Raw genomic sequence first — 113385 nt, 5'->3', positions numbered from 1 at the left:
GAAGAGCCAGGTCACCTGGTGCGTCGACTCGGGCGACAGGCCCCAGAAGTCCCAGACGTTGTCCGCCTCCTGCGAGCCGGTGTACGGGTCGCGCTTCTGGGTGTGGATGAAGTCGGGGAACTTGATGGCGTCCTTGATGAAGAACACCGGGGTGTTGTTGCCGACGAGGTCGTAGTTGCCGTCTTCGGTGTAGAACTTCAGCGCGAAGCCCCGGGGGTCGCGCACCGCGTCGGCGGAGCCGAGGCTGCCCGCCACGGTCGAGAAGCGCAGGAAGGTCTCGGTCTGCTTGCCGACCTCGGACAGGAACGTCGCGTGGGTGTACTTGGTGACGTCCGCGGTCACGGTGAAGGTGCCGTAGGCGCCGGCGCCGCGCGCGTGGACGATCCGCTCCGGTATGCGCTCGCGGTTGAAGTGGGCCAGCTTCTCCAGCAGGTGCTGGTCCTGGACCAGGACCGGCCCGCCGACGCCCGCGGTCTCGCTGTTCTGGTTGTCCCCGACCGGTGCGCCCGCTTCCGTCGTCAGCGGTCCGGTGTTCTCCGATGCGGTCACGTGCGCCTCCTGCGTCTGGTCCTGTCCCGTGGCCTACAGCCGAGCTCGATCCTACATTGGACAACGTCTAAGTCAAGATGACTTTGAAAGTCGTACGTGATCCGGCCATGGACAGGTCGCTGGTACGCTGGCCTTATCTGACTGATAGGTGAATGGCATGAGTGACCTGCTGGAACGGCTCCGTGGACGTGGCTGGCGGCTGACCGCCCAACGGCGTGTCGTCGCCGAGGTCCTCGACGGGGACCACGTGCACTACACCGCCGACGAGGTTCACGCGCGGGCGGTCGACCGCCTGCCGGAGATCTCCCGCGCGACCGTGTACAACACGCTCGGCGAGCTGGTCTCGCTGGGGGAAGTGATCGAGGTCAGCACGGACGGGCGCGCCAAGCGGTACGACCCGAACGCGCACCACGCCCACCAGCACCTGGTGTGCTCCCGGTGCGGCACGATCCGCGATGTGCACCCGTCCGGCGATCCGCTCGCCGACCTGCCCACCGAGGAGCGGTTCGGCTTCACGGTCTCGGCCGTCGAGGTCACCTACCGCGGCGTGTGCCCGAACTGCGCGGGCTGATCACCGGGGGCCCGGTCGGGCCCCCGGTGGCGCTCATGACCGCTCATGACGAAGGGCCCGGATCCTGAGGATCCGGGCCCTTCGTTCTCGTAGCGGGGACAGGATTTGAACCTGCGACCTCTGGGTTATGAGCCCAGCGAGCTACCGAGCTGCTCCACCCCGCGTCGGTGTGCCCTAACTTTAACCCTGAGCCGACGACCAGCGCAAATCGTGTCCGGAGCCACCCTCCGGAGCGGGCCGGGGCCCGGCCGCGTCCTGGGCTCGGCCGTCAGGCCGTGAGTTCCTGCTGGAGGGCGTCCCGCAGCCGCGCCGCCCGCTCCGCGACTTCCGCCGGGCCCAGCTCGACCGCGCGGCCGCACCACTGCTGCGCCTCCGCCAGGTGTCCCCGGCGGGCCGCGAGCAGCGCGAGCCGCAGCGCCGCACGGCCGTGTCCGGCCTCCGCCGCGCGGGCCCACCACAGGGAGGCCTCCGGCTCGCTGCCCTCGCGGGCGAGCAGCAGGCCGAGGTTGAACGCGCCGTTGCTGCTGCCCGCCTCGGCGGCCATGCGGTACCAGCGCGCGGCCTCGACGACGTCGCCCCTGGCGGACGCGAGCATGCCGACGCGCACCTGGGCCCGCCGGTGGCCCCTGCGGGCGGCGAGCTCGTACCACTCCTCGTACTCGGGGCGGGTCGCGCAGGCGGCGTCCCGGCCCTTGGCCGTGTCCTTGGCCGTGCCCTTGGCGCCGCCCCTGCCGCCGTCCCTGGCCCGGCCCTTGCCGCCGTCCTCGGTCCCGTCCTCGACCGCGCCCGTGGACGCACCCTTGGCCGCGTCCTTGGCGACGGGCGGCGCGCTGGAGCGTCGCGCCGACGGGCCCGCGGACCGGCCGGGGGCCGCCCCGGACTGCGGCCGGTCGAGCAGGGCGCCCAACCGGAACGCCGCCTCCGCGCTGCCGCCCCCGCGGCGCAGCGCAGGTGGCGCTCGGCGCCCCGGTCGTCCCCGTCCCGCAGCAGGACGATGGCGACCTGGAGCGCGGCCTCGGTGTGCCCGGCGGCCGCCGCGCGCTCGTACCACTGGTGCGCGAGCGCGTCCTCACCGCGTCCGGCGTGCAGGATGCCGAGGTTGAAGGCGGCGTCCACGCTGCCCGCCTCGGCGGCCTTGGAGAACCACGGCTCGGCGCCGGCGGCGTCGCCGCGCTGGAGCAGCAGCACCGCGAGCGCGTTGGCCGCCTCTCGGTGCCCGGAGTAGGCGGCGCGGCGGTACCACTGCTCGGCCTGTGCCTCGCGCCCCTGCTCGGCGCAGAGCAGCCCGAGGTTGTACGCGCCGTTGTGGTCACCGGCGTCCAGGGCGGCCCGGTACCAGCGCTCGGCGGTCTGCGTCTCGCCCCGGTCGGCGTGCAGCGCGCCCAGCGCGTTGGCGGCGTTGCCGTCGCCGTCCTGGGCGGCGCGATGCCACCACACGGCGGCGCTCTCGGCGTCGCCCGCGTCCCGCAGCAGGAAGCCCAGCGCGCAGGCGGCGCGGGTCTCGCCGTCCTTGGCGGACATCAGGTACCAGCGGCCGGCCTCCTGGGTCTCGCCGCGCTCCTCAAGGAGCGTGCCGAGGTGCAGGGCGGCGCGCCGGTGGCCGCGCGCGGCGGCCTGGCGGTACCACTGCTCGGCCTCGGACCGCCTCCCGCGGCCACCGGTACCGGTGCCGGTACCGACCGAACCGGTGCCGGTCCTGTCGCCCTCGGTCCTCCCCGCGCCCGTTCCGCCGCCGCCCGTCCTCCCACCGCCCGTTCCGCCCGGGCCGGTGCTGCCCGGCGCGCTCGCGCCGGTGCCGGTCCTGCCGCGCTCCGGGTCGCCCTCCCGCTGGTCGAGGATCCGGGCCAGGCGGTACGCGGCCTCGCGGTGACCGCGCTCGGCGGCCGCCCGGAACCAGCGTTCGGCACCGATGTCGCTGCGGTGCTCCAGAAGATCCGCGAGGGCGTACGCGCCGAGCGCGTGCCCGGACTCGGCGGACTGGCGCAGCCAGTACTCGGCGGCGGGCTCGTCGCCCCGCTCGCGGTGGTACCGGCCGAGCGCGTGCGCGGCGGCCGCCGAACCGGCGACCGCGGCGGTCCGCCACCAGTCCGCTGCCTCGTCGGAGTAACCGCGCTGGTGCAGCAGGACTCCGAGGTTGTTGGCGGCGGCACGGTCACCGGACGCGGTGGCGGCCCTCAAGTACGGCTCGGCGCCGTCGAGGTCGCCGCGGCGCAGCAGCAGGGAGCCGAGAGCACTCATGGAAGCGGGGTCGCCAGCCTCGGCGGCGCGGCGGTGCCGCGTCTCCTCTTCGGCGTCGTCGTGCGTCTGCACAAGCTGCCCTGTCTCCAACAGACTTGCCCTGTCCCCCATGTTTTCCATCGTCGCACCACCCGCAACCCGCGTACATCTGGTATATCGCAGCCAGTGAGGTCACTTCAGCGTTTTGTCGACATGCCCACAGAGAGATAAGTCAAACGCGAAAACCCCGCAGACTGGTGGAGGACACACGACTAAGGCCCGGATCCTTGAGGATCCGGGCCTCGTCGTTCAGTAGCGGGGACAGGATTTGAACCTGCGACCTCTGGGTTATGAGCCCAGCGAGCTACCGAGCTGCTCCACCCCGCGCCGTTGTGTTTTTACCGTATCACGGCGCGGGACGGGCCCGATCGGCTCTCCGCTCAGGTGTTCTCTCTCCTGGCCTTGTCGTCCGGCTTCTGGTCCTGCTGGTCCTGCTTCCCTTCGGATGCCTTCTGCTCCGCGTCGGCAGCGCGCTGCAGCGCCTTCTTGAGGTCGTCCTGGGCCTTGTCGTACGCGCCCCAGTCCGGACCGTCCTCGCCCTGCAGCGCCTTCTGGCCCGCGTCGAACGCCTCCTGGGCGTCCTTCAACGCCTCTTGGACCGTCGGGTCCTTGCTCGTCGGCGGCTCGGGCTTCTCGCCCGGTGGCTCCTCCTTGGGCGGCAGGGTGGCGCCGTCCTCACTGAAGACGGCGGCGAGCGCTTTGTCCAGGCTGGCCTCGAAGACCGTCTTGCCGTTGTAGGACGCGGCCACCCGTTTCATCAGCGGATACTGCCCGTTACGGCCCTGGGCGTACACCGGCTCGATGTACAGCAGCCCGCCTTCGAGGGGCACCGTCAGCAGGTTGCCGTACTGGATGTCCGAGTCGGCGCCCTTCAGGTCCCGGACGAAGGTGGCCACGTCGTTCGAGCTGTTGAGCTTGTTCTGCACCTGCTGCGGGCCGTCGACCTCGGAGGTGACTCTCAACAGCCTTATCGTGCCGTAGTCCTTGCTGTTCGCGTCGGCATCGACCGCCATGAACGCGCCGAGGTTCGGGCGCCCGTTGGGAGTGAAGGTGGTGGTCAGCGAGAAGCGCTGGCCCTCCGCTCCCGGCATCTTCATGTTCAGGTAGTACGGCGGGACCGCGATGCCGTTCTTGGTCGTCGGGTCGTCCGGCACCTGCCAGGCGTCACTACCGCTGTAGAACTGCTTGGCGTCGGTGACGTGGTAGCGGGTGAGCAGTTCGCGCTGCACCTTGAACAGGTCCTGCGGGTAGCGGAAGTGCTCCATCAGCTCGTCGGGGATCTCGTCCTTGGACTTCACAGTCCCCGGGAACGCCTTCTTCCAGGTCTTCAGGACCGGGTCCTTGGTGTCCCACTCGTAGAGCTTGACGGTGCCGTCGTAGGCGTCGACGGTCGCCTTGACCGAGTTGCGGATGTAGTTGACCTTGTTCTCCTGCGCGACGACCTCGCGCTGCCCGTCGGTCAGCGAGTCCTCGGTGGTGTCGCCCAGGGCCGTCCGCGACGCGTACGGATAGCCGTTGCTGGTGGTGTAGGCGTCGACGATCCACTGGATCCGGCCGTTGACCACCGACGGATAGGCGTCGCCGTCGATGGTCAGCCACGGGGCGACCGCTTCGACGCGCTCCTTGGGCGTGCGGTTGTAAAGGATCTTCGATCCCTTGCCGATGGCTCCCGAGTACAGGAACTGCGGCTCGCTGAAGGCCACCGCGTACGCGGCGCGGTTGATCGGGTTGTCGAGCGAGACCCCGCCCTTGCCCTTGAAACTGGTGGTCTTCTCGCCCGTCGCCTCGTAGTCGAGTTCCTTCTGCGGACCGCCGACGATCGAGTACTGGTCGGTCTTCTCGCCGTAGTAGATCCGCTGCTGGTGGTCGCCGAGGACGTCGCCCCTGGCCGGCAGGCCCCGTGAGGTGAACTTCGGCGCCCCGTTGTCCGTCGTGGAGGTGCCCTCCGCGGAGATCGCGCCGTAGCCGTGGGTGTACGTGAAGTGGTCGTTGATCCAGTTCCGCTTCGGGATGCCCTCGATGTTGAGCTCACGCAGACCCACCACGGTGTCCCGGCCGTTGTAGCGGTCCACGTCCAGGGTGGCGGGGAACTGGTAGTACTTCTTCTTCTGCTCGACCTGCTGGAAGGTCGGCGAGACGATGTTCGGGTCGAGCAGCCGGTAGTTGGCCGCCGAGGTCGCGGCGTCGCGCAGCTTGGCGGGGTCCTTGGTGGTCCCCCGGCCCTTGTAGTCGGTGATCTCCGCGGCATCGATGCCGTACGCCTTGCGTGTGGCCTCGATGTTCTTCTTGATGTACGGCGCTTCCTTGGCCTGCTCGTTGGGCTGGACCTGGAACTTCTGGACGATGGCCGGGTAGAGGCCGCCGATGAGGACCGCCGAGAGCACCATCAGGCCGAAGCCGATGACGGGCAGCTGCCAGGTGCGGCGCCACAGCGTGGCGAAGAACAGCAGCGCGCAGATGACCGCGATGCAGAACAGGATCGTCTTCGCCGGCAGGTAGGCGTTGGCGTCGACGTTGCGCAGACCGACCCAGTTGTCGGTCGCCTTGAAGTCGCTGGACTTCACCGCCAGGCCGTACCGGTCGAGCCAGTACGCGACCGCCTTGAGAGCGACGAAGACGCCCATCAGCACCGAGAGGTGGCTGGTGGCCGCCCCGGTCGCCCGGGCCCCGGGGCTGGTGATGCGCAGGCCCCCGTACAGGTAGTGCACGAGCACCGCGGCGATCAGGGACAGCACCGTGGCCGCGAAGCCGAAGCTCAGCAGGAAGCGGTACCAGGGGAGGTCGAACGCGAAGAAGGACACGTCCTTGTGGAACTGCGGGTCCTTCTCGCCGAACTTCACGCCGTTGACGTACAGCAGCCAGGTGCGCCACTGGCTGGAGGCGGAGGCGCCCGCGATCAGCCCGACGAGCGCGGTCACCGCGACCAGCAGCCAGACCTTGTACGGGGCGATGGCCATCCGGTAGCGGTCCAGGCTCTGCTGCTCCAGCGACATCGCGCTGAGCGGCGGCCGCAGCCGGTGCGCCAGCCAGATGTTGAAGCCGACGGCAGCGGCCATCAGCAGGCCGAAGACGGCGAACAGCCCGATCTTGGTGGTCAGGGTCTTGGTGAAGACCGAGGAGTAACCGACCGAGCGGTACCACAGCCAGTCGGTCCAGAACCCCGCGAACATGACGAAGAGCATGGCCAGCGCCGCCAGCACGCCCAGGGTCATCAGCAGGGTCCGGACCCGCCGCGAAGGTCGGCCGACTCTGATCCGTGGCCCTGTCGGGCCTCCGCCGCGGTCCGGCATCTGGAAAGCCAAGGTGCGCACCTCGAAGTTCGCTGTCGTTATTGCGGGCCCCGCGATCGTAGGGCCCACTGATGCAACTTACTCAGGCTTTACTCAGTTCCCGCTTTGGGGTCCGATCAGGGCACGATATTGAGCATGTCCAACCTTCCCCACCCCCAAGAGCCCGTCGACCCCTCCGCGGCGGCGACCCCGATGGCCGCGAACCCGCTGACCCGAGCCGTACTGGAGATCGACGAGTACGCCTCCGGTCTGGGCTGGGACCAGCCGGCCCGGCTCTTCGCCCTCGTCGACACCGCCCGGCTGCGGGCCCAGGAGCCCGCTCTGGCCGCCCAGCTCGGGCTCGACGCCGGCGGCACCGACTCCCCCGGCCCTTCCCTGACCCCCATCGAGCAGGACGAGCTGCCCGCGGGCACGCCGCTGGACGAGTTCCTCGGCACCATCGCCTGGCCGGACGCGGTCGTCGGCTGCGCCCTGACCGTGGAGCGGCTGATGCTGCCGCCGTCCGCCGAGGCGTCCGTCCCGAAGGGCATGAACGAGCGGCGGCTCGCCCGCTGGATCGCCGAGCACCCGGAGCGCCAGGAGGTGCGGATGACCGTCGCGGTGCTCCGGGACGGGGCGCGCGAGTCCGCGGTGCGGCTGAGGGAGAAGGACTCCCCCACCGAGGTGCTGACCGGCCCCGACCTGGTGCCGGGGCTGGCCGAGGCGCTCTCCTCGACGTTCGCCGACTGACCGCGGCCTGAGGGGACCAGTGGCCAGGCCCTGCGGGGACTGGCCGGTCCCCGCGGGCGCGGACCGCGGTCGGGCTCAGCCCTTGGTGCAGCGGGGCAGCTCGGAGGTCTTGCCCGCGCGGATGGCGTCGAGGGCCTTCACCGCGTCGTCGAGGGTGTGGACCTTGACGAGGGTGAGACCGCCGGGCACGTCCTTGGCGGCGGTCGCGCAGTTCTCCTTCGGGGTGAGGAAGTACTCGGCGCCCTTCTTGCGCGCGCCGATGGTCTTCATCTGGATGCCGCCGATGGGGCCGACCAGGCCCTCGTTGTTGATGGTGCCGGTGCCCGCGACGAACTTCCCGCCGGTCAGAGGGCCCGGAGTCAGCTTGTCGATCAGGCCGAGCGTGAACATCAGGCCCGCGCTCGGCCCGCCGACATCCGCCAGCCTGATGTTCATCCGGAACGGGAAGAGGTAGTCGGTCGCCGCCTCGATGCCCACGATGGCGCGGTTCTCGCGGGGACCCGCCTTCGCGGTGGTGATGGTCACCGGCACGGTGTACTGGGGTTCCTTGCCGCTCTTCTCCGCCAGCGCGGCCTCCTTGGCCGGGACGACCGAGAAGACGACCTTCTCGCCGGGCTTGTGCCGGGTGACCAGCTTGCCCACCTCGTCGGGCGAGCGCACCGGCGAGCCGTCGACCTTCTTGATCACATCGCCCGCGTGCAGCTTGCCCTCGGCGGGGGCGCCCTTGCGGACGGTCCCGACCACGGTGAAGGAGCGGACCGGGATCTTCAGGTGCCTCAGCGCGGCGACCTTGGCGCTCTCCTGGGACTGGCTGAACTCCTCGGCGTTCTCCTGGGTGACCTCTTCCGCGGTCTTGTCGTCCGGGTAGAGGGTGTCGTGCGGGACGACGATCTCGTCGTCCGCCAGCCAGCCGTGCATCGCCTCGAAGAGGTTCATCCGGTACTCGGACCCCGTGACGCGGACGGTGGTCATGTTCAGGTGCCCGCTGGCCTTGTAAGTGTCGTGCCCGCTGACCTGCAGCACCTGCTCGCCGTTGTGCTCGCCCAGCGTGTTGTACGTGGGCCCGGGTGACATCTCGGCGTACGGCACGGGGATGAGCAACCCCGCGCAGAGCAGCGCGATCAGCGTCATGAGTGAGGCGAGCATCGTCGCGGTGCGGCGTGGCATGGAACGACAGTACGGGACGGGTCCACCTGTCCACCGCCGGGGCCATCCGGACCAGCGCTCCGCCCGGCGCCCGCGTTGGCGGGTGCGCATGGGTACGCCGTCCGATGGACCCGGCCGGGGCGGATCAGGCGGCGTCGGAACCGGAATGAGTCCGCTCCATCGCCTCACGGAACCGGGCGTACCCGGCCAGCTCGGCGACATCCCCGCTCTTACGGTTACGCGTGGCCCAGCCCGCGTACAGCACGGCCATCACCGCGGCGACAACCGGAATGAGCAACCAGAGAAGCGCACCCACAGCGGCCTCCCGACCCCTTGTGCAACCGCAACTGACAGATGAGCAGATTAACCGTCCGCCTGATCAACGCTCACCGCAGGGTGGGGGTTACGCAACCGATGCACGGCCATCGGGGGAGCCGCCCGGCCAGGGCGGTGGTCAGCAGGCGCCGACCCAGTCCTCGGTGCCGTCCGCGAACTTCTGGTGCTTCCAGATCGGCACCTCGCGCTTGAGGTCGTCGATCAGGCGGCGGCAGGCCTCGAAGGCCTCGGCACGGTGCGGGCAGGAGACGGCGACGACGACGGCCAGGTCCCCGATCGCCAGGTCCCCGACGCGGTGGACGGCGGCCATCGCGCGCACCGGGAAGTCGGCCGCGACCTTCTCCGCGACGCGGCGCAGCTCGGCCTCGGCGGTGGGGTGGGCGGAGTAGCCGAGCGCGGCGACGTCGGCACCGCCGTCGTGGTCGCGTACGGTCCCGACGAAGAGCGCCGTCCCGCCCGCCGAGTCGTCACCGACGGCCCCGAACACCTCGTCCACCGACAGGGCGGTGTCGCGGATCGCGAGGAGACGGATCGGGTCGGCCACCGCCTGCTCACCCGGGTGCTCGTACGTGCGTGCCATGGGGTCCATCGTGCCGCACCCACCTCGGATACGGAATACCGTATTGCGGAAATCGACTTCCGAATACCTCCGGCGGCCGGTCGTGCGGATCCGGCCGCCGGTGCGCGGTCAGATGCGGCGGCGCGCCTTGCGGGCGCGGCGGACCAGGGCGGCGGTGCCCAGCAGGGCGACGGTCGCACCCGCGGCGCCCGCGGCCGTGGCGTCCTTGCGGCCGAGCCGGCGGCCCGCGACGGTGTGCCGACCGGCGACCTCCTCCAGCAGCTCGGCCAGCACCTCCTCGTTCGTCCACGCGGGACGCCAGCCCGCGGCGTGCAGTCCGCTGCCGCTGACCGCCCACGGGTGCATCGTGTAGGCCAGGTCGCCGGCCGGCGACGGGGTCAGGCCGAGCCGGTGCAGCCGGGAGGCGGCTCCGAGGGCGACGGCCGACGGCAGCTCCATGCGCCGGATGCCGGACAGCTCCTCGACCTCCTCCTGCTCGAGCCAGCCGTCGCAGCCGACCGCCAGCTCCCCCTCGACCTTCTCCAGCGCCGCGTACTCCAGCGCGCTGACCAGGTCCTCCACGTGGCAGAACTGCCAGGTGGGGCGGGATCCGGCGACCACGAGCAGCCGGGGGGACTCAAAGTAGCGGGTGAGCGCGGTGTCGGTGCCGCCGACCAGCACGGCGGGGCGCAGCACGGTGATGTTCAGCCCGGGGTGGGCACGGGGCGCCCGCCGCCCCAGGTGCTCGATCTCCAGCAGGTCGCCGACTCCGGTGGCCTCGGCGGTGGCGCGCAGCTCCGCGTCCTCGGCCAGCGGAACATCGTTGTCCGGCAGCGCGCCGTAGACCATCGCGGAGGTGCACAGCACGACCCGGTGCACCCCGGCCGCCGCGGCGGCGGTCAGCACGGTCTGGGTGCCGCGCACGTTGTACGCGGTGCGTGCGGCCGGGTCCGTACCCAGATCGAGGTCGATCGCGAGGTGCACCACCACGTCCGCGCCGCGCAGCTTGTCGGCGATGGCCGGGTCGCGGACGTCCAGCACGTGCCAATGCGCCTCGGCGACCTCACCGCGCCGCTCGTCGAGCGCCACGACCTGCTTGATCTCGTCGGATTCGACGAGTCTCCGCGTCAGCAGCGCACCGACACCGGACGCGGCGCCGGTGACCGCCACGACAGGGCGTCTGGCGGTACGGGCCGTCTCGTTTCGCGCTGCGCGAACTTCTGACTCTGGGGAACTCACCGGGCGTCTCCAGCGGTTGTCATCAGTACGTACGCGTACGACGTGTACGTACGAGGTGACGTCCATCCTGCCGCAGCCCACGGACCGGCGGAGCACCGAGCCCGGAAACGGCCGAGGTGTCTACGCTGGGTGGTGATGTCGGGCATTCGCCGCCGGTGCAGACGCCGGCGGCCCTACGAGCCGAGGAAACCCGTGAGTGACACCCCATTCGGATTCGGCCTTCCGCCGGAGGAGCCGGAGGACGGCGACAACGGCAAGAAGAAGGGCGGCCAGGGCGGCAATGAGGGCCCCGCGAATCCGTTCGGGTTCGGCGGCGGCATGGGAGGCGCGGACAACCCCTTCGCCGCGATGTTCGGCTCGCTGAACCCGAGCGATCTCGGCGCCGCCTTCCAGCAGCTGGGCCAGATGCTGTCCTACGAGGGCGGCCCGGTGAACTGGGACATGGCCAAGGACATCGCCCGGAAGACCGTCGCCGGGGGAACCGCCGACGGTGGCAAGGACGCGAGCGTCGGTCCGGCCGAGCGCGCCGCGGTCGAGGAGGCCGTGCGCCTGGCCGACCTGTGGCTGGACGGCGTGACCTCCCTGCCGTCCGGCTCGGGCGCGGCGGTGGCGTGGAGCCGTGCCGAGTGGGTCGAGGCCACCCTGCCGGTGTGGAAGGACCTGGTGGACCCGGTCGCGGAGCGGGTGGGGACGGCCATGGGCGACGTCCTGCCCGAGGAGATGCAGGCCATGGCGGGCCCGCTGCTGGGCATGATGCGCTCCATGGGCGGCGCGATGTTCGGCTCCCAGATCGGGCAGGCGCTGGGTGTCCTGGCCGGGGAGGTCGTCGGCTCCACGGACATCGGGCTGCCGCTCGGCCCGGCCGGCAAGGCCGCGCTGCTGCCGGTCAACATCGCCGCCTTCGGCTCCGGGCTCGGCGTGCCCGAGAGCGAGGTCCGGCTGTACCTGGCGCTGCGGGAGGCCGCCCACCAGCGACTGTTCGCCCACGTCCCGTGGCTGCGCTCGCATCTGTTCGGCGCCGTCGAGGGGTACGCCCGCGGCATCAAGGTCGACACCGCCAAGCTGGAGGACGCGGTCGGCCACCTGGACCCGACCCACCCCGAGCAGCTCCAGGAAGCGCTCCAGCAGGGCATGTTCCAGCCGGAGGACACACCCGAGCAGAAGGCGGCGCTGGCCCGGCTGGAGACCGCTCTGGCCCTGGTGGAGGGCTGGGTGGACGCCGTCGTGCACGCGGCCGCCGCCCCGCACCTGCCGTCGGCGGACGCGCTGCGCGAGGCGCTGCGGCGGCGCCGGGCCACCGGCGGGCCCGCGGAGCAGACCTTCGCCACCCTCATCGGTCTGGAGCTGCGGCCGCGGCGGCTGCGGGACGCCTCCAGGCTGTGGGCCTCGCTGACCGACGCACGCGGTCTGGAGGGCCGCGACGGGCTCTGGGAGCACCCGGACATGCTGCCCACGGCCGCTGACCTCGACGACCCGGACGGGTTCGTCCACCGCGAGCAGCTCGACTTCTCCGAGCTGGACAAGATGCTCGGCGAGGCGGCGGGCGGCGCCGCCACGGACAAGCCCGACCTCACCAAGCGGGACGACGAGGGCGACGGCGACCGGTGAGCCTGCACGACGACGCGGCGCGGGTGCTGGATCAGTGGCCCGCGCCGACGCCTGAACAGGAAGAGCTGCGCACCGCGTATCTGCGGCATCTGGCGGCGTACCCGGACGGCATGTGGCGGTCCAGCCGCGACGGCCACCTCACCGCCAGTGCGCTGGTGGTCGACCCGACACACGGCCGGGTGCTGCTCACGCTGCACGGGAAGCTGCGGATGTGGCTCCAGATGGGCGGCCACTGCGAGCCGGGAGACGCCCGCATCGCGGACGCCGCGCTGCGTGAGGCCACCGAGGAGTCCGGGATCGCGGGCCTGACGCTGCTGCCCGGCGGCCCGGTGCGCCTCGACCGGCACCACACGCCCTGCGCCTGGCACCTGGACGTGCAGTACGCGGCCGTGGCACCCGAGGACGCCGTCGCGGCGATCAGCGACGAGTCCTTGGACCTGCGCTGGTTCGGTTACGACGAGGTGGCGGAGGTGGCGGACGAGTCGGTCCGCCGTCTGGTGGACCGTACCCGCGCGCTGCTGTGAGACGGGCGCGGGCATCCCCGCGCCCGCCCGCACGGCGTCAGTTGTTCCAGATGTTGCCCTGGTTCTGGCCCCGGGCCCCCTGCTGGCCCATGCCGAACTGGGCGGCCATGCCCTGGCCGACGACCGCGTTCTGCGGCGGCAGCTGCTCGCTGGGCTGGACGAGGGCGTAGCCCTGGCCGAGGAAGCTCAGCTCCCAGCCCTCGCCGGTGTTGCCGCGCCGCCGCCACACGCCGGAGGAGTGCGTCTGCGCCTGCATCTGGACGCGCAGCGAGGACGACCAGGCGACGATCGCGTCGGCGTCGGCGTTGACGTACTTGTCCGGGGTGACCTGGAGCATCAGGGGCTGCCCCGAGGTCATCAGCGCGACCTTGCCCTGCCCGGAGATGTTGAGGTTGTACTTGCCGGAGCCGGAGATGCCGTACTGGCTGTCGACCGCGATCACCTCCCAGTGCAGGGTGGAGTCGAGCGCGAGGACGTAGGAGGCGTCGACGGTGAGGCCGTCGTGGTCCACGTCCACCACATGGACGTACTGCGCCAGATTGGCGAAGTAGATGCTGCCCTGGCCCGAGCAGCGCATCAGGTCCAGGCCCTCGCCGGTGTTGGCGCGGGCGCGCCGCTGCCCCTGGGTCTGGTACTCGCCGTCGAACTCGATCAGCCCCTGGTAGGCGACCATCGTGCCCTTACGGGCGAGGACGTCGTCGTGGCCGGTGAGGGCGACCCTGAGCAGCTGGGGGTTCTGCAGCGTGTAGCGGTCCTGGCTCTGGTTCTCGGTGTGGCCGAAAAGCGGGCTCTGCATGGTGTGTTCGCTCCCCCTCAGCCCCGGGCCCGGAGCCGGTCGGTACTGTCCTCGCTGGGCTGTACGACGACGAAGCCCTGCCCGGAGAAGCCCAGCTGGTACGCCTCGCCGCTGCCCCGGCCGATCATCGATGAGGCCTTGAAGCTGCGCTTGCCCTTCATCTTGAGGTTGGTGGACCACGCGACGAGCGCGTCCGGGTCCACGTACGTCTCGTCCTCACCGCGGCCGCAGTCGACGACGATCGGGGCGCCCCGGGAGGTCAGCGCGACCCAGCCGGTGCCGGAGACGCCCACGTTGAACAGGCCCTGCCCGGCGAACTTGGCCATGCCCTTGACGCGCTGCACGCCCCACTGGAGGTGCGCGTCGAAGGCGAGGAGGTTGGTCCCGTTGACCGACAGGGAGTCGCCGTTGAGGTTGACGCAGACGACGTCCGCACCGTAGTCGGCGAGGTAGAGCACCCCGTCGCCGCTGCACTTCATCAGCGGTGCGCCCTCCCCGGTCAGCCACTGGGAGGCCATCTGGCGGACGGCGGGCGGGTTCGGCTCGTACTGGACGAAGCCCTCGTACGCGACCATCGAACCGGTGCGCGCGAAGAGGTCCTGGCCGCTTTGCATGGCGACCTTGAGCATGCTGCTGCCGTGGTTCTCCATACGGGCGGAGACCGGGGTCGCGGCGTGGCCCGCGATCAGTTGCTGGTCCATGACGGTCCCCTCACACCTCGTAGGGCTGGACGACGATGAAGTTGCCGGGCGCGCCGCGGAACTGGAGGTTCACGGTCTCCCCGCTGTGGCCGGGGTAGGCGGCGCGGCGCAGCCGCACCTGGCTGGAGATGATCACCTGGGATCCGGCGGACCAGGCGACGATGGCGTTGCTGTCGGCGAACGTGGTCGGGGTGACCGGCAGCACGACCGGCGTGCCCTGGGTCTTGACCACGACGGTGCCGGTGCCCTGGAACTGCATGGTGAACAGCGCGCCCCCGGGGATGCCGTGCCCTTCGATACGGCGCACCTCGTGCTGCAGCGACTCGTCGAAGGCCAGGACGTTCTCCGCGGAGACGCAGACCGCGTCACCCTGGAGTTCGATCGGGTGGACCTCGGCAGCGTTCTCGGCGAGGAACACCTGGCCCTGGCCGGAGCAGCGCATGAGCTGCATCTCCTGGCCGGTGGCGTTGCCGACGATCCGGCCGCGGAAGCCCGCGCCCTTGTAACCGAAGTCGACCTTGCCCTGGTAGAGCACCATGGTGCCCTGGCGGGCGAGCACGGGCTGGCCGCCGATGCCGAGGTCGACGCGGATCAGCTTGGGGTTCTGCGGCGTCCAGCGCTGGCCGGTGGGCGCCTCGCGGTACTTGGCGAGAGCTGCCTGGACGCCGGGGGCCACGCCGCCCTGGGGCGGTGCTCCCTGCGGCTGGCCGGGCTGTCCGTACGGACCGGGCTGCCCGGGGAACTGCCCCGGCTGGGGCGGGAACTGCCCGGGCGCGCCGGGGAACTGGCCCGGCTGGCCGGCCTGGCCGGGGTACGGTGCAGGCTGGCCGGGCGGCGGCTGCTGGCCCGGGTACTGCCCGGGCTGGGCGTACGGAGCCGCCTGCTGCGATCCCGCGCCGAAGGGAGGCTGCGGCTGCTGACCGGGGTACTGGCCGGGCGCTCCGGCGGGTCCGGGCGGCGGGACCGCACCGCCGGGCGGGGTGATCGGCGCGGCGATCGTCGGCGCGGCGTGCATCTGCGGCGCGACGGGGGCGGCCGGCGGCGGGGTGCTGCCGGGCGGGGGCGCGAAGCCCTGCGCGGCGGACGGCTGCGGGGCGGGGGCCGGAGGCGGTGTCGCGCCCTGCGGCGGACCGAAGTCGGGGGCGGGCGGCGCGGCGGCCGGGGCGGCGAAGCCGGGCGCGGGTGCGGGCTGGCCGGGGGGCGCGAATCCCGGTGCGGCGTTCTGGGCCGGGGCGGGCGCGGGCTCGTCCTCGGCGACCTCGCCGCCGAAGTTCCGCAGCAGCGCGTCGAGGCCGCCGTCGAAGCCCTGCCCGATGGCGGCGAACCGCCATACGTCCTTGAGGTAGAAGTCGCCGAGCATCACGGCCCGCTCGGTGCTGAACTCCGCACCGGTGAAGGCGTAGCGCACGACCTCCTCGCCGCCCGCCACGACCCGGATGTAGCCGGGGCCTATCTGCGACATCTGGCCGGCGCCGTCGAGAGTCGCGGTGAAGGACAGCCGGTGGATGTGCTGCGGGATGGTGTCGAGCATCACGCGGAAGGACTCGGTGTCCCCCGCCTGCGGACCAAGCTGCTGGATCGCTTCCTCGGGCGATTTGGGCTGGTTGTAGAAGACGAAGTAGCGGTCGTCCGACAGCCGCTCGCTCGCGTCGAGCCCGAAGCAGCTGATGTCGAAGGACAGGCCGGGCCCAGCGATCTGCACACCGACGTACAGGTCCCTCCCGGCTGTCAGGTCACTGATCTTGGCCTTGTGGCCGCGCTGGAATTCCCTGGCCATACGTAACGACCGTCCCCCATCCCGGAACCGGAGAGTGCATTGCGCGCCAGGCTAACCGCTGGCGCCGACTTTGAGCGACGCCGGGGCGGTGCCGCCCGGTTCCCGGGTCCGGAGCGGGCCGGTCATTCCCGCCGGGCGGTGGGCAGGTGCGGCAGCCGGTCGGCCGCCACCACGCCCTCCAGGTAGCCGCGTGCGCGCTCGGTGCGCGGATAGGCGTCCAGCAGCCGCCAGAAGCGCGGGCCGTGGCCGGGGACCAGCAGGTGGGCGAGTTCATGGAGGAGTACGTAGTCGACGACGTACTCGGGCATGCCCTGGAGCCGGTGGGAGAGCCGGATGCTGCCCTCGGCGGGGGTGCACGAGCCCCAGCGGGTGTTCTGGTTGGTCACCCAGCGCACGGTGGAGGGCCGGGCCCGTCCCTCCAGGTACTGATCGGACAGCGAGGCGGCCCGGGCGGCCAGCTCCGTGTCGCCGAGCATCCGTTTGCTCTCCTGCGCCGCGAGCTTGTCGAGCATCACGGTCACCCAGCGGCGCTCCTCGGCCTCGGACATCCGGGCCGGGATGAGGACGATGGTGCGGTCGCCCTCGCGATAGGCGGAGACGGTTCTGCGTCGGCGGCTGCTCCTGCGGACCTCGACCGCGCGGGGCCCGGAGCCTTGCGGCTGCGTACTCGGGGCGTTGCGCTGGGGCTTCGCGGCACTGTGCAGGGGGTCGGCGGACACGCCTCGACGTTACCGGCTGGGGGCGGGCGAAGTCCCGCCCCGCACGCCGGTGGCAGGCGAACCGCTGCACGGCGTTCCTGACTTGTACGACTATTCCCCATGCCTGTGGACAACTTTCCGCGGCGGTTCCGGATCCGGCGCAAGCTGAAGCCGGATCGCACCGCGCCGGCGGTGTGACCGCGGAACAGGGGGCGGCATGCATCCGATGCTCAAGCCCGCGCTGCGGCGCGGCTGGCGGAACAGGGACACCGTGCAGTTCGGGGTCACCGCGGCACACGCGGTGGTCATGGGCCCGATGGACACCGCCACCGGCACCTTTCTGGAGCTGCTCGACGGGACGCGCGACCTGCCGCTGCTCCGGCGGGAGGCGCAGGCGCTGGGGCTGCCGGAGAGCCGGGCCGACGCACTGGTGGACCGGCTGGGCGCGGCCGGGCTGCTGGACGATCCGACCGGGGGCGGCGAGCCGGGCACCGCGCTGCGGACGGCGCGCGGCGCGTTGGACCGGCTCCGGCCGGACCTGGCGGCCGCGTCGGTGCTGCATCCCGTGCCGGGGGCCGCGATGCGGGTGCTGGGCGCACGGCGGTCGATGCGCGTGCACGTCCGGGGCGCGGGCAGGGTCGGGGCGGCGGTCGCCGCGCTGCTGTCGGCGGCGGGGGTCGGCCGGGTCGAGGTGCTGGACGGCGGCTGTGTCGAGCCGTGGGACGTCACGCCCGCCGGGCTGGCGGCGGACCAGGTCGGCGAGCGCCGGGACGTGGCGGCGCGGCGTCTGGTGCGGCGGGCGGCACCCGCGGCGCAGGCCCGTCGGCGATCGGGTGGGACTCCGGCGGCGGCCGAACCGGGCCTGGCGCTGACGGTGATCGCGCCGCGCGACGGTCTGGCGGCCTACGCTCCCGAGCCGGCGGAAGTAGAGCAGTTGCTCGGCTCCGGGGCTCCTCATCTGTACGCGGGAGTGATCGAGGCCACCGGGGTCGTGGGGCCGCTCGTGGTGCCGGGCGTCACTCCCTGCGCGGGATGCGTCGCGGCCGACCGCGCCGAGCGGGAGCCGTACTGGGGGCGGCTGCTCGCGCAGTGGCGCTCCGGACGCCGTCCGGCGGTGCCCGCCTGCGACACGGCGCTGGCCACCGTGGTCGCAGGCGTCACCGCGGCCCATGCGCTCAGCTTCCTCGACGGGCAGCTGCCGCCCACCGCGGGGTCGCGCCTGGAGCTGGTGCTGCCCGCTCTGACCTGGCACGCGCGATCCATCCGGCCGCACCGGAACTGCGGCTGCGGGGCCGGGGGTAGTGCGGATGAGGGATATGCCTCAGCAGCGCAGACGTCGCACGCAACAATGGCCGGGTGACCGGCGTCCGCTGAGTGGGCGACGGGGGTCCGGGGGGCACCTCCCGGGGACGGCTCAGCTGTAGGAAGTTGGAGGGGCGCATGTCTGATCTTCCGCGCAAGGCGATCACACGTACCGCCAAGTTGGCCGCGCTGCCGTTGGGGTTCGCCGGACGTGCGACGTGGGGACTCGGCAAGCGGATCGGGGGGCGTCCGGCCGAGATCGTCGCCCGCGAGCTGCAACAGCGCACGGCGGAGCAGCTGTTCAAGGTGCTCGGGGAGTTGAAAGGCGGTGCGATGAAGCTCGGGCAGGCGATGTCCGTCTTCGAGTCCGCGCTGCCGGAGGAGATCGCCAAGCCGTATCGCGCGGCCCTGACCAAACTGCAGGAAGCGGCGCCGCCGATGCCCGCCCACACCGTCCGGTCGGCGCTGGCGGAGCGGCTGGGCCCGGACTGGCGCGAGCTGTTCCAGGAGTTCGACGAGAAGCCGGCGGCCGCGGCCTCGATCGGCCAGGTGCACCGCGCGGTATGGCACGACGGCCGTGAGGTCGCGGTGAAGGTGCAGTACCCGGGGGCGGGCGAGGCCCTGCTGTCGGACCTGAACCAACTGAGCCGCTTCGCCAAGGTGCTGGCGCCGCTGGTGCCGGGGCTGGACGTCAAACCGCTGATCGCGGAGCTGCGCGATCGGGTCGCGGAGGAGCTGGACTACGAACTGGAGGCGCGCTCCCAGCAGGCGCACGCGGAGGAGTTCGCCGACGACCCCGATGTGGTGGTGCCCGCTGTGGTGCACCAGGCCGAGAAGGTGCTGGTCACCGAATGGCTGGAGGGCATTCCGCTGTCCGAGGTGATAGCCGGGGGCACCCCCGAGGAGCGGGACCGGGCCGGTCAGTTGCTGACCCGCTTCCTCTTCTCCGGCGCCTCCCGTACGGGACTGCTGCACGCCGACCCGCACCCGGGAAACTTCCGGCTGGTCACCTCGGAGGCCCCGGAGGGGCCGGCGGAGAAGTGGAAGCTCGGGGTGCTGGACTTCGGGACGGTGGACCGGCTGCCGGACGGGCTGCCCGCGGAGATCGGGATCGCCCTGCGGATGACTCTGGAAGGCGACGCCGAGGGCGTGTACGCCTTGATGCGTGAGGAGGGATTCGTCAAGCCGTCGATCGAGCTGGACCCGGAGGCCCTGCTCACCTATCTGCAGCCGATGATCGAGCCGGCGCAGGTGGAGGAGTTCGAGTTCACCCGCACGTGGCTGCGCGGGCAGGCGGCTCGGGTCGCGGACCGCAAGTCGCCGCTGTACGAACTGGGCAACCAGATCAATCTGCCGCCGTCCTACCTGCTCATCCACCGGGTGTGCCTGAGCACGATCGGCGTGTTGGCTCAACTGGGTGCGACGGTGGCGCTGCGTGCCGAACTGGAGGACTGGGTGCCGGGGTTCCTGCCCGCGGAGGACGCGGAAGTGGAGGCAGAGGCGGAGACGGAGACGGAGGAGACTCCGGTCTGAGGGGCGGCGGCCGGGCCCCGCAGCGGGCCGCGACGATGCGGGGCCCGGCCGCCCGCCCGCGTGTGCGGGCCGGGCCTGCCACCTGCCGCGAGGGGGACGCTCCCTACCACCAGGAGGAGTCGAGACGGCTCTCGATGGCCCGGATGTTGTCGCGCGCGCAATCGACGCAGAAGTAGCAGCGCCGGCGGTTCTCGACGGAGCAGGTCCAGTTCAGCGGCATACCCTCGGCGACCGCGCCGCAGCGGGCGCAGGTGACGGTCTCGGACTCCAACTGCACGGCGTCATGCGTGTTCTGGTCCACCTGGAGACGATATCTCCGACGGTCACGCACGGATGGCTAACGCGCCCTCGTCACCCCCTTCGGGGGAGGGTGGTACGCCCGAGGGCCGGTCGTGTGAACCGGCCCTCGGGGTGTGGGTGGGTGTGTGCGGGGCGGCCAGGGTCAGTGCATGACCGCCATGGCCAGCGCTCGGCGGGCGCGGAGCGAGGCGCGCTCGGCCCGGCGCTGCATCCGGCGGGCGGCGGCGAGCCGGACGGCTGCGCGTTGAGACTCCGCCTCGTGCAGTCGTTCACGCATATGGGCACGGGCCAGGGCTTCTGGGATGAGTTGCATTTCTCGGGTCCTGTTCTGGCGCGACTCGGTCGCACCGGCGTTACGGGCGGTGGTGAAGGGGGCCGGCTCGTTGGCGGACGGCGTCATGGTCGGGTCCTGCTTCTTGGGGTCGTGCGTCGAGGGTCGGTCGATCGTTCCGGCGGTGATCATGCGGCGACCGGGTTCTTGCGCGGGCGGCCACGCGGCCGCTTGCGGGCGACGACGACCCCCTGGACGAACAGCTCGCCGCCCCAGACGCCCCAGGGCTCACGACGGTCCTTGGCTCCGGCCAGGCATGCCTCGCGCAGCGGACAGGTCTGGCACAGGGACTTGGCGTACTCGACGTCGGCCGGCGACTCGGCGAAGAAGACCTCCGGGTCGTAGGAGCGGCACGGTACGGCTACGCCGAGGTTCTCGATGGCGTCGTCGAGCTCGGTCAGCGTGGTCGCGGGCGGGGTCAAGGAGTCCTCCGAGAGGTCGGGCGGGGGGATCAGGTCGGTCGATACGGACGGGGTGTGCGCCTTGAGTTGCACGGTGTGTGTTCCTCGTCTCTTCGTTCCGGCTGGTAGGCGGGGGTCGGGGTCTCCTGGCCCCGCCGGGGCAAATCAAAAGGGCCGCGGATCCCGGTGTGGGTTCCGCGGCCCTGGAAGGTGCCGACCTGATCGTGGATCAGGCTGGATGACTCCAGGGTTCGAGCCCGCGGAAGGCCCACATGGGGTGGTGGTGCTGCTGCGTCGTCTGGAAACCGGCACCATTGGCCGCCGTCGCAAAGGCATAGGCATTCGCCTGCGCCACTGCCGCTACCTCAGGTGCCTTGGTCGGTCGCTCGCTGATGCGCGCTTCCAGGGATCCGGACAGACCGGTGCCCTGAAGAAGCAGGGAAGAGCCGAGCGGGCAGGCGAAGACGACCGAGCGATCGGTCATTTTGGTGGTCTTGATGAAGCTGATCACTGTCCTCGCCTCCTCTCGGCGTCTCAGGGACTGGTCGGAACCAGTCCGCGCGTGGCTGTACGACACGGATCCAGCAGACTTTGGAAGGCCCGTTGTCTCCGTGCTCGGAAGGCTATGACTATGCCCTCCGCGGGCGCAAACTATTTTTCCAACGACTTTCCGGGGGTGTCGCGACCGCCCTCGGAAAGATCGCCCAGCGGGTCCCGTACGGGGTCCGCCCCGGCGCACAGTGCCAGAACCTCGGCACCGAACGCGTCGAGCTTGCGCCTTCCTACTCCAGAGATGCCGGAAAGCTCCGGTGCGGTTCCCGGAACGGCCTCGGCAATCGCGAGCAGCGTCTTGTCGGTGAAGACGCAGTAGGTGGGCTGGCCCAGTTCCCTGGCGCGCTCCGCCCGCCAGTCGCGCAGTCGCTCGTACAGCCCCTCGTCCAGTTCGGACGGGCAGTCCTCGCAGCGCATGAGCTTGATCTCACCCGCGTCGGTCAGCGTCCGGCCGCACACCCGGCAGTGCGCCGGGGTCCGCCGCCTGCGCACCCGGCCGGCACCCCGCTCGACACCGCCGGCGCTCTCCCCGGCGAGGGCGGGCCGATAGGCCGAGCCGGTGGCGGCGGACCCCGGCCGCAGTCCCTTGAGGAAGCGGCTGGGCTTGCGTCCCGCACGGCCGCCGGGGGCCCGGCTGAGCGACCAGGAGAGCGTGAGGTGGACGCGTGCCCGGGTCACGCCGACGTAGAGCAGCCGCCGCTCCTCCTCGATCTGCCGGTCCGTCCTGGCGTAGGTGATCGGCATCATGCCCTCGGTCAGGCCGACCAGGAAGACGGCGTCCCACTCCAGGCCCTTGGCGGCGTGCAGTGAGGCGAGCGTCACACCCTCCAGGGTCGGGGCGTGCTGGGCGCTCGCGCGCTCGTCCAGCTCCGCGACGAGGTCGCCGAGCGTGGCGTCCGGCCTGGCCCGCACGAAGTCCTCAGCGAGCCGCACAAGGGCCGCCAGGGACTCCCAGCGGTCCCGCACCGCCCCCGATCCGGCCGGGGGCTCCGGCGTCCAGCCGCGCGTGCCGAGCACGGCACGGACCTGGGAGGGGATATCCGCGTCCAGCAGCGCCGGGTCGCTGCCCCCGGCGCGGGCCGCGCCGCGCAGCAGCAGCCCCGCCTCACGCACCTCGGGCCGCTCGAAGAACCGCTCGGCGCCGCGCAGCTGGTAGGGCACCCCGGCGTCGGCGAGCGCCTGCTCGTACAGCTCGGACTGGGCGTTGACCCGGTAGAGCACCGCGATCTCGCTCGGCCGCACCCCGGAGTCGATCAGTCGGCGGATCCGGCGTGCGGTGCCCTCGGCCTCGGCGGGCTCGTCCCCGTACTCGGTGTAGACCGGGTCGGGGCCCGCGGGCCGCTGGGACACCAGCTCCAGCCGGTGGTCGGCGGCGCGGCCGCTGGCCTGGGCGAGCAGGCCGTTGGCCAGGTGCACGACCTGGGGGGTGGACCGGTAGTCGCGGACCAGCTTGACCACGGTCGCCCCGGGGTGGCGGGTGCGGAAGTCCAGCAGATGGTCGGGGGTGGCGCCGGTGAACGAGTAGATGGTCTGGCTGGCGTCACCGACCACGCACAGGCTGTCCCGGTCGCCGAGCCACAGCTCCAGCAGCCGCTGCTGGAGCGGGCTGACGTCCTGGTACTCGTCGACCACGAAGTGCTGGTACTGGCGGCGCACCTGGTCGGCGATGTCCGGCCGCTCCTGGAGCACGCCGACGGTGAGCAGCAGCACATCCTCGAAGTCGATCACGCCCCGGTCGCGCTTGAGCTGTTCGTACCCCGCGTAGACGCGGGCGATCTCGGCGGCGTCGCGCGGGGCCTCCCGGCCCGCCTTCGCGGCGGCCGCCGGGTAGTCCTCGGGCACGGTCTGGGTGACCTTGGCCCATTCGATCTCGCCGGTGACATCCCGCAGCTCGTTGCGGTCCAGGCGGATGCGGGCACGCGCGGCGGCCTCCGAGACGACCTGGACCTTGCGCTCGACCAGCCGCGGCAGGTCGCCGCCGACCGCCTTCGGCCAGAAGTACTGGAGCTGGCGCAGCGCGGCGGAGTGGAAGGTGCGCGCCTGGACCCCGCCCGCGCCCAGCTGCCGCAGCCGGCCGCGCATCTCGCCCGCGGCGCGGTTGGTGAAGGTGACGGCGAGCACGCTCGCGGGCTGGAGGATGCCCGCGCGCACCCCGTAGGCGATCCGGTGGGTGATCGCGCGGGTCTTGCCCGTGCCCGCTCCGGCCAGCACACACACCGGCCCGTGCAGGGCCAGGGCCACCTCGCGCTGCTCGGGGTCCAGCCCGTCGAGCACCGCGTCGGCATCCCCCGGCGGAGCCGCGTACTCGCTCGGTGCGGCCCCTGGGAAGAGGGTGGAAGGCGTTGCTGCTGTCACCCCGCCATGCTGCCAGGTCCCCGGCGGCGGCCGGTCCCGCTCATCCACAGGCAGGCACCGCCGGTCATACTTATCCGCCTGCCGATGCGCTCCGCCCGCTGCCGGGAATGGCCAGGGGCCAGTGCGCGTTGGACCACTGAAACCATGGCAAGCCCCCCGCCTGACCCAAGGAGCCAAAACCGATGCAGGGCACTGTGACGATGTACAGCACCACCTGGTGCGGCTACTGCCGCCGCCTGAAGAGCCAGATGGACCGCGAGGGGATCGCGTACACGGAGATCAACATCGAGCAGGACCCGGAGTCGGCGGCGTTCGTGGAGAAGGCGAACGGCGGCAACCAGACGGTGCCGACGGTGCTCTTCGCCGACGGTTCCACGCTGACCAACCCCTCTCTGGCGCAGGTCAAGGCCAAGATCGGCTGATCAGCCCTGCGGCAGTGGCTCGCCGTACCACATCTCCACCAGGCGGGCCGCGATGGAGATCCCGGACGGAGGCAGCACCTCTCCGGACTCGAACGCGGCCCGCAGCTCGTCCCGGGAGAACCAGCGCGCCTCGTGGATCTCCTCGCCGTCCACCTGGATCCGCGAGGAGGTGGCACGGGCCATGAAGCCCAGCATCAGGCTGGACGGGAAGGGCCACGGCTGGCTCGCCACGTACTCCACCGACCCGACCGTCACGCCCGCCTCCTCCGCGACCTCGCGGACCACGGCCTGCTCGATCGACTCCCCCGGCTCCACGAAGCCCGCCAGGGTGGAGAAGCGCCCCTCCGGCCAGTGCACCTGCCGCCCGAGCAGCGCCCGGTCCCGGTCGTCGGTCACCAGCATGATCACGGCCGGGTCGGTGCGCGGGTAGTGCTCGGCGCCGCACGCCGGGCAGCGCCTGATGTGCCCGGCCGCCGCGATGACCGTGCGCTCGCCGCAGCGCGAGCAGAAGCGGTGCATGCGCTGCCAGTTCTCCAGCGCCACAGCGTGCGCCAGCAGCCCGGCGTCCCGCTCCGACAGCAGCGCGCCCGCCTCCCGCAGCCCGGCCGGGCGCGCCGACTGGTCCATCCGGCCCGGCAGCGCGTCCTTCTGGAGCGCGAAGTAGCGCACGCCGCCCTCGTCCGTGCCGAGGAAGTAGCGGTGGGTCTCGGTGGGCGGGGCCTCGAACGCCGGGGTCATCACCAGCTCGGTGCGGCCGTCCGGGGCGTCGTCGATCAGGGCCTGCCCGCCGGAGACCACGAACACCCGCGTCGTGGGGTGGCTCCACGCCGCGGCGAGCCACGCCTCGTCCAGTCGGTGGTGCGCGGCGCGGTCGATGCCGCTCTCGGCGGTGAGCGCGATCGGCCGGGCGGCGCGTTGATCGGTCCAGGTGGTCACGGCTGCTTCCAACTCCCCCTACGACGGCGACTTCGGCTGTTGCGTAACGACACGGGTTCGGGTTCTGCGTAACGGCACGGGCTCGGGCTCCGCGTGACGGCTCGGGCGGCTGGGCGCGCGGCGGCGCCGGCTAGTCCGCCGGTGCGGGGCGCCAGCTCTCCGCGAGGTCGCCCCACAGATAGGCGGTCGTCTCGACGCCCTTCATCAGCAGGTCCAGCTCGACCTTCTCGTTGGGCGCGTGCCAGCCGTCGGACGGCACGGAGATCCCCAGGAACAGCACCGGCACCCCGAGCACGTCCCGCAGGTCGGCGGCCGGTCCCGAACCCCCCTCGCGCGTGAAGCGGATCTTCTGCCCGAAGGCGCGTCCCATGGCCCGTACGACGGACTGGAGCGCCGGGTGGTCCAGCGGCGTGAGGCAGGGGCGGGTCGCGCCCCAGAAGGTGATCTCGTGGCGGATGCCGGCCGGGAGGCGCTCGGCCACCCAGGCCCGCACCGACTTCTGGACGGCGTCCGCGTCCTGGCCCGCGACCAGCCGGAACGACAGCTTCAGCTGCGCGGCGGACGGGACGATCGTCTTGCCGCCGGGGCCCTGGTAGCCGCCGCCGATGCCGTTGACCTCGGCGGTCGGCCGGGCCCAGACGCGCTCCAGCGTGGTGTGCCCGGCCTCGCCCAGCGTGGCGTGCGAGTGGGCCGTACGCAGCCAGGCCGACTCGTCGAAGGGCAGCTCGGCGAAGAGCTCGCGCTCGGCCTCGGTGAGCTCTTCCACGCCGTCGTAGAAGCCGGGGATCGCCACCCGGCGGTCGGCGTCGTGCAGCGCGGCGGCCAGCCGGGCGGCCTCCATGGCCGGGTTGGGGACCGCGCCGCCGAAGGAGCCGGAGTGGATGTCCTGGTCCGGGCCGTACAGGTCGATCTGGCAGTCGGTGAGACCGCGCATTCCTGTGCAGACCGTCGGGGTGTCCGCCGACCACATGCCGGTGTCGGAGACGATCACCGCGTCGCACGCGAGGCGGTCGGCGCGGGCGCTCACCAGCGCGGGGAAGTTCGGCGAGCCGGACTCCTCCTCGCCCTCGACGAGCAGCTTGACGTTGACGGCGGGGGCGGTGCGGCCGGTGGCGGCCAGGTGCGCCCGGATGCCGAGGGTGTGGAAGAACACCTGGCCCTTGTCGTCGGCGGCGCCGCGCGCGTACAGCCTGCCGTCGGAGACGACGGGTTCGAAGGGGTCGGTGTGCCAGCCGTCCTCGCGGGCGGCGGGCTGCACGTCGTGGTGTCCGTAGACCAGCACGGTCGGCGCGCCGGGGTCACCGGACGGCCACTCGGCGAAGACGGCCGGTGCGCCGGGGGTGTCCCACACTTCCACGATGGGGAAACCGGTCTCCGCCAGTTTGTCCGCGAGCCACTGGGCACTGCGCCGGACGTCCTCGGCGCGGCCGGGGTCGGCCGACACGGAAGGGATGCGCAGCCACTCGGCGAGGTCGTCGAGGAAGGCGGCGCGGTGGCCGTCGACGAAGGCGCGGACCACGGTGTCCGGGGTGTTGCTCATGGGGACGAGCCTATCGGCCCGGCGGCGCGAGACGCTCCGAGGTCCCCGGTGACCCGGTCCCGGGAGGGGGGTCCTCGCCGGTGAGGATGCGCTCGAGGGCCGGCCGGTCCGGGAGGTCGGTGGGGCGGACGACCTCGCCGTCGCGGACGTACAGGAACGCGGCCGTCACCGCGGAGAGCGGCAGCCCGTGCCGCTCGGCCCAGGCGAGGCGGTAGACCGCGAGCTGGAGCGGGTCGGCGTCGTGCGACCGGCCGGTCTTCCAGTCGACGATCTCGTACGTGTCCCCGTCGGTGCCCCGCTCCCGGTAGACCGCGTCGATCCGGCCGCGGATCGTGCGGCCCGCCAGGACGAGCTGGAACGGCGCCTCGACGCGGTACGGCGTGCGCTTGGCGTACGGGGTGCGGGCGAACGCCTCCTTCAGCTCCGCCAGGTCCCGCTCGTCCGCGATCTCCGGTTCGTCGTCCGCGCCGCCCGGCAGCTCGTCGGGCCCGAGCAGGGGCAGCGGCAGTTCCTCGAAACGCGACTCCACCCACGCGTGGAAGCGCGTGCCACGGCGCGCGGCGGGCTGCGGCGGCCGGGGCATGGGGCGGGCCAGCTCCTCCGCGAAGCCGTCCGGGTCGGCGGCGAGCCGCAGCAGCTGTGTGGCGCTCAGCACGGGCGGTATGGGGACCTCGCGTACGGTCGCGCGGGCGCGCCGCAGCTCACCGGCCAGGGCGTCGAGGTCCCGGTCCCAGGAGGCCGCCAGCCTGGCCTCCTCGGGCACCAGGGGCTCGTCGTCTTCCGGCCGCCGGGCCTCGTGCTGCGGCCGCCTGGGCGCGGGCACGGAGGGGCCGCCGCCGGGGCGCGGGGGCCGGGGCTCCGCCCCAGACTCCGGAGGAACACCGTCATACAGATCGTCGTCCGGCGGCGGGGGCCAGTCCGGGTCCTCGGGTGGCTCGGGCCACGCGTCCTCCTGCCGCTGGGGAGCCCGCACCGCACGGTCAAGGCGGTCCAGGTGGCTCAGAACCGCATCCGCCGCGCGGCGGCGCCTGGCCAGCGCGTCCGGGTCCAGGGGCAGCGGCCACACCCGGTCGGTGGCCACGGCGGCGCGCAGGGCCGGGTTCTCCTCGTCCTCGCCCGGCGGCTCCGCCCACGCCTCGACCTCGCCGTGGTCCGCGCCCGCCTCGCAGTGCGCGCGCAGCGCCTCGAGGAACGCCGACGGTCCGCGCGGCTTCTTCTGGGTAGGTCCCCACCAGTGGCCGGAGCCGAGCAGCAGGGAGCGGGGGCGGGTGAAGGTGACGTACCCCAGACGCAGTTCCTCGGTGCGCTGGTGCTCCTTCATGGCGTCCTTGAAGGCCGCCATGCCCTTGCTGTGCCAGGCGTCGACGTCCGGGAGGGTCGCGGCGTCACCGCGCAGGGCGTGCGGCAGCACCTTCGCGTGTCCCGTCCAGGACTCCCGTGCCTGCTCGCTGGGGAACTGCCTGGCGACCAGGCCGGGGACCGCCACCACGTCCCACTCCAGGCCCTTGGACTTGTGGGCGGTGAGCACCTTGACGGTGTTCTCGCCCCCGGGGAGGGCGTTGTCCAGGCCCTTCTCGTACTGAGCGGCGGTGCGCAGGAAGCCGAGGAAGGCCAGCAGCGTGGACTCGCCGTCCAGGGCGGCGAAGTCGGCGGCGACGTCCAGGAAGTTGTGCAGCGTCTCGCGGCGGCGGGCGGCCAGCGCGTGCGGCGAGGCCGACAGCTCGACCTCGAGACCGGTGACCGCGAGCACCCGGTGGAGCACGTCCATGAGCGGATCGGCGAGGCAGCGGCGCAGGTCGCGGAGCTCGGCGGCGAGCCGGGCGAAGCGCACCCGCGCCTCGGTCGAGAAGGGCAGCCCGTCGTCGCCCGCTCCCCCGCCCTCGCCTACCGGTCCTCCAGGGCTGAGGAACGTGTCGAGGGCGTCCGCGAGAGAGACGACCTCGGCCGGGTCCACGCCCTCGACCGCCTCGGCGAGCCGCCGGTCGGGGTCCGCCCCGGCGTCGTCGCCGTGTCCGGTCCGTACGAGCAGGCGGGCGCGGCGGCCGAGCAGGGCCAGGTCGCGGGGGCCGATGCGCCAGCGCGGGCCGGTCAGCAGCCGTACGAGCGCGGCGTTGGCGGACGGGTCCTGGAGCACCTCGCACACGGCGACGAGATCGGCGACCTCCGGCAGGTGCAGCAGCCCGGACAGGCCGACCACCTCCACCGGGACGTCCCGCGCCACCAGGGCGCCCTGGATCTCGGCGAAGTCCGTGGCGGTGCGGCACAGGACCGCGATCTCGCCCGGCGGAGTGCCGGTGCGCACCAGATGGGCGAGGGAGTCGGCGAGCCAGGCGAGCTCCTCCGCGTGGGTGGGCAGCAGGGCGCAGCGCACCAGCCCCTGCTGCTCTGCGCCGGGGGCGGGGCGCAGCGCCTCGACGCCCTCGTGGAGGGCGCGCAGCGGCGCGGCCAGGGTGTTGGCGAGGGCGAGGAGACGACCGCCGCTGCGCCGGTTCTCACTGAGGGCGAAGCGCCGCGCGGGGCGGCCGTCGGAGTGCCGGAAGTGCTCGGGGAAGTCGTCCAGGTTCGCCACGGAGGCGCCGCGCCAGCCGTAGATGGCCTGGCAGGGGTCGCCGACCGCGGTGACGGCATGCCCGGTGCCGTCGCCGAAGAGGCCGGACAGCAGCAGCCGCTGGGCGACGGAGGTGTCCTGGTACTCGTCCAGCAGCACGACCGTGAACTCCTCGCGCAGCATCCGGCCGACCTCCGGCCGGGTGCGGGCGAGGGTGGCGGACAGCGCGATCTGGTCGCCGAAGTCCAGCAAGTCCCGGCGGCGCTTCTCGGCGCGGTAGGACTCGACGAGGGAGAGCAGCTCCAGGCGGGCGCGGGCGGCCTCGGGCGCCTTGCGCAGCGCCTCGTTGGTGAGCTTGACGCCGTCGAGCGCGGCCAGCAGCTCGGTGTCGTACTCCCGCAGCCGCTCGGCGGGCACCAGGTGCTCGGCGAGCTCCCCGTCCAGGGCGAGCAGGTCGGTGACGAGGTCGGCGAAGGGCCGGGTGAGCGCCGGATACGGGCCGGGGGCGGTGCGCAGCACCTGGGCGGCGAGCTGGAAGCGGGTGGCGTCGGCGAGCAGCCGGGCGGTCGGTTCGAGACCGACGCGCAGTCCGTGGTCCTTCAGCAGCTGTCCGGCGAAGGCGTGGTAGGTGGAGATCCGGGGTTCGCCCGGGGCCTGCTCGGGGTCGGCGAGGGCCTGGCCGGAGTCGGCACGAGCCTGGCCGGAGTCGGCACGAGCCTGGCCGGAGTCGGCGGGGACCCGGCCGGAGTCGGGAGCCCGGCCGGAGTCGGCGGGGGACGGATCGGGATCGGTGACACCGGCCTTGACCAGGGCCTTTCGCACCCGTTCCGCCAGCTCTCCGGCGGCCTTGTTGGTGAAGGTCAGGCCCAGCACCCGCGCGGGCTCGACCTGGCCGGTGCCCACCAGCCACACGACCCGCGCGGCCATCACCGTCGTCTTGCCGGAGCCGGCTCCGGCCACGATCACCTGCGGGGCGGGCGGCGCGGTGATGCAGGCCGTCTGCTCCGGGGTGAACGGGATGCCGAGGAGCTCCTTGAGCTGCTCGGGGTCCGTGAGGCGTGGTGACACCCGAAAGAGGCTAGCCGCAGCCGCCGACAGCGAGGGGCGCCTGTGGATAAGGGGGCGTCTGTGGATAAGTGGGGGCCGGGGGCTACTCCACGACGTGGCGGCCCTCGGGCCGCGCGCTGCACGCGTGCCGGAACGCGCAGCGACCGCAGTGGTCGCCCGTGGTCGGGGTGAAACGCTCGTCCAGGACGCGGCCCGCCGCGTCGGCGAGCAACTCGCCGACCCACTCCCCGCTCAGCGGCTCCTGGGCCTGCACCTTGGGCACGGCCTCGCCGCCGTCCTTCTTGGCGGCGGCCTGCCGGAGCTGGACGAGTTCGGCGCCGCCCGGCTGGGGGCGGGCGCCGTCGAAGAGGTCGTCCACCGCGCCCTCGCGGACGGCGAGCTGGTAGACCGCGAGCTGCGGATGCCGGGCCACGGCATCCCGGGCGACGGGCTGCCTGCCAGTCTTGAAGTCGACGACGTACGCGTGTCCGGCGTCGTCCCGCTCGACCCGGTCCATGCTGCCGCGGATCCGCACCTGGTGGGCGCCGGCCTCCAACGTGACGTCGAAGTCGTGCTCCGTGGCGACGGGGGTGCGGCCGCCGCGCTCCATGACGTGCCAGCGCAGGAACCGCTCCAGCGCCGCCCGCGCGTTCTCCTTCTCCTGCCGTGACTTCCACGGCGCGTCGAAGGCGAGGGCCTCCCATACGGAGTCCAGTCGCTCCATGAGGACGGCCAGATCGGCCGGGGTGCGCCCGGAGGCCACCTCGTCGGCCAGTACGTGCACGACGTTGCCGAACCCCTGGGCGGCGGTCGCGGGCTCGTCGGCCTTGACCTCCCGGCCCAGGAACCACTGGAGGGAGCAGGTGTTCACCAGCTGGTCCAGTGCGCTGCCGGACAGCGCGACGGGCCGGTCGCGGTCGCGCAGCGGGGCCGCGCCGTGCGTCGGCTCGTCCAGGCCCCACCAGCGGGAGGGGTGGGCCGCCGGGACGAGCGGCTGGCCGTCGTCGCGCAGCGCCGCGAGCCGGGCCAGCCGCCGGGCGGCGGCGTCCCGCAGCGCGTCCGAGGCGTCCGGGTCGACGGTGGTGGCGCGCAGCTCGGCGACGAGCGCGGCGACGGACAGCGGGCGGCGCGGGCGGTGGGTGACGTCGACGGGCTCGACGCCCAGTTCGGCGAGGAAACGGGAGGGCTGGTCGCCGTCCTCGGCGGCGGCCTTGACGGCGGTGGCGACCAGGCGTTCGCGGGCCCGGGTGGCCGCGACGTAGAACAGCCGCCGCTCCTCGGCGAGCAGCGCGCCCTGGGACAGCGGCTCGGCCAGCCCGTCCCGGCCGATGCGGTCGGCTTCGAGCAGCGAACCGCGCCGCCGCAGGTCGGGCCAGAGCCCTTCCTGCACGCCCGCGACCACCACCAACCGCCACTGGAGGCCCTTGGCACGGTGCGCGGTCATCAGGCGTACGGCGTCGGGGCGGACGGCGCGGCCGGAGAGGGTGTCGGCGGCGATGTCCTGGGCGTCGAGCTCCTCCAGGAAGTTGAGCGCGCCGCGGCCGCCGGTCCGCTCCTCGGCGCGGGCGGCGGTCTCGAAGAGCGCGCATACGGCGTCCAGGTCGCGGTCGGCGTTGCGGCCGGCGGCGCCGCCGCGGTGCGCGGCCTGCCGCAGACGCTGCGGCCAGCGGGTGCCGTCCCACAGCTCCCACAGCGCCTGCTCGGCGGTGCCGCCGTCGGCGAGCAGCGTGCGCGCGCGGCGCAGCAGCAGGCCGAGTTGCCGCGCCGCGCGCGCGTAGGAGGCGTCGTGGGCGACCAGCCGCTCGGGTTCGGCGAGCGCTTCGGCGAGCAGGACGTCGGACGGGCGCGGCACGGCGGCCCCGGCGGCGCGCTCCTCTTCGCGCAGGGCACGGCCGAGGCGGCGCAGGTCGGCGGCGTCCATGCCGCCGAGCGGGGAGGTGAGCAGGGCGAGCGCGGTCTCGGCGTCCATGCCGGACGCGCCGCCTGCCGACGCGGATCCCTCGGTTCCGGTGCCGTGGCCGCCTTCTGGGACGCCCGCGCCATCGGCGCCTTCGTGATCGTCTTCCACCGACGCAGGCCCCGGCGCCCCGACGCCATGCCCGCCCTCCTGATCGCCCTCCGCCGACGCGGGCCCCGGCTCATCGGCGCCGTCCTCGGGAAACGCGCCGACCGGTCCGGTCCCCGCCGTGTCCCGCAGGGCCGCCGTCGCCGCCACGCGCAGGGCCGTGAGCAGCGGGGCCACCGCCGGTTCGTTCCGGAGGGGGATGTCGTCGCCGTCCACGTCCACCGGTACGCCCGCGGCCGTCAGCGCGCGGCGCACGCCCGGCAGCGAGCGGCCTCCGGCGCGTACCAGGACGGCCATGTCGCGCCATGGCACCCCGTCCTCCAGGTGGGCGCGGCGCAGGACGTCGGCGATGTTGTCCAGCTCCGCCCCGGCCGTCGGGTACGTGTACGCCTCGACCCGGCCGCCGGGCCGCGCGGCAGCCAGGTCGCGGTGCGCGCGGACCGCGTCCGCCGGAAGCCTGGTCAGCGGCATCCGCTGGGCGATCAGCCGGGTGGCGGCCAGCAGGGCGGCGCCCGAGCGCCGGGACGTGCCGAGGACGGCCACGGGCGCCGGTGTGCCGTCGGTGCGCGGGAAGGCGTGCGGGAAGTCGAGGATGCCGCCCACGTCGGCGCCGCGGAAGGCGTAGATCGACTGGTCGGGGTCGCCGAAGACGACGAGCGTGCGGCCCGTCCGCCGTCCGGCATCGCCTCCGGCCGAAGGCCCGCCGCGTCCGGGCTCCCGGGTGCCCGACAGCGCGTGCAGCAGCCGCACCTGTGCCACGTCCGTGTCCTGGTACTCGTCGACGAAGACCGCGTCGTAGGCCCCGGCCAGCTCCGCCGCGACGTGCGGGCGCTCGGCGAGCAGCACCGCCCGGTGCACCAGTTCGGCGTAGTCGAGGACGCCCTGGGCGTCGAGGACGTCGAGGTACTCGGCGAGGAAGGCCGCGGCGGCGCCCCAGTCGGGCCGCCCGGTCCTGGCGGCGAAGGCGCCGAGGGCGTCGGGGCCCAGGCCCAGTTCGCGGCTGCGCGCGAGGACCGCGCGCACCTCGTCGGCGAAGCCCCGCGTGGTCAGGCAGGCACGCAGTTCGTCCGGCCAGTGGGCGGTGGCCCGGCCCTCGCGGGCGAGCTCGGTCTGGCCCGCGAGGAGTTCCCTGACGACGACGTCCTGCTCCGGACCGGACAGCAGCCGCAGCGGATCGGCGAAGAGGTCGGCGTCCTGGTGGGCGCGGACCAGGGCGTAGGAGTAGGAGTGGAAGGTAGTGGCCTGGGGGGCGCGTGCGCCCCCAGACGCGCCGCCATCCGATCGCGCAGGTCGACCGCCGCCTTGCGGCTGAACGTCAGCACCAGCAGTCGATCGGGGTCGGCGCCCCGCCGTACGCGCTCGGCGACCGCCTCCACCAGCGTGGTGGTCTTGCCGGTGCCCGGTCCGGCGAGCACCAGGAGCGGCCCGTCCGCATGGTCGACCACGGCACGTTGCCGGGCGTCCAGGACAGGAGGGGTGACCGGCCCCGGGCGGGTACGTACCAGACGGTACGTACCCGTGGACGGCTGCCGCGCCTGCCGCTGCCGCGCAAGGGACGAGGAGGAGGAGCTCACGTGGATCGCCGGTCCTGGTGGGTGTGCTGGGTTTCGAACGGCCGCATGCGGCACAGCCGTGTCCGGTACGACCGGATCCGCCGGGTGGTGGCCGGGCGGTGAGGCCGGTCGGCGTGCCGCGGGCGGCACAGGGCTCCCCCGACGCTACGCCAGTGCGGGCGGGGGCCGGTCGGCCGCGCCCTCCTGTGCGGCGGCGGTCCGCCGCGCGGACGGCCCGCGGGGCCGGAGGCGGACGCGAAGCCGTCCGGTCACGGAAGCTGTCAGGTGTGAGGGATGTCTCCGTCGACGCCGCCGTCCCAGCGGGCCGCGGCCAGATCGAGGCGCGGTATGTGGCCGTGGGCGCCGCGCGCCGCCGCCCGCAGCGGCGTGCCCTCCTCCTGGTAGTGCCCCAGGGCGCGGACTTCGTGGCCGGGCAGCAGGCGGCCGTCCGCGCGGACCACGCGCCACCAGGGCACGGCCCCTCCGTAGAGCGCCATGACGCGCCCGACCTGTCGGGGGCCGCCCTCGCCCAGCCATTCGGCGACGTCCCCGTACGTCATCACCCGGCCGGGCGGAATCAGTTCGGCGACCTCCAGGACCCGCTCCGCGTACTCGGGCAGGGGCGATCCCCCGGCGTCGTCGGGTGCCCCGGCACCGCCGACCGGGGGAGCGTCCGCGGCCCCCGCTTCCTCGCTCTCCGGACTCATCCGGCCCATCTTGCCGTACGCCACCGACAACGCCCGGGGAAACGGCGTCAGCGGTCGGCCCCGAATTCGGTCACCCTCTGTACGACGACCGGCTACAGTCCGTACGATCCGAATTTCACGGCCCCGAGACACCCCCTGATGCCCTCCTCCTCAGCCCGGTCATGCCACCATCTTCCGGGCGGTGACTGGTGATACGAGATCAAGAAGAAACAGACGTGCAGCAAGGTGCGCAGCCTCCGGACGAGGCCCGCGCCCCTGACGTGCTGCCGCGCGCCCCACGGACCCCGCTGACCAAGTCCGCCCCCGAATCCCAGGACCCGCCCGCGCCCCAGGACCCGCCTCCGGCCGAGGCCGACGACGACGACGGTGGCGAGCCCGCCGGCGAGCACGGCGACACGCACGACGACACACACCCCGACCACCGCCCGCACGGCAGCCACGCCATCTCCGGCGAGGGCCCCGACCCGCGGATCGGCCGGGTCTCCGGCGACGAGCCGCTGCTCCCCGCCCGCGTCCACCGCCCCTCCGACCTGCTGCGGCTGCTGCTCGGCATCCTCGGCATCGGCATCGTCCTGGCCATCTCCGCCTTCGCGCACGGCACCACCAGCGGCCTGGAGAAGGACATCGGCGAGGGCACCGAGCAGGCGCCCGCGCTGCTGATCGACCTGACGGGTCTCGGCGCCAGCGTCGCGGTGCTCATCCTGCCGGTGGCCTTCGCCGTCGAACGGCTGGTCAAACGCGACGGGCTGCGGATCGCGGACGGCGTACTCGCCGCCGTACTCGCCCACGGCGTCTCCCTTGCCACCGACCTGTGGGTCGCCGAGGGCGCTCCCGACTCGATCCGCGAGGCGCTCACCCAGGAGTCGCCGGGCGGCACGTTCAGCGATCCCGTGCACGGCTATCTGGCCCCGGTCATCGCCTATATGACCGCCGTCGGCATGGCCCGCAGGCCGCGCTGGCGGGTGGCCATGTGGTGCGTGCTGCTGCTGGACGCCTTCGCGGTGCTCATCGGCGGCTACACGACGCCGTTCGCCATCGTCATCACCGTGCTGATCGGCTGGACGGTGGCCTACGGCACGCTGTACGCGGTCGGCTCCCCGAATGTGCGGCCCACTGGGCAGCACCTCCTCGCCGGGCTGCGCCGCGTCGGCTTCAAGCCCGTCAGCGCGATGCGCTCCGAGGACGCCGAGCCGTACGACACCGACGGCGCCGCCGCAGCGCAGAGTGACCGCGGCCGCCGGTATCTGGTCACGCTGGAGGACGGCCCGCCGCTGGACGTGACGGTCGTGGACCGCGAGCAGCAGGCCCGCGGCTTCTTCTACCGCCTGTGGCAGCGGCTCGCGCTGCGCAGCATCACCCAGCCCCGCAGCCTCCAGTCGCTGCGCCAGGCGCTGGAGCAGGAGGCGCTGCTGGCGTACGCGGCGATCGCCGCCGGCGCCGCGGCGCCCAAACTGATCGCCACCTCCGAGCTGGGCCCGGACGCCGTGATGCTGGTCTACGAGCACATCGGCGGCCGCTCGCTGAACTCCCTGCCGGACGAGGAGGTCACCGACGAGCTGCTGGCGAGCGCCTGGCACCAGGTCAAGGCGCTCCAGTCGCGTCGGATCGCCCATCGCAGGCTGGACGGCGACGCGCTCCTGGTGGATCGTTCCGGCAGGGTGATCCTCACCGACCTGCGCGGCGGCGAGATCGCGGCGGGCGACCTGGTCCTGCGGATGGACATCGCGCAGCTGCTCACCACGCTCGCGCTGCGGGTCGGCCCGGAGCGTTCGGTGGCCGCCGCCGTGGACGTCCTCGGCCCGGACACGGTCGCCGACGCGCTTCCGCTGCTGCAGCCACTCGCCCTCAACCGCGGCACCCGTGCGACGCTGCGCCAGCTGGCGCGGGAGCGCGCGCAGCGCCAGCGCGAGGCGGTCCTGGAGGCGTCCCGCGCCAGGAAGGCCGCCAAGGAGGCCCGCGAGGCGGTGGACGCCGAGGCGGCGCGGGAGCCGGAGACCGGGACCGGCCGGCCCGGCCAGGTCAGCGACCGCAAGGCGGCCAAGGCCGAGAAGCAGGCGGTGAAGGCGCAGAAGGAGGCCGAGAAGCGCGCGATCGACGAGGCGCTGGAGGAGGCCCGCGAGGAGGACCTGCTCTCCCGGATCCGGCAGCAGGTGCTGCTCAAGCGGCCGCAGGCGCCCATAGAGCCGGTGCGCCTGGAGCGCATCAAGCCGCGCACGCTGGTGACCTTCTGTGCCGGTGCCTTCGCCGCGTACTTCCTGCTGTCCCAGTTCACCCACATCCAGCTGAGCACGGTGATCAGCGGCGCGAACTACTTCTGGGTGGCGATCGCGCTCGTCTTCTCCGCGCTCACCTATGTGGCCGCGGCGATCAGCCTGCTGGGGTTCGTCCCGGAGAAAGTGCCGTTCGGGCGGACGGTGCTGGCGCAGGTCGCCGCCTCGTTCGCCAAGCTGGTGGCGCCCGCGGCGGTCGGCGGCGTGGCGCTCAACACCCGCTTCCTCCAACGCGCGGGGGTGCGGCCGGGTCTGGCGGTGGCGAGTGTGGGCGCCTCCCAGCTCTTCGGCCTGGCCAGCCACATCATCCTGCTGATGACCTTCGGCTACATCACCGGGACCGAGCGCACCCCGACGCTCTCGCCGTCCCGCACCGTGATCGCCGGGCTGCTGACGGCCGCCGTACTGGCGCTGGTGGTGACGGCGATCCCCGCAATGCGGAAGTTCGTTTCCACTCGCGTGCGTTCGCTGTTCGCCGGTGTCGTCCCGCGCATGCTGGACGTCCTCCAGCGGCCCCAGAAGCTGGTGGCGGGCATCGGCGGGATGCTGCTGCTCACGGCCGCCTTCGTGATGTGCCTGGACGCGTCGATCAGGGCGTTCGGCGGCGATCTGAGCTACGCGAGCATCGCCGTGGTGTTCCTCGCGGGCAACGCGCTGGGGTCGGCGGCGCCCACCCCGGGCGGTGTCGGCGCGGTCGAGGCGGCGCTGATCACCGGTCTGACCTTCGCGGGCCTGCCGTACGAGACCGCGACCCCGGCGGTGTTCCTCTTCCGGCTGATGACATTCTGGCTGCCGGTACTGCCGGGTTGGCTGTCCTTCACCCACCTCACACGCAAAGAGGCACTGTAAAAATGCCGAGTTCCATACGGACCACGCGATCCAGAGCCCTGGTCTCCGCAGCCCTCGTGCTCGCGCTCGCCGCCCTCACCGGCTGCGGCGGGGACGACGACAAGGACAGCGCGTCCGACCCCTCCTCCTCGGCCCCCGCGGGCGGCCTGCCCGCCGCCCTCACCCAGCAGAAGCTGGACTGGAAGGAGTGCGCGGCCCCGACCTCGGCGCAAGGCGGCGGCGAGGCGCCGGGCGGCGACTGGCAGTGCGCCACCCTCAAGGCCCCGCTGGACTACGCCAAGCCGGACGGGGACACCATCGACGTCGCCCTGACCCGCGCCCAGGCCAAGGACAAGGGCAAGCGGATCGGCTCCCTCGTCTTCAACTTCGGCGGTCCCGGCGGCTCCGGCATCACCGGGCTCCCCGGCTTCGCCGAGGAGTACGACACCCTGCGCTCGCGCTACGACCTGGTGAGCTTCGACCCGCGCGGCGTGGGCGAGAGCTCGGGCGTGCGCTGCCTGGGCGACAAGGAACTCGACACGTACTACACGACGGTCGACGGCTCACCGGACGACGACGCCGAGGTGACGGCGCTGACCGCCGCCACCAAGAAGTACGACGACGCCTGCCGGAAGAACTCCGGCAAGGTGCTGCCCTACGTCGACACGGTCAGCGCCGCCCGAGACATGGACCTGATGCGCCAGGTCCTCGGCGACAAGAAGCTGTACTACTTCGGCATCTCCTACGGCACGGAGCTGGGCGGCGTCTACGCCCACCTCTACCCGAAGAACGTGGGCCGCTCGGTGCTGGACGCGGTCGTCGACCCGACCGAGGACCCGGTCACGGGCTCCATCGCCCAGGCCAAGGGCTTCCAGCTGGCGCTCGAGAACTACATGAAGGACTGCGCCAAGCAGGGTCGGCTCTGCCCGACCGGCAAGGGGGGCGCCGCGGGCAGCCAGAAGATCGTCGCGCTGCTGAACAAGCTGGACAAGAAGCCGCTGGAGACCGAGGACGGGCGCAAGCTCACCCAGGAGCTGGCGCTCACCGGCATAGGGGCCGCGCTCTACGACAAGGAAGCCTGGCAGTACCTGACGATCGCGCTGAACGAGGCGATGCGGGCGGGCAAGGGCAACACGCTGCTCCTCCTGGCCGACTCCTACCTCAGCCGTGACGACCAGGGCCGGTACGCCAACATCCAGGCGGCCAACCGCGCCATCAACTGCGTCGACGACAAGCAGCGGTACACGGTCGAGGACGTGCGGGCGAAGCTGCCGGAGTTCCGCAAGGCGTCGCCGGTCTTCGGCGAGTCCATGGCCTGGGGCATGACCAGTTGCACCGGCTGGCCCGCCGCAGGCAAGACCGAGCACCCGGAGGTCAGCGCGAAGGGCTCGGCCCCGATCCTCGTCATCGGCAACACCGGCGACCCGGCGACCCCGTACGAGGGCGCGCGGAAGATGGCCAAGGAGCTGGGCGACGGCGTGGGCATCGAGGTCACTTTGAAGGGCGAGGGCCACGGCGGCTACAACAGCGGCAACAGCTGCCTGAAGCAGGCCGTCGACGCCTACCTGCTGGAGGGCAAGGTTCCCGCGAGCGGCACGACCTGCTCGTAAGGACCTGCGCGCGTAACGCGAAGGGGCAGGGCCGCTGCGACGCGGTCCTGCCCCTTCCGTCAGCTCTCGGTCAGTAGACCGGCTTCTCCGGCTCGATCTGGTTGACCCAGCCGATCACTCCGCCGCCCACGTGGACGGCGTCCGCGAAGCCCGCGGACTTCAGCACGGCCAGGACCTCCGCCGAGCGGACGCCCGTCTTGCAATGCAGGACGATCCTCTTGTCCTGTGGCAGGTCCTGAAGGGCGCCGCCCATCAGGAACTCGTTCTTCGGGATCAGCCGGGCGCCGGGGATCGAGACGATCTCGTACTCGTTCGGCTCGCGGACATCGATGATGTCGATGCTCTCGCCGCCGTCGATCCACTCCTTGAGCTGCTTGGGAGTGATCGTGGAGCCGAGGGCGGCCTCCTGGGCCTCCTCCGACACCACGCCGCAGAACGCCTCGTAGTCGATCAGCTCGGTGACGGTCGGGTTCGGGCCGCAGACCGCGCAGTTCGGGTCCTTGCGGACCTTGACCTGCCGGTAGGTCATCTCCAGGGCGTCGTAGATCATCAGGCGGCCGACCAGCGGCTCACCGGTGCCGGTCAGCACCTTGATGGCCTCGGTCACCTGGATCGACCCGATGGAGGCGCACAGCACGCCGAGCACGCCGCCCTCGGCGCAGGACGGCACCATGCCCGGCGGCGGGGGCTCCGGGTACAGGCAGCGGTAGCAGGGGCCGTGCTCGCTCCAGAAGACCGACGCCTGGCCGTCGAAGCGGTAGATCGAACCCCAGACGTACGGCTTGTTCAGCAGCACGCACGCGTCGTTGACCAGATAGCGGGTGGCGAAGTTGTCCGTGCCGTCCACGATCAGGTCGTACTGGGAGAAGATCTCCATCACGTTGTCCGCCTCGAGGCGGCCCTCGTGCAGCACGACGTTCACGTACGGGTTGATGCCGAGGACGGTGTCCTTGGCGGACTCCGCCTTGGACCGGCCGATGTCCGCCTGGCTGTGGATGATCTGGCGCTGCAGGTTCGACTCGTCGACCTCGTCGAACTCCACGATGCCCAGGGTGCCGACACCGGCCGCGGCGAGGTACATCAGGGCGGGCGAGCCGAGGCCGCCGGCGCCCACACAGAGCACCTTGGCGTTCTTCAGCCGCTTCTGTCCGTCCATCGCGACATCCGGGATGATCAGATGGCGCGAGTACCTGCGGACCTCGTCGACGGTGAGCTCGGCAGCCGGCTCGACCAGGGGTGGCAGCGACACGGGGACTCCGTAAGAGGTGGGAGCGTGGGTTGTTCCTTCCGTAACACTGCCACGGCCCTTCTCATTCCGAGACACCAGGTCCGATCCGCGAGACGATTTCGTCCCAGTAGCCGGGCAGCGCCTCCCAGGGGTCCGCGGCGCCGGCGTCCTGGCCGGGCGCGGCGGTGCGGTCGGTGAAGTAGATCGTGCCCGCGCCCTGCCAGCGGGCGATGCGCAGCGCCTCGTCCAGATGGGGGCGGGGCACGCCGTGCACCAGATGGCAGAAGCGCTCCGGCGGGTGGCCGGCGGTCCACTCCGCCGCCTGGGACCAGCGGTAGTCGGCCCAGGTGCCGCGGAAGGTCACCAGTTGGTCGGCCAGTTCCCCATAGCCCGGGTCCGGGTGCGTGCCGTGCCCGAACACCAGGTACGCGCCGCTCCGCAGCGCGCGCAGGGCGGTGGCCACCCGGCGGACCTCGGGAAGGTCGGGGCGGTACGTGGGGCAGTGGTCGAGGTAGAAGCCCTCGACTCCGTACCAGTCGAGATAGCGGTGGGCGTCGGCGAGGAGTTCGCCCAGGAGCCGGGTGCAGGCCCGGAGGTCCAGGTGGCCCAGGACGCGGCCGCCCGCCTCGCGCAGCCGTGCGGTGGCGGCGAGGCAGTACGGGTCGGGCCGGGCGCCGGGCCCGCGTGCGACGTTCAGCACGGCCCAGTGGAGGGGGAGGTCGGCGCGGGTCAGCTCGGCCCACTCGGTGGGGGCCACCAGGGGGTGGGCGTATCCGGGGACGCCGAAGCCCAGGCGGGCGGCGGTCGGCGCGGCGTCGGCGCGGGGCCCGGCGGAGATCAGATGCGACATGCCGCCTCCATCCAGATGTCGGCGAGCGATTCCTCCAGGGCGATCCGCGGCCGCCAGCCGAGCCGGTCGCGGGCGGTGCGGACGTCGGCCTGCTGCCAGGCGCCGCAGCCGTCGGGGTACGGGGACACGGCCGGGGCCGCGCCGCCGGACTGCTCGGCGTGCGCGGTGGCGGCGATGGCGGAGGTGGTGGCGGTGGCGGTGGTCCCCACGGCCTGCGCGAGGGGCTGCCGGGCGGCCGGGACGTCGACTTCATTAAGAGAGCCGCCGAACCCGGCGACCCGGGCGAGGACGGCGGCGGCGTCGCGCAGCCGCACGGCGCGTCCGCTGCCGATGTTGACCACGCCCTGCGCGGCGGAGAGCGAGGCGGCGTGCACCGCCCGCGCCACGTCCCGTACGTCCACGAAGTCGCGCTGGACGCCGAGCCCGCTGAGCTTGAGCTCGCCGTCGCCGGACTGCATGGCGCGGCGCATGGCGTCGGCGAGCCGGCCGAGCGGGGAGCCGGCCGGGGTGCCGGGCCCGACCGGCGAGAACACGCGCAGCACGATGGCGTCCAGGCCGGAGCCGAGGACCAGCTCGGTGGCGGCCAGCTTGCTCACCCCGTACGGGCCTCCGGGTCGCGGCACGGCGTCCTCCGCCGTGGAGGAGCCGGGCTGCGAGGGCCCGTACTCGGAGGCGCAGCCGATCTGCACCAGTCGGGCCGCGCAGCCGCTGCGGCGCATCGCCTCGCAGACCGTGGCGACGGCGACGGTGTTGTGCCGGGTCAGCTCGCGGGCGCCGCCGCGCGTCGCGCCGGCGCAGTTGATGACGACGCCGGGGTGGACGGCGTCCAGGAAGCGGGTGAGCGCGCCGGGGCTGCCGGTGGACAGGTCGAACCGGACGTCGGCGTCATCGCCCCGACCGAGGGCGGTGAGCTGGACCGACGGGTCGGCGAGCAGGTGTTCGGCGACGTAACGGCCGAGGTATCCGCCGGATCCGAGAAGCAGAACCCTCATCGGTCACGCTCCCACAGCTGGGCGGGCGCCGGCGGCGTTCCGGAAGGACGGCACGTTCCGGAAGGACGGCCGGAGGGGGCCGGAGGGATGGACGGTCATCTTCGTTGCTCCTCGTGAGTTCGCGGAGGGGTGGGTGGGTGTCGGCGGGGCGGGTGGTCGGCCGGGGCCTGGCGGGCGGATCGGTCAGTCGGTTCGGACGGTCGGAGGTACGGGGTCCGGGGGTGCGGGGGGCACCGGGGGGGGCGCCGGGGGCCCGCGTACGGCGCGTTACGACGGCGCCTCGGGGGCGGGGCGGATGGGCGGCGGCGCCGTCCAGAGCCGGCCGGGCCGGCCCGGAGCCCGGTGGCCGGGGGCGCGGGGCGCGGGGGCGGCGGAAGGCGCGGCGCCGTTGGGCGGGCCGCCGTACGAGGGGATGTCGTACGGCGCGGCGCCGGGGGCCAGGACGTGGTACGGCGCGGCACCGGGGGCGGGGTCGTCGTACGCTGCGGCATTGCGGGCGGGGACGTCATACGGCGCGGCATTGCGGGTGGAGACGCCGTACGCCGCGGCATCGGGCGCAGTGCCCCGGGGCGGAGCGCTGTAGGACGAGGCCCGGCCCAGGACGACGAGCGCGTGCCCCAGCAGGCCCAGGGCGGCGAGCGCGCAGGCGACCGCGGGGACGGCGGCCGGACCGTACGCGGTGACCGCGCACTCCACCGGGTCCCGGAGCGCCCCGCAACCGGGCAGTCGGGCGGCGAACACGGTGCACAGGGACGCCACCTCGACGGCACAGGCGGCGGCGGGGCCGATGACGGCGGCGGTGGCACGGCCGTGGGCCGCGAGCAACCGGGCCAGGAACAGCAGTCCGCTCAGGGCGACCGCGGCGGCCATCGGCGCGGCGCCGTAGGCCGGGCCGGGGAAGGCCAGCCGGGCGGCGGCGAACAGCGGTGGCAGCGCGCAGAGGAAGAGCCCGGCGGTCCCGGCGAGCAGCGGCCGCACGCGGCCCGCGAACTCCTCCAGAGTGTGGGCCGTGACGAGCCTGCGCCGTACGCGGACGGCGAACCAGCGCGCGCACCACAGGGCGGGAAGGACGGCCAGGGCCAGCCCGACGGCGGTCGGCGCGGCGTCGGAGGCGGGCGCGGGCACGGCGGGGGGCCACCGCGTGCCGGGCCCGCCGTGCAGCGCCTCCGCGAGGAGCGGTCCGCCGAAGAGGGCGTAGGCGACGAGCCAGGCGGTGCACAGCAGGCCGGTGACGCGGACAGGGCCATGGCCGCGCAGGGGGCCGCGTCGCAGGCAGAGCGCGAGGGCGACGGCCACCAGCGCGGCGCCGCCCCCGCCGATGCCCCATCGCGCGGCGTGCGCGGTCTGCGCGTCGGTGCTGTGGACGGCGGCGACCGTGGCCGCGCAGAGTGCGCCGGGCGTGAGACAGAGCGCGAGGGCTCCCGCCCGCGCCCCGATGCGCGCGGGCGCACGAGGGGCCGGGGGCGCCGGCTCGGGCGCGGGCGTGAGGCGCCCTCGGGCGGCGTACTCCTCGGCGCGCGGCACGCGGGCGTACAGCTCCTCGGCGAGGGAGAACACGTCCCGGTGCCGGAAACGGGCGGCGGTGCGGTCGGTCACGCCGTGCGCCTCCAGCCCGGCGGCGATCTCCAGCGGATCGACGGCCCGTGCGCACAGCTCCCCATGCCGCTGCATGAGCACGCGCACGGGGTCGGCGGCCTTGGTCCGCAGCGACCGCGCACGCCCCCCGTCAGGCCCTTCGCCGGGGCGTCCTTCGCGGTGGCCTCCTGCGCCGGGACGACCCCCGCCGTTGGCTCCCTGGCCGGTGCGACCTTCGCTGGGGCGTCCCCCACTGGAGCACCCATCGCCGTCGTGCCCCGCGCCGGGGCCTCCCATAGGTGCGGTGGCAGGGGCGGGGTCCCGGCCGTCGTTCTCCGCCGATGAGGAGGACAAGGCCGGACCCTGGCCGGCGGCGGCTAACGACGCGGAACCCGACACCGCAGTCGGGTCGCAGGCCCGGAAGTCGGACGCCGACGGGCCGTACAGGGCCCCTTCCCGTAATGAGGAGGCCCCCGCGTCGCCGCCCGCCTCGGCGCGCGCGTGCGCATGGCCCGGGCCGGCCAGCACGCGCTCCTCGTCGGCCGCAGCCCCCTGCCGGGTCCGGGCATGCGCCGTCCACTGCGTTCGGCCGTCGTCCGGCCGCCGAACGTGGCCGGACGACGGGGTCTCTGCGGGCGTGGCCGCGCCGTGCCGCGCAGACTCCGCACGGGCGGGCGCAGACGCCGAGTCGGCGGGTGCTGCCTCGTCGTGCGGCTGACGGGCCCACGCCGGTCTCCGAGCCTTGCGGGCGGCGCCCGCGCGGTCCCTGTGCGGCTGGTCCTCCGTCGGTCGGGCCGCCCGCTCCCGGTCCCGCTCGGGTCGTGCCGCCAGCGGTACGTCGGGCGTGCCCGCAAGCTCGCGTCCGACGGCCTTGAGCGTGTCCCACGTCTGCCTCCCCGGCCCGGTCCCGGCACCGCCCCCCGCGTCAGACGCGGGAGGAGCGGGGGGCGCAGAACGGTACGGCGGGTTCGACGGATTCGGGGGGCCGACGGATTCGGGGGGTTCGGCGGGCTCGCGGGGGGCGGGGGCCGGTGGGAGTACGGAGTCGTCATGTGCGCTCCTCAGGGCGCCCGGAGCCGAGCGCCGCGCGGGTGCGGGTGCGGGCCGGCGGCCGTGCCAGGCGGTCGGCGGCCGCGGCCCAGCTCGGGGTGTGGTGGTCCGTATGGGTCTGGTCGGCCGGGGTGCGCCCCGGGAGGCGCCGGCTCGGGGTGGCCGCCGTCCAGCGGCCGGGCACATGCGCCTCCGCCGGCCGGGCGAACGGCAGCGGCGCGCCGTCCGCGCCGACCTCCTCGCGCCGCACCGGGCAGTGCGACATCAGCTCCAGATAGATGTCACCGAAGGCGGCGATGTTCTGCTCGACGGTGAAGAGTTCGAGTGCGCGGGCGCGAGCGGCGGCGCCCAGGCGTGCGCGGCGCCCGGGGTCGCGCAACAGCGCGAGGCACGCGTCCGCGAGCGCCCGAGGATTGCGCGGGGGGACGACGAGCCCCGTACCGCCGATGACCTCGCACACCGCCCCGACGTCCGTCGACACCGTGGCCCGCCCGCAGAACATGGCCTCGACGAGCCCGACCGGGAATCCCTCGACCACGCTGGACGACAGCACCACACCGGCCGTCGCGTAGACCTCCGGCAGGTCCGGCGCCTCGGGCGCCCCGAGTTCCTCGAAGGACACCGGGTTCTCCCCCGGGGTGACGGCGTCCGCGGCCTCGTCGGGGAAGAGCTGGGCCGCCAGCGCGCGGCACTGGGCGGCGTAGTCGCGCGCCTCCCGGGCGGCCGCGGGGCCCGCGAACCCCGTCCGGGTGTGCACGATGCGCAGCCGGGCCGCCGGCTCGGTGCGCCGGACGTGCGCGAAGGCGTGGAGCAGTCCGATGAGGTCCTTGCCCGGCTCGATCCGGCCCGTCCACAGCAGCGTCCGCCCGCCGTCGGCCGCATCCGTCCCGCCCTCCGCGGCGGCGGCGCTCTCCCCGTCCTCCCCCACCTCGGTGAAGCGGCTCGCGTCCATGCCGGGGTAGACGGTGCGCAAGCGGTCGCGGTCGGCGCCGCAGCGCTCCTGCCAGCGTCGGGTGTGTGTGTTGCCGGGGGTGATGAGGGCGGCCTGGGCGTAGACCTCGGCGGCCAGTTGCCGGTGGAAGGAGGCCATGAGCGCGCGCACCGGCGTGGAAAGGGGCGCGGCGGCGTACGTGAGGTAGTGCTCCCGTAGCCGTGCGCCGTACTCGGTGACCAGCAGTGGGGTACCGAAGAAGCGTTTGGCCAGCAGGCCCGGCAGGGCGGCGGGGCCGCCCGAGGTCGCGTGGCACAGGTCGACGGCAGCCAGGCCGCCCCCGTACGCATCCCCGTACGCGCTGCCGTACGAGCCCCCGCACGCGCCGCGTTGCACACCCCCGCACGCCCCACCGCACGGGCCCCCGTACACGTGTCCGCAGCCGCCCGCATAGCCGTAGCCGCCCGCAGTGGCGCATCCGCCGCCGCCACCCTCGCCGCCGTGCCCCACTCCGTACCAGTCGAGCGAGAGCGGGCGCAGCAGGCGCTCCAGCCGTTCCGCGACGGCCAGCAGGTCGGCGACCCGCGCCTGGTACGCGCCGCGCAGTGCGCCGGGCGTGTGGCAGGCGCGCTCCAGGGCGCGCACGGCGTGTTCGGAGCGCAGGGCCGCGGGGAGTCCGCCGTGCTCGCGGGCGAGGGCGGCCAGTCCGTAGAGGCCGCTGGCGAAACGGTCCGCCTGATCCCCGCGGCCACCGGTTCCGGCAATTCCGGCGGGTCCGGCGGGTCCGGCCGGTGCGCTGATCCCCGACGCCAGGTCCCCGAAGTGCTCGGCGAACCGCGCCCGTTCACGGCGGCCGTACGTGGCGGAGGCGGCGGCCCGCGTGCGTCGGGTACGCCCGGCGCACCCAGCGCACCCGCTCGCCCGCGGTCTCGGCGGCTCCCCCCACAGCGCGGCCGTACGCACGCTCCGCACCTGCGGCGGCAGCCCGGCCCAGCCGCGGGCCTCTTCGGCGTGCTGGCGCGCGCTCCGGCTCAGGGCGTAGATCTCGAACTCGTGCTGGGCGAGCCCGTGGACGAGCCGGTCGCACCAGAGCCTGGCCTGACCGGACGCATACGGATACCCACCCTCGGTGAGCAGTCCCACGCGCACCTGTGCACCCCCGATCCTCCCTGTCGGCGGCCACCTCACGGCAGCAGCGGAAGCACGTTATGCGCGTACGACGGTGGCGCGACGGACGGTTGTCCGTCGCGCCACCAAAAGGGGTGAACACCCGTGACTTTCCCGGCGCATGGGCGTTAGTTTGGTCAGCCCGTGTGTCGTCAGTGCGTCGACGCCATCACGTCCTCCGCTACGGCCGCCGTCCGCCCAGCGCCGGGACGGCCGCCAGCAGCCCCTGCGTGTAGGGGTGTTGCGGGTCGTCGTAGACCTGGTCGGCGGGCCCCTCCTCGACGATCCTGCCCGCCTTCATGACGGCCACCCGGTCGCTGACCTGACGGACCACCGCGAGGTCGTGCGCGATGAACACCAGCGCCAGTCCGAGTTCGCGTTGCAACTCGCCGAGCAGCGCGACCACGTGCGCCTGGGTGGTGACGTCCAGTGCGGACACCGGTTCGTCGCAGACGATCAGCCGGGGCTCGGGCGCGAGCGCCCGCGCGATGCCGACGCGCTGCCTCTGCCCGCCGCTGAACTCGTGCGGATAGCGGTGGTACCAGTCGGGGTCGAGCCCGACCCGCTCCAGCAGTTCCCGTACGCGCGCGACGATCCGGGCGTCGTCCAGCCTCCCGGCGGCACGCAGCGGGTCGGCGATGGACTCGCCGATGCCGCGGCGCGGGTTGAGCGAGGAGACCGGGTCCTGGAACACCATCTGCAGCTCGCTGCGGAAGGGGCGCAGGGCGCGCTCGGGCAGCGCACCGATGTCCCGCCCCTGGTAGCGCAGTTCGCCCGCGCTGGGCTCCAGGAGGCGGACGAGCATCCGGCCGAGGGTGGTCTTGCCGCTGCCGGACTCCCCGACGACGCCGAGCGTCTCGCCGCGCCGGATGGTCAGCGAGACGTCGTCGACGGCGGTGAAGGCGGAGGCGCGCCTGCCGAAGACCCGCCGCAGGCCCGTGGCCTGGAGCAGGACGTCACCGGACGAGCCATCGCCGGACCGGCCGCCACCGGACGGGCCATCGCCGGACGGGCCGTCACCGCAACGACCATCGCCGGACGGGCCATCACCGGGCAGGGCATCGCCGGACCGGCCATACCCGGACGGCACACCGCCCGCCGGCGCCTCCCCGAGCGGCACGTCATCAAGCGGCACGTCATCGGCCGTGGCCGCTCCCGCCCCGACCACCGCCCCCGCCGTGCGGCGCGACGCGTCCACGCGCGGGATCGCCGCCAGCAGATCACGCGTGTACGTTTCGGCGGGGCTGTCCAGCACCGTCCGTACCGGACCGCGTTCGACCGCGCGCCCGTTCCGCATCACCAGCAGCTCGTCCACGTTCGCCGACGCCACCGCCAGGTCGTGCGTGACCAGGATCAGCCCCATGCCCGTCTCGGCGCGCAGCTCCCGCAGCAGGCCGAGGATCTGCGCCTGGACCGTCACGTCCAGCGCCGTCGTCGGCTCGTCCGCCACCAGGAGGCGCGGCCGCAGTGCCAGCGCCATGGCGATGAGCGCCCGTTGCCGCATGCCGCCGCTGAACTCGTGCGGCCGGGACCGGGCGCGGCGCGCCGCGTCCGCGATGCCGACGCGGTCGAGCACCTCGACGGCCCGCGCCCGTGCCGCGCGCCGCGAGGCGCCCCGGTGGTGCACGCGGTAGACCTCGGCGATCTGGTCGCCGATCGCCATATAGGGGTCGAGCGAGGACAGTGGGTCCTGGAAGACCATCGCCGCCACGCCGCCGCGCAGCCGCCGCAGGGCGGCGTCGTCGGCGGTGAGGACGTCCTGCCCCGCCACCCGCACGGTCCCGGTGACCCGGGCCCCCGTGCCCCGGTGCAGGTCCAGCAGCCCGTAGGCGGCGGTGCTCTTGCCGGAGCCGGACTCGCCGACGAGGCCGAGGGCCTGTCCGGCGGCCAGGTCGAAGGAGAGGCCGTCGACGGCCGTCACGTCCGCGCCCTGGGCGGCCGGGAAGGTGACGGACAGGTCCCGCACCTCCACGAGCGGGGTGCTGACCGGCCCCTTCGGCGAACCGCTCGGCGGGGCACCGAGCGGCCCCGCCTTCGGGCCACCGGACGGACTCTCCTTCGCGCCACCCGCGGGCCCCACCTGCGCACCGCGCAGCGGGCCGGTCGCCAGATCGCTCATGTCAGGGCCACCCTTCGGTCGGTGACGGCGTACAGGATGTCCGCGACGATGTTGGCCAGCACCACGGCGGCGCCGGTGACCAGCACCACGCCGACGATCACCGGCAGGTCGATGACCCGTACGGACTGGACCAGCAGCTGGCCGAGGCCCGGCAGCCCGAAGAGCGTCTCGGTCAGGACCGCGTTGCCGAACATGGTCCCGAGGTCGATCGCGGTGAGGGCGATGACCGGCGGAAGGGCGCCGCGCAGCGCGTGCCGTCCGACGAGCGCCCGCTCCCCGACTCCGTACGCCCTGAACGTGCGGATGTGGTCCTCCGCGAGCGTTTCCAGCACGGAACTGCGCGTCATGCGCGCATATTTGGCCGACTCGATGAGCGCCAGCGCGGTCCATGGCAGCAGCATGTTCCACGCCCACTGCTCGGGGTCCTCGGCCAGCGGTACGTACGTCGGGAACGGCAGCCACTGCAACTGCGCGCAGAACACCATGAGCAGCAGCAGCCCGATGATGAACACGGGGGTGGCGGTCCCGGCGAGGGTGACCGCGGTCAGCACCCGTTCGGTGACGCCGCCGCGCCGCAGGGCCGCCAGCAGCCCGGTGCCGACGCCGAGCAGCAGCCACAGCGCCATGGCGCCGAACGCCAGCGAGGCGGTGACCGGCACCCGCTGCGTGATCAGCTCGGTGACCTGCTGGTCGTTGCGGTACGACAGGCCGAAGCAGGGCGCGTCGCAGTGCAGGACACCGGTGCCGGTGGAGTAGTCGTGCCCGGCGACCAGGCCCTGCAGGAAGTGCCAGTACTGGACGTGAACGGGGTCGTCGAGGGCGAGTTGCTCCCGCACCTGGGCGATCTGCTGCGGGTTGCAGCGCTGGCCGCAGGCGAGCCGGGCCGGGTCGCCGGGGGCGAGGTAGAAGAACGCGTAGACGACGACCGTCAGCACGAGCAGGACGAGGAACGCACCGCCCACCCGCCGCAGGATGTAGCCCGTCACTTCCGGGCCCCCTTCCGGACACGGACACGGACACGGGTGCCGGTGCGGGTGCGGGCACGGAGACAGGTCTGGAGACGGGTACGCGTGCGCGTACGGGCCCGGCCCACGCCCAGCCGCGACGCCTCCCGCGGGTCAAGCGCCGCCCGCAGCCCGTCCCCGAGCACCGTGAAGGCCAGCACCGAGACGAAGAGCATCGACGCCGGCAGCAGGACGTACATGGGGTCCGCGCGGAACCACGTCGTGGCCGAGGACAGCATCTGCCCCCAGGACGGCGTGGGCGGCTTGACGCCGACGCCCAGGAAGGACATGGCCGCCTCGAAGGTCATGTTGATCGGCACCCGCAGGGCCGCGTACGTGATGACGGGCGCGGCCAGCGACGGCAGCAGCTCGCGCCGCGCGATCCGCCACGGCCCGGAGCCGCCCAGCCGCGCCGCCGCGACGAAGTCGAGCTTCTTCAGGGCCAGCGTCTGGGCCCGTACGACGCGCGAGATGCCGACCCAGTCCAGCAGTCCGATGACGACGATGAGCAGCAGCGGCCGTGGGAAGTCGGTCGGTACGACGGCGGTCAGCGCGATCGCGAAGACCAGCATGGGCAGCGACACCATCACGTCGCCGACCCGGCTGAGCAGCGTGTCCGCGAAGCGGCCGCCGAGCCCGGCGGCCAGCCCGAGGCCGACCCCGAGCAGCACCTGCACGGCGGTCGCGCCGATGGCGACGAGCAGCGAGACGCGCGCCCCGTACAGCAGCCGGACGAACAGGTCCCGGCCGGTGCCCGGCTCGACCCCCAGCCAGTGGTCGCCGCCGACCCCGCCGAACGAGCCGAGCGGCACGCCGCCGCGCGCCGAGTCGACGAGATCGTCGTGGTACGTGTTCGGGTCCTGCCCCACGAGGTCGGCCAGCAGCGGGGCCGCGAGCGCGAGCAGCGTGAGCAGCGCCAGCACGGCCGCGGCCACGACGGCGGACGGCCGCGCGCGCAGCCGCCGCCACACCTGGCGGGCGCCGGAGGCGGGCGCGGCGACTCCCGCGGCCGCCCCCGCCTCGGCACCCTTGATCGCCTCTACCGTCACTTGACCGCGACCTGCGAGATGTCGAGCACACCGGTCCAGTCGCTGATCACGACGTTCTTGACGTCCTTGCCGAAGACCCGCTTGTAGACCGGGTGGAACAGCGGCACCGTCAGCGCCTGTTCGCCGATCTTCTTGTCGAGCGCGCCCCACCGCTTGGCGGCGGCGTCCAGGTCGGTCAGCTTGTTGATCGCGTCGATCTCGTCGTTGACCGACTTCTCGTCCAGCTGCGCGCTGTTGAAGTTGTAGCCGTCCTTGACGATCTGCCGTCCGTCGAAGATCGGCGCGAGGAACGGCCCGCCGGACGGCCAGTCCGCGCCCCAGTGGGCGAGGAAGAGCCCCGGCTCGTCCTTCACGCTGTGGACCTTCTCCTTGTAGTCGTTGTCCTCCAGGCCCTGGAGCCTGACCGTGATCCCGGCCTTCTTCAGACCGTCCTGGATGGCGCTGGCGATCTCGGGGCTGGTCTCGAAGTCCTTGGCGGTGGAGTGCGTGAGCGTGATCGTGAGCCCGTCGTCGTAACCGGCCTGCTTCAGCAGCTCCTTCGCCTTCTCCGGGTTGCCCGTCCTCCCCGCCGGGAAGTGGTCGTACGGCGTGTGGCCGAAGGACTTCTGGTTCGGCAGGTAGGTGGTCGCGGGCTCGGCCAGCGAGGAGCCGCCCGCGGCGTTGACGACGCTGGTGCGGTTGACGGCGTAGGCGATGGCCTGGCGCACCTTGGGGTTGTCGAAGGGCTTCACCTTCGGGTTGAACGCCAGGTAGTTGGTGTAGCCGAAGTGGCCGGTGCCGACCCGCCCGGCGAGCTCCTTGTCGCTGCCGACCTGGGCGAGCTCGGCCGGGCCGAGGTTGGTGTCGGTGGTGACGGCGGCGGCGTCGGCGCCGGAGCCGGTGGACAGCCGCTGGTTGATGACCGCCGAGTCGAGGCCCGACTTCACGTCGATCCGGTCCGGGTAGGCGTGCCGCTCCTTGTCGGTCTTCTCCGACCAGTGCGGATTGCGCTCCAGTACCAGGCGCTCGCCGTCGCCGGTGTTCTGCACGACCTTGTACGGGCCGGAGGAGACCGGGTGCTCCTCGTACTTGGTGCCCTTGTCCTTCGCCTTCGGCACCGGCGCGAACTGGGTCTGCGTCGCCAGATAGGGGAACTCGCCCTCGGGCTTCTTCAGATGAAAGACGATGGTCCGGTCGTCCGGCGTCTCGATCGAGTCCAGGCCCTTGCCGCCCTTGTACGGGCCCTCGTAGTCCTCGCCGCCGACGAGCCAGTCGCGCAGGTACGGCGCGCCGCCGGAGAGCTCGGCGGCGAAGGAGCGCTCGATGCCGTACTTGATGTCGGCGCTGGTGATCTTGGTGCCGTCCTCGTACGTCAGCCCTTCTTTCAGCGTGTACGTCCATACGGTGGCGTTCTTGCTGGGCTTGCCCAGGTCGGTGGCCAGGTCGGGGACGACCTTCGCGCCCGCCTCGCCGTTCTCGCGGTTGCGGGTGGTCAGCGTGCGGAAGACGAGCGAGGGGACGTTTCCGCCACCGGAGGTGTACAGCCGGGCCGGGTCGAAGTCCTCCTGCGGCTGGGAGTTGAGGACGGTCAGCGTGCCGCCCTTCTGCGGCTTGCCGCCCGCGCCGCCGCTCTTGGCGTCGCCGCTGTTGCCCTCGGGGCCGCAGGCCGCGGCACCCGCGACCAGCACGACACCGACGGCGGCCGCGGCGACACGGCGTGAGATAAGGGGCAGTTGACGCATGACGGAATGCCTTTCACAGCGGGAAGGGCCCGCGGAAGGCGGCGGGAAGCAGACGCGAGCGCAGTCTGAGACGACAGCCGCCCCGGCGGACGGGCAAAGAGGAACGCGCGGCGAGAAGAGCGCGGGAGTACGCGGGGAGAAGGGCGGGTCTCAGCGACAGTGGACGTCGGCGACCGCGTGTCCGGCCACGCCGATCAGCGCCAGCTCGAAGGCGGCGATGTCGAAGGCGTGGCGGGACGGCATGCGCAGAAGACTGAACGAATTTTCGCCACCTGGCAAAGGTGTCTCATTCACCGAGACCCGCCGTCCCGCCATACGGGCGCGTGGCAGAAACGTGCAGGCCGGGTCCCCGCCCATGGGGTCAGGACTCGGGGTACGGCCAGGCGTTGGGGCGGCAGGTCGCGCCGTCCGTCTCCAGGAACTTCGTCTGCTGCATCATCACCGGGGCGAGCGCGCCCTGCTTGGAGCACCCCTCGTGGTTGTGCCCGAGCCGGTGGCCCACCTCGTGGTTGATGAGCATCTGGCGGTAGGCGTGCAGCTTGTCGTCACCGAAGGTCTGCGCGCCCTGCGCCCACCGGTAGGCGTTGATCATGACGCGCTTGGTCGCGGCGGAGTCGCACGAGACGTTGTCCTCCGTGGTGTCCAGACCGGACTTCAGGCACCACTTGGCCGTGGTCCCCGGGCTCGCCAGGCTGATCACGAAGCGGACGTCGCCGGAGGAGACGCGCTCGAAGCGGCGGGTGCCGCCGTGGCTCCAGCTCCGGTCGTCGTTGAGGGTCTTGTGCACCGCCTCGGCGAACAGCTCGCCGTCCAGCGGCAGCCCCTTCTCCACGTCGACGCGGTAGCGCACCACCTCGCCGCGGCCCGGCGCCTCGTCCCCGCCGCCTATCGTGGTGAACGCGCCGGACGCCTGGAGGCGCGCGTCCAGCGGGTACTTCGCCGCCATCTTCTGGGCGTACGTACGGAGCGCGGGCGGCGTACGGGTGGGGGTGGGGCGGCTCTGGTCGCGCGAGGCGCGGTCGCCCCGGTCCGCGGTACCGCCGGTGGGCTGGGACGAGGCGGAGTCGCTCTTCTTCGTGCCGCCGGTCACCTGCCCGGTCACCACGACCGCCAGCACGGTGGTCACGGCGGCCGCGGCGACGCCGGTGAGCTTGCGGCCACGGCCCGCCTTCGCCGGGCCCGCGGACCCGGCGCGCCGCACCCGGCGGCCCGTGCCGCCGCCCTTGGCACCGCCTGAGGGGCCTTCGGGGCCGCCGTTCTTCGCGCCGTCGGAGGCGGGCGCCGGCTCGGACGCGCTGCCCGCCGCGGGGGCCGCCTCCGGTGTGGCACCGGCCGCGCCGGAGCCGCGCACATCGCCGCGCGGAGCCGCGTCGCGGGTATCGCGGGCGTCGAGGGCGTCGAACGCCTCCACGTACTCCTTGCGCGGGCCGGGCACCCGTACCCCCGGCACGGCGGTCCGCGGGACCTCCGTGCGCGGCTCCGTCACCGTGCGAGCGGCCGCGGGTGTCCCCTGAGCCGCCTGAGCCGGCTGAGCTGCCGCGCCGGCCACGCCGCCGCCCAAGGCGCCCCAGCCGCCGCCCGGTTCGCGGTGCTCCGGGTGCCCGCTGCGGGCCTGCGGCACGTGGTGGCCGCCCGTGTCGTAGGGGTCCGTAGAGAACGCGCCGGTGTCCTGGACGGCCGGGTACGCGCCGGTGTCGCACCCCGTGCCGTACGGTCCGAGGCGCAGCTCACCGGTGTCGTAGACGGGCGCGAACTGCCCGGTGTCGTACCCCGTGCCATAGGGGCCATAAGGTCCGGCCGGGTACGCGCCGGTGTCGTAGGGGCCGACCGGGTACTCCCCCGTGTCGTACGGCCCTATCCGGTACTCACCCGTGTCGTACGGGCCGACCGGGTAGCGGCCGGGGTCGTACCCCTGCTCGTAGGACGCGGCCGACTGCGGACCGGCGGCGTACGGCTCGCTCCCGGCGGAGGACGGTCCGGCGGCGGGCTGTCCGGCGACAGGCTGTCCCTCGGCGGACCGTCCGGCGACAGACTGTCCATCGACGGGCCGCCCATCGGCAGGCCGTCCCGCCCCGGCCGCACCGGCCGGTTTCTCCCGGTCGGCTTTCCCGGCGGGACGCTCCCTGCTCCCCCGTGCGCTGTGTTTACCCACGAGCCGCACCGCTTCCGTCGTCTTCACCGAGGAGGTCCGTGAAGGCGCGGGCCACCTCGTCCGGGTACTCCATCATCGATACGTGTCCGGAGTCCACCAGACTCAGCAGCCGCGCGTCACGGAAGGTCCTGGCGGCCCGGAGCGCCATCCGGTGCGAGACGAGCTGGTCCCGCATGCCGTAGACGAGCAGCGTGGGGGCGAGCACCCGCTCCGCCTGGCGCCACAGCGAGTGCTGGCCGCTGAGGGTGTAGGAGTCGACGATGCCGCGCGCGGAACGGGCCATGGCGTCCCAGAAGTACGGCAGGTGGGCCCGCCGCTCCTGCTCCGCGACGGCCGCGGCGAACACCTCCGGCGCCACCCGCGACGGGTCGCCGTAGTTCAGCGCCAGCACCGCCCGGGTCCGCTGCTCGATGGACCAGCCGCTGGTCATGCGGACGAAGAGGCGGGCCGCGCCGGGCACCGCCAGCAGGCCCGTCGGCAGCGCCGAGCGCTGCGGCCGCAGCTCCGGCAGCGCGGGCGAGATCAGGGTGAGGGTGCGTACCAGGTCCGGGCGGAGCGCCGCCACCCGTACGGCGATCGAGCCGCCCATGGAGTTGCCGACCAGATGGACCGGGCCGCGATCGCCCGCGTCGAGGAAGCGGATCACGGTCCGCGCCTGGCCGGTGATCGAGTAGTCGCCGTCGTCCGGCGGCGGCGAGTCGCCGAAGCCGGGCAGGTCCAGGGCCTCGCTGTCCACCCGCCCGGCGAGCGCACCCATGAGCGCGGACCAGTTCAGCGAGGAGCCGCCGAGCCCGTGCACGCACAGCGCCGGGGGCAGCCCCTCACGGGCGGGCGGGCGGGACCGCACGGTCAGGCTGAGGCCCGGCAGGCTCTCCGTGCGCACCTTCTCGCCCGCGCCGACGTCGGCGGGCCGCACCGGCGGCACCATGGGGAGGATGCGGGCACCCGGCGACTCGGTCGAAGACATGCGGGCAATGTTACGAGACGATCACGCTCGCGATCGTGTGTTCGCCGTCACAGAACGCATAGCGCCCGGAAGCCCCGTCTCCTACGCTCGTACACATAGGGCGATTCCTTGGAAACCACCTGGAAAGGGCGGAGCCACATGACTGCCGACCCCAACGAGCCCGACTCCTTCGAGGGCGACGCGGACGCCGCCGAGCGCGACATGGAGGCGCCGGTGGCCGACGCCGCCGAACAGCACACCGAACTCTCCCCGCACCGCGACGACCCGATGACCGGCACCGACCTCGACTCCGCCACCGAAGCCGACCGCGCCGACCAGGCCCGCGTGGTCGAGCAGAATGAGGACGAGTACCGGTGACCTGCACCTTTTGTCGGCTTCCTACAGTGTCCGATCCGTGAAATCCTCCGCACGGACGCGCGCGTCACAGTTACCCAAAAGTACGATGGCGTCCGCGGCGAACACCGTGCACGGAATAATCCATGGGAGGCGGCGTGACAGCCATCGAGCAGACCGAGGTGCGTCCGCGAGGCACGCGCCTTCCGCGCCGAGCCCGACGCAACCAGCTCCTGGGCGCGGCCCAGGAGGTCTTCGTGGCCCAGGGCTACCACGCGGCGGCGATGGACGACATCGCCGAGCGCGCGGGCGTCAGCAAGCCCGTTCTCTACCAGCACTTCCCCGGCAAGCTGGACCTCTATCTGGCCCTGCTGGACCAGCACTGCGAGGCGCTGCTCCAGGCCGTGCGCACCGCGCTGGCGTCGACGACGGAGAACAAGCAGCGGGTCGCGGCGACCATGGACGCGTACTTCGCGTACGTGGAGGACGAGGGCGGCGCCTTCCGGCTCGTCTTCGAGTCCGACCTGACCAACGAGCCCGCGGTGCGCGAGCGCGTGGACCGGGTGTCGTTGCAGTGTGCCGAGGCGATCAGCGAGGTCATCGCGGAGGACACCGGCCTGTCCAAGGACGAGTCGATGCTGCTCGCGGTGGGCCTGGGCGGGGTGTCCCAGGTCGTGGCGCGCTACTGGCTCTCCAGCGAGAGCGCGGTCCCGCGCGACACGGCGGTCCAGCTGCTCACCTCGCTCGCCTGGCGCGGCATCGCCGGTTTCCCGCTGCACGGCAGCGAGACCCACTGACCGGCGGCGAGCCGCGCTGACCCGGCGGCGTGTTCGCTGCGGGCGTGTGCCCGCACGGCTCGGCGCCCGGCCGCGCCGGGCTAGTGTGTGCTGCGTACGGCGCGGCTGGCCGCGCACCTCAACTGACCGTCGGAGGGACAAAGCCGTGGAGGTCAAGATCGGCGTGCAGCACGCGCCCCGCGAGATCACCTTGGAGAGCGCGCAGTCTGCCGAGGAGGTCGAGCGCGCGGTGGCCGACGCGCTCACCGGCAAGGCGGAGCTGCTGAGCCTGGTGGACGACCGTGGCCGCAAGGTCCTGGTCCCGGCCGACCGGCTCGCGTACGTCGAGATCGGCGAGCCGACCGTCCGCAAGGTCGGCTTCAGCGCGCTGTAGGGCGCGTCGCACTGTCGCGGCACGGCGGCGGGGTCCCGTGGAGAACGGGGCCCCGCCGCCGTCGTGTCCCGGCCCTGCCGTAGGTCCGTGTCCTCCGTATGGCGGACCGTCCGGCATGTGCCCGCGCCGCGCGGAGGTGTCCGTGGTTGCCCGCGCCGGAGCGGGGGTAGGACGGCTGCGACCGGCGCGCGGGAGCCGGTCGGTCCGCTCAAACGGAGGGACGCACCATGATCGTGGTCTGGGAAGCGCTCGGCTCGGCACTGATCGGCTTCGCCCTCGCGTACACGGTGGCGCGCTGCTGGCCACAGCGGCGGCTCCCGGCCAGGTCCCTGGTGCTGTCCACCGGCCCGGTCGCCGCCCTGCTGGGCACGTTTCCGGCGCACGCCGTGCTGGGCTCCGGCCATGCCGCGGCCACGCTGCTGACCGCGCTCGTCTTCACGGTGGCGATGCTGTCCCTGCTGGTGCGGCCTCGCCGGCCCCGCCACGCGGCCACCGCGGTGCGCCGATCGGCCACCGCCTGACCGGGTCCGGTCACGGGCATGCGGCCGGGCGGGCGCGCTGTCGCGCCTGCCGGGCCGCGCGGGCCGGGCAGGCGCCGGGCGTCACGCCGCCAGGCCCAGCGCGGCCATCCGCTTGGTGTGCGCCTCGGTGATCCGCGAGAACATCCGGCCGACCTCGGCGAGGTCGAAGCCGGCCGCCACCCCGCCCACCAGCATGGTGGACAGCGCGTCGCGGTCGGCGACCACCCGCTGGGCCTGGGAGAGCGCCTCGCCCATCAGACGGCGCGCCCACAGGGCCAGCCGGCCGCCGACCCGCGGCTCGGACTCGATCGCGGCCCGCACCTTCTCCACGGCGAAGGTCGCGTGGCCGGTGTCGTCGAGCACCTGGAGGACGAGGGCGCGGGTGTCCGCGTCCAGCCGGACCGCCACCTCGCGGTAGAAGTCGCTGGCGATCGAGTCGCCGACGTACGCCTTGACCAGGCCCTCCAGCCAGTCGGACGGCGCGGTCTGGCGGTGGAACTCGTCCAGCGCCGCGGCGAAGGGCTGCATGGCCGTGGTCGGCTCCTCGCCGATCGCCGCCAGCCGGTTCCGCAGCTGCTCGAAGTGGTGGAACTCGGCCGACGCCATCTTCGCCAGCTCGGCCTTGTCGTCGAGCGTCGGCGCCAGCTTGGCGTCCTCCGCGAGCCGCTCGAAGGCGGCCAGCTCGCCGTAGGCAAGGGCGCCCAGGAGGTCCACCACGGCGGCCCGGTACTGCGGGTCCGCCGATGCCTGGGCCCAGTCCTGGGCGGCGATGCCGGTGGCCTCCTCCGCGGCGGGCTGCTCGGTGTCGGCGGGGGTCTTCTCTGGCGTCTCAGGCGTCTCCATGGAGCGCACAATAGTCCGCTCTCGGCCTCAAGGAAGTCCCTGGTCAGCGACTCCCCGATCAGCCGTGCGTTCGGTCACCCGGTCACACATGCGCGCATCCGGGGTACAGTGATATGGCGCCCGTCGAGTATCGGCGGGTTGTTCCACGAATGCGGATGCCCGGTCGGTGGCCCGATCGGCTCCAAACCGACCGCCCTCCGTGCGGCGCGTATGCAGACGTACGCACAGCAGGAGGGACCCGCTCGCGGCATGAGTGCCAGAGCGAAGGCAGTGGTCCCGCGCCGTCCGGCCTCCCCATGGCCGGCGCACTACCCGGCGCGGTACGCGACCCCCTTCGTCGCCTCATGTCGCGTCTCACAGAAGAGGCAAGCATCCTGTCCACTACCTTCCGTGAACTCGGAATCCTTCCCGAGACCGCCGAGGCCCTGGAAGCCGTCGGCATCATCAACCCCTTCCCCATCCAGGAGATGACGCTCCCGGTCGCCCTCGCCGGCACCGACGTCATCGGCCAGGCCAAGACCGGCACCGGCAAGACGCTGGGCTTCGGCCTCCCGCTGCTGGAGCGCGTCACCGTCCCCGCGGACGTCGAGGCAGGCCGGGCCAAGCCCGAGCAGCTGACCGACGCCCCGCAGGCGCTGGTCGTCGTCCCCACCCGCGAGCTGTGCCAGCAGGTCACCAACGACCTGCTCACCGCCGGCAAGGTGCGTAACGTCCGCGTCCTGCCGATCTACGGCGGCCGCGCCTACGAGCCGCAGGTCGAGGCCCTGAAGAAGGGCGTCGACGTGATCGTCGGCACCCCGGGCCGACTGCTCGACCTCGCTGGCCAGAAGAAGCTGAGCCTGTCGTCCGTCAAGGCGCTCGTCCTCGACGAGGCCGACGAGATGCTCGACCTCGGCTTCCTCCCCGACGTCGAGAAGATCATCAACATGCTTCCGGCGAAGCGCCAGACGATGCTGTTCTCGGCGACCATGCCGGGCGCGGTGATCAACCTGGCCCGCCGCTACATGTCGCAGCCCACGCACATCCGCGCCACCGCGCCGGACGACGAGGGCGCGACCGTGGCCAACATCACACAGCACGTCTTCCGCGCGCACTCCATGGACAAGCCGGAGATGGTCGCCCGCATCCTGCAGGCCGAGGGCCGCGGACTGGCGATGATCTTCTGCCGTACGAAGCGGACCGCCGCCGACATCGCCGATCAGCTCGCCCGTCGCGGCTTCGCGTCGGGCGCGGTCCACGGCGACCTCGGCCAGGGCGCGCGCGAGCAGGCGCTGCGGGCGTTCCGCAACGGCAAGGTCGACGTGCTGGTCTGCACCGACGTGGCCGCGCGCGGCATCGACGTCGAAGGTGTGACGCACGTCATCAATTACCAGTCGCCCGAGGACGAGAAGACCTACCTGCACCGCATCGGCCGCACCGGTCGCGCGGGCGCGTCGGGCACGGCCATCACGCTGGTCGACTGGGACGACATCCCGCGCTGGCAGCTGATCAACAAGGCGCTGGACCTGTCGTTCAACGCGCCCGAGGAGACGTACTCCACGTCCCCGCACCTGTACGAGCTGCTGGGCATCCCCGAGGGCACCAAGGGTGTCCTGCCGCGCGCCGAGCGCACCCGGGCCGGGCTGGCCGCCGAGGAGATCGAGGACCTCGGCGAGACCGGCCGGGGCGGCCGCGGCGGCCGCGGCCGCGGGGGCCGCGCCGACGAGCCGGCCGCCGAGGACCGCCCCAAGCGCACGCGTACGCCGCGCCAGCGGCGCCGCACGCGCGGCGGCATGGCCCTGGACGATGCGAACGCGGCGACGGAGGCCGTGGCGACAGCCGAGGGCACCGAGGCGGCGGACTCCGCGTCCGCCGCCGAGCCGCGCCAGCCGCGCCGTCGGCGCCGTACGCGCAGTGGCGCGTCGGCGGCCGCGCAGGCCGTCGAGACGGCCGAGAGCACGGAGCGGTCGACGACGGACGAGGCGCCGGAGGCGCCTGCCGCGACGGCACCGGCCGCCGAGGCCGCGGTGGAGACGGTGGACACGGCCGAGGCCCCGGCCAAGCCGCGCCGCCGCCGCACGCGCAGCACCGCCGCCAAGGCGGCGGAGGCCGCGGTGGACACCGCCGAGGGCACGACGGAGACCGCTCCGGCGGAGGAGGCCCCGGCCAAGCCCCGCCGACGCACCCGCAAGGCCGCCGCGACCGCCCCCGAGGCGGCCGTGGACACGGCGGAGGGTACGGAGTCCGCCCCTGCGGAGGAGGCCCCGGCGAAGCCGCGCCGCCGCACCCGCAAGGCGGTGGCCGACACGGCGGAAGCCGCGGTCGACGCCGCCGAGGCACCCGCCGCACCGCGCCGCCGCACCCGCAAGACCGCGGCGGCCGCGCCTGAGGCCGCGGTGGACACCGCCGAGGGCACGACGGACGCCGCTCAGGCGGAGGAGGCCCCGGCCAAGCCGCGCCGCCGCACCCGCAAGGCGGTGGCCGACACGGCCGACGGCACGGCCGAGACCGCCGAGGCACCCGCCGCACCCCGCCGCCGCACCCGCAAGGCCGCGGCGACCGCCCCCGAGGCGGCCGCCGCTCCGGTCGAGGCCGCCGACGGCGCCGAGGCGAAGCCGGTCCGTCGTCGGCGCACGCGCGCGACGGCTCCGGCCGCGGAGGCCACGCCGGAGAGCTGATCCGGACCGTGACCGGCAGAGGGCCCGGACGCCGCGAGGCGTCCGGGCCCTCGCCATTGCACGGAGCGCGGCGCCGCCGGGAGCCTTTCCCTCCCCCAGCGCGGCCGCTGGGGGAGGGCGTAGGGGGCGGGTTGGGGAAGGAAAGCGGCGGCCGGGCCGTAGCCTCAGGGCATGAGCACGCCGCCGACCCTCACCCTCCCCCGTGCGCCCGCCCCAGCAGCCTCCGCACCGCGCGCGGCACCTTCGCCGTGCACGACGCGCGCCCCGACGCGGCGCCTCCGCGCGGGACCGCGCTGCTCGTGCCCGGGTTCACCGGAAGCAAGGAAGACTTCATCGCGCTGCTGGAGCCGCTGGCTGCCGCCGGGTTCCGCGTCGTCGCGGCGGACGGGCGCGGGCAGTACGAGACCGAGGGACCGCCCGACGAGGCCGCGTACGCGCAGGACGAACTGGCCCGTGACGTGCTGGCGCAGGCCATCGCCCTCAGTGGCGAGGACCGCGGTCGCCGGATCCATGTGCTGGGGCATTCGCTGGGCGGGCTGATCGTGCGGGCCGCGGTGCTGCGCACGCCGGACCCGTTCGCGTCCGTGACCATCATGAGCTCCGGCCCGGCGGCCGTCTCCGCGTCCCAGCAGACCCGTACGAGGCAGCTCCTGGACGCGCTCGCCATGCTCGACATGGAGTCCGTCTGGCAGGCGATGCGGGCGCTCGACCCGCCGGAGGCGCCCGAGACGGGCGCGCCGCCCGAGGTGCGGGAGTTCCTGCACCGGCGCTGGCTGGGCACCGTGCGCGAGCAACTCATCGCCACCGGGCGGCAGTTGACCGGCGAGCCGGACCGGGTGGCGGAACTGGCGGCGGTGCCGCTGCCCAAGCACGTCCTGTCCGGCGAGGTCGACTACGCCTGGCCGGTGCCCCTGATCGACGCGATGGCGGAGCGGCTCGCCGCCCGCCGCACGGTGATCGCGGGCGCCGGGCACTCCCCCAACGCCGAGCAGCCGACCGCAACCGCCGAGGCGCTCGCCGCCTTCTGGCAGGACGTCGGCGACGCGTAGCCGAAGCGGCACGGCAGCAGAAGCGGCACGCAGCCAAGGAGCACGTAGCCGAATCAGTACGCGGCCAAGCAGTACGCAGTCGAAACGGTACGCGCCGCCGCGCCACGGCCCATGCCGACGCGTCAGTACTGCGCCTGCAAGTGCTCCCAGAAGCCGTCGCGCAGCGCGCGCCGCAGGTCGGCGTGCGCGCGCAGCGACAGCCGCAGGAGCGCCTCCGCCTCGTTGAGCAGCTCCTGGTCGACCGAGCCCGGCAGGTAGGGGTGGCCGGGCAGCAGCTCGGCCAGGGCGGCGCGGCCGCGGGCGGCGAGCCACTGCGCGGCGACCTGGGCGCCGACGAACCGCACGTCGTCGCGGCCGGGCACCGGCCCGCCGCCCGGCTGGCTGTCGCCGAAGGGCTCGTAGAGGTCCGTACGGCGCGACACGTACGGCTTGCAGAAGTCCAGGTCGAAGGTGCGCTGGCTGTCGACCTCCCACAGCAGCGCCTCGGCCTGGTTGCGGCCCTCGATCGCCTCGATGCCCCACAGGTGCACCCGCGCGCCGTAGCCCTGCGCCGCCTCGACGGCGCTGACCAGGTCCTCGTCGCCGCCGAGGAGGACGGCGTCGCCGATGGCCCGGTGCCGAGCGAGGGACTCCAGGTCGCCGCGGATGAGCGAGTCGACGCCCTTCTGCTGGTTGTTGGCGTTGAGGTTGCCCAGCCGCACCTTGACGTCGGGCAGTTCGGCGATGCGCTGCTGCTCGGAGGTGTGGATCCGGCGGCGGGCCCCGTCGTACCAGTACACGCGCAGCAGCCTGCTGTCCGGGAAGATCGTCCGCGCCTTGTCGATGAACGCCTCGATGATCCCTTCGGCGTCCAGCTCGAAGGCCCTGCGGTCCTCCGTCCCGGCGACCAGCCGGCCGGCGGCGGCGTACACGTACCCGGCGTCCACGAAGATCGCGTGGGTGGACGGCGTGGTCGCGACCTCGGCGAGCACCCGGCGCAGGAGCTCGTTGGTGCGCTCGATCGCCGCGCTGATCGAGCTGAGGTCCGAGGGAATGACGTCGTTCATACGGCCCTCATTGTCCGGGCCCGCGCGGGTGGGGCACAACCGTGGCTGTTACCACGCGTTCATTAGCCTGTGAAAAAATTTCTTTAGCGTAGGGAATGTTTTCGGTGTGTAGTCCGTTCTTCACATAGGGAACGCGCGGCGACGTGGCCGCGCGCGACCACCATCAGTTCTCCTCAGGAGGATCAGACGAAGGGAGAAGCCTGTGCGCTTCGAGATCATGCGCCTCAACGACGTGGACGGCACCGCCGTCGACAGCACCGTCGTGGACGCCGCCTCCGTCAACCGGATCGTGCAGCAGGCCGCCGCCGTCGGCCAGCGCATCTATATCCGCCCGGCCGACGCCTCGGCCTCGTAACGCCTGACGTACGCAAGCGCCCCCGCGCGGACCGGTCGCCGGTCCGCGCGGGGGCGCTGTCGTATACGAGACGGTCGGCTACGGAACGGTCAGCCGCCGCGGATGACCTGGGTGACGCCGTTGATGATCTGCTGGACGGCGATCGCCGACAGCATCATGCCCGCGAGCCGGGTCACCAGCACCACGCCGCCGTCCTTGATCACGCGGATGATCAGCAGCGAGTACCGCATGGTCAGCCACAGCACGACGTGCATCGCGGCGATCGCGCCCCACACGGAGACCTGACCGCCGATCCCGTCCGCGTGCTGCACCGCGAGGATCACCGAGACGATGGCGCCGGGCCCCGCCAGCAGCGGCATGCCCAGCGGTACGAGCGCGACGTTGACGTCCTTGGTCTGCTTCGGCTCATCGGTCTTGCCGGTCAGCAGGTCCAGCGCGATGAGCAGGAGCAGCAGCCCGCCCGCGATCATCAGCGCCGGTACGGAGACGTGCAGGTAGTCCAGGATCTGCTGGCCCAGGATGCCGAACACGGTGATCACGCCGAAGGCGACCGCGACCGCCTGCCACGCCATCCGGCGCTGCACCTTCAGCGGCCGGCCCGCGGTGAGGCCGAGGAAGATCGGAGTGATCCCCGGAGGGTCCATGATCACGAAAAGGGTGAGAAAGAGGGATCCGAAAACGGCGGCATCGAACACAGTGTGGCCTTGCGGGGAGAAGGGTCGAGCGGAGGGCGGTGAGGGTGAGTGAAGGGTGCGGGAGGCAGGCGGAGGCGAGGTGACCGCCACCTGAACGGCGCGGGTCGGCCGCGGACCGGTTGCGGGCGTTGCAGGCGTTACGGGCGGGGGTGACCGCCCGTGCCCGGGACCGGGAACGCGCCGGTGGCACGGCGCGTGATCTCGCCGTAGACCTCGGGGTCGGTGGTGTACTCCCCGAGCCGACAGGTCTTGCGGCTGCCGTGGTAGTCGCTGGAGCCCGTGGTGAGCAGGCCCAGGTCGGCGGCGAGGCCGCGGAGCCGGGCGCGGGTCGGCGCGTCGTGGTCCATGTGGTCCACCTCGATGCCGTCCAGACCGGCGGCGGCCAGTTCGGCGATCGCGCGCTCGGGTACGCACTGGCCGCGCTTGACGGCGAGCGGGTGCGCGAAGACGGCCACGCCGCCCGCACCCTTGATCAGCCGGATCGCCTCGAACGGGTCGAGTTCGTGCTTGCGCACGTCCGCACGGCCGCCGGTGCCGATCCACTCGTCGGTGAAGGCGTCGGAGACGGTCTCGACGACGCCCAGCTCGACCAGCGCGGTGGCGACGTGCGGCCGTCCGACGGCGCCGTCGGCCGCGATGCGCGCGACCTGGTCCCAGGTGACGGGCACGCCGAGGTCGCGCAGCTTGCCGACCATCGCCTTCGCGCGCGGCACCCGGTCGTCGCGCACCAGCTCGCGCTCCCGCGCCAGCTCCGGCTCGGCCGGGTCGAAGAGGTACGCCAGCATGTGCAGGCTCACACCGTCCAGGCGGCACGACAGCTCGGCGCCGGTGACCAGGGTCAGGCCGGACGGCAGCGCCCGCAGCGCCTCGGCGTGCCCGCCGACCGTGTCGTGGTCGGTGAGCGCGACGACGTCCAGTCCCGCGGCGGCGGCGTTGCGCACCAGCTCGGCGGGGGTGTCCGTACCGTCCGAGGCAGTGGAGTGGGTGTGCAGGTCGATACGCACGACGTGACTCCAAGCTGCGACGGAGGGACAAAGGGGACCGCCCCACTGTACCGGGCTCGGCGACCTCACCCGAACGGATCAACGGGTCGGCGGAGTGAGAGCGGGCGGCCGGGGCCGAGTGCCCCGGGCCCGGCCACAGCGAGAGCTACGAGATCAGCCGCGCGAGAGTCACGACATCAGCGGCGCGAGAGTCACGGGATCGACCGCGTCGAGCGTCATGAGAGCAGCCGGGGCGACAGCGCCCCGCACGGCACCACGTCCGTCTCCGCACCGGCGTCCCGCAGATCCGCCAGCACCAGCTCGTCGTACATCAGCAGGCCCGACTGCTCGGGCCAGACGATCGCCCACAGCCACAGCCCGCGCGCCTCGCCCGCGAAGACCGCCCGGTCGTCGGGGACGCCCCCGACCAGCCACAGCGGCGTCGGCCGCCCGGCGGCCACCACTTTGACCTGCGGCGGCCTGTCCACGTTCATCCCGGGCCCGGGGTCGGGACCGGGGAGCCCGGCGAACCGCGCGCCGAGGCCCACGCCCAGTTCCTCCGCGACGAGCAGCAGCTCCCCGGGGCCGCCGAGCGGGCCGGGCCCCGAGCAGGCGACGACGGTGGCGCGGCCGCCGCTGCGGTCGTCCCCCGCGTACGCCACGCCGGTGAACAGCCAGCCGACCGGCAGCGGCCAGGGCATCCATACCGGCACCTGGGCACGCTTGACCACGACCGCGAGTGCTTCGACGCTCGGCGGGACGACCGGCTGCAGGGGGTGCACGGTGCCGTGCACGTCGCACTGCCAGGTGTCGGCGAAGAGACCGGGCGCCCGCACCCGGCCACCGCACTTCGGGCAACTGGGTTCGCCCCTCATAGGGCTCCACGGTCCTCTCCGCGCGTCGCCGCGTCAAGGACGATCACCCGTCCGGAGTCAGTCTCTTTGCCGGTCCGGCCGTCAGTCCGACATCAGTCCGCGCGAGTCCGACGTCAGTCCGCGAGCGGGACGCCCGAGCGCAGCGGGTCCCGCAGGTCCGTACCGTGCCGCAGCCACCGCTCCTGGAGCTCCTTCGCCCCGTGCACCCGCTTCCAGGCCGCCTCGTTCGGCGTCATGGGCAGCAGCGGCAGGAAGCGGACCGGGTCCATCGGCTCATCGAGCGTCAGGTCCTCGACGAGACCGCCCGGTTCCGCGACGAGCACGGAGCTGAACGGCGCCCCCGGCCACAGCGGCTCGCCCACGTCCAGGGACGCGCCGGGGGCCACGACGATGCCCTCCACCTGCGGGGAGGCGGCGAGGACGGCCATCGGGCGGAGGACCTTGTCGGTGTCGGCGCGGCCGGCGCGCACCGACAGCACCAGTTCGGCGCGCGGGCCGCGCACCGGGTCGGCGAGTACGGCCGTGGGGTCCGTCATCGGACGGTCCGACATACCGAGCGTGGCGTACCGCACGATGTCCCCGCCTCCGCCTGTGTCCTCGGAGACGAAACGGAGCACCTCGATACGGTCCGTACCGAGGAAGGTGACGGCGGCGCGGGCGTCGGGCTCGCCCAGCGCGGCGTACAACCGGGCCTGGACCAGCTCAAGTACATCGGACATGCGCCCGACCCTACTGCGCGCCCCGAGGACTCCCCCGGCTCCCCGCATGTGCCGGACCTCATGTGTATCGAACAGGCAAAGCGGCGCCGTAACGGTTCTGCCGACTGATAGCCTTGGCGCCTGCCCAGGGAGTTACGTCGTCCCTCAACGGGGACCGGCCGGAGGAGGTGGGGCTGCGGTGGATCCTAGTCGACCGTGCAGTACCGACAGCTCTCCCGTTCCTGTTCGGACGCTTCTCCTGGTGATCTGAATTCCTCCGTACCCCACTGCCACGCAGTGAAACACGTGAGGTCTCCTGGCGTCCGCAGCACATGACGGTGGAGCGTCTTCGTCTCGTCTTGCCCCGTTTTTCTGCGATCTTCCGTCAGTGCGCGCCGCGGAGGAGCGCTGCCCGCTTTGCGGGCGTACGGACCGCCGGAGTTTCGTACGTCCACCTTCCGGGTCGCGCTGCGCCCCCGGTGCCCCCGCTGACGGCCGGCCCGTGAAGGAGCCCGCCATGTCGATGATCCGCGACCTGCGCGCCGCCGTCCGTCCCACCCTGCGCCGCGGTCACGCCCCGACCACCTACGACTCCACCCGCGACCCGTCCGTGTCGAGCGCGATCGTCGACTGCGCCGTGTACCGCGAGGGCAAGCGGGTCAGCGACCATCTCGGCCCGTCCGAGGCGATGGCCCGGGTGCGCGCGGAGGGCGGCTTCGCGTGGATCGGCCTGCACGAGCCGACGGAGCGTGAGTTCGCCGGTATCGCCCGGGAGTTCGGGCTGCACCCGCTCGCGGTCGAGGACGCCGTCCACGCCCACCAGCGGCCCAAGCTGGAGCGGTACGACGACACCCTCTTCACCGTCTTCAAGACGATCCACTACGTCGAGCACGCCGAACTCACCGCCACCAGCGAGGTCGTGGAGACCGGCGAGGTCATGTGCTTCACCGGCCGGGACTTCATCGTGACCGTGCGGCACGGCGGCCAGGGCTCGCTGCGCGCCCTGCGGCACCGGCTCCAGGACGACCCGGAGCTGCTGGCCAAGGGCCCCTCCGCGGTGCTGCACGCCATCGCCGACCAGGTCGTCGACGGCTATCTCGCGGTCGCCGACGCCGTCCAGGACGACATCGACGAGGTGGAGATCGACGTCTTCTCGGCGACGAGCGGATCGAGCGGGTCCGGCGGATCCGCCCGTGGGGCGCGGCGCGGCGGCGACGCCGGGCGCATCTACCAGCTCAAGCGCGAGGTGCTGGAGTTCAAGCGGGCGGTCTCCCCGCTGCTGCGGCCGATGCAGTTGCTGAGCGAGCGGCCGATGCGGCTGGTGGACCCGGACATCCAGAAGTACTTCCGGGATGTCGCGGACCACCTGGTCCGGGTCAACGAGCAGGTGCTGGCCTTCGACGACCTGCTCAACTCCATCCTCCAGGCGAACCTGGCGCAGGCCACCGTCGCGCAGAACGAGGACATGCGCAAAATCACGGCGTGGGCGGCGATCGTCGCCGTACCGACCATGATCTGCGGCGTCTACGGCATGAACTTCGAGCACATGCCCGAGCTGAAGTGGAAGTACGGCTACCCGACGGTGATGGTGGCGATCGTCGGGGCCTGCTTCGTCATCCACCGCAGCTTCAAGCGGAACGGGTGGCTGTAGGGGTGGTCGGGCTCCGCCTGCCGAGCCGGTCGGCCAGGATCACCAGCGCCAGCCCGGCCAGGATCACCAGCAGCGCCGGGTAGGCGACCGGCGGCGGCGTCTGGCCGAGCCAGAGCGCGGCGATCAGGGCCGCGCCCGGCGTCTCCAGGAGGATCGCGGTCGAGGTCACCGACGGGCCGAGCCCCTTCACCACGCGGTTGATGAGCGAGTGGCCGAGCAGCTGGGCGGTGAGCGTGAGCAGCGCCAGCTTGGCCCAGGTCTGCCCGTCGTAGCCGCCGAGCGAGGCGCCCGAGAGCAGGCAGGTGCCGAGCAGCAGTACGGCGGTGACGGTGTAGCAGACGAAGGTGTACGCGGTGGTGCTCACCGTCCGCCGCACCTGCGCGCCGAGCACCACATAGCCGGCGCCCGCCACGCCGCCCGCCAGCGCGAGGGCGTCACCGGCGAGCGCGCGCGGCGACAGGGACAGGTCCACGCCGGTGAGGATCACCACGCCGAGGAAGGCGACCGCCATGCCCGCCCAGGCCAGGGCGGGCGGCCGGTGCCCGAGCAGCCGCAGCAGCAGCGCCGTCCAGATCGGGGTGGTGGTGACCAGCGCGGTCGAGGAGGCGACGGAGGTCATGTGCAGGCTCGGCAGCCACACCCCGAAGTGCAGCGCGAGCAGCGCGCCCGCGGCGGTCGACAGCAGCAGGGCCTTGCGGCCCATGGCGGCGAGCTCCGCGCGGTGCCGGGGGCGGAGCAGGACCAGCGGGGTGAGCGCGCCGACCGCCATGGCGTTGCGCCAGAACGCGATGGCGAGCGCGGGGGCGGCGGTCGCGGCGATCAGCGGGGCCGACAGCGAGACGCCGGCGATGGCGACGGCGAGGAGCAGGACGTCGAGGGGGACGGCGGCGTGTCCGGCGGCGGCGACCGGCGCGGATATCCGGTCCGGGGCCGTGGCACGGTCGGCGTTTCCGGCGGCGGTACGAGCGGTGGGCACCCCATCAGCGTAAAGCGCGTGGTAGGGCCACGGAACCGCGGACCGGCGGGCGGGACGGCGGACGGCGGGCGCACGGTGGGCGCACGGGACGGCGGGCGGGTGGGGACGGACCCGCGGCCCGGGCCTAAGGTGAGGCCATGACACAGACGCTGATGGACCGCGCCCTCATCGAGGAGGCCACGAAGAAGTCCGCCCTGATCTGGGTGCGGGGCCCCGTCGGCGCGGAGCGCTCGCTGTGGCATGTCTGGCACGACGGCGCGGCCTGGTTGGTCGGCGGCCCGGGCGAGCAGCCGTTGGAGGGGCTCGGCCTGACCGACGGCGGCACCGCCACCGTGACCGTACGCAGCAAGGACAAGGGCGGTCGGCTGGTGGCGTGGCAGGCCCGGGTGACCGAGCCGACCGCGGGCGGCGAGGCGTGGACCGCGGCCGTCGATGAGCTCAAGGGCAAGCGGCTGAACGCGCCGGACGCCGAGCGGATCGCCGAGCGGTGGGCGCGGGAGTGCCGGGTGCTGCGGCTGGAGCCGGCGCCCGTCCCCGTCGAGGCGCTGCCGGACGGCTCACTGGCCGCGGCCCCGCTGCCGACGCCCGCGATCACCCGCCGCCCGATGCCCGCCGCCCTGCCCAAGCTGCTGGCGCGGCGGCGCCGCGCCGCGAAGAAGGACGCGGAGCAGGACGCCCGGCAGGACTAGGCCCGCGACGGCAGCTGCCGCCCGTAGTCGACGATGTCGTCCTTGTCCGGTGCGGCGAGGGCGAAGTCCTTGTTCCAGTCCGTGAGCTGGATGACGCCCGCGCCGCCCGCCCGCTGGAGCCGCAGCGGGTAGGGAGTGCCCTCCAGGGAGACGTCGAGCGAGCCGCCCGAGCCCTCCGCGCCGAGGATCCGGATCGTACGGACGCCGCCGAGCTCGCCGCGGTCGCCGGTGGCGAGCTCGCCGTGCAGCGCCAGCAGCCCGTCGAGCAGCACGCCCTTGTCGGTGAAGCCGCCGAGCTGCTTGTAGGAGGGGTCGCCGACCGGCACCTTCACGTACCGGTCCCCCAGCTTGTCGGCGGCGGCCTGGTCGGTCCTGGAACCCTCCTGCCGGGACCAGAAGTCGGCGCCGGCCTTGAGGTAGAGGTCCTTGCCCACGCGCAGCAGCTCGAAGGTGCCGTCCTTGGTGGAGACCTGGCCGGTGCCGCCGTCGCCCTTGAGGCGCATGTCGAGCTTGTAGGACTGCCCCTTGGTGACGAGGGTGCCGGACAGGTGCACCGCCTCGGCGCCGTTCGCCGCGCTGCGGGCCTTGGCCTCGATCTTCGTGGCCGGGAGCTTCCCCACGCCGTTGGTGCCGGCGTCGGGGTCCTTCTTCTCGCCGCCGCAGCCCGCGAGCGTCGCGGTCAGCCCCACGCACATCGCTCCCACGAGAGCGGCGTTCCGGATGCGCACGTCTGCTCTGCCTCCTGATGCCGGTGCAGTGGGCAGCGTACCCGTGCCGGGGACGCGTACCCGCAGGCAGGCGGGCAGCTGTGCGTGCGACGGCGGGGCAGGCCGGGGCGCGTTAGCCTGAATCCGGATTGGGCTGATATGCCGGGCCTGGGAGGTGTGCGCGTGGGTGCGGGCGGTTCCAGGGTCTTCGTGTCCCATCTCGCGGGTGTCTCCGTCTTCGACCCGAACGGCGACCTGGTGGGCCGGGTCCGCGATCTCGTCGCGATGCTGCGCCTGGGCGGCCGCCCGCCGCGCGTCCTCGGCCTGGTGGTCGAGCTGGTCAGCCGACGACGGATCTTCCTGCCCATGACCCGGGTGACGGGGGTGGAGTCCGGCCAGGTCATCACCACCGGCGTGGTCAACATGCGGCGCTTCGAGCAGCGCCCGACCGAGACGCTGGTGCTCGGCGAACTGCTCGACCGGCGGGTGCGGCTGGTGGAGACGGGCGAGGACGTGACCGTTCTCGACGTGGCGATGGTGCAGCTGCCCGCCCGCCGCGACTGGGAGATCGACAAGGTCTTCGTACGGCGCGGCAAGGGCGGCGCACTGCGGCGCCGCGGGGAGACCCTGACCGTCGAGTGGTCGGCCGTCACCGGCTTCTCGCTCCAGGAGCACGGGCAGGGCGCGGAGAACCTGCTGGCCACCTTCGAGCAGCTGCGCCCCGCGGACCTGGCCAACGTGCTGCACCACCTGTCCGCCAAGCGGCGCGCGGAGGTGGCCGCGGCCCTCGACGACGACCGGCTGGCGGACGTCCTGGAGGAGCTGCCCGACGACGACCAGGTGGAGATCCTCGGCAAGCTCAAGGAGGAGCGCGCCGCCGACGTGCTGGAGGCCATGGACCCGGACGACGCCGCCGACCTGCTGTCGGAGCTGCCGGAAGCGGACAAGGAACGGCTGCTGGGGCTGATGCGGCCCCGCGAGGCGGCCGACATGCGGCGGCTCATGGCGTACGAGGAGCGCACGGCGGGCGGCCTGATGACCACCGAGCCGATCGTGCTGCTGCCGGACGCGACGGTCGCGGACGCGCTGGCGCTGGTGCGCAACCGCGACCTGTCGCCCGCTCTGGCCGCGCAGGTGTACGTGTGCCGGGCGCCGGACGAGACGCCGACGGGCCGGTACCTGGGCCTGGTGCACTTCCAGCGGCTGCTGCGCGACCCGCCCTTCACCCTGGTCAGCTCGCTGGTCGACACCGATCTGCGACCGCTGCCGCCGGATGCCCCGCTGCCCCTGATCACCAGCTATCTGGCCACGTACAACATGGTGGCCGCGCCGGTCGTGGACGAGAGCGGATCGCTGCTGGGCGCGGTGACCGTCGACGACGTACTGGACCATCTGCTGCCGCAGGACTGGCGGGAGCGGGAACTGCACAGTGCGGATGTGCCGGACGTGGAGGGGACCGCCGGTGGCCGATGAGGTGAGCCGGCTCTCCCGGCCCAAGGAGCCGCGCCGCGCGCGGCTGCCCCGATGGGACCCGGAGGCGTTCGGCAAGGCGTCGGAGCACATCGCCCGGTTTCTGGGCACCGGCCGGTTCATCGCCTGGATGACGGTCTTCGTCTTCGTGTGGGTGACGTGGAACGTCGCGGCTCCGGACCGGCTGCGGTTCGACGAGTTCCCGTTCATCTTCCTGACGCTGATGCTGTCGTTGCAGGCCTCGTACGCGGCTCCGCTGATCCTGCTGTCCCAGTACCGGCAGGCCGACCGCGACCGCGTCGCCGTCGAGCAGGACCGCAAGCAGAACGAGCGCAGCATCGCCGACACCGAATACCTGACGCGCGAGGTCGCGGCGCTGCGCATGGGTCTGGGCGAGGTCGCCACCCGGGACTGGCTGCGCTCGGAGTTCGAGGAACTGGTCAGGCGGATGGAGCTGCGGGAGGCGGCGGCCCGGGCCGGGCGCCAGGAGGCTCCGGGCCGGGAGTCCGGAGAGTGAGGAAGGCGACCGCTGAAGCCTTACCGACTCGTACGGTGAGCGCCGTACCATCGGGGCATGGCTACCGACACCACCGATCCCACCCCCGCCGCGGCCCCGTCCGAGGACGCGGTGCGCGCCGCGCTCGCCACGGTGAACGACCCGGAGATCCACAAGCCGATCACCGATCTCGGCATGGTCAAATCGGTGGAGATCGCGGCGGACGGCGCGGTCGCGGTGGTGGTCTATCTGACCGTCTCGGGCTGCCCGATGCGGGAGACGATCACCAATAACGTGTCGGAGGCCGTGGCGAAGGTCCCCGGAGTCACCCGCGTGGCCGTCGACCTGGACGTGATGAGCGACGAGCAGCGGCGTGAGCTGGCCGCCTCGCTGCGCGGCGGGCAGGCCGAGCGCGAGGTGCCGTTCGCCAAGCCCGGCTCGCTGACCCGGGTGTACGCGGTGGCGTCCGGCAAGGGCGGCGTCGGCAAGTCGTCGGTGACGGTCAACCTGGCCGCGGCGATGGCGGCGGACGGGCTCAAGGTCGGCGTCGTGGACGCCGACATCTACGGCCACTCGGTGCCGCGCATGCTGGGCGCGGACGGCCGGCCGACCCAGGTCGAGAACATGATCATGCCGCCGTCGGCGAACGGGGTGAAGGTCATCTCGATCGGGATGTTCACCCCGGGCAACGCCCCGGTGGTGTGGCGCGGGCCGATGCTGCACCGCGCGCTCCAGCAGTTCCTGGCGGACGTGTACTGGGGCGACCTGGACGTGCTGCTGCTGGACCTGCCGCCGGGCACCGGCGACATCGCGATCTCGGTGGCGCAGCTCGTGCCGAACGCCGAGATCCTGGTGGTCACCACGCCGCAGCAGGCGGCGGCCGAGGTCGCCGAGCGGGCCGGTTCGATCGCCGTGCAGACCCATCAGAAGATCGTCGGCGTCGTGGAGAACATGTCCGGGCTGCCGTGCCCGCACTGCGACGAGATGGTGGACGTGTTCGGCACGGGCGGCGGTCAGCTGGTCGCCGACGGGCTGACCCGGACCACCGGCACCACCGTCCCGGTGCTGGGCAGCATCCCCATCGACGTACGGCTGCGCGAGGGCGGCGACGAGGGCAAGCCGGTCGTGATCACCGACCCGGACTCGCCGGCCGGCAGCGCGCTGCGCGCGATCGCGGGCAAGCTGGGCGGGCGGCAGCGGGGCCTGTCGGGCATGTCGCTGGGCATCACCCCGCGCAACAAGTTCTGAGGTCCTCAGGGCTCACACATGTGGGACACGGGTAAGGGGCGGTCTCCCTGGGAGGCCGCCCCTTACCCGTGTCCGCACCCGTGTCCGCGCGCATGGGCTCACATGTCCATGCGGCGCGGGCTCACTGGTAGGTGGCGATGTCCTTGACCACGGAGAAACCCAGGCCGTAGGCGCTCATGCCGCGTCCGTACGCCCCCAGATGCACCCCTTCGCTGGCGGAGCCGGCCAGCACCCACCCGTACTCCGACTCGCGGTAGTGGAAGTCGGCGGGGACGCCGTCGACCGGCAGGGACAGCTGCGACCAGCCCTCGCCGCCGACCTCGTCGGCCAGCTCCCACGCGATCGCGGTCTGCTGGTCCAGCCATTCCTGGCGCAGGGCATGCTCCATACGTGACGGCCAGGTGCATGACAGCAGGCCGGAGCCGGCCAGCCAGGCGGCGGAGGAGACCGAGGTGGCCTCCAGGTGTCCGGTGCCGTCGGCGCTGCGCCGCAGCGGGCGGCTGGCGACGGTCACGACCACCGCGAAGCGCTGCTTGCCGGGTGCCTCGCTGTCCGTCTCGACGCGGTAGGACGGCTCGTCGCCGTGGCCGGTCGAGCCGTGCTCGACGGTGCCGTCCGCACTCGCGACGGCCTGCATCAGCCAGCGCGGACCGGTGAATGCCTCGTCGAGGCCGTACCACGGGAACGCGGCCATGAGATAGCCGTCGATCCTGCGCCGGGCCTCCGCGGGCATCCCGTGCGCGGCCGACGCGGATGGCAGGGCGGATGTACCGGGTGTACTCGCCACCGCCTCCTGTACCCCTGTCCGACTCGTCGTCTCCATCTGCGCGGAGCCTCCTCGTTGCCCTGATCGTGGGCGGCCCGCCCCCTCAGGCGACCTCACCCTGGACAATGGGAGGATAGCCATACGGGACGAGTACCTCGGGCATACGGGGACCCAGGTGGGTCGAATCGACTCAGGTGGCGTCGGAGTCGAACGGCGGGTGCTCGGCCGCCGGGGTGTCACGCTTACGGAGCAGGTCGGAGCCGCCGGCCGAGCCCGAGCCGGAGGTCCCGGAGCCCGTGCTGCCGGAGCCCGTGGTCCCGGAGCCGCTCGTGGTGGAGCCGGACGCCGAGCCCTGCGCGGAGTCGTGGTCCCGGCCGTTGACCGCGTCGGCGACGTCGGCCATCTCCTTGCGAAGGTCGAAGCCGTTGCGGATCTCCTTCAGGCCCAGCTCGTCCTTGTCGAGGATGTGCTTGCGCGCGAACGTCTTCGGATTGAGGTCCTCGAACTCGAAGTCCTTGAACTCCGGGCCGAGCTCGGAGCGGATGTCCTGCTTGGCGCTGTCGGAGAACTCGCGCACCTTGCGGATGAAGCCGGAGATGTCCTGGATGACCTTGGGCAGCTTCTCCGGGCCGAAGACGAGCACGGCGAGGACGATGAGCGCGATCAGCTCTAGGGGTCCTATGTCGAAGAACACCTTGCAGCTCCTTGAGACGTCCGAGGCCGGCGGGTCAGGCCAGTGAACACGGTACCTGCCTCCGGGGGCGAGGCGGGAGACAGCCGGGACCCCGGGGCGGACAACCCCGGGGCGGACACGGGCCACGGAGCCCGCTTGTGCCCCGGGGCGGCGGTCGGAGGCATCACCCGCGGTCAGCCGTGCCGAGGGTGAGCGACACGGTCCGCTCGGCGCCGTCCCGCTCCAGCGTCAGCCGGAGCCGGTCGCCCGGCCGGTGGCTGCGGATCTTGACGATCAGCTCCTGGCCGCTGTGCACCCGCACCCCGTCCACCTCGGTGATCACATCGCGCGGCTTGATCCCGGCCTCGTCGCCCGGGCCGCCCGGGGCCACCGGAGGGCTGCCGTCGGCCCCCTTGGTGTTGACCCGCGCGCCGTCACCGGTGAAGCCCATGTCGAGCGTCACACCGATCACGGGGTGGGTGGCCCTGCCGGTGTTGATCAGCTCTTCGGCGACCCGCTTGCCCTGGTTGATGGGTATGGCGAAGCCCAGCCCGATGCTGCCTCCCTGGCCGCCGTCGAGCCCGGCGCCGTCGTCGGCGGCGCGGATGGCGCTGTTGATGCCGATCACGCGCGCCTTGGAGTCCATCAGCGGGCCGCCGGAGTTGCCGGGGTTTATCGGGGCGTCGGTCTGCAGGGCGTCGACGTAGCTGACGTCGCTGCCGTCCTCCTCCTGGCCGCCCGCGGTGATCGGGCGCTCCTTGGCGCTGATGATGCCGGAGGTGACGGTGCCCGCCAGGTCGTACGGGGCGCCGATGGCCACGACCGGGTCGCCGACCCGCACCGAGTCGGAGTTGCCGAGCGGCAGGGGCTTGAGCCCGGAGACGTTGTCGACCTTGACGACCGCGAGGTCGTAACCGCTGTCCCGGCCGACGACGTGGGCTCGGGCCGTCTCGCCGCCGTTGAACGTGACCGATATGCCGCCGCCCGAACCGGCGGGCTCGACGACGTGGTTGTTGGTGAGGATGTGGCCGCGGCCGTCGAGGACGAAGCCGGTGCCGGTGCCCTGCTCCGAGCCGCCGCTGACATGGATGGTCACCACGCCGGGCAGCGCGCGGGCGGCGATGCCGGCCACGCTGTCCTTGTCGCGCGGCTGCTGCTCGGCCGGGGGCTGCGACAGTTCCACGTCGTCGCCGATGATGCCGCCCTCGCGCTCCAGATAGGCGCCGATGCCGCCGCCGATACCGCCCGCGAGCAGCGCGATCAGCAGAGCGCCGACCACGAGCGGGGCCCGGCGACGCGAGGACGTCCGCTGCGGCCCGGCCGGCGCCGCCGCGCGCGGGGCGCCCCACGGGTCGTACTGCAGCCACTGGCCACGCGGAGTGGCGGGCGCGGTGGGCGCGGCGGGGGCAGGCTGCTCGGTGACGGCGGGCGCGACCGGCGGCAGCTGGGTCCCGTGCGCGGGCGTCACCCCGGCGGTGGGCGGCAGCGGGGTGCCGTGGGCCGGGGTCACACCGGGGTGCTGCGGTGCGGCCGGCGGCTGGTGGGGGGCGGGGGGCAGGTGCGTACCGTGCGCGGGCGTCGCCACCGGCCGCTGCACGGGCGGCGCGGGCGCCCACGGCCCGGGGCCGCCGTACGGCGGGGTGCCGTACGGATCGGGGTCGTGCAGCGGTTTCACGGAGGGGGCATCGGCCGGGGTCGCGTGCGCGTGCGGGCCTTCGGCCGGGGTCGCGTGCGGGTGGGAGGCATCGGGCGAGGCCTCGTACGCGGGCGTCACACCGGTCGCGGTCGCGTGCGCGGGCGTCACGTCGGTCGGGGTCCCGTGCGCAGGCGTCACGCCCGTCGACGTCCCGTGCGCAGGCGTCACGCCCGTCGACGTCCCATGCGCAGGCGTCACGCCCGTCGACGTCCCATGCGCAGGCGTCACGCCCGTCGACGTCCCATGCGCAGGCGTCACGCCCGTCGACGTCCCATGCGCGGGCGTCACACCGCCCTCGCCGCCTGCCACGAGCGGCCGTCCCTCGCCGGCCGGAACAGCGTCCTCGGGCTCGCCTGCCGGTCCGGGGTCCTGCCCCGCACCGACCGCCTCCGCGCCATCGGCAGCGGACACCGGCTCCGACCGGCTGCCGGGTCCCGCGTCGGACGCGGCTGCCGCGTCCAATGCGGCGTCCGCGACGTCCACCGCGCGAACCGTGGCCGTACGCCGCTCGGCGCCGCCTTCCGCACCCGGGGCGGCAGCAGTGTCATGCGCGATGCCGTCACCGGCGGCCACGGTGTCCTCCGGAGCGGCGCCACCGGCGCCATGGGCACCGCTGTCCGCGGCATCGGGCCGCTCCGGGTGGGTGGAGTCGGCGCGTGAGGGATCCGGTGCCGGTTCGGCGGGCGCCGGTTGCTGTGCGGAGCGCGCCGCCGGGCGGCTCCACCATTTCGGCTTGGGCCCGGGGCCTTCCCCTCGTTCATGATCTCCCCAGAGTTCCCCGCGGCACGGCGCGGACTGCGCGGTATCTCAGCAGCCGTCCCCGCCATCGGGGCACGCCGCCCGAAGCGATTCAACCAGGTCCGCCGCTCCTCGCGCAGTGTCCCGCCGGCACCGGACCGGCGGGACACGCCGCGTCACTCGGCCGTTGACAGCGGCCACAGCTCCCGGGTCGCCGCGAGTACCGGCTGGACCACGGGCGGCAGCATGCCGTGCGAGGACAGCCGCGGGGCCGCGTACAGCGGGGTGGCGGCAGCCTCCGCCACCGGTGTCCCGGACGGGGGCGCCGACGGCGTCGCGGAGGCCGCGGCCGCCCTGGCGTCGTCGGACGTCGCGAGCCTGCCCGAGCGGCTGTCCGCGTCGCCCGGACTGCGCAGGCCCACCTCACGGCGGGTGTTCTCGCGTATCCCGAGCGCCGCCGTCATGCCGCCCGCCTTCGCCGCGGCCGGAGTGACCGCGCTGCGCGCGCCCTGCGCGCGGCTGCGGGAGGGATCGGATCCGGTGTCCAGCACCAGCGTGCCGCCGAGCGCGAAGGCGGCGAGGGACACGGCCCCCGCGGCCGCGAACGCGAAGCGCCGGCCGCGCACCGCGGGACGCGCCACCTCATGGATGCGGAAACCCCGCTCGCGGGGCGGCGTGGGCAGAAAGGCCAGCGACTCCTGCCGCGTGCCGAAACCTCCCGTGCCAAAGCCTCCCGTGCCGCCGCCGAACGGGCCGTCGCGCCCGTCCGGACCGCCTCCGTCCTGCTGGTCGTCCCCGTCGAGCACGATGCCGGGCAGGCCGTGCAGCCTCGCCAGCAGGTCCTCCGAGGGCGGGGGCGCGGCCGTCCGCGTGAAGACGTTCTTCACCTGCCGCTGGGCGTCGGCTTCCGCCTTGCACCGCGGACAGGTCGCCAGGTGCGCGAGGACTCGCTCGCGCGCATCATGTCCCAGTTCGCCGTCGACAAGAGCCGAGAGGCGGTCGCCGAGATGCTGCTCGGCGGGGGACGGACCGCCTGATCGGGTCACGCGATTCCGACCTCCCCACTGAGCCCGGCGCCGGAGGCACCGAGGGACACCGAGGCGGCGGCGCGCTGCTCCGCGCGGGCCACGGGCGAGCGGTGCTTGAGCGCCTTGCGCAGGTGCGAGCGGCCGCGGTGGATGCGGCTGCGCACGGTGCCCAGCTTCACCCCGAGGGTCGCGGCGATCTCCTCGTACGACAGCCCCTCGATGTCGCACAGCACGACGGCCGCGCGGAACTCCGGCGCGAGGGTGTCCAGGGCCTGCTGCACATCGGCGTCGAAGTGGGTGTCGTTGAAGTGCTGCTGCGGAGAGGGCTCCCGGCTCGGCAGCCGCTCCGCCGCGTCCTCGCCCAGCGCGTCGAAGCGGATCCGCTGGCGGCGGCGGACCATGTCGAGGAAGAGGTTGGTGGTGATGCGGTGCAGCCAGCCCTCGAACGTGCCCGGGGTGTAGGTCGACAGCGAGCGGAAGACCCGGACGAAGACCTCCTGGGTGAGGTCCTCGGCGTCATGCTGGTTGCCGGTGAGGCGGTATGCGAGGCGGTAGACCCGGGCACTGTGCATGCTGACGATCTCCTCCCAGGTGGGAGGGGTCCAACCCGCGGCATCCGCGTCGGTGGCAAAGGTCGCGGTGGTAACGGACTCGGCGGAGTGGGCGTGGTCAGCGGTGTCGGTCACGGATCTCGGCTCGACCGCCGACCTGCGAAAGCGCCTCAGCACTCTCCGGCCACCGGGCGCAGCCGCACCTCCCCTGTCGGCTCTGGTGGTGTCCAGTAGAGCCCCTACCATATCCACCTCGCCCGTTAGCTCCGGATAAGCATTTTTGACCTGCATTTGGTCTTGGTCCATCTCATCCCCCCGTCCTTCTCCAACGCCTGATCCCATCTGCGGGTTCCCGCGCGCAGCGGATACAGTCACGGTTGCGTCAACTACGGGGACAGGAGAGGGCCATTACCGGCAACCGGCAGACGAGCTGGGCGTTCGCCGATGCGTTCGTCGCCGAGGACGCAGCCCTGCGCTGGGCCCGCGACCGGGCCCGTGAGGTGGGACTGCGCTCGGTGTCGTCCGGCACCGGCGCGGCGCTGCGGCTGCTCGCCGCGGCGGCGGACGCCAAGGCCGTCGCCGAGATCGGGACCGGAACCGGCGTCTCCGGAATCCACCTGCTGCACGGCATGCGGCCGGACGGGGTGCTGACGACCGTGGACACCGAGCCGGAGCGGCAGCAGTTCGCCCGGCAGGCGTTCCGGGCCGCGGGCTTCGCCGGGAACCGCGCCCGTTTCATCCCCGGCCGCGCGCTCGACGTCCTGCCGCGCCTGGCCGACGGCGGTTACGACCTCGTCTTCTGCGACGGGGACCGGCTGGAGTGCCTGGACTACCTCGCCGAATCGTTGCGGCTGCTGCGGCCGGGCGGGCTGGTCTGCTTCGAGGGCGTCTTCGCCGACGGGCGCACCGTGGACTCCGCGATCCAGCCCGCCGAGGTGCTCCGGCTGCGCGAGTTGCTGCGCACCGTACGGGAGAGCACCGTGCTCCAGTCCTCGCTGCTGCCGGTGGGGGACGGTCTGCTCTGCGCGGTGAAACGCGGCTGACCCCGCCCCTGGCCCGGCTGACCCCGCCCCTAGCGTCGCTGCCCCGGCAACCGGTCCGCTGGTGCGAACCGGCTGCCGGGGCAGCGCACGGTGGGTGTGGGCCGGCTCCGTCAGCCGACGACCTTCTTGAGGGCATCGCCGAGCGCGTCGGCCTCATCCGGGGTCAGCTCGACGACGAGTCGACCGCCGCCTTCGAGCGGAACGCGCATGACGATGCCCCGCCCCTCCTTGGTCACCTCGAGCGGGCCATCGCCCGTCCGCGGCTTCATGGCCGCCATGCTCGTTCCCCTTCCTGAAACCAGCTCATCGTCCGCCGACGGCCCCATGGAGGCACCGTGTCACCGGCATCGAACACATTGCTTCTTCGTCATTATCCCGCATGGCATGACCCAAAGACCAACATCGGGCCGCGACCGCTGCGCGACGCGTTCCCGCAAAACCACCCAATTCGGGGAGCGGCCTGCGATACTCCGCCCCCACCGCACCCGATCGCCGGGTCGGCTTCTTTGACGCAGGTCACATGTCGGGCCCCGGTGATCTCCGGCATGCTGAGCGCTGACGACGCGACGGAGAGGACCCAACGCCCATGGCCGACACCGTGCTGTACGAACTGACCGACGGACTGGCGACGCTCACGCTGAACCGCCCCGACGCCATGAACGCCCTGAACATCGAGCTCAAGGTGGCATTGCGGGACGCTCTGCGGCAGGCGGCGGACGACCCCGCCGTACGGGCCGTGCTGCTGACGGGCAACGGGCGGGCGTTCTGCGTGGGCCAGGACCTCAAGGAGCACATCGGGCTCCTCGCCGAGGCGGCCGAGCGCGGCGACGGCGGTCAGGTCATGAGCACGGTCAAGGAGCACTACAACCCGATCACGGAAGCCATCGCGACCATGCCGAAGCCGGTGGTCGCCGCCGTCAACGGGGCCGCGGCCGGCGCCGGGGCGGGCTTCGCGTTCGCCGCCGACTACCGGATCGCCGCCGACACCGCGAAGTTCAACACCTCGTTCGCGGGTGTCGCGCTCACCGCCGACTCCGGGGTGTCGTGGACTCTCCAGCGCCTGATCGGCCCCGGTCGCGCGGCCGACCTGCTGCTCTTCCCGCGGAACGTCAGCGCCGAGGAGGCACTGGAGCTGGGCATGGTGAGCCGGGTGGTGCCCGCGGCGGAGCTGGCGAACGAGGCACTGGCGGTCGCCAGGCGGCTGGCGCAGGGCCCGACGGCGGCCTACGCGGCGATCAAGGAGTCGCTGGCGTTCTCCGCGGGCCACGGGCTGGCCGAGTCGCTGGCCAAGGAGGACGAGCTCCAGGTGCGGGCGGGGGCGTCGGAGGACCACCGGATCGCGGTCGAGGCGTTCGTGAAGAAGCAGAAGCCGACGTTCCTGGGCCGGTAGGGCCTGCTCCTTCCCCGGGCTTCCACCCAAGACCCCGCCCCGGGGCGGGGCGGGGTCTGGGCTGGGCTGCGCAGGGCAGGGAAACTCAGGCCCCGCCGCGCGCGTGGCAGGCGGCCAGGTGGTCGTTCACCAGGCCGCACGCCTGCATCAGTGCGTACGCCGTCGTCGGGCCGACGAAGCGGAAGCCGCGCTTCTTGAGGTCGCGGGCGAGCGCGGTCGACTCCGGTGTGGTCGCCGGCACGTCGGCGGAGGTGCTCGGTGCCGGGCGGCCGTCCGCGTCCGGGGCGTACGACCAGATCAGCGCGTCGAGTTCGCCCGGGGCCAGTTCGGCCGCCACCCGGGCGTTGCCGATCGCGGCGGCTATCTTGGCGCGGTTGCGGATGATGCCGGGGTCGGCCAGGAGGCGTTCGGCGTCCGCGTCGGTGAAGGCGGCGACCTTGGCGATCTCGAATCCGGCGAAGGCCGCGCGGAAGCCCTCGCGACGGCGCAGGATCGTCAGCCAGGACAGTCCGGACTGGAACGCCTCCAGGCACATCCGCTCGTACAGCGCGTCGTCGCCGTGCACCGGGCGTCCCCACTCGGTGTCGTGGTACGCCCGGTAGTCCGCCAGGGACTCCGCCTCCAGGCCCCAGGGACACCGCGCCAGCCCGTCCGCGCCCAGCGCCACACCCTTGCCGCTCACGCGCCCTCCCCCTCGTCCTCGTCCTCATCCGGAATGGCCGATTCAGCCGGAGCCGCGGAGCCGTTCGACGCCGCGGGTCCCGCCGGCGGCGTCGGGGGCATCGGCGGGGGCGTCGCCGCGTGCCGGGCCGCCGACTGCCGGGCCGCCTGCGCGCCGGCCAGCGACGCCTCCAGTTCGGCGATCCGCGCGTCGCGCTCGGCCAGTTCCGCGCCGACCCGGCCGAGCACGTCGTCCACGTCCGCCATGCGGTACCCACGCAGGGTCATGGGCAGCCGCAGCGCCTCGATGTCGGCCCGAGCCAGCGGCCGGTCGGCGGGCAGCGGGGCGTCGAGCCGGTCCTGCGGGGCCTCCGGCAGCGGGCCGCGTTCCGTACCGCCGATGACGGCGAGCGTGACCGCGCCCACCACCGCGACGAGCGCGATGAGCAAAAACCAGAACACGACGATCTTCTCCCGGGGTGCGTGCGGCATCCGTCCGTCCTGATCGTGCCATGCCCCGCCCCGCTCACCACGAGCCCTGTGGATAACACGGGCGCTGTGCACAAGACGGCTAAGGTCGCTGACGGACCACAGGAGAGGGAGTCAGGATGCTGCGGCTGGGACGGCGGGAGTTCGCGGAGCACGAGCAGGTGATCATGGCGATCGTGAACCGGACGCCGGACTCCTTCTACGACCAGGGTGCGACGTTCCGGGACGAGCCGGCGCTGGCCCGCGTCGAGCAGGCGGTGTCACAGGGCGCTGCCATCATCGACATCGGCGGGGTGAAGGCCGGCCCCGGGGAGGAGGTGTCGGCCGAGGAGGAGGCACGGCGCACGGTCGGCTTCGTGGCCGAGGTGCGCAGGCGGTATCCGGACGTGGTGATCAGCGTCGACACCTGGCGGCACGAGGTCGGCGAGGCGGTCTGCGAGGCGGGCGCGGACCTGCTGAACGACGCCTGGGGCGGGGTGGACCCGAAGCTGGCCGAGGTCGCCGCCCGGTACGGCGCCGGTCTGGTGTGCACGCACGCGGGCGGGGTGCGCCCGCGGACCCGGCCGCACCGGACCGTGTACGAGGACGTGATGGCCGACATCCTGCGGGTCACCGTGGGGCTGGCGGAGCGGGCGGCGGAGCTGGGGGTGCGGCGGGACGCCATCCTCATCGACCCCGGCCACGACTTCGGGAAGAACACCCGGCACTCGCTGGAGGCGACTCGGCGGCTGGGCGAGATGGCGGCGACCGGCTGGCCGGTGCTGGTCTCGCTGTCCAACAAGGACTTCGTCGGCGAGACGCTGGACAAGCCGGTGAAGGAGCGGCTGCTGGGGACGCTGGCGACGACCGCGGTGTCGGCGTGGCTGGGCGCCCGGGTGTACCGGGTGCACGAGGTGGCCGAGACCCGGCAGGTGCTGGACATGGTGTCGTCGATCGCGGGGCACCGGCCCCCGGCGGTCGCCCGCCGGGGACTGGCGTAACGCCGGGGACCGGCGTGGCACCGGACCGGTCGGCCCTCAGATACCGATCTCCTTGGTCATCAGCGCGACCGCCTCGTCGACGTCGTCGGTGAGGTGGAACAGCTCCAGGTCGGCCGGGGACGCCTTGCCCTCGGCCACCAGGCTCTCCCGCAGCCAGCCCACCAGCCCCTGCCAGTAGGCGGAGCCGAACAGGACGATCGGGAACCGGGTGACCTTCTTGGTCTGCACGAGGGTCAGCGCCTCGAACAGCTCGTCCAGCGTCCCGAGTCCGCCCGGCAGCACCACGAAGCCCTGGGCGTACTTCACGAACATCGTCTTGCGGACGAAGAAGTAGCGGAAGTTCACGCCGATGTCGACGTAGGGGTTGAGGCCCTGCTCGAAGGGCAGCTCGATGCCGAGCCCGACCGAGACGCCGCCCGCCTCGCACGCGCCCTTGTTCGCGGCCTCCATCGCGCCGGGCCCGCCGCCGGTGATCACCGCGAAGCCCGCCTCGGCCAGGCCGCGGCCGATGCGCACCCCCGCCTCGTACTCCGGCGTGTCGCGGACCGTACGGGCGGAGCCGAAGACGCTGACGGCCCGGCCCAGTTCGGCCAGGGCGCCGAAGCCCTCCACGAACTCCGACTGGATGCGCAGCACCCGGAACGGGTCCTCGTGCACCCAGGCCGCCCCCGGCTGGGTGTCCAGCAGCCGCTGGTCGGTGGTGCCGGGACGTACCTGCTCGCGTCGGCGCACGACCGGGCCCAGCCGCTGTTCGTGCAGCGCCTGCTCGTCCTCCGCGTTGCCCATGATGTGCTCCCTCCGCGTCGGCCTCCCCCGCCCGCCGGGGCGGGGAAGGATCTTTGGGTCAGCGTAGGCCCAGGTGGGCGACGGGCAACGGAATTCCCGTGGTCTCGCCACTGAACTGCCGGACGGGCCGCCTGACCAGGGCCCGGGACAAGGTCCCTGCCAGGGACCGGGGCGACGCGCTAGCGGGTGAGCCAGTTCCGCAGCCGCTCCTCGGCCTCCAGCACCGCCGCCACCGAGACGTGCTCCTCGCGGGTGTGGGCCAGCTTGGGGTCGCCGGGCCCGTAGTTGATCGCGGGCACGCCGAGCGCCGAGAAGCGGGCGACGTCCGTCCAGCCGTCCTTGGCCGCGAGTTCGGCGCCGACGGCCTCGACGAAGGCGACGGCGGCCGGGTGGGAGAGGCCGGGCAGGGCGCCGGACGCGCTGTCGGTGAGCCGCACCTCGAAGCCGTCGAAGACCTCCCTCACATGTGCGAGCGCCGCCTCCTCGGAACGGTCCGGGGCGAAGCGGAAGTTCACCGTCACCGCACAGGAGTCGGGGATGACGTTGCCCGCGTGCCCGCCTTCGATGCGTACGGCGTTGAGGCACTCGCGGTAGCGCAGCCCGTCGATCTCCGCCTGGCGCGGCTCGTACGCGGCGAGCCGGTCGAGGATCGGCGCGGCCTTGTGGATGGCGTTCTCGCCCAGCCAGTCACGTGCGGAGTGTGCGCGTCGGCCGGTCGTCTCCACCTGGACCCGCAGGGTGCCCTTGCAGCCGCCCTCGACCTTCCCGTCGGTGGGCTCCAGCAGGACGGCGAAGTCGGCGGCGAGCCACTCGGGGTGCCGCTCGGCCAGCCGCTTGAGCCCGTTGAGCTCGGCGGCGACCTCCTCGTGGTCGTAGAAGACGAACGTGAGGTCGCGGTTGGGCTCGGGGACGGTCGCGGCGACGCGCAGCTGCACGGCCACCCCGGACTTCATGTCCGAGGTGCCGCAGCCCCACAGGATGCCGTCATCGTCCAGCCGAGAAGGCACGTTGTCGGCGATCGGCACGGTGTCGATGTGTCCGGCCAGGACGACGCGCTCCGCCCGCCCGAGGTTCGTACGGGCCACGACGGCGTCTCCGTCGCGGTCGACGGTCAGATGCGGCAGGGCGCGCAGGGCCTGCTCGACGGCGTCGGCGAGGGCCTTCTCGTCTCCGCTGACCGAGGGGAAGTCGACGAGCCGGGCGGTGAGCGCGGCGGCGTCCAGGGACAGGTCGAGTGCGCGGTGGTCCATGACCCCGACCCTAGCCCGTCGGGGCTCCGGGCCCCTCAAGTAACGTGTGCGCGTGCCACCTGCCATCCTCTCCAGCCGCGCCCGGCGCCTGCGCGCGGGCATCGCGTGCGCGGTGCTGCTGGCGCTGGCCGGGTACCTGGTGGCGCACCTGGAGACCGGCGGTTCCGGCCCGCCGCGCTGCGTGGCGCGCACGGACGGCGCGAGTGTGGCGCTGGACCCCGAACAGGGCGTGAACGCCGCCACGATCGCGGCGGTGGCCTCCGCCCGCGGGCTGCCTGAGCGCGCGGTGACGATAGCGCTGGCCACGGCGATGCAGGAGTCGGGGCTGCGCAACATCCGGCGCGGTGACCGGGATTCGCTGGGGCTGTTCCAGCAACGGCCGTCGCAGGGTTGGGGCAGCGCGCGGCAGATCCTCGATCCGGTCTATTCCACCGGGGCGTTCTATGACCATCTGGTGCGGGTGCCCGGCTATTCCCGGCTGCCGTTGACGGTGGCCGCGCAACGGGTGCAGCGCAGTGGATATCCGCAGGCTTACGCGAAGCACGAGACCGACGCGGCGGTGCTGACCGATGTGCTCACCGGGCGTACGGCGGGCGCGTTCACCTGCCCGGGGCCGCCGGACGACGGAAAAGCCGGTGACGTGGCCCGGGTACGGGCGCGGCTGGTGCGGGAATTCGGCCCCGAGGTGCTGCCGGACGGGGCGGGGCCCGCGGGCGGCGGGGAGCACGCAGGCGGCGGCCGCGACGTGGTGCTGCCGGTACCGGCGGTGCCGGACGCCGGCGGCGGGAACCCCGACCGGCGCGGCTGGGAGCTGGCGCACTGGGCCGTGGCCCACTCGGACGGGTTGCGTATCGAACGCGTCTCGTATCGCGGCCGCGTATGGTCCGCCGCGGAATCCGGAAAGGGCTGGCGGACCGCCGAGGGCATTTCCGGGGCCGAAGTGCGCATCTCCGTCGCGCAATAGTACGGCGCTTCCCCGATTCGAGCACCGATTATCAGATCGCCATTTCCCGGCGCCGCCGATTATCTGATGCATTAACAATTCTTTACCTTCGCCCACCGCAACCTTCGCGCGGTTCACGCGGTATTCACTGCGTCCGGCCGCCGGACATCGCAACATGCCAACGTCCCTCCGCGAAGGAGCATCATGTCCCTCCCCCTCACCCGCCGGCTCGCCCGTGCCGCTCTGCTGGTCGCCGCGGGCGCCGCTCCCATGGTCGCCGCCGGTGCCGCGAACGCCACCCCGGTGACGCCGCAGGCCCCCGCGCCGGCCGGGATGAGCGCGGTCGACACCTCCAATGTCGGCGTCGCCGCCGAGAACACCACCAACAAGGTCACGTACGCGGCGAGCGAGGTGGGCCGCCGCACCTTCGGGAACGGCGTGCCGGCCGCGGGCAAGGCCACCGGCAAGGCCGCCAAGCACATCAGCAAGAAGGCGGCCAAGACCGTCGGCAAGAAGAAGCTGTCCACCGGCCACGCCGCGGAAGGACTGCTGCCGGTCAAGGTTCCGGTCCGGGTGCCGACCATCAGCGGCTGACCTGCTGCCGCGCCACACGCGAGAACGCGGAGGGGCCCGGGGAGCCGATGCTCCCCGGGCCCCTTCGCGCGGTCCCGGGCCCTTCGCCCAGTCCGGGCGCCTCGCGCGGCCCCGGGCCCATTCGCGCGGTCCCGGACGCCTTCGCGCAGGCGGGCGCCGGTCAGTCAGCCTGCCCGGCGGTCAGCCCGCCAGGCGCGCGGCCCCCGCCGCCACCCGTTCGTCGGTGGCCGTGAACGCCACCCGGACGTGCCGGGCCCCTGCCTCCCCGTAGAAGTCACCGGGCGCCACCAGGATGCCCAGCTCGGCCAGCGCGCCCACGGTCTCCCAGCACGGCTCGTCGCGCGTCGCCCACAGGTACAGCGACGCCTCACTGTGCTCGATCCGGAAGCCGTGGCCCTCCAGCGCCGCGCGCAGCCGCGACCGGCGGCTGGCGTAGCGCTCGCGCTGCTCGGCCACGTGGGCGTCGTCGCCCAGCGCCGCGATCGTGGCGGCCTGCACCGGGGCGGGCACCATCATCCCGCCGTGCTTGCGGAGCGTCAGCAGCTCGCCCAGCACCGACGCGTCACCGGCGAGGAACGCCGACCGATAGCCCGCCAGGTTGGAGCGCTTGGACAGCGAGTGCACCGCGACCAGCCCCTCGAAGCTGCCGCCGCACACCTCGGGATGCAGCACGGAGACCGGCTCGGCCTCCCAGCCCAGCTCCAGGTAGCACTCGTCGCTGACCAGCAGGACGCCGTGCGCGCGGGCCCAGGCGACCGCCGCCCGCAGCTCGTCCTTGTCCAGCACCCGGCCGGTGGGGTTGGACGGGGAGTTCAACCACAGCAGCTTGAGTCCGGCCGGGTCCAGCTCGGCTGTCTCGTCGTACGGGACAGGCTCGGCGCCCGCCAGGCGCGCCCCCACCTCGTACGTCGGGTAGGCCAGCCGCGGGAAGGCGACCCGGTCGCCCGGCCCCAGGCCCAGCTGGGTCGGCAGCGACGCGACCAGTTCCTTGGAGCCGACCACCGGCAGCACCTGGGTGTGCGCCACGCCGGTGGCGCCCAGCCGTCGCTCGACCCAGCCGGTGAGCGCGTCCCGGAGCGCCGGGGTGCCCCACACCGTCGGATAGCCCGGGCTGTCGGCCGCTCCGGCCAGCGCCGCGCGGATCAGCTCGGGGACCGGGTCGACGGGCGTGCCCACCGACAGGTCCACGATGCCGTCCGGATGCGCCGCGGCGGTCGCCTTGTACGGTTCGAGCTTGTCCCAGGGGAAGACGGGGAGACGCGAAGAGACTGCGGACACGGAGCCTTCTCTTTCTCGTACAGGTCGTACGGGCAGGTCGTACGGGCATGTCGCACGGCGAAACGCGTCGGTCCCGTACGGCGGACGGGGCCATACGGGACCGAGGCGCAGCGCGTGCGCGGGGGCCGTTGCCTAGCCCTGCGGCGGAAGCGCGGCGATGAAGGGGTGGTCCCGTTCGATCAAGCCGAGCTTCGAGGCGCCACCGGGCGAACCGAGCTCGTCGAAGAACTCGACGTTCGCCTTGTAGTAGTCCTTCCACTCCTCGGGAGTGTCGTCCTCGTAGAAAATCGCTTCCACCGGGCAGACCGGCTCACAGGCACCGCAGTCGACGCATTCGTCCGGGTGGATGTACAAAGACCGGGAACCCTCGTAGATGCAGTCGACGGGGCACTCCTCGATGCAGGCCTTGTCCTTGACGTCGACACAAGGCTGCGCGATGACGTAGGTCACGCTGTCGTTCCTCCTTGATAGGGCTGGCGGACCGATGGGTGGTTCCGCCGCGTGGCGCGCGGGAGCGCGGCGTCGTCGATGCCCGCCCCTAGTATCTCCGTTCTCGCGCACGAGACGAACATGAGGGGCTGAGAACCAGTGGATTTCACCACCGGCGGACGTCTTGAGGTCACGATCACCGCCTCTGACGTGGGGAAACGCGTGTCCGTGCGGCGGTGGCGCGATGCCGGGGACGGTACCGAGAGATTCACCGACACCGTCGGCGTGCTCACATCCTGGGCAGACGGCGTGCTCCAGATCACACGGCGGTCCGGCGAAACCGTCCGCATTCCGGAATCCGCGCTGGTCGCGGGCAAGATCGTGCCCGTCGCCCCGGCCCGGCGCCGCGGACCGGCGGCGAGCGCGGCGGAGCTGGACCGGGTCGCGGCCCGGGCCTGGCCCCCGCTGGAGAGCGCCCCGCTGGGCGACTGGCTGCTGCGCGCGGCCGCGGGCTTCACCCGGCGGGCCAACTCGGCGCTCGCGCTCGGCGACCCCGGCCTGCCCCTGGACGCCGCGCTGGAGCGGGTCACCGCCTGGTACGCCGAGCGCGGTCTGCCGGCGTACGTGCAGCTCAGCACGGGGGCCGAGGGAACGCAGGAGCGGCTGGCCGCCGAGCTGGAGCGGCGCGGCTGGGTCCGCGAGGTCTCCGTGGAGATACGGATCGCCCCGCTCGCGCCGATCGCGGACCTGGCCGCCGACGTCGAGGGCGTGACGGTGTCCCGTAGGCCGGATGACCAGTGGTTCGCCCGCTACCAGCGAAGCTCCCGGCGCCCCGGCTCCGAGGCGCGCGCGGTGGTCGGCGCAGGGCCCTCGGTGTGGTTCGCCACCGTCCCGGGCGGGGAAGGCGAGCCGCCCGCGGCCATCGGGCGGTGCGCGGTCGACGGGCGGTGGGCGGGCTTCACCGCCGTGGAGGTGGACCCGGCGCGGCGCCGCCAGGGCCTGGCCTCGGCCGTGATGGCGGCGCTCGCCCGGCATGCCCTGGAGGAGGGTGCTTCGGCTGCGTACCTCCAGGTGGAGACGGACAATGACGGTGCCCGCGCGCTCTACGACGGCATGGGCTTCACCACGCACCACCACTACCACCATTGGCGCGCCCCCGAGCGCGGGGAGACGCACGGTCGTACAGGTCAGTAGATGCGCGGGCGTACACAGGTAAGCAGCGCATGTGCTGGTAAGCAGCGGACGTACACGTAAGCAGCGGAACGTACAGGTAAGTCACGGATGCCAGGATCGCCAAGGACACCAGACGGACAGCACACCCGGGACCGGCGGCGGCGCTTCGCCGAGGCAGCCCGCGAGGAGCGCCCCGACCTGGCTCTGCTGTGCCTGCTGGTGGGCGCGGAAGCGGATCCGGAGCTCGACGGCGACGCGGTCGACGCGGCTCAGATCGAGCTCGACCGGCTCGCGGGGCTGCTGCCCTTCGACCCCGGTGGGCCTGCCGGCTGGGCCGCCGCGGTCGCCGCGCTGCTGGGCGAGCGCCACGGCTTCCACGGCACGCCGGCCGACTACCGGCGGCTGGAGTCCTCGCTCCTGCAAGAGGTGCTGCGGCACCGCCGCGGCCTGCCGATCCTGCTGTCCGTGGTGTGGATCGAGGTGGCCCGGCGGGCGGGCGCGCCGGTGTACGGCGTGGCACTGCCCGGTCACTTCGTGGTCGGCTTCGGCGATCCGTACGGGGAACACGTGCTGGCCGACCCCTTCGACGGCGGGCGGCTGCTGTCCGACGACGACGCGGCGCTGCTGGTCGCGGGCGCGACGGGCGCCTCCATGAACGCGGCGATGATGGCCCCGGCCACACCCCTGGAGATCGTGCTGCGGGTGCTGAACAACATTCGCGCCTGGGCCGCGGCGCGCCCCGAGCGCAGCGACGTCCAGTTGTGGGCCGTCGAGCTCTCCCTGCTGCTGCCGAGCCATCCGGCCCGGCTCCGCTACGAGCGGGCGCAACTGCTGGTGCAGCGCGGCGACTTCGTGGGCGGCGCGAAGGAGCTGGAGGAATACGCGGACGTGGTCGCGGCGATGGAGCCGAACGCCGCCGAGACGATGCGGCGGCAGGCACGGGCGGCACGGGCGATGCTGAACTGAGCCGCCCCGCGTGCCATACGGTTTCCGTACGGCACCCGGGGCGGCGGGTCTGCCGGCGACAGCGGTCAGCCAGGACCGCGGATCAGCCGGGACGGCGGATCAGCCGGAATCGCGGATCAGCTGGGGCTCAGCGGGATCTCGGCGATCCGCTTGGCCGGGTCCTTCTCCAGGATCACGCTGCGCAGGGCCCCCACGACGTCCGTCGGCTGGACCGGGGTCTTGCCGCCCTGGGCCCGCTCGATGAGCACGCCGTCGAAGATGTTGCCGTAGAGCTCCTTGACCGCCTCCAGGTCGTAGCTCTCCTGGAGCTTGTAGCCCTTGCCCTGCGGGTCCTCGACCACCGTGACGGAGAGGATCTTCGGCAGCGAGCGGGCCGGGCCGAAGTCGATGGACTTGCCGCCCGCCTTGATGGTGACGAGGCCCGACATCGCGGGCTCGGCGAACTCCTTCATCATCCGGTCGACCTCGGCCTTGCCGATCTTCGGCTGCTTGGTGACCACCGGAAGGGTGACGGCCTTGTTCGCACCGGTCTCGGCGCGCTCGCGGTACGCCTCGGAGACCGCCTTGACGGCCGCGTCGACGTCCAGGCCCTTGCCCGGCTTGCCGTAGACGGCCTCGACCTTGCCCGGTGCGAACGTGATCGTGCCCTCGCGGGCCGTGCCCGACTCGCCCGCCAGCCGCTCCAGCGCGTCCGACAGCTTCTCCTCGTCGACGACCACGGGGTCCCCGGCGGTGCGGGTGCCGCCGAAGAGGGAGCCGATCACGTTGACGGGGTTGTAGTCGCGGCCGGAGACGTCGCGGACCGTCTGCTCCGTGTCGAGGGCGAGGCCCGCCACGGACGGCTTGAGCTCGTGCTGGTCGCCGTCGACCGAGACCTTGAGCGGGGCCTGGGCGCGCTTGCCGAGGCCCGCGTCGAGCTTGTCGATCGCCTCCTGCTTGGAGGTGCCGCCGATGTCGATGCCGAGGACGGTGGTGCCGTTGGGCACGTCCGCGTGGTTCATCACCAGGCCCGCCGCGTACGCGACACCGACCGCGCCCACCAGCGCCGCCCCGAGCAGGACCAGCTTGTTGCGGCCCTTCTTCTTCGCGGGCTTGGCGGAGGAGGCCGCCGGGGCCGGGGGGCTCGGCGGAGTGCTGTCGCCGCCGGGGGCGGGGGTCGCGCCGGAGTCGCTCGCGAAGCCCGGGAACGGCGTCACCGGACGGTTCTCGGACGGCGGTACGACGGGGATGCCGCTGATCAGCGTCTCACCGGAGACGTGCCCGGGCGCCCCGCCGCCCGGCGCGGGCTCGGGGTCACGGAACAGGTCGGAGCCGACGGTGGGCCCGGCGGGCGGCTGGCCGCCGCCGGTCGTGGCGCCGAGCCCGCCGGGCAGCGACGCACCGCCCGGCGGCGTCGGCGGCTGCCCGCCGAGTCCGTCGAACAGCGGCGTGCCGTCGGGCGGCGTGGCCGAGTGTGCGCCGAGTGGATCGAACAGCGGCGTACCGTCCGACGGCGTGGCCGGGTGCGCGCCGAGTGGATCGAACAGCGGCGTGCCGTCCGGCGGCGTGGACGTGACGGCCCCCGCGCCGGGCGACGGCACCGGCGGCACCGCCATGTCGCCGCCGACCGGGCCGGTGGTCGGCCCGGACGGGCCGGGCCGCCCCGAGGGGGCGGAGGGGAACCGGTTCAGCGGGTTCTGCCCGGCCGCGGTGAGCGGATCCTCGGGGCCGAGGTCCGGGGTGATGGCCGTGGGCCCGGTCGGCGTCGGATCGTCGACGGCGAAGCCGGAGAAGTCAGAAAAGTCGGAGAAATACGGTGTGTCCGCGTCCTGGCCCTGACCGGGCGGCGTGGGCGCGGGGAACGCCTGCGTGGTCTCGGGCCCCGAAGGGTCGGAGGACAGCGGGGAGCCGGACAGCGGCGCACCGGCTCCCGGCGCGGACGAGCCGGGGCGCGGCCCGTCGGCGGACGCCGCGGGACCGGTCGGCGACGCGGGCGCGCCCGTGGCGCCCTGCGGCGCCGACGGCGCCGCAGGAGTGGCGCGGGCCTGCTTGCGCGGCGCGAACCAGTCGCTGGTCTTCTCCGGCTCCTTCGCCTCGTGGGCGCCGGACGCCTGCCGGGAAGCCGACGCGGCGGTCGCGGCGGGGTCCTGGCCGGCGCCGGGCACCGCAGCCATCGCCGCCGTCGCGTCCGGTCCGGTCGCGGCGCCGCCCGAGTGCTCCTCGTCCTCACCCGCACCGGCCGCGGCGCCGTCGTCACCGACCGGCGTCCGCATGACGACCGGCGGGATGGGACGCGAGCCGGGGATGTTGATCCGGATCCGCGTGGTCAGGGTGGTCTCGGTCTTGGGCTCCTCCGGCTCGGCCGCGTCGCGCGCCTCGGCGTCGTCGCCGCGGTCGTACGAGCCCTCCTGCGTCGGGTTCGGCGACGGATACTGGCGGGATCCGTACGGCGGGGTACCGGACGGGTACGCGGAACCGCCGCGCCCCCGGGGCCCGGAGGACGAACTGTCAGATTCACGGCTCAATGCAGGTTCTCCCAGTTAGCTCCGCCGCCCGTCTCTTTCGCGCGATGGGGTTCCCCATGCCGTAGGCGAGGGGAGGCTCGGCGGCGCGCACCACCATACTGGGCACCGCGGACGCGCATGCGGCGACCGCCGGATCACCAGAACCTGCGGGTTCGCCGCACGGCGCCCCGCTTCTCGGGGACGTTACGCCGAAATCGTCGCGTCACTTGGCAAGTCGGGCAGCGAGCCTGCCCGGTTGCGTCACCTTCGGCAGCGTGGCGCACATCACACCGCTGAACATCCCGCCCAGCAGGAAGACATACGACCCGAATCCGGCAGCGAAGGCGAAGTCGCCTTCCGGCCGGGTGGCGGTGAGCAGCAGGACGACGGCCGCCCAGGACGCGGCGGGCACCGCCCCGCCCAGCCGGGTGTCGGTGGCCTTCAACCCGCCGTAGCACAACCCCACCTGGCCGGCCAGCGCGAGCAGCAATCCGCCGGGGAACCAGCCGCCTTGGACCAGCGCGCCCGCCACGGCCACCAGCACGCCCAGCACGGCGAGCAGCAGATAGCCCGCGACCCGCAGGACCAGGGCCGCACCGCCCGGCGCAGCGGTGGGCTCGGCCCCCTCCCCGCCCCCGCGCGCACCGGCCCGCGCACCGGACCCGGCGCCCGCGCCGCCCGATCCGGGCCGCGAACCGGCACCGGACTCCGCTCGTGCGCGCTTCGGCGCGTCGCCCCTGCCCGCCGTCACTCCGTCACCCCCGCGAACAGGTCGGTCGCGTCGGCCGCGGCCGACGCGCCGCGCGCCAGGCGGTAGTACTCGGTGGCCAGCAGCGGCTGGCCCAGCCCGTTGGACAGCGCGAAGAACGGCTCGCGGACGTCGATCTGGGTGGCGTGGGCGCGCATCGCCGCCGCCTTCGCCCCCGCGTACGCCGTGCCGTCCACGACGGCCGTCACCTCGGCCTCCGTGACGAGCCCCGGCACGTCCTCCGGCGCTCCGATGCCCGGGAAGGGCAGGTCCGCGCCGAGCGCGCGCAGCCGGGCGAAGCCCTCTTCGGCGACCGGGCGGGGGACGCAGTTCCAGTAGATCCTGGCGATCTCGTGCGGCTCGCCGAGGTCCCGGCGGTACGCCCGCTCCGCGGCGAGGTCCGCGGCGCGCATCGCGACCCGGTGCGCCTGGATGTGGTCCGGATGGCCGTATCCGCCGTGCGGGTCGTAGGTCACCATGACCTGCGGGCGCACCTCGCGGATGATCTCGACCAGATACGCCGCCGCCTCGTCCACGTCGGCCTGCCAGAAGGCGTCCGGGAGGTTGTTCTGCGGCGCGCCCATCATGCCGGAGTCGCGGAAGCGCCCCGGGCCGCCGAGGAGCCGGTGGTCGCTGACGCCGAGCTCCTTCATCGCGGCGGCGAGCTCCCCGCTGCGGTACGCGCCCAGACCCCCGTCGCGGTCGGCGGCCAGGTGCGCCAAGTCCGCCGGGATGACCTCGCCTTCTTCACCGAGGGTGCAGGTCACCAGCGTGATGTGGGCGCCACTGGCCGCGTACCGGGCCATGGTGGCGCCGTTGTTGATCGACTCGTCGTCCGGGTGGGCGTGCACCAGGAGCAGACGGCGGGCGGGAAGGACGGTCATGAGCACAGCCTACGAGCCCGCGTGCGCGGGCGGAGGCCAGGTGAGCGTTCCGCGCCCGGCGGCTCAGAGCTCGACGTCCCCGATCATGTCCGCCACGTTGGTGGTCAGATCATCGATTGCCGGTGCCATCGACGAGCTGGCGAGGTAGAACCCCAGCAGCACGCAGACGATGGCATGCCCGGATTTCAACCCGGACTTCTTGACCAGCAAGAAGACGATGATCAGCAGCAGCACTGCCGCCGAAATCGAAAGTGCCACAGCGGCTCACCTCCAGGTACGGGACGCGCGAGTCTGAATGGTCAACATATAGATGCCACGTAGGTCTTACCCAGTATGCGCAGTGGATCATAACTTTGTGGCCGTCGGCATGAATCGGTGCACGGGAGCATGACAGGGGCGCATGCCTGTTCGCACTTGCAAGTTGACGGGGTGTCGGACGTGCCGTGCAGGCCGCGGGCGGTCCACCCGGAGTTCCCGCGGCCGCGCGCCCGCGAGCCGTAGTCTCGGCATATGACCGGACAGCTCTCCTTCCCCCGACAGCACGCGCGGACCCAGCGGTTCACGCTGGGCGCGCCCCGCGCTGTCACCGTGTCCCCCGACGACTCCCGTGCGGTGTTCCTGCGCTCGCGTGGCGGCACCGACCGGGCGAACCTGCTGTGGGTGCTCGACCTCGCGGACGGGCGCGAGTACCCGGCGGCGGACCCGATCGCGCTGCTCGGCGGCGCCGACGAGGAACTGTCCGCCGAGGAGCGGGCACGCCGCGAGCGCAGTCGCGAAGGGGCCGCGGGCGTGGTCGGCTACGCGACCGACAAGGCCGTGGAGTCGGCGTCCTTCGCCCTCTCGGGGCGGTTGTTCGCCGCCGACCTGCGCACCGGCGCGGCCCGCGAACTGCCCGTGCCGGGCCCGGTGGTGGACCCGCGCCCCTCCCCCGGCGGCGAACGGATCGCGTACGCGGCGGCAGGCGCGCTGCGCGTGGTGAACGCCGACGGGACCGGGGACCGCGCGCTGGCCGAGCCGGAGTCGGAGACCGTCGGCTACGGATTGGCCGAATTCATCGCCGCCGAGGAGATGGACCGCACCCGCGGCTTCTGGTGGTCGCCGGACGGCGACGCGCTGCTGGTGGCCCGGGTCGACGACGCCCCGGTGCGGCGCTGGTGGATCGCCGACCCTGCCCGGCCGGAACAGCCGCCCGCCGAGGTCGCCTACCCGGCGGCGGGCACGCCGAACGCCGAGGTCACGCTGTTCCTGCTGGGTCTGGACGGCTCCCGTACCGAGGTGGTGTGGGACCGGGCGCGCTTCCCGTACCTGGCGCGCGTGCACTGGTCCTCGTACGGGCCGCCGCTGCTGCTCGTCCAGGCCCGGGACCAGCGCAGCCAGCTGTATCTGACCGTGGACACCGACACCGGGCAGACCACCACCGTGCACGCCGACGAGGACCCGGTGTGGCTGGATCTCTTCCCCGGCGTGCCCGCGTGGACGCCGGACGGCAGGCTGGTCCGGATCGCGGACGAGGGCGGGGCCCGGGTGCTGATGGTCGGCGACCGGAGGCTCACGACCGGCGCCCTGCACGTCCGCGGCGTGCTCGACATCGGCGAGGACGACGTGCTGTTCTCCGCGTCGCCCGACACCCCCGGGGAGGACCCGGAGCGGCCGGGCGAGATCGTCGTCTACCGCGCGTGGTTCCGTGGCGGCAGCGGCCGGCTCGGTCTGGAGCAGGTCGGCGAGCGGCCCTTCCCCGCGGTGCACTCCGCCGCACGCGGTACGGACGTGATCGCGCACTCCCACACCTCGCTGGAACGGCCCGGCGTCAGCGTCGACGTGTTCCGGCCGGACTGGGACGACGACGGGCATCCGGTGGAGAACTGGCTGGGCGCCATCGACTCGTACGCCGAGCAGCCCGTGATCACCGCCCGCCCGCGGCTGGTCTGCGCGGGTCCGCACCGCATTCCGTGCGCGGTGCTGCTGCCCGAGGGCTACCGCGAGGAGGACGGTCCGCTGCCGGTGCTGATGGACCCGTACGGCGGGCCGCACGGACAGCGCGTCGTGGCCGCGCACAACGCCCATCTGACCTCCCAGTGGTTCGCCAACCACGGATTCGCGGTGATCGTCGCCGACGGCCGCGGCACCCCCGGCCGCTCCCCGGACTGGGAGAAGGCGATCCGGGACCGCCTCACCCTGACCCTGGACGACCAGGTGGAGGCGTTGCAGGCGCTGGCCGGCAGCCATCCGCTGGACCTCGGCCGGGTGGCGATCCGAGGCTGGTCCTACGGCGGTTTCCTGGCGGGCATGGCGGTGCTGCGCCGCCCGGACGTCTTCCACGCGGCCGTCGTGGGCGCCCCGGTCACGGACCTGCGGCTGTACGACACCCATTACACGGAGCGGTATCTCGGGCTCCCGGACGAGCAGCCGAAGGTGTACGCGGAGAACTCGCTCGTCACGGACGAGGGGCTGTCGGGCGCCGCCGAGCCGCACCGGCCGATGCTGATCGTCCACGGGCTGGCGGACGACAACGTGGTGGTGGCGCACAGCCTGCGGCTGTCCTCGGCCCTGTTGGCGGCGGGCCGCCCGCACGAGGTGCTGCCGCTGTCCGGGGTCACGCACATGACGCCGCAGGAGCAGGTGGCGGAGAATCTGCTCCTGCTCCAGGTCGACTTCCTCAAGCGGTCGCTGGGGATGGACCGGTAACGGCATGTCTACCAGCCGGGCGGCGGCGCGGACGGCGGCGGTGGCGTGGACGGGGGCGGTGACACGGGCGGCGGCGAGGACACCGGCGGCGCCCAGCCGGCCGCGGGCCCGGCCCAGCCGGCCCCGGGCCGCGGCCCGCCCGGCTGCGTCCCCCGCCCTGCCAGGACCACCAGCACGACCAGCCCGGCTGCCAGCTCGAAGAAGGCGGTGAGGACGGTGAGCTGTCCCGCGGTGGGCAGCTCGTCCCAGTGCTCCATGACGTCCAGCTTGGTGAACCGGGAGACGTCGCTGGCCCCCATGGCGAGCACCAGCAGTCCCACCGTCATCCCCAGCGGCCGCGCGTACGCCGTGCGCGCGCCCGCGGCGACGGCGGCGAGCAGCGCCAGCGCCGCCGTCGCCCAGGCCGACCAGGCGCTGGGCGGCGCGAGCAGCGTGTTGAGCGCGCGCTCGCCGCTCAGCAGGCGCTTGTACATCTCCCATTCCAGCTTCTCGGCCCAGTAGAGCTGCCAGGCGCAGGCGATGGCCGCGACGGCCCCGAGGAACAGGGCAGCGGTGGCGGCGGCGCCGGAGCCGGGGCGCTCGGGCGGCTGCCGGAGCCCCGCCATGCCGCCGTACCCCTGGCCATATCCCTGGCCGTACCCGTCGCCGTACCCCTGGCCGTACCCGTACCCGTGGTCGTCACCGGCCCCGGCCGGGCGCCGGCCGACGGCGAGGGCCAGCAGCAGGGCGACGCCGAGCAGCACCCCGGCCCAGGTGCTCAGCTGCGCCTTCGTCTTGAGGCCGTCCGGTACGCCCTGCATCCAGTCCGCGCTGAGGTTCCACAGGCTCGGCAGGCGGTACGCGATGGAGACGAGGGCGACGCCGGCGAGGGCCCCCGCGGCGGCCGAGGAGCGCAGCGCGGCGACCCCGGCGAAGACGCAGAGGACCAGCATGACGAGGTCGATGAGGGACGAACCGAAGACGCCGCTGGACGCGCGGTACGGCAGCCCGGCCCACGTCCACCACAGGTGGCTGCTCTCGTCGGCGTCACCCAGGTCCCGGATGATCCACGCGAGCGAGACCAGGCCGAACACGGCGCACACGAGCGCCCCGAAGACACGCGTCCCGCGCGTGAGAATCCATCCCTGCCCCATGACGGTACGTATCCCCCGCCGGGGACCGGTGGGAACGGTTCCGGTGCAAGAAGTGTGAAAGTCGGGACGGACGAGCGACCGGCGGGACAGAAGGACGAACGAACGAGCGACCAGCCGGACCGCAGACGAACGAGCGACCGGCCGGGGCGGCATGGCGCCACCCCGGCCGGTCTACGGCACCCGCACGGCCGTACGCTGCACAGCGTGGCGCGTCCGTATATCGGTATCGCGACAGCGAAGTTGCCTGCGTGTTAACGCGGTTGATGGCCCTTCATCACGGTTCGCCGCCCCGCCCGCACCCACGTCAAGCACGCCCTGACGTCGATCTGCTCAACGTTCGCTCAAGAAGCCGGGCGGGGCCGTATCCGCCCTCCCCCACCCCTTGACTGGGGCTCGCGAGCATTGCGACAGTCCGCTCAACCCGGGGCGATGATCCGGCGGATGACGCGAGCAGACGGTCGAGCAGGCAGCAGGTCGAGCCAGGCAGCAGACGGCAGGCAGCGGACAGTCGGGGGGCGCGCAATTCGATGAAGAGTCCATCCCAGACCGCGGGACCCACGGAAGCCGCGGGCACCACCCAGGCTGCGGGCACCGCGGGGCGCTCGCCCGGGCAGCTGATGTGGCGCCGCTTCAAACGGGACCGGACCGGTGTCGTCTCGGCCTATGTGGTGCTGTTCTTCTTCGCCCTGGCAGTGCTGGCCCCGCTCGTCTCGGCGCTGTACGGCAAGGACCCGTACACCACCTACGGACTCGACCGGCCCGGCCTGCTCAACGAGTTCTACTATCCCGTCAAGCCGAACGGCGGCATCGACGGCGAGTTCTGGTTCGGCCTCGAACCGCAGCTCGGCCGGGACGTGCTCACCCAGCTGCTGTACGGCATCCGCACCTCGCTGCTGATCGCCACCGCCGTGACGGTGCTGTGCGTGATCACCGGCATCGTCGTCGGCGTCACCGCCGGGTACGTCGGCGGCAAGACCGACTACTTCCTGGGCCGCTTCATCGATCTGCTGCTGGCCTTCCCCGCCCAGTTGTCGTTCGTCGCCTTCACCCCCGTGGTGTACGCGCTGTTCGTGAGCCCGGAGAAGGAGACCCCGACCGCGCTGCGGGTCGTCACCCTCATCCTGGTGATGTGGGTGCTGGGCTGGATGGGCCTGGCCCGGCTGCTGCGCGGCCAGGTCCTGAGCCTGCGGACACGCGAGTTCGTCGAGGCCGCGAAGGTCACCGGCGCCTCGCCGTGGCGGATCATCCGCAAGGAACTGCTGCCCAACCTGTGGACGCCGATCCTGGTCCAGTCGACGCTGATGCTGCCGAACTTCGTGACGGTCGAGGCCGCGCTGTCCTTCCTCGGCGTGGGCATCGTCGAGCCGACGCCCGACTGGGGCCGGATGTTCGCCACCGGCGCCCGCCACTACCAGAACGACATCACCTACATGTTCTTCCCCGGCATCGCCATGGTGGTCTTCGTGGTCGCCTTCAACCTGCTGGGGGACTCGGTCCGGGACGCGTTCGATCCGAAGACGAAGCGCTAGGCAGGTGCACACGACCATGACGTCATCTCTCAGACACCGGGCGCGGCTGACCGCCGCGGCCCTGGCGACCGGGGCCCTCGTCCTCTCCGCGTGCAGCAGCGGCGGAGGCGGCGGCGACACGGGGGACGACCCGAGCGGCAAGCCCGACAAGAGCCGGGCGGAGAACTACTCGCTGGGCACCGCGGCCGACTCCACCGGTCCCGCCGCCCCGCTGCCCGGCGCCAAGGAGGGCGGCACGGTCAACGTGCTCCAGCGCGACGCCTTCACCCACCTGGACCCGGCGCAGATCTACTACGCCGACCAGCTGACCGCCCAGCTGCTGTACAACCGCTCGTTAACCACGTACAAGGTCGACGCCGACGGCCGGGTCAAGGTCGTCGGCGACCTCGCCACGGACACCGGGAAGTCCTCCGACGGCGGCCGCACCTGGACGTACACCCTCAAGGACAACCTCAAGTTCGAGGACGGCTCGGCGATCACCTCCGCCGACGTACGGCAGAGCGTGGAGCGGCTGTACGCGAAGTGGGCGACCGACGGGCCGCAGTACATCCCGCAGTGGCTCTCGGGCGAGGGCCAGTCCTTCCGCAAGGCGCTGCCGGACGGCCCGTACAAGGGCGACCACCTGCCGAAGAGCGTCCTGGACACGCCCGACGACAAGACGATCGTCTTCCACTTCAAGGAGCCGCACGCGGACACCCCGTACGCGGTCGCCATGCCGAACATCGGTGCCGTGCCGTCCGACGGGAAGAAGGACACCGGCGAGAAGTACGACACCCACCCCGTCGCCTCCGGCCCGTACAAGGTCGGGACGCTCAAGGCGGGCAAGCAGCTGACGCTCGTGCGCAACGCCCACTGGGACCCGAAGACGGACGCGGTGCGCCACCAGTACCCCGAGAGGTTCGACATCCGCTTCGGGGTCCAGGAGCCGGACTCGGCGCGGCGGCTGCTGGCCGAACGGGGCAGCGACAAGCAGGCGATGTCGTTCACCAACGCGGTGACGATCGAGGCCGGCCCGTCAGTCATCAAGAGCAGCTCGGCCAAGCAGCGCACCTTCAACGAGGTGCAGCCGTACGTCGACTACATGGCCATCAACATGGACCGGATCAAGGACAAGAAGGTCCGCCAGGCGCTGGCCTACGCGCTGCCCAACAGCCAGATCCTCGGCCAGCTCGGCGGGCCGCGGGCCGGCCAGGTCGCGGGCAACCTGCTCGCCCCGTCGCTGGCCGGCTGGAAGGACACCGACCCGTTCAACAAGAAGAAGTTCCCGGCCGGAGACATCGCGACGGCGAAGAAGCTGCTGAAGGAGGCGGGCAAGGAGGGGCAGGAGATCGTCTACGCCTACAACAACTCGACGGAGTACCAGAAGATCTCCGTGGTCGTCACCCAGGCGCTGGAGAAGGCCGGGTTCTCGGTGGAGAAGAAGGAGATCGACTCCAACAACTACGCCACCGAGATCTCCAAGATCGACAACCGGTTCGACATCTACCGGGCCTCGTGGGGCGCCGACTGGCCGGTCGGCTCGACGGTCGTACCACCGCTGTTCGACGGGCGCGACGTCAGCGACGGCGGTGAGAACTACTGGCATCTGCGCGACGCCGATGTGGACAAGGAGATCGACCGCATCAACAAGATCACGGATGTGAAGATGGCGTCGGCCGAGTGGGTGGCCCTGGCCGACAGGATCCTCACCGAGCAGGTCCCGGCCGTGCCGATCTTCTACAACCGGCAGTGGACGATCTGGGGTTCGGGGATCGGCGGGGTGAAGTACCACTCCGTGTACGGGACGGCGGACCCGACGGGCGTCTACGTGAAGTAGGCGTCGCCCGCATCTGCCTTCCCCGGCCGCTGCCCGCCGCCGTAGGACCGGCGGCGGGCGGCGGGCCCACCACCCTCCCGATCCGCCCTGTCGCCCACGGCGCCCGTACCGGAAGATCCGCGACGCATGCTCCGATTCCTTGTACGCCGCTCGCTCGGCGCGCTCGTCATCATCTGGCTGATCAGCGCGGTCACCTTCTTCCTCTTCTTCGCGCTGCCCTCCGAACCGGCGCAGCTGGCCTGCGGCAAGAACTGCGGACCCGAGGCGCTGGAGATCATCAACAAGAACCTGGGGCTCGACGAGCCGGTGCCGGTCCAGTACTGGCACTACCTCGTGGGCATCTTCGCGGGCCGCGACTTCGACATCGGCCACTGCTCGGCCCCCTGTCTGGGCTACTCCTTCCGCGACAACCAGCCGGTGTGGGAGACCCTGCTCGACCGCTACCCGACCACCCTCTCCCTCGCGTTCGGCGGCACCGTCGTGTTCCTCGTCGTCGGCATCACGATCGGCATGGTCGCGGCGGCCCGGCGCGGCACGTTCGCCGACAAGTTCCTCAGCTCGCTGTCCCTGATCGGCAACTCGCTCCAGATCTACTTCGTGGGCACGATCGCGCTGTGGCTCCTGGTCGACACCTGGGACCTGGTCGACCGCCCGGAGTACGTACCCATCTCGGAGAACCCGGCGAAGTGGGCCGGCGGCATGCTGCTGCCCTGGCTGGTCATGTCGATCATCTTCATCGCCAACTACAGCCGTATGACGCGCTCGCAGATGATCGAGCAGCTGGGCGAGGACCACGTCCGCACCGCCCGCGCCAAGGGCATGTCCTCCCGCACGGTCTTCTTCCGCTACGCCTGGCGCGGCGCCATGGCCCCCATCGTCACCATCGTCGGCATCGACCTGGGGTCGCTGTTCGGCGGCGCGATGGTCACGGAGTTCACGTTCACCCTGCACGGCCTGGGCCGACTCGCGGTGGACTCCGTGACGGAGAAGGACCTGCCGATGCTGATGGGCGTGATGCTCTTCAGCTGCACGGCGATCGTGATCGCCAACATCATCGTGGACGCGCTGTACGCGGCGATCGACCCGCGGGTGCGTCTCGCCTGAGGGCGCTGAGGAGACCAGGAGTACGACGTGCCCACCATGACCAAGCCGGGGCCACCCCGGCACCCCACGCCGGCGACGCGTTCCTGTCCGTACGCGACCTGTACGTCCACTTCGCCACCGAGGACGGCACGGTGAAGGCGGTCGACGGCCTCTCCTTCGACCTGGCGCGCGGCCGCACGCTCGGCATCGTCGGCGAGTCCGGCTCCGGCAAATCGGTGACCAACCTGGCCGTACTGGGCCTGCACGACCCGCGGCACACCACCATCCGCGGCGAGATCCTGCTGGACGGGCAGGAACTGACCGGCGCGCCGGAGCGCACGCTGGAGAGGCTGCGCGGCAACACGATGGCGATGATCTTCCAGGACTCGCTGACCGCCCTCTCGCCGTACTACACCATCGGCCGGCAGATCGCCGAGCCGTTCCGCAAGCACACCGGGGCCTCGCGGCGCGAGGCGCGGCAGCGGGCGGCGGAGATGCTGGAGAAGGTCGGCATCCCCAACGCGCGGCTGCGGGTGGACGACTACCCGCACCAGTTCTCCGGCGGCATGCGGCAGCGCGCGATGATCGCCATGTCCCTGATCTGCAACCCGGACCTGCTCATCGCGGACGAGCCGACGACGGCCCTGGACGTCACCGTCCAGGCACAGATCCTGGACCTGCTCAAGGACCTCCAGCAGGAGTACGGCTCGGCGATCATCCTGATCACGCACGACCTGGGCGTGGTCGCCAACACGGCGGACGACCTGCTGGTGATGTACGCGGGACGGGCCGTGGAGCGCGGTACGGTCCGCGAGGTGCTGCGGGCCCCCCAGCACCCCTACACCTGGGGCCTGCTGTCCTCGATGCCCCGCCTGACCTCGGCGGTCGACCGCCCGCTCACCCCCATCCCGGGCGCCCCGCCGAGTCTGCTGGATCCGCCGGGGGGCTGCCCGTTCCACCCGAGGTGCGCGCACACGGCCGTGGCGGGCAAGGACCGCTGCGCGAGGGAACGCCCGGAACTGCCGACGGGGCGGGGAGCGGCGTGCCACTTGAGCGCCGAGTCACGGCAGGTGCTGCGGAGGACGACATGACGAAGAGCGAACGGACCACGGACGAACGGACCACGGACGAACGAGCCAAGGCCCTCCTGGTAGCGGAAGGTCTGACGAAGCACTTCCCGGTGATGGGTGGCTTCCCGTTCCGACGGCGGGTGGGCGCGGTGCAGGCGGTCGACGGCATCGACCTGACCGTCCGCGAGGGCGAGAGCTTCGGTCTGGTGGGCGAGTCGGGCTGCGGCAAGTCGACGACGGGCCGCCTGCTGACGCGCCTGCTGGAGCCGACGAGGGGCCGCATCACGTACCGGGGCGAGGACATCACCCACGCGGACCGCCGCGCGCTCGCCCCGATCCGCTCCCAGATCCAGATGATCTTCCAGGACCCGTACTCGTCCTTGAACCCTCGCCAGACGGTGGGCCGGATCATCTCGGGCCCGATGGAAATCAACGACATCCGTCCGCGGGGAGGCCGGGAACGCCGGGTCCGCGAGTTGCTTGAGACGGTCGGCCTCAACCCGGAGCACTACAACCGCTTCCCACACGAGTTCTCGGGCGGCCAGCGCCAGCGCATCGGCGTGGCCAGAGCCCTGGCACTGGAACCGAAGCTGATCGTGGCGGACGAACCGGTCTCGGCCCTGGACGTCTCCATCCAGGCCCAGGTCGTCAACCTCCTCCAGAACCTCCAGCGCGACCTGGGCATCGCGTTCCTGTTCATCGCCCATGACCTGGCGGTGGTACGGCACTTCTCGCAGCGGGTGGCGGTCATGTACCTGGGCAAGATCGTGGAGGTGGGCGACCGAGAGTCGATCTACGGCCGCCCGAGGCACCCGTACACGCACGCACTGCTGTCGGCGGTCCCGGAGGCGGACGCGGTATTGGACGCGGACGAGGAGGCGGACGAGAACGGCAGGGACACCGCGGCCCCCGCCCGCCGCGAACGCATCCGCCTGTCAGGCGACGTCCCCTCCCCCATCAACCCACCGTCGGGCTGCCGCTTCCGCACGCGCTGCTGGAAGGCGCAGGAGAGATGCGCCCGGGAAGAGCCCCCGCTGGTACGGACCGACGGCAACACGGAGGAACACTTGACGGCCTGCCACTTCCCCGAAGATCCGACGCTCACGAAGTCTAGTAAGAGTGCCCAGGATCGCGGAAGCAACGGGAGTACACAGCGAACGCAATAAGCGGCTGACGGCCGTCGAGCCCCTTCTTCCACGTGACTTGCGTTTGGATACGCGTTTTCAGATGAACCGCCAAGATCTCCTGATTCCGATTCTTGCTTGCGTCAGGGCCATTTTTCACTATGCGCCACCCCTCCTTCGGCAGCCGATCAACGAGTTTTTCCATCCCCTTCTGAAGAACACTATTTTCGACGCCATAAATCGACCAAGGATGCCTAACGCTGCGATACATGTCCGCATCGCGATCACTCACACCGCAGGAACTCGCCATGGGTGCGAGGTCAGTCACTTTGCCCTTGATTTGCGTCATATCCAAAAGCCTACTCGACAGTGAGCCTACTTCCTCTTCAACTTCTCGGCTGCTGCGACTCTTGGGCTCATAATCAAGTTCGCTCGAATCTTCGTTCACGGAGGAACATCCCATCACCAGGGCGCACAGTAGCGCCAACCCAGACTGGATCCTCATCACCTTGGGTGCCGCCATCACGGCGCCTCCGCGATAAGTTTAACGTCATCATAGGCACCCACAATGACGTTTGCTTGGTTTGTCAGACTAACCGAAGGCTCGTTTCCTTTGTAATCCCAGTAGTCACCATGCCCCTTCGTATCCACCATCATGATATTGGCGCCGAATTCCCGGTCGGTAGGAACAATCCCGTCCTCGCCGAGCCCAGCCACTCGACCCCCAAGCGGGACAGGATCATCCGGAGACGCCATGGCCCAGAAGTGATGAGGGTCGAGCCCCACGTCACCCGGGCTCTTAGCCCGAAAACCGGGGCTGGCTACCGTAACCACATCATCTACTGGCAGGGGATCGGTCCAAGAATCGTGATAGTCAGGACTATAATCAGCCGCGTTCCCCATGAGCGTGGTGCCGTAACTATGACCTAGGAGAGTGTTATGCGCCTTGTCTCCCGTGGCCGCCTGTTGAGCCGCCACATTGCCATCGAGGAACTGTCGGAGACTAGGTGCACCTTCCGCTGCCTGCGAGTTGGAACTTGCTTCGGGGTAGAGACCGTCCCCGGCCTCAAACGGCTTCGCTGAGCGCGGGGAGTCATAATCAAACCACGTTATCGTTGACACCGACTGGTTGGGGGCAAGAGAAGTGCTCTCCCGCCACAACACTTCACTTTTCTCCATCTCATCGTTGATGTTACCCAGTAGCGTCTTCGAGCCAGGTACATACACCGCGGTGTGGTCAGCGACGTCCGGGTTCCCGTTGGCGATAATCACCTTTCCGTCATGATTAGCAAAGGGATCGAAACCGAGCAGATACGCCTCAGGCAAGCCTTTCTCTCCCGTCCTGTCGAAGCGATTCTGAATGTGACCCATGCCATCGATCGCATTTTCTAGCCGTTTCTTTCTGTCCCCGTACTTATCGTTCCATTTCCTCCAATCATCCGTGATCTCATACTTTGAATAGTCCCTACCTGCCCAATGGTACTTTTCCGGCGCCTCGGGGATCGCGCTCAACTCCTTCTGATACTCGGCACGAGCCTCAGCCAGGACGGTGCGGTTCGCCTCGTCGCGCACTCCGGCAGGAAGCCCGTCGAGCGCACCCAGGCTGGCGGGACGCAGAGAGATCAGGGCGTCTCTCTCGTCAGGGGAAAGACCCTTCCACCACTTGGCGTTTGACGCCGGATCGCTGTCCTTGGACGGGATCTTGATGTCGTCCAAGTAGTCCTTCGCGGCCTTGCGGACGCCTTCCGTGTCCTTCTTCGCATCGATCCAGTCGTCCTCGGAGACGACCATGTCATCGTCGGCCTTGAGCCGCCGCAGCTGCGGGGCCCAGAGGCCGTCGACTTCCGTTGCTTCCCAGACGGCCTGGGCGATGCGGTGAGCGATCGGCTGAGCCCGAGCGGCCTTCGGGTTGGGGTCGATGTTTGCTGCTTGATCGGCGATGGACTTGGCCGGATTCTTCTTGGCCACATCATCGACTGCGGTCTGGCTTTCGCTTTTGTCAATGGCGTAACCGGTGACCGAGCCGCCCGGCTGCTTCTTGCCGTCCTTGTCGTCTGCCGCCGGATAGCTGACCGATCCGTCGGCGTTCACCGTGAACCCCTCGTCCTCAGCGTCCTGCACCGCCTTATTGAGCTTGGTCTTCGCCTCCCGCAGATCGTGGGCCAGCCCGTTTAGTGCCGTGCTGATCGCTCCGCACTGGACCTGGGTGTAGTGGAAGTTCTTCGACAGCCCGGACAGCTGCCCCAAGGCCGCTTCCCGAGCCTCCCCCTTGAGATCCTTCCGCATGTTGGCGGTGATCTGGCGCTCCAGGGCCTCCGCGGCGTGCTGCGCCATGTTGCTGACCGACCGGTAGCCGTCGGCCGCGCTCTCGAACTCAGCTGGATTGAGCGCCTTCAGCGTCTTGAAATCCATGGCGTCGGATCACCCCTTGCCCTTGCCACCGACAGCCGGGGTGTCCCTATAGTTCTTGTCCAAGTTGTAGAATGCGCTCGCAGCATCCTCATCGGACCCAGCGAGCGTAGTGCCCGCAAGCTTGAGCTTCGTCTCAAGCGCAGCGCATCGGCCAGCCACACCGTTCAGATACAGCTTCCAGCTGTCACAGACATCCCGCTGGGCCACCGCGCTCTTCACCCCGCTAGCGCCGCTCGGATCCTTCGCACCGACCCCCTTCTGCTCCTCCGTCAGCTTCTTCTTAGCCGTCCTGACGTTCGTCGCGAGCGTGCCGACCGCCTTCCCTGCCGTCGTCCAAGCGGTCTTGCTGGTCTTCAGGCCGTCCGAACCGCCGCCGCCCTTCTCCTCCGCACTCGCCAGATTCATCCCAAATTTCGCCAGGACCTCGCTCACCTCAGCCCCTCCCGTGATCCGCGACGGCAAAACAACGGTGAGCATATAGAGGGACTTTGAGCATGTGCCTGAGTACGCGTACTCAGGTCGGCGAGGCCAGTCAGACTCCCAGGCGGGCCGCGCTCAGGCCGTGGCGATCAGCACCCCGGCGGCGAAGCCGCAAGCGACGGACAGTGCGACGAGGCAGGCCAGGCCCACGAAGCGGGCCGCCTTGGTGGTGATGCGTTTGAGGCCCGTCAGCCGGGGGCGTGGGCGGGCGTGGCATGTGCGACGGGGCTGCGGTGTGGCTCGGGGTGGGGTGGGAGGTACGGGCGTCGCCTGGCTGGAGGGGTTCGGGGCGACGCGCCAGTGCTTGTGGGTGGTCATGAGGTACTGGCAGTGCGTGGGGTCTGTGCGGGTGTGGTCGATGGCCCAGACGCCGACCGGCCGCGGGTCGTTGTCCGACCAGCGTTCTCGACCACATGGGATGCATTGCGCGCCGTAGATCGCTTCCGGGGCGCCTTCGCCGGTTTCCGGGATCAGGACCCACTCAGCGCCCTTGATGATGGCGTGGTCCATCGTGGCGCTCCTCCGTCTCTGCTCGCTGTACCAGTTCCGTCTCGGTCACCAGCGACTTGTGTTCGGTGTGGTCGTCGAGACGCGACCAGACGTACGCGTGGTCCGCGTCGACTCCAGCCCAGCCGCTGCCGATCTGGACCACGACGCCTTCGAACGGTTCGGGCCGCTCCCATCGGAGTCGGTCCGGAGCGACGTACGACATGCCGCGTACGCGGTCGCCGAGTTGGAACGGTGGGCTCTGGGCGCCCTTCTGTGAGTCCAACGGGGCCTCCTGTCTGGTGCCTGATCGCCTCGGGTGAGTACCGGGCGTAGTCATTTAGTCACCAGAGCAACGCAACTCGGCATAGAATAGGGCTACTTAAACGACAGCCAGCAACTCGGTTGGCTGCCGTTGATGCTGGCCGGGACCACATCACCGGAGGTCACAGCGTTGGACGAGACCACCCCAACCCAGCACTTGAACCCCCTCCAGCGCTTCGGGCGCGACGTCAAGCAGGTACGTCTCGCACGCAAGCTCACGCAGAAGCACCTGGGCAGAGCGACGGGCTACTCCGAGGCGTACGTCAGCCGGGTTGAGGCCGGAAAGCTGCCGAACAAGCCCAGTGAGAAGTTCGCCAAGGGCTGCGACACCGGTTTCGGGACTGGGGAGTTATTCGCCGGGTTGCTACGGAGGATCGATGACGGCGACCATCCGTCGTGGTTCGCTCCGTACCTGGAGCTGGAGCGGAAGGCATGGCGCATTCTCGACTACTCGGCAGACGTCGTGATGGGCCTTCTGCAGACGGAGGGCTATGCGCGGTCCATCTTCCGTGTGTCCAACCCCAGGGCCAGCGCAGAGGCGATCGAGGGCAAGGTGGCCGCGCGCCTGCGGCGGCGTGAGGTGTTCGAGCGCGGCACTCCGCCGCTGCTGTGGGCCATCCTCCACGAAGCCTGTCTGCGGACGGTCGTGGGTGGTGCTGAGGTCATGGCCGAGCAGCTTGAGTACCTGCTAACGGCAGCCGCGTCGCCGCACATCGGGCTTCAGGTGATGCCATTCTCGGTCGGTGCTCCGACCCCTCACATGAAGCCCTTCACTGTGCTGCGCTTCACGGACTCCCCATCGGTGCTGTACACGGAGACTCGGGTAGGGGGAAGGATGCACGACCTCGCCGAGACGGTCGCCGCCGCCGAGGATGACTACGATCTGCTCAGAGCACACGCATTGTCCCCGGCTGAGTCAGTAGCCCTGATCAAGACCATGCTGAAGGAGTACTGAGCATGAGAGCCGACGTAGATCTCGCCGCCGCCGTGTGGGTCAAGTCGTCCTACAGCGACGGCAGCGGCGGGCAATGCGTCGAGTTCTCCCGCGACCTCACCCACGCCCACGGCGTCGTCCCCGTCCGCGACAGCAAGGACCCCCACGGCCCGGCGCTCGTCTTCTCCGCCGACAGCTGGTCGTCGTTCATATCGGCCATCAGGCGTGGCGAGTTCCCCGGCGCCTGAGCATCCGTACTTACCCGTTCCCCGCTACCGAACGGATGTCCCACTCGCGCCTGGCGTCATAGCTTCCTGCCATGCAGACAGAGCGCCTCACCAGTTCCTCCACTTCCGCCTCGCCGCTGCCGGAGCGGGCTCCTGAGCCCGCTCCCGTTACTAGGCGAGATGTTCCCAGGTGGGTCCTGGTGACGATCATCGGCTCCATCAGTTTGCTCGGCTGCGCCGTCTCAGCCCTGAACGGCATCGGGTGACTCCTGCGCCGAAGCGGAAGAGCCGCCTACGACCGCAGGCCGATCATGCGGATCGGCTGCCCCGTCTGCCTGGCGATCGTCTCGAAGTCCCGGTCGTAGTGGAGCAGCGTGAGACCGGCCGAGGTAGTCGGCGACGGTCACTCATCGGCTCCCGAGTCGACAGCGGGCTCCGCCTGGCTTACACCGCCGCGGTACTTCCTCTTGTCCAGGAAGATGTCGATGTCCAGGGCTCCGTCGGCAACCAGTTGACGGGATTCCTCCAGAGCGCGCAGCCGCCGATAGCGGGCCGTGATCTCCCGTAGCGCCGTGTTGACAGTGTCACGTTTCGTTGTGGTTCCGAGCTCTCGGGCGGCTGCCTCCAGGGCCTCGTCATCGAGGTCGATAACGGTGCGGCTCACAGGGACCCCCCTCGATATGTGCGTCGACCTATATCGATATACACGAACCGCTGTATACGCGGTGGTCCGCCTACACGCGGCTCTGCCCGGCGCCCGGCTCGTCGCCCCCGCCGGCACCACCCCCCGCTCCTCCGCGAAATGGCACGCCGACGGATGCGCCGCCGGGCCCTCCCCTCGCAGCCACTCCGGGACCGCCAGTAGCGGGACCTCCGCCGCGCACTTCGGCTGGGCCTTCCAGCAGCGGGTGCGGAAGCGGCAGCCCGACGGGGGGTTGGCCGGGCTCGGGACGTCGCCTGTCAGCAGGATGCGTTCGCGGTGGTCGCGGGCGGTCGGGTCCGGGACCGGGACCGCGGAGAGGAGGGCCTGGGTGTAGGGGTGGGTGGGGTGCTCGTAGATCTGGGTGTCCGTGCCGATCTCGGCGAAGCGGCCCAGGTACATCACCGCGACCCGGTCCGAGATGTGCCGGACCACCGACAGGTCGTGCGCGATGAAGACGTAGGAGAGGTCGAATTCGTTCTGGAGTTTCTCCATCAGGTTGATGACCTGGGCCTGGACCGAGACGTCCAGGGCCGAGACCGGCTCGTCGCAGATGATGATCTCCGGGTTCAGCGCCAGGCCGCGCGCGATACCGATCCGCTGCCGCTGGCCGCCCGAGAACTGGTGCGGATAGCGGTTGATGTACTCGGGGTTGAGGCCGACCACGTCCAGGAGGTCCTGGACCTTGCGGCGCCGGTCGCCCTTCGGGGCCACCTCCGAGTGGATCTCGTACGGCTCGCCGATGATGTCGCCCACCGTCATCCGCGGGTTCAGCGACGTGTACGGGTCCTGGAACACCATCTGGATGTTGCGGCGAACCGCCTTCAATGCCTTGCCCGACAGTCTCGTGATGTCCTCGCCCTTGTAGCGGATCGTGCCCGCCGTCGGCTCCTCCAGGTGCACCAGCGTCTTCGCCACCGTCGACTTTCCGCAGCCCGATTCGCCCACGATGCCGAGCGTCTCGCCGCGGGCGAGGTCAAAGGAGACCGTGTCGACCGCCCGTACCGCGCCGACCTGCCGCTTGAACACGATGCCCTGCGTGAGCGGGTAGAGCTTGGCCAGGTCGCGGACCTCCAAGATCGCCTCACCGCGCATGGAGTTCGTCCTTCCAGAAGTGGCAGGCACTGGTCCGGCCGGGCAGTTCCGTGCCGTCGTCCTCCGCCACCGGGTAGAGCGGCGGGCGGTCCGTACGGCAGACGTCCTGGGCGCGCGGGCAGCGCGGGTTGAAGGGGCAGCCGGGCGGGATGGCCATGAGGTTGGGCGGCAGGCCCTTGATCGCGTAGAGGTCATGGCCCTTCTGGTCGACGCGCGGGATGGAGTCGAGCAGGCCGCGGGTGTACGGGTGCGCGGGCCGCTTGTACAGCTCGTGCACCGGGGCGGTCTCCACGATCCGGCCCGCGTACATCACCGCGATCTTGTCCGCGACGTCGGCCACCACGCCCAGGTCGTGGGTGATCAGGATCAAGC

The 113385-nt window shown here is 72.4% G+C and carries 100 protein-coding genes, 2 tRNA genes and 5 pseudogenes (2 of these 107 cut by a window edge); 37 read left to right on the top strand and 70 right to left on the bottom strand.

Annotation, left to right across the window (positions count from 1 at the left end; all coding sequences use genetic code 11):
- Window positions 1-549, bottom strand: the 5' end (the start) of a protein-coding gene (locus Q3Y56_RS23585) for a catalase (protein ID WP_304463839.1). It extends 915 nt beyond the left edge of the window; the window shows 549 of its 1464 coding nt (coding positions 1-549); the start codon lies at window positions 547-549; its stop codon lies beyond the left edge, outside the window.
- 157 nt (window positions 550-706) lie between these two features.
- Between Q3Y56_RS23585 and Q3Y56_RS23580 the strand changes: the two genes are divergently transcribed.
- Window positions 707-1120 carry a Fur family transcriptional regulator gene (locus Q3Y56_RS23580; RefSeq protein ID WP_304463838.1) on the top strand — a complete coding sequence of 138 codons (414 nt, stop codon included), beginning with the start codon at window positions 707-709 and terminating at the stop codon, window positions 1118-1120.
- Window positions 1121-1210: 90 nt separating this feature from the next.
- Here Q3Y56_RS23580 and Q3Y56_RS23575 read toward each other — a convergent pair.
- The 4 genes and pseudogenes from Q3Y56_RS23575 to Q3Y56_RS23560 form a co-directional block, all read right to left on the bottom strand.
- Window positions 1211-1284 (bottom strand) — tRNA-Met (locus Q3Y56_RS23575).
- A gap of 104 nt (window positions 1285-1388) precedes the next feature.
- A pseudogene (locus Q3Y56_RS23570) lies at window positions 1389-3478 on the bottom strand (tetratricopeptide repeat protein).
- Window positions 3479-3650: 172 nt separating this feature from the next.
- Window positions 3651-3724 (bottom strand) — tRNA-Met (locus tag Q3Y56_RS23565).
- Between the two features lie 53 nt (window positions 3725-3777).
- Window positions 3778-6687: a UPF0182 family protein gene (locus Q3Y56_RS23560; RefSeq protein ID WP_304465757.1), complete on the bottom strand. Its 2910-nt coding sequence runs from the start codon at window positions 6685-6687 to the stop codon at window positions 3778-3780.
- 135 nt (window positions 6688-6822) lie between these two features.
- Here Q3Y56_RS23560 and Q3Y56_RS23555 point away from each other — a divergent pair, with 135 nt between their 5' ends.
- The gene (locus tag Q3Y56_RS23555; RefSeq protein WP_304463837.1) at window positions 6823-7416 is read left to right on the top strand and encodes a PPA1309 family protein; all 594 of its coding nucleotides are present in this window, start codon (window positions 6823-6825) and stop codon (window positions 7414-7416) included.
- A gap of 75 nt (window positions 7417-7491) precedes the next feature.
- On the opposite strand, the gene Q3Y56_RS23550 is transcribed toward Q3Y56_RS23555, so the two are convergent.
- From Q3Y56_RS23550 to Q3Y56_RS23535, 4 genes are all read right to left on the bottom strand, one after another.
- Window positions 7492-8583 carry a PDZ domain-containing protein gene (locus Q3Y56_RS23550; RefSeq protein WP_304463836.1) on the bottom strand — a complete coding sequence of 364 codons (1092 nt, stop codon included), beginning with the start codon at window positions 8581-8583 and terminating at the stop codon, window positions 7492-7494.
- Between the two features lie 124 nt (window positions 8584-8707).
- Window positions 8708-8878 (bottom strand): hypothetical protein, encoded by a 171-nt coding sequence (locus Q3Y56_RS23545; protein ID WP_304463835.1) that lies wholly within the window; start codon window positions 8876-8878, stop codon window positions 8708-8710.
- 138 nt (window positions 8879-9016) lie between these two features.
- Complete coding sequence (locus Q3Y56_RS23540) at window positions 9017-9478, bottom strand: molybdenum cofactor biosynthesis protein MoaE (RefSeq protein ID WP_304463834.1); 462 nt, start codon at window positions 9476-9478, stop codon at window positions 9017-9019.
- Window positions 9479-9586: 108 nt separating this feature from the next.
- Window positions 9587-10696 carry an SDR family oxidoreductase gene (locus tag Q3Y56_RS23535; protein ID WP_304463833.1) on the bottom strand — a complete coding sequence of 370 codons (1110 nt, stop codon included), beginning with the start codon at window positions 10694-10696 and terminating at the stop codon, window positions 9587-9589.
- Between the two features lie 192 nt (window positions 10697-10888).
- On the opposite strand from Q3Y56_RS23535, the gene Q3Y56_RS23530 reads away from it, so the two are divergent.
- Together Q3Y56_RS23530 and Q3Y56_RS23525 are read left to right on the top strand one after the other, a co-directional pair.
- Window positions 10889-12304: a zinc-dependent metalloprotease gene (locus tag Q3Y56_RS23530; RefSeq protein WP_304463832.1), complete on the top strand. Its 1416-nt coding sequence runs from the start codon at window positions 10889-10891 to the stop codon at window positions 12302-12304.
- On the top strand, window positions 12301-12828 hold the full coding sequence (locus Q3Y56_RS23525) for an NUDIX hydrolase (RefSeq protein WP_304463831.1): 528 nt from the start codon (window positions 12301-12303) through the stop codon (window positions 12826-12828). The genes Q3Y56_RS23530 and Q3Y56_RS23525 overlap by 4 nt, the downstream gene beginning before the upstream one ends.
- Window positions 12829-12865: 37 nt before the next feature.
- Here the strand turns inward: Q3Y56_RS23525 and Q3Y56_RS23520 are convergent, their stop codons facing one another.
- The 4 genes from Q3Y56_RS23520 to Q3Y56_RS23505 form a co-directional block, all read right to left on the bottom strand.
- Window positions 12866-13624 carry an AIM24 family protein gene (locus Q3Y56_RS23520; protein WP_304463830.1) on the bottom strand — a complete coding sequence of 253 codons (759 nt, stop codon included), beginning with the start codon at window positions 13622-13624 and terminating at the stop codon, window positions 12866-12868.
- Window positions 13625-13641: 17 nt separating this feature from the next.
- The gene (locus Q3Y56_RS23515; RefSeq protein ID WP_304463829.1) at window positions 13642-14325 is read right to left on the bottom strand and encodes an AIM24 family protein; all 684 of its coding nucleotides are present in this window, start codon (window positions 14323-14325) and stop codon (window positions 13642-13644) included.
- Between the two features lie 10 nt (window positions 14326-14335).
- On the bottom strand, window positions 14336-16102 hold the full coding sequence (locus tag Q3Y56_RS23510; RefSeq protein ID WP_304463828.1) for a TerD family protein: 1767 nt from the start codon (window positions 16100-16102) through the stop codon (window positions 14336-14338).
- Window positions 16103-16224: 122 nt separating this feature from the next.
- A complete protein-coding gene (locus Q3Y56_RS23505) occupies window positions 16225-16821 on the bottom strand; it encodes a M48 family metallopeptidase (RefSeq protein ID WP_304463827.1) in 597 nt (198 codons plus the stop codon).
- Window positions 16822-17017: 196 nt separating this feature from the next.
- Here Q3Y56_RS23505 and Q3Y56_RS23500 point away from each other — a divergent pair, with 196 nt between their 5' ends.
- Together Q3Y56_RS23500 and Q3Y56_RS23495 are read left to right on the top strand one after the other, a co-directional pair.
- A complete protein-coding gene (locus tag Q3Y56_RS23500; protein WP_304463826.1) occupies window positions 17018-18160 on the top strand; it encodes a ThiF family adenylyltransferase in 1143 nt (380 codons plus the stop codon).
- A gap of 80 nt (window positions 18161-18240) precedes the next feature.
- A complete protein-coding gene (locus Q3Y56_RS23495; RefSeq protein WP_304463825.1) occupies window positions 18241-19635 on the top strand; it encodes an AarF/ABC1/UbiB kinase family protein in 1395 nt (464 codons plus the stop codon).
- A gap of 103 nt (window positions 19636-19738) precedes the next feature.
- Here Q3Y56_RS23495 and Q3Y56_RS23490 read toward each other — a convergent pair whose 3' ends face one another.
- The 5 genes from Q3Y56_RS23490 to Q3Y56_RS23470 all read right to left on the bottom strand — a co-directional run bounded on the left by Q3Y56_RS23490 (window position 19739) and on the right by Q3Y56_RS23470 (window position 23574).
- A complete protein-coding gene (locus tag Q3Y56_RS23490; RefSeq protein WP_304463824.1) occupies window positions 19739-19936 on the bottom strand; it encodes a hypothetical protein in 198 nt (65 codons plus the stop codon).
- Between the two features lie 141 nt (window positions 19937-20077).
- Window positions 20078-20398 (bottom strand): hypothetical protein, encoded by a 321-nt coding sequence (locus tag Q3Y56_RS23485; protein ID WP_304463823.1) that lies wholly within the window; start codon window positions 20396-20398, stop codon window positions 20078-20080.
- The gene (locus tag Q3Y56_RS23480) at window positions 20395-20760 is read right to left on the bottom strand and encodes a WhiB family transcriptional regulator (RefSeq protein ID WP_304463822.1); all 366 of its coding nucleotides are present in this window, start codon (window positions 20758-20760) and stop codon (window positions 20395-20397) included. The genes Q3Y56_RS23485 and Q3Y56_RS23480 overlap by 4 nt, the downstream gene beginning before the upstream one ends.
- Window positions 20761-20896: 136 nt before the next feature.
- On the bottom strand, window positions 20897-21178 hold the full coding sequence (locus Q3Y56_RS23475; protein WP_304463821.1) for a hypothetical protein: 282 nt from the start codon (window positions 21176-21178) through the stop codon (window positions 20897-20899).
- 140 nt (window positions 21179-21318) lie between these two features.
- Window positions 21319-23574, bottom strand: coding sequence for an ATP-dependent DNA helicase UvrD2 (locus Q3Y56_RS23470; RefSeq protein WP_304463820.1), 2256 nt, complete (start codon window positions 23572-23574; stop codon window positions 21319-21321).
- A gap of 182 nt (window positions 23575-23756) precedes the next feature.
- On the opposite strand from Q3Y56_RS23470, the gene Q3Y56_RS23465 reads away from it, so the two are divergent.
- Complete coding sequence (locus tag Q3Y56_RS23465; RefSeq protein WP_304463819.1) at window positions 23757-23996, top strand: mycoredoxin; 240 nt, start codon at window positions 23757-23759, stop codon at window positions 23994-23996.
- Here the strand turns inward: Q3Y56_RS23465 and nudC are convergent, their stop codons facing one another.
- The 5 genes and pseudogenes from nudC to Q3Y56_RS23440 form a co-directional block, all read right to left on the bottom strand.
- Window positions 23997-24932: an NAD(+) diphosphatase gene (nudC, locus tag Q3Y56_RS23460; RefSeq protein WP_304463818.1), complete on the bottom strand. Its 936-nt coding sequence runs from the start codon at window positions 24930-24932 to the stop codon at window positions 23997-23999.
- A 130-nt stretch (window positions 24933-25062) separates the two neighbouring features.
- Entirely contained in the window at window positions 25063-26472 is a 1410-nt protein-coding gene (locus tag Q3Y56_RS23455; RefSeq protein ID WP_304463817.1) for a dipeptidase, read from the bottom strand.
- 10 nt (window positions 26473-26482) lie between these two features.
- Complete coding sequence (locus Q3Y56_RS23450) at window positions 26483-30088, bottom strand: ATP-dependent DNA helicase (RefSeq protein WP_304463816.1); 3606 nt, start codon at window positions 30086-30088, stop codon at window positions 26483-26485.
- Window positions 30089-30170: 82 nt separating this feature from the next.
- Window positions 30171-33706 (bottom strand): annotated as a pseudogene (locus Q3Y56_RS23445) (ATP-dependent helicase).
- 260 nt (window positions 33707-33966) lie between these two features.
- Window positions 33967-34392, bottom strand: coding sequence for an MGMT family protein (locus Q3Y56_RS23440; protein WP_304463815.1), 426 nt, complete (start codon window positions 34390-34392; stop codon window positions 33967-33969).
- A 188-nt stretch (window positions 34393-34580) separates the two neighbouring features.
- On the opposite strand from Q3Y56_RS23440, the gene Q3Y56_RS23435 reads away from it, so the two are divergent.
- A complete protein-coding gene (locus Q3Y56_RS23435; protein ID WP_304463814.1) occupies window positions 34581-37511 on the top strand; it encodes a flippase-like domain-containing protein in 2931 nt (976 codons plus the stop codon).
- Window positions 37512-37513: 2 nt separating this feature from the next.
- The gene (locus Q3Y56_RS23430) at window positions 37514-39100 is read left to right on the top strand and encodes an alpha/beta hydrolase (protein ID WP_304463813.1); all 1587 of its coding nucleotides are present in this window, start codon (window positions 37514-37516) and stop codon (window positions 39098-39100) included.
- 70 nt (window positions 39101-39170) lie between these two features.
- On the opposite strand, the gene moeZ is transcribed toward Q3Y56_RS23430, so the two are convergent.
- From moeZ to Q3Y56_RS23375, 12 genes are all read right to left on the bottom strand, one after another.
- Entirely contained in the window at window positions 39171-40349 is a 1179-nt protein-coding gene (gene moeZ / locus Q3Y56_RS23425; protein WP_304463812.1) for an adenylyltransferase/sulfurtransferase MoeZ, read from the bottom strand.
- A 61-nt stretch (window positions 40350-40410) separates the two neighbouring features.
- Entirely contained in the window at window positions 40411-41178 is a 768-nt protein-coding gene (locus Q3Y56_RS23420; RefSeq protein WP_304463811.1) for a spherulation-specific family 4 protein, read from the bottom strand.
- Window positions 41166-42170 carry an NAD-dependent epimerase/dehydratase gene (locus Q3Y56_RS23415; RefSeq protein ID WP_304463810.1) on the bottom strand — a complete coding sequence of 335 codons (1005 nt, stop codon included), beginning with the start codon at window positions 42168-42170 and terminating at the stop codon, window positions 41166-41168. Before Q3Y56_RS23415 ends, Q3Y56_RS23420 begins: the two co-directional genes overlap by 13 nt.
- Before the next feature lie 267 nt (window positions 42171-42437).
- On the bottom strand, window positions 42438-43853 hold the full coding sequence (locus Q3Y56_RS23410) for a hypothetical protein (RefSeq protein WP_304463809.1): 1416 nt from the start codon (window positions 43851-43853) through the stop codon (window positions 42438-42440).
- A 940-nt stretch (window positions 43854-44793) separates the two neighbouring features.
- Window positions 44794-46875 (bottom strand): DUF3492 domain-containing protein, encoded by a 2082-nt coding sequence (locus Q3Y56_RS23405; RefSeq protein WP_304463808.1) that lies wholly within the window; start codon window positions 46873-46875, stop codon window positions 44794-44796.
- 199 nt (window positions 46876-47074) lie between these two features.
- Window positions 47075-49012, bottom strand: a complete 1938-nt coding sequence (locus Q3Y56_RS23400) for an ABC transporter ATP-binding protein (protein WP_304463807.1) — start codon at window positions 49010-49012, stop codon at window positions 47075-47077.
- Window positions 49009-49998: an ABC transporter permease gene (locus tag Q3Y56_RS23395; RefSeq protein WP_304463806.1), complete on the bottom strand. Its 990-nt coding sequence runs from the start codon at window positions 49996-49998 to the stop codon at window positions 49009-49011. Before Q3Y56_RS23395 ends, Q3Y56_RS23400 begins: the two co-directional genes overlap by 4 nt.
- On the bottom strand, window positions 49995-51050 hold the full coding sequence (locus Q3Y56_RS23390; protein WP_304465756.1) for an ABC transporter permease: 1056 nt from the start codon (window positions 51048-51050) through the stop codon (window positions 49995-49997). The genes Q3Y56_RS23395 and Q3Y56_RS23390 overlap by 4 nt, the downstream gene beginning before the upstream one ends.
- An 11-nt stretch (window positions 51051-51061) precedes the next feature.
- The gene (locus Q3Y56_RS23385; protein ID WP_304463805.1) at window positions 51062-52786 is read right to left on the bottom strand and encodes an ABC transporter substrate-binding protein; all 1725 of its coding nucleotides are present in this window, start codon (window positions 52784-52786) and stop codon (window positions 51062-51064) included.
- A 150-nt stretch (window positions 52787-52936) separates the two neighbouring features.
- Window positions 52937-53029, bottom strand: a complete 93-nt coding sequence (locus tag Q3Y56_RS33575; RefSeq protein ID WP_369696787.1) for an Ms4533A family Cys-rich leader peptide — start codon at window positions 53027-53029, stop codon at window positions 52937-52939.
- 118 nt (window positions 53030-53147) lie between these two features.
- On the bottom strand, window positions 53148-54407 hold the full coding sequence (locus tag Q3Y56_RS23380; protein WP_304465755.1) for a DUF3152 domain-containing protein: 1260 nt from the start codon (window positions 54405-54407) through the stop codon (window positions 53148-53150).
- A gap of 523 nt (window positions 54408-54930) precedes the next feature.
- Entirely contained in the window at window positions 54931-55905 is a 975-nt protein-coding gene (locus Q3Y56_RS23375; RefSeq protein WP_304463804.1) for an alpha/beta fold hydrolase, read from the bottom strand.
- Between the two features lie 138 nt (window positions 55906-56043).
- Here Q3Y56_RS23375 and Q3Y56_RS23370 point away from each other — a divergent pair, with 138 nt between their 5' ends.
- The 4 genes from Q3Y56_RS23370 to Q3Y56_RS23355 all read left to right on the top strand — a co-directional run bounded on the left by Q3Y56_RS23370 (window position 56044) and on the right by Q3Y56_RS23355 (window position 57929).
- On the top strand, window positions 56044-56262 hold the full coding sequence (locus Q3Y56_RS23370) for a hypothetical protein (protein WP_304463803.1): 219 nt from the start codon (window positions 56044-56046) through the stop codon (window positions 56260-56262).
- 134 nt (window positions 56263-56396) lie between these two features.
- Window positions 56397-57035 (top strand): TetR/AcrR family transcriptional regulator, encoded by a 639-nt coding sequence (locus tag Q3Y56_RS23365; protein WP_304463802.1) that lies wholly within the window; start codon window positions 56397-56399, stop codon window positions 57033-57035.
- Window positions 57036-57180: 145 nt separating this feature from the next.
- Window positions 57181-57408 carry a DUF3107 domain-containing protein gene (locus Q3Y56_RS23360; protein WP_304463801.1) on the top strand — a complete coding sequence of 76 codons (228 nt, stop codon included), beginning with the start codon at window positions 57181-57183 and terminating at the stop codon, window positions 57406-57408.
- Between the two features lie 227 nt (window positions 57409-57635).
- A complete protein-coding gene (locus Q3Y56_RS23355; protein ID WP_369696786.1) occupies window positions 57636-57929 on the top strand; it encodes a hypothetical protein in 294 nt (97 codons plus the stop codon).
- A gap of 81 nt (window positions 57930-58010) precedes the next feature.
- On the opposite strand, the gene Q3Y56_RS23350 is transcribed toward Q3Y56_RS23355, so the two are convergent.
- Window positions 58011-58772 (bottom strand): ferritin-like fold-containing protein, encoded by a 762-nt coding sequence (locus Q3Y56_RS23350; protein ID WP_304463800.1) that lies wholly within the window; start codon window positions 58770-58772, stop codon window positions 58011-58013.
- 344 nt (window positions 58773-59116) lie between these two features.
- Between Q3Y56_RS23350 and Q3Y56_RS23345 the strand changes: the two genes are divergently transcribed.
- Complete coding sequence (locus tag Q3Y56_RS23345; protein ID WP_304463799.1) at window positions 59117-61429, top strand: DEAD/DEAH box helicase; 2313 nt, start codon at window positions 59117-59119, stop codon at window positions 61427-61429.
- A gap of 171 nt (window positions 61430-61600) precedes the next feature.
- Window positions 61601-62478: pseudogene (locus Q3Y56_RS23340) on the top strand (alpha/beta fold hydrolase).
- 122 nt (window positions 62479-62600) lie between these two features.
- On the opposite strand, the gene Q3Y56_RS23335 reads toward Q3Y56_RS23340, so the two are convergent.
- Window positions 62601-63524, bottom strand: a complete 924-nt coding sequence (locus Q3Y56_RS23335) for an NYN domain-containing protein (protein ID WP_304463798.1) — start codon at window positions 63522-63524, stop codon at window positions 62601-62603.
- Between the two features lie 202 nt (window positions 63525-63726).
- Between Q3Y56_RS23335 and Q3Y56_RS23330 the strand changes: the two genes are divergently transcribed.
- Window positions 63727-63879: a hypothetical protein gene (locus tag Q3Y56_RS23330; protein WP_304463797.1), complete on the top strand. Its 153-nt coding sequence runs from the start codon at window positions 63727-63729 to the stop codon at window positions 63877-63879.
- An 89-nt stretch (window positions 63880-63968) separates the two neighbouring features.
- Here Q3Y56_RS23330 and Q3Y56_RS23325 read toward each other — a convergent pair whose 3' ends face one another.
- The 4 genes from Q3Y56_RS23325 to Q3Y56_RS23310 all read right to left on the bottom strand — a co-directional run bounded on the left by Q3Y56_RS23325 (window position 63969) and on the right by Q3Y56_RS23310 (window position 67151).
- Window positions 63969-64574, bottom strand: coding sequence for a MarC family protein (locus Q3Y56_RS23325; RefSeq protein ID WP_304463796.1), 606 nt, complete (start codon window positions 64572-64574; stop codon window positions 63969-63971).
- 137 nt (window positions 64575-64711) lie between these two features.
- Window positions 64712-65578: a PHP domain-containing protein gene (locus Q3Y56_RS23320; RefSeq protein ID WP_304463795.1), complete on the bottom strand. Its 867-nt coding sequence runs from the start codon at window positions 65576-65578 to the stop codon at window positions 64712-64714.
- A 215-nt stretch (window positions 65579-65793) separates the two neighbouring features.
- Entirely contained in the window at window positions 65794-66432 is a 639-nt protein-coding gene (locus Q3Y56_RS23315) for a DUF6758 family protein (protein ID WP_304463794.1), read from the bottom strand.
- 113 nt (window positions 66433-66545) lie between these two features.
- Window positions 66546-67151: a suppressor of fused domain protein gene (locus Q3Y56_RS23310; RefSeq protein ID WP_304463793.1), complete on the bottom strand. Its 606-nt coding sequence runs from the start codon at window positions 67149-67151 to the stop codon at window positions 66546-66548.
- A gap of 496 nt (window positions 67152-67647) precedes the next feature.
- Here Q3Y56_RS23310 and Q3Y56_RS23305 point away from each other — a divergent pair, with 496 nt between their 5' ends.
- Window positions 67648-68781, top strand: coding sequence for a magnesium and cobalt transport protein CorA (locus Q3Y56_RS23305; protein WP_304463792.1), 1134 nt, complete (start codon window positions 67648-67650; stop codon window positions 68779-68781).
- Here the strand turns inward: Q3Y56_RS23305 and Q3Y56_RS23300 are convergent.
- Complete coding sequence (locus tag Q3Y56_RS23300) at window positions 68759-69700, bottom strand: DMT family transporter (RefSeq protein WP_304465753.1); 942 nt, start codon at window positions 69698-69700, stop codon at window positions 68759-68761. The two genes, Q3Y56_RS23305 and Q3Y56_RS23300, sit on opposite strands and share 23 nt — an antisense overlap.
- A 194-nt stretch (window positions 69701-69894) precedes the next feature.
- Here Q3Y56_RS23300 and Q3Y56_RS23295 point away from each other — a divergent pair, with 194 nt between their 5' ends.
- Complete coding sequence (locus tag Q3Y56_RS23295) at window positions 69895-70446, top strand: hypothetical protein (RefSeq protein ID WP_304463791.1); 552 nt, start codon at window positions 69895-69897, stop codon at window positions 70444-70446.
- On the opposite strand, the gene Q3Y56_RS23290 is transcribed toward Q3Y56_RS23295, so the two are convergent.
- A complete protein-coding gene (locus Q3Y56_RS23290; protein WP_304465752.1) occupies window positions 70443-71141 on the bottom strand; it encodes a hypothetical protein in 699 nt (232 codons plus the stop codon). The two genes, Q3Y56_RS23295 and Q3Y56_RS23290, sit on opposite strands and share 4 nt — an antisense overlap.
- Before the next feature lie 195 nt (window positions 71142-71336).
- Between Q3Y56_RS23290 and Q3Y56_RS23285 the strand changes: the two genes are divergently transcribed.
- From Q3Y56_RS23285 to Q3Y56_RS23275, 3 genes are read left to right on the top strand one after another with little or no spacing between them, the layout of a single operon-like run.
- Window positions 71337-72626 (top strand): magnesium transporter MgtE N-terminal domain-containing protein, encoded by a 1290-nt coding sequence (locus tag Q3Y56_RS23285; protein WP_304463790.1) that lies wholly within the window; start codon window positions 71337-71339, stop codon window positions 72624-72626.
- On the top strand, window positions 72616-73140 hold the full coding sequence (locus tag Q3Y56_RS23280; protein ID WP_304463789.1) for a DUF1003 domain-containing protein: 525 nt from the start codon (window positions 72616-72618) through the stop codon (window positions 73138-73140). Before Q3Y56_RS23285 ends, Q3Y56_RS23280 begins: the two co-directional genes overlap by 11 nt.
- A gap of 57 nt (window positions 73141-73197) precedes the next feature.
- Window positions 73198-74367: an Mrp/NBP35 family ATP-binding protein gene (locus tag Q3Y56_RS23275; RefSeq protein ID WP_304463788.1), complete on the top strand. Its 1170-nt coding sequence runs from the start codon at window positions 73198-73200 to the stop codon at window positions 74365-74367.
- Window positions 74368-74488: 121 nt separating this feature from the next.
- On the opposite strand, the gene Q3Y56_RS23270 is transcribed toward Q3Y56_RS23275, so the two are convergent.
- The 3 genes from Q3Y56_RS23270 to Q3Y56_RS23260 all read right to left on the bottom strand — a co-directional run bounded on the left by Q3Y56_RS23270 (window position 74489) and on the right by Q3Y56_RS23260 (window position 77610).
- Entirely contained in the window at window positions 74489-75100 is a 612-nt protein-coding gene (locus tag Q3Y56_RS23270; protein WP_304465751.1) for a hypothetical protein, read from the bottom strand.
- 223 nt (window positions 75101-75323) lie between these two features.
- Window positions 75324-75827 carry a sec-independent translocase gene (locus Q3Y56_RS23265; protein WP_304463787.1) on the bottom strand — a complete coding sequence of 168 codons (504 nt, stop codon included), beginning with the start codon at window positions 75825-75827 and terminating at the stop codon, window positions 75324-75326.
- Between the two features lie 163 nt (window positions 75828-75990).
- Window positions 75991-77610 (bottom strand): S1C family serine protease, encoded by a 1620-nt coding sequence (locus Q3Y56_RS23260; RefSeq protein ID WP_304463786.1) that lies wholly within the window; start codon window positions 77608-77610, stop codon window positions 75991-75993.
- 165 nt (window positions 77611-77775) lie between these two features.
- Here Q3Y56_RS23260 and Q3Y56_RS23255 point away from each other — a divergent pair, with 165 nt between their 5' ends.
- Entirely contained in the window at window positions 77776-78162 is a 387-nt protein-coding gene (locus Q3Y56_RS23255) for a hypothetical protein (RefSeq protein ID WP_304463785.1), read from the top strand.
- A gap of 254 nt (window positions 78163-78416) precedes the next feature.
- Here the strand turns inward: Q3Y56_RS23255 and Q3Y56_RS23250 are convergent, their stop codons facing one another.
- On the bottom strand, window positions 78417-79286 hold the full coding sequence (locus tag Q3Y56_RS23250; RefSeq protein WP_304463784.1) for an anti-sigma factor: 870 nt from the start codon (window positions 79284-79286) through the stop codon (window positions 78417-78419).
- Window positions 79283-80065 carry an RNA polymerase sigma factor SigE gene (gene sigE / locus Q3Y56_RS23245; protein WP_304463783.1) on the bottom strand — a complete coding sequence of 261 codons (783 nt, stop codon included), beginning with the start codon at window positions 80063-80065 and terminating at the stop codon, window positions 79283-79285. The genes Q3Y56_RS23250 and sigE overlap by 4 nt, the downstream gene beginning before the upstream one ends.
- 131 nt (window positions 80066-80196) lie before the next feature.
- Between sigE and Q3Y56_RS23240 the strand changes: the two genes are divergently transcribed.
- Window positions 80197-80862 carry an O-methyltransferase gene (locus Q3Y56_RS23240; protein ID WP_304463782.1) on the top strand — a complete coding sequence of 222 codons (666 nt, stop codon included), beginning with the start codon at window positions 80197-80199 and terminating at the stop codon, window positions 80860-80862.
- Between the two features lie 110 nt (window positions 80863-80972).
- Here the strand turns inward: Q3Y56_RS23240 and Q3Y56_RS23235 are convergent, their stop codons facing one another.
- The gene (locus Q3Y56_RS23235; RefSeq protein ID WP_003966491.1) at window positions 80973-81140 is read right to left on the bottom strand and encodes a DUF3117 domain-containing protein; all 168 of its coding nucleotides are present in this window, start codon (window positions 81138-81140) and stop codon (window positions 80973-80975) included.
- Window positions 81141-81448: 308 nt separating this feature from the next.
- On the opposite strand from Q3Y56_RS23235, the gene Q3Y56_RS23230 reads away from it, so the two are divergent.
- The gene (locus tag Q3Y56_RS23230; RefSeq protein WP_304463781.1) at window positions 81449-82252 is read left to right on the top strand and encodes an enoyl-CoA hydratase-related protein; all 804 of its coding nucleotides are present in this window, start codon (window positions 81449-81451) and stop codon (window positions 82250-82252) included.
- Window positions 82253-82337: 85 nt separating this feature from the next.
- Here Q3Y56_RS23230 and Q3Y56_RS23225 read toward each other — a convergent pair whose 3' ends face one another.
- The gene (locus tag Q3Y56_RS23225) at window positions 82338-82934 is read right to left on the bottom strand and encodes a DNA-3-methyladenine glycosylase I (protein WP_304463780.1); all 597 of its coding nucleotides are present in this window, start codon (window positions 82932-82934) and stop codon (window positions 82338-82340) included.
- Window positions 82931-83374 carry a DivIVA domain-containing protein gene (locus Q3Y56_RS23220; RefSeq protein ID WP_304465750.1) on the bottom strand — a complete coding sequence of 148 codons (444 nt, stop codon included), beginning with the start codon at window positions 83372-83374 and terminating at the stop codon, window positions 82931-82933. Before Q3Y56_RS23220 ends, Q3Y56_RS23225 begins: the two co-directional genes overlap by 4 nt.
- A gap of 146 nt (window positions 83375-83520) precedes the next feature.
- On the opposite strand from Q3Y56_RS23220, the gene folP reads away from it, so the two are divergent.
- On the top strand, window positions 83521-84381 hold the full coding sequence (folP, locus tag Q3Y56_RS23215) for a dihydropteroate synthase (RefSeq protein ID WP_304463779.1): 861 nt from the start codon (window positions 83521-83523) through the stop codon (window positions 84379-84381).
- Window positions 84382-84417: 36 nt separating this feature from the next.
- On the opposite strand, the gene Q3Y56_RS23210 is transcribed toward folP, so the two are convergent.
- Both Q3Y56_RS23210 and dapE read right to left on the bottom strand, forming a co-directional pair.
- A complete protein-coding gene (locus Q3Y56_RS23210; RefSeq protein WP_304463778.1) occupies window positions 84418-85167 on the bottom strand; it encodes a TIGR00730 family Rossman fold protein in 750 nt (249 codons plus the stop codon).
- Between the two features lie 179 nt (window positions 85168-85346).
- Complete coding sequence (dapE, locus tag Q3Y56_RS23205) at window positions 85347-86417, bottom strand: succinyl-diaminopimelate desuccinylase (protein ID WP_304463777.1); 1071 nt, start codon at window positions 86415-86417, stop codon at window positions 85347-85349.
- 52 nt (window positions 86418-86469) lie between these two features.
- On the opposite strand from dapE, the gene Q3Y56_RS23200 reads away from it, so the two are divergent.
- Together Q3Y56_RS23200 and Q3Y56_RS23195 are read left to right on the top strand one after the other, a co-directional pair.
- Window positions 86470-87381, top strand: a complete 912-nt coding sequence (locus Q3Y56_RS23200) for a hypothetical protein (RefSeq protein WP_304463776.1) — start codon at window positions 86470-86472, stop codon at window positions 87379-87381.
- A gap of 183 nt (window positions 87382-87564) precedes the next feature.
- Window positions 87565-87954 carry an ATP-binding protein gene (locus Q3Y56_RS23195; RefSeq protein WP_304463775.1) on the top strand — a complete coding sequence of 130 codons (390 nt, stop codon included), beginning with the start codon at window positions 87565-87567 and terminating at the stop codon, window positions 87952-87954.
- Between the two features lie 180 nt (window positions 87955-88134).
- Here the strand turns inward: Q3Y56_RS23195 and dapC are convergent, their stop codons facing one another.
- Both dapC and fdxA read right to left on the bottom strand, forming a co-directional pair.
- Complete coding sequence (dapC, locus tag Q3Y56_RS23190) at window positions 88135-89232, bottom strand: succinyldiaminopimelate transaminase (RefSeq protein WP_304463774.1); 1098 nt, start codon at window positions 89230-89232, stop codon at window positions 88135-88137.
- Between the two features lie 132 nt (window positions 89233-89364).
- Entirely contained in the window at window positions 89365-89682 is a 318-nt protein-coding gene (gene fdxA / locus Q3Y56_RS23185) for a ferredoxin (protein WP_304463773.1), read from the bottom strand.
- A 138-nt stretch (window positions 89683-89820) separates the two neighbouring features.
- Here fdxA and Q3Y56_RS23180 point away from each other — a divergent pair, with 138 nt between their 5' ends.
- A complete protein-coding gene (locus Q3Y56_RS23180) occupies window positions 89821-90855 on the top strand; it encodes a GNAT family N-acetyltransferase (RefSeq protein ID WP_304463772.1) in 1035 nt (344 codons plus the stop codon).
- An 87-nt stretch (window positions 90856-90942) separates the two neighbouring features.
- Window positions 90943-91800, top strand: a complete 858-nt coding sequence (locus Q3Y56_RS23175) for a transglutaminase-like domain-containing protein (RefSeq protein WP_304463771.1) — start codon at window positions 90943-90945, stop codon at window positions 91798-91800.
- Between the two features lie 116 nt (window positions 91801-91916).
- On the opposite strand, the gene Q3Y56_RS23170 is transcribed toward Q3Y56_RS23175, so the two are convergent.
- The 4 genes from Q3Y56_RS23170 to Q3Y56_RS23155 form a co-directional block, all read right to left on the bottom strand.
- Window positions 91917-94304 (bottom strand): hypothetical protein, encoded by a 2388-nt coding sequence (locus Q3Y56_RS23170; protein ID WP_304463770.1) that lies wholly within the window; start codon window positions 94302-94304, stop codon window positions 91917-91919.
- Between the two features lie 202 nt (window positions 94305-94506).
- Window positions 94507-95034, bottom strand: coding sequence for a DUF6113 family protein (locus tag Q3Y56_RS23165; protein WP_369696785.1), 528 nt, complete (start codon window positions 95032-95034; stop codon window positions 94507-94509).
- The gene (gene mshB, locus Q3Y56_RS23160; protein WP_304463769.1) at window positions 95031-95915 is read right to left on the bottom strand and encodes an N-acetyl-1-D-myo-inositol-2-amino-2-deoxy-alpha-D-glucopyranoside deacetylase; all 885 of its coding nucleotides are present in this window, start codon (window positions 95913-95915) and stop codon (window positions 95031-95033) included. Before mshB ends, Q3Y56_RS23165 begins: the two co-directional genes overlap by 4 nt.
- Before the next feature lie 63 nt (window positions 95916-95978).
- Complete coding sequence (locus Q3Y56_RS23155) at window positions 95979-96173, bottom strand: hypothetical protein (RefSeq protein WP_304463768.1); 195 nt, start codon at window positions 96171-96173, stop codon at window positions 95979-95981.
- Between the two features lie 252 nt (window positions 96174-96425).
- Between Q3Y56_RS23155 and Q3Y56_RS23150 the strand changes: the two genes are divergently transcribed.
- Entirely contained in the window at window positions 96426-98600 is a 2175-nt protein-coding gene (locus Q3Y56_RS23150) for a prolyl oligopeptidase family serine peptidase (protein WP_304463767.1), read from the top strand.
- Window positions 98601-98608: 8 nt separating this feature from the next.
- On the opposite strand, the gene Q3Y56_RS23145 is transcribed toward Q3Y56_RS23150, so the two are convergent.
- Window positions 98609-99733, bottom strand: coding sequence for a hypothetical protein (locus Q3Y56_RS23145; protein ID WP_304463766.1), 1125 nt, complete (start codon window positions 99731-99733; stop codon window positions 98609-98611).
- 527 nt (window positions 99734-100260) lie between these two features.
- Between Q3Y56_RS23145 and Q3Y56_RS23140 the strand changes: the two genes are divergently transcribed.
- The gene (locus Q3Y56_RS23140) at window positions 100261-101262 is read left to right on the top strand and encodes an ABC transporter permease (protein ID WP_304463765.1); all 1002 of its coding nucleotides are present in this window, start codon (window positions 100261-100263) and stop codon (window positions 101260-101262) included.
- 16 nt (window positions 101263-101278) lie between these two features.
- Entirely contained in the window at window positions 101279-103078 is a 1800-nt protein-coding gene (locus tag Q3Y56_RS23135; protein ID WP_304463764.1) for an ABC transporter substrate-binding protein, read from the top strand.
- On the opposite strand, the gene Q3Y56_RS23130 is transcribed toward Q3Y56_RS23135, so the two are convergent.
- Window positions 103066-103206, bottom strand: a complete 141-nt coding sequence (locus Q3Y56_RS23130; RefSeq protein WP_304463763.1) for a hypothetical protein — start codon at window positions 103204-103206, stop codon at window positions 103066-103068. The genes Q3Y56_RS23135 and Q3Y56_RS23130 overlap by 13 nt on opposite strands.
- Between Q3Y56_RS23130 and Q3Y56_RS23125 the strand changes: the two genes are divergently transcribed.
- The 3 genes from Q3Y56_RS23125 (at window position 103205) to Q3Y56_RS23115 (ending at window position 106397) form a co-directional block, all read left to right on the top strand.
- Complete coding sequence (locus Q3Y56_RS23125) at window positions 103205-104182, top strand: ABC transporter permease (RefSeq protein WP_304463762.1); 978 nt, start codon at window positions 103205-103207, stop codon at window positions 104180-104182. The genes Q3Y56_RS23130 and Q3Y56_RS23125 overlap by 2 nt on opposite strands.
- Window positions 104183-104265: 83 nt before the next feature.
- Window positions 104266-105252 (top strand): ABC transporter ATP-binding protein, encoded by a 987-nt coding sequence (locus Q3Y56_RS23120; protein WP_304465748.1) that lies wholly within the window; start codon window positions 104266-104268, stop codon window positions 105250-105252.
- Window positions 105249-106397 carry an ABC transporter ATP-binding protein gene (locus Q3Y56_RS23115; RefSeq protein WP_304463761.1) on the top strand — a complete coding sequence of 383 codons (1149 nt, stop codon included), beginning with the start codon at window positions 105249-105251 and terminating at the stop codon, window positions 106395-106397. Before Q3Y56_RS23120 ends, Q3Y56_RS23115 begins: the two co-directional genes overlap by 4 nt.
- Here the strand turns inward: Q3Y56_RS23115 and Q3Y56_RS23110 are convergent.
- The 5 genes from Q3Y56_RS23110 to Q3Y56_RS23090 form a co-directional block, all read right to left on the bottom strand.
- The gene (locus tag Q3Y56_RS23110; RefSeq protein ID WP_304463760.1) at window positions 106342-106803 is read right to left on the bottom strand and encodes a hypothetical protein; all 462 of its coding nucleotides are present in this window, start codon (window positions 106801-106803) and stop codon (window positions 106342-106344) included. The two genes, Q3Y56_RS23115 and Q3Y56_RS23110, sit on opposite strands and share 56 nt — an antisense overlap.
- A 74-nt stretch (window positions 106804-106877) precedes the next feature.
- Window positions 106878-108767, bottom strand: coding sequence for an alpha/beta hydrolase (locus tag Q3Y56_RS23105; RefSeq protein WP_304463759.1), 1890 nt, complete (start codon window positions 108765-108767; stop codon window positions 106878-106880).
- A gap of 9 nt (window positions 108768-108776) precedes the next feature.
- A complete protein-coding gene (locus Q3Y56_RS23100) occupies window positions 108777-109199 on the bottom strand; it encodes a hypothetical protein (protein ID WP_304463758.1) in 423 nt (140 codons plus the stop codon).
- Window positions 109200-109322: 123 nt separating this feature from the next.
- A complete protein-coding gene (locus tag Q3Y56_RS23095) occupies window positions 109323-109757 on the bottom strand; it encodes a hypothetical protein (RefSeq protein WP_304463757.1) in 435 nt (144 codons plus the stop codon).
- Complete coding sequence (locus tag Q3Y56_RS23090) at window positions 109729-110019, bottom strand: hypothetical protein (RefSeq protein ID WP_304463756.1); 291 nt, start codon at window positions 110017-110019, stop codon at window positions 109729-109731. Before Q3Y56_RS23090 ends, Q3Y56_RS23095 begins: the two co-directional genes overlap by 29 nt.
- 168 nt (window positions 110020-110187) lie before the next feature.
- On the opposite strand from Q3Y56_RS23090, the gene Q3Y56_RS23085 reads away from it, so the two are divergent.
- The gene (locus tag Q3Y56_RS23085) at window positions 110188-111012 is read left to right on the top strand and encodes a helix-turn-helix transcriptional regulator (RefSeq protein WP_304463755.1); all 825 of its coding nucleotides are present in this window, start codon (window positions 110188-110190) and stop codon (window positions 111010-111012) included.
- 2 nt (window positions 111013-111014) lie between these two features.
- The gene (locus tag Q3Y56_RS23080; RefSeq protein ID WP_304463754.1) at window positions 111015-111239 is read left to right on the top strand and encodes a DUF397 domain-containing protein; all 225 of its coding nucleotides are present in this window, start codon (window positions 111015-111017) and stop codon (window positions 111237-111239) included.
- A gap of 271 nt (window positions 111240-111510) precedes the next feature.
- Here Q3Y56_RS23080 and Q3Y56_RS33570 read toward each other — a convergent pair.
- The 4 genes and pseudogenes from Q3Y56_RS33570 to Q3Y56_RS23065 form a co-directional block, all read right to left on the bottom strand.
- A pseudogene (locus Q3Y56_RS33570) lies at window positions 111511-111603 on the bottom strand (VapC toxin family PIN domain ribonuclease); the annotation flags it as partial.
- Between the two features lie 18 nt (window positions 111604-111621).
- Window positions 111622-111882, bottom strand: a complete 261-nt coding sequence (locus Q3Y56_RS23075; RefSeq protein WP_304465747.1) for a type II toxin-antitoxin system VapB family antitoxin — start codon at window positions 111880-111882, stop codon at window positions 111622-111624.
- A 108-nt stretch (window positions 111883-111990) separates the two neighbouring features.
- Window positions 111991-113013: pseudogene (locus tag Q3Y56_RS23070) on the bottom strand (ABC transporter ATP-binding protein); the annotation flags it as partial.
- Window positions 113003-113385: the 3' portion of an ABC transporter ATP-binding protein gene (locus tag Q3Y56_RS23065; protein WP_304463753.1), read on the bottom strand. The gene runs 652 nt beyond the window's last position; only the last 383 of its 1035 coding nucleotides appear in the window; the start codon falls outside the window, past its right edge; its stop codon occupies window positions 113003-113005. The gene Q3Y56_RS23065 and the pseudogene Q3Y56_RS23070, both read right to left, overlap by 11 nt.

The organism is Streptomyces sp. XD-27 (genome assembly GCF_030553055.1).
GTDB lineage: Bacteria > Actinomycetota > Actinomycetes > Streptomycetales > Streptomycetaceae > Streptomyces.
The sequence above is the reverse complement of the archived record's forward strand: the minus strand, read 5'-3'. Positions and strand labels throughout refer to the sequence as shown.

What these genes read in the sequence shown, in the direction of transcription:
- Q3Y56_RS23305 (WP_304463792.1), top strand. Translation starts at nt 67,648, where the DNA reads ATGTCGATGATCCGCGACCTGCGCGCCGCCGTCCGTCCCACCCTGCGC.
- Q3Y56_RS23235 (WP_003966491.1), bottom strand. Translation starts at nt 81,140, where the DNA reads ATGGCGGCCATGAAGCCGCGGACGGGCGATGGCCCGCTCGAGGTGACC.
- Q3Y56_RS23125 (WP_304463762.1), top strand. Translation starts at nt 103,205, where the DNA reads ATGCTCCGATTCCTTGTACGCCGCTCGCTCGGCGCGCTCGTCATCATC.
- dapE (WP_304463777.1), bottom strand. Translation starts at nt 86,417, where the DNA reads ATGGACCACCGCGCACTCGACCTGTCCCTGGACGCCGCCGCGCTCACC.
- Q3Y56_RS23210 (WP_304463778.1), bottom strand. Translation starts at nt 85,167, where the DNA reads ATGGGCAACGCGGAGGACGAGCAGGCGCTGCACGAACAGCGGCTGGGC.
- Q3Y56_RS23115 (WP_304463761.1), top strand. Translation starts at nt 105,249, where the DNA reads ATGACGAAGAGCGAACGGACCACGGACGAACGGACCACGGACGAACGA.
- sigE (WP_304463783.1), bottom strand. Translation starts at nt 80,065, where the DNA reads ATGGTAGGGGCTCTACTGGACACCACCAGAGCCGACAGGGGAGGTGCG.
- Q3Y56_RS23385 (WP_304463805.1), bottom strand. Translation starts at nt 52,786, where the DNA reads ATGCGTCAACTGCCCCTTATCTCACGCCGTGTCGCCGCGGCCGCCGTC.
- Q3Y56_RS23510 (WP_304463828.1), bottom strand. Translation starts at nt 16,102, where the DNA reads ATGGCCAGGGAATTCCAGCGCGGCCACAAGGCCAAGATCAGTGACCTG.
- Q3Y56_RS23335 (WP_304463798.1), bottom strand. Translation starts at nt 63,524, where the DNA reads ATGAACGACGTCATTCCCTCGGACCTCAGCTCGATCAGCGCGGCGATC.
- Q3Y56_RS23580 (WP_304463838.1), top strand. Translation starts at nt 707, where the DNA reads ATGAGTGACCTGCTGGAACGGCTCCGTGGACGTGGCTGGCGGCTGACC.
- Q3Y56_RS23175 (WP_304463771.1), top strand. Translation starts at nt 90,943, where the DNA reads ATGCCAGGATCGCCAAGGACACCAGACGGACAGCACACCCGGGACCGG.
- Q3Y56_RS23345 (WP_304463799.1), top strand. Translation starts at nt 59,117, where the DNA reads ATGTCGCGTCTCACAGAAGAGGCAAGCATCCTGTCCACTACCTTCCGT.
- Q3Y56_RS23520 (WP_304463830.1), bottom strand. Translation starts at nt 13,624, where the DNA reads ATGCAGAGCCCGCTTTTCGGCCACACCGAGAACCAGAGCCAGGACCGC.
- Q3Y56_RS23515 (WP_304463829.1), bottom strand. Translation starts at nt 14,325, where the DNA reads ATGGACCAGCAACTGATCGCGGGCCACGCCGCGACCCCGGTCTCCGCC.
- Q3Y56_RS23150 (WP_304463767.1), top strand. Translation starts at nt 96,426, where the DNA reads ATGACCGGACAGCTCTCCTTCCCCCGACAGCACGCGCGGACCCAGCGG.
- Q3Y56_RS23195 (WP_304463775.1), top strand. Translation starts at nt 87,565, where the DNA reads ATGTCCCTCCCCCTCACCCGCCGGCTCGCCCGTGCCGCTCTGCTGGTC.
- Q3Y56_RS23290 (WP_304465752.1), bottom strand. Translation starts at nt 71,141, where the DNA reads ATGTGCGTGGGGCTGACCGCGACGCTCGCGGGCTGCGGCGGCGAGAAG.
- Q3Y56_RS23375 (WP_304463804.1), bottom strand. Translation starts at nt 55,905, where the DNA reads ATGTCTTCGACCGAGTCGCCGGGTGCCCGCATCCTCCCCATGGTGCCG.
- Q3Y56_RS23315 (WP_304463794.1), bottom strand. Translation starts at nt 66,432, where the DNA reads ATGAGGGGCGAACCCAGTTGCCCGAAGTGCGGTGGCCGGGTGCGGGCG.
- mshB (WP_304463769.1), bottom strand. Translation starts at nt 95,915, where the DNA reads ATGACCGTCCTTCCCGCCCGCCGTCTGCTCCTGGTGCACGCCCACCCG.
- Q3Y56_RS23270 (WP_304465751.1), bottom strand. Translation starts at nt 75,100, where the DNA reads ATGCCCGCGGAGGCCCGGCGCAGGATCGACGGCTATCTCATGGCCGCG.
- Q3Y56_RS23275 (WP_304463788.1), top strand. Translation starts at nt 73,198, where the DNA reads ATGGCTACCGACACCACCGATCCCACCCCCGCCGCGGCCCCGTCCGAG.
- Q3Y56_RS23145 (WP_304463766.1), bottom strand. Translation starts at nt 99,733, where the DNA reads ATGGGGCAGGGATGGATTCTCACGCGCGGGACGCGTGTCTTCGGGGCG.
- Q3Y56_RS23355 (WP_369696786.1), top strand. Translation starts at nt 57,636, where the DNA reads ATGATCGTGGTCTGGGAAGCGCTCGGCTCGGCACTGATCGGCTTCGCC.
- Q3Y56_RS23080 (WP_304463754.1), top strand. Translation starts at nt 111,015, where the DNA reads ATGAGAGCCGACGTAGATCTCGCCGCCGCCGTGTGGGTCAAGTCGTCC.
- Q3Y56_RS23500 (WP_304463826.1), top strand. Translation starts at nt 17,018, where the DNA reads ATGCATCCGATGCTCAAGCCCGCGCTGCGGCGCGGCTGGCGGAACAGG.
- Q3Y56_RS23370 (WP_304463803.1), top strand. Translation starts at nt 56,044, where the DNA reads ATGACTGCCGACCCCAACGAGCCCGACTCCTTCGAGGGCGACGCGGAC.
- Q3Y56_RS23455 (WP_304463817.1), bottom strand. Translation starts at nt 26,472, where the DNA reads ATGAGCAACACCCCGGACACCGTGGTCCGCGCCTTCGTCGACGGCCAC.
- Q3Y56_RS23430 (WP_304463813.1), top strand. Translation starts at nt 37,514, where the DNA reads ATGCCGAGTTCCATACGGACCACGCGATCCAGAGCCCTGGTCTCCGCA.
- Q3Y56_RS33575 (WP_369696787.1), bottom strand. Translation starts at nt 53,029, where the DNA reads ATGCCGTCCCGCCACGCCTTCGACATCGCCGCCTTCGAGCTGGCGCTG.
- Q3Y56_RS23560 (WP_304465757.1), bottom strand. Translation starts at nt 6,687, where the DNA reads ATGCCGGACCGCGGCGGAGGCCCGACAGGGCCACGGATCAGAGTCGGC.
- Q3Y56_RS23540 (WP_304463834.1), bottom strand. Translation starts at nt 9,478, where the DNA reads ATGGCACGCACGTACGAGCACCCGGGTGAGCAGGCGGTGGCCGACCCG.
- Q3Y56_RS23550 (WP_304463836.1), bottom strand. Translation starts at nt 8,583, where the DNA reads ATGCCACGCCGCACCGCGACGATGCTCGCCTCACTCATGACGCTGATC.
- Q3Y56_RS23295 (WP_304463791.1), top strand. Translation starts at nt 69,895, where the DNA reads ATGACACAGACGCTGATGGACCGCGCCCTCATCGAGGAGGCCACGAAG.
- Q3Y56_RS23415 (WP_304463810.1), bottom strand. Translation starts at nt 42,170, where the DNA reads ATGAGGGTTCTGCTTCTCGGATCCGGCGGATACCTCGGCCGTTACGTC.
- Q3Y56_RS23135 (WP_304463764.1), top strand. Translation starts at nt 101,279, where the DNA reads ATGACGTCATCTCTCAGACACCGGGCGCGGCTGACCGCCGCGGCCCTG.
- Q3Y56_RS23310 (WP_304463793.1), bottom strand. Translation starts at nt 67,151, where the DNA reads ATGTCCGATGTACTTGAGCTGGTCCAGGCCCGGTTGTACGCCGCGCTG.
- Q3Y56_RS23350 (WP_304463800.1), bottom strand. Translation starts at nt 58,772, where the DNA reads ATGGAGACGCCTGAGACGCCAGAGAAGACCCCCGCCGACACCGAGCAG.
- Q3Y56_RS23095 (WP_304463757.1), bottom strand. Translation starts at nt 109,757, where the DNA reads ATGGACCACGCCATCATCAAGGGCGCTGAGTGGGTCCTGATCCCGGAA.
- folP (WP_304463779.1), top strand. Translation starts at nt 83,521, where the DNA reads ATGCTGCGGCTGGGACGGCGGGAGTTCGCGGAGCACGAGCAGGTGATC.
- Q3Y56_RS23130 (WP_304463763.1), bottom strand. Translation starts at nt 103,206, where the DNA reads ATGCGTCGCGGATCTTCCGGTACGGGCGCCGTGGGCGACAGGGCGGAT.
- Q3Y56_RS23440 (WP_304463815.1), bottom strand. Translation starts at nt 34,392, where the DNA reads ATGAGTCCGGAGAGCGAGGAAGCGGGGGCCGCGGACGCTCCCCCGGTC.
- Q3Y56_RS23400 (WP_304463807.1), bottom strand. Translation starts at nt 49,012, where the DNA reads ATGAGCGATCTGGCGACCGGCCCGCTGCGCGGTGCGCAGGTGGGGCCC.
- Q3Y56_RS23495 (WP_304463825.1), top strand. Translation starts at nt 18,241, where the DNA reads ATGTCTGATCTTCCGCGCAAGGCGATCACACGTACCGCCAAGTTGGCC.
- Q3Y56_RS23255 (WP_304463785.1), top strand. Translation starts at nt 77,776, where the DNA reads ATGCGCGGGCGTCACACCGCCCTCGCCGCCTGCCACGAGCGGCCGTCC.
- Q3Y56_RS23555 (WP_304463837.1), top strand. Translation starts at nt 6,823, where the DNA reads ATGTCCAACCTTCCCCACCCCCAAGAGCCCGTCGACCCCTCCGCGGCG.
- Q3Y56_RS23105 (WP_304463759.1), bottom strand. Translation starts at nt 108,767, where the DNA reads ATGGATTTCAAGACGCTGAAGGCGCTCAATCCAGCTGAGTTCGAGAGC.
- Q3Y56_RS23420 (WP_304463811.1), bottom strand. Translation starts at nt 41,178, where the DNA reads ATGTCGCATCTGATCTCCGCCGGGCCCCGCGCCGACGCCGCGCCGACC.
- Q3Y56_RS23230 (WP_304463781.1), top strand. Translation starts at nt 81,449, where the DNA reads ATGGCCGACACCGTGCTGTACGAACTGACCGACGGACTGGCGACGCTC.
- Q3Y56_RS23140 (WP_304463765.1), top strand. Translation starts at nt 100,261, where the DNA reads ATGAAGAGTCCATCCCAGACCGCGGGACCCACGGAAGCCGCGGGCACC.
- Q3Y56_RS23485 (WP_304463823.1), bottom strand. Translation starts at nt 20,398, where the DNA reads ATGATCACCGCCGGAACGATCGACCGACCCTCGACGCACGACCCCAAG.
- Q3Y56_RS23465 (WP_304463819.1), top strand. Translation starts at nt 23,757, where the DNA reads ATGCAGGGCACTGTGACGATGTACAGCACCACCTGGTGCGGCTACTGC.